Below are 90,629 nucleotides of genomic sequence, written 5' to 3' on the forward strand. Positions count from 1 at the left end.
TGGGGAACCCTCAGCCCACAGGGAGAGGGTGGGATTAACGTTTATATTACGCCAGCGCCTTCGAAATCTTCTCGTACAGATCGCCAGAGAGATTTTCCAGCCCTTTAAGCTGCTCAAGCGCGGCACGCATCTTCGCCTGGCGCTGCGCATCGTAGCGTTTCAGGCGGATCAGCGGCTCAATCAGACGTGATGCCACCTGCGGGTTACGGCTGTTCAACTCGGTCAGCATTTCCACCATGAACTGATAACCGCTGCCGTCTTCCGCGTGGAACGCAGCCGGATTACTGCTGGCAAACGCGCCAATCAGGGAGCGGACGCGGTTCGGGTTGCTCATGGTAAAGGAGCGATGCTTCAGCAGGCTGCGCACGTTGCTGAGCGCATCGGCTGCCGGACTGGTCGCCTGCAGAATGAACCACTTGTCCATGACCAGGCCATCCTGGTGCCACTTGTCGTCATACTCCTGCATCAGCGCATCACGGCACGGTAACTCGGCTGCCACGCTTGCCGCCAGGGCGGCGAGCGCGTCGGTCATATTATCCGCTTCGTGATACTGCTTGCTCACCAGCGTGTTCGCCAGGTCTGTTTCACCAAAGGCCAGGTAGCGCAGACAGGTATTGCGCAGGGAACGTTTACCAATGTCGCCATGTTCCACGCGGTACGCATCCAGCTTGTTGGCGTTGTAGATCGCCAGGAACTCATCCGCCAGTTCGGCCGCCAGCGTGCGGGTCAGCGCTTCACGCACAGCCACGATGGCAATAGGATCGATGGTCTCGAACAGCTCAGCGATTTCGGTCGCGGACGGCAACGTCAGGATTTCAGCCGCGAGGGCCGGATCAATCTGTTCATCCAGCAGAACCGCACGGAACGCGTCAGCCACATGAACCGGCAGCGACAGCGGCTGGCCCTGCTGATGACGATTAACGTTCAGCTTGATGTATGTCGCGAGCAGGCTTTGCGCGGCATCCCAGCGGGAGAAATCGTTGCGCGCGTGACGCATCAGGAACGTCAGCTGCTGATCGCTCCACTTATACTCCAGCTTCACTGGAGCAGAGAATTCACACAGCAGCGCAGGCACCGGCTGGAAATAGACGTTATCGAAGATAAAGGTCTGCTCTGCCTGGGTCACGTTCAGCACGTGGTGTACCGGGTGGCCACCCTTCTGCAGCGGGATCACTTTGCCTTCGTTATCATACAGTTCAATGCTGAACGGGATGTGCAGCGGATATTTTTCTTCCTGCTCAGCCGTTGGCGGCGTGCGTTGGCTGATGGTCAGGGTGTACTGCTCGGTCTCCGGATTGTAATCGTCTTTAACGGTGACAATCGGCGTACCGGCCTGGCTGTACCAGCGGCGGAAGTGAGAGAGATCCACATTCGACGCATCTTCCATTGCCTGCACAAAATCATCGCAGGTGGCGGCGCTGCCGTCGTGACGCTCGAAATAGAGCTGCATCCCTTTCTGGAAGTTCTCCTCGCCCAGCAGGGTATGGATCATACGGATAATTTCCGCCCCTTTTTCATACACCGTCAGGGTGTAGAAGTTATTCATCTCGATGACTTTGTCCGGACGAATTGGGTGCGCCATCGGACTGGCATCTTCCGCGAACTGCAACCCACGCATGGTGCGCACGTTGTTGATGCGGTTAACCGCCCGCGAGCCCAGATCGGAGCTGAACTCCTGGTCACGGAATACGGTCAGGCCTTCTTTAAGGCTCAGCTGGAACCAGTCGCGGCAGGTGACACGGTTACCGGTCCAGTTATGGAAATATTCGTGGCCAATAACGCGCTCGATATCGAGGTAGTCTTTATCGGTGGCGGTATCGGTACGGGCCAGCACGTATTTGGAGTTAAAGATGTTGAGACCTTTGTTCTCCATCGCGCCCATGTTGAAGAAGTCGACGGCGACAATCATATAGATGTCGAGATCGTATTCCAGACCAAAACGCTCTTCGTCCCATTTCATGGAGTTGATGAGCGAGGTCATCGCCCATGGCGCGCGATCGAGGTTGCCACGGTCAACGAACAGTTCCAGCGCCACTTCGCGGCCAGAACGGGTTTTGAAGGTGTCACGTAAAACGTCGAAATCACCCGCCACCAGCGCAAACAGGTAGCATGGTTTCGGGAACGGATCCTGCCACTGTACCCAGTGACGGCCGTTTTCCAGCTCACCCTCACCCACGCGGTTACCGTTAGAGAGCAGGAAAGGATAAAGCGTTTTATCCGCGATGATTTTGGTGGTAAAGCGCGCCAGCACGTCCGGACGGTCAAGATACCAGGTGATGTGGCGGAAACCTTCCGCTTCACACTGGGTGCACAGCGCCACGCCAGACTGGTAGAGCCCTTCCAGCGCCGTATTGGCGGCAGGGCTGATTTCATTCACGATGCGCAGCGTAAAGCGTTCCGGCAGGTTATCGATCACCAGCTGGTTGTCTTCTTCTTTATAGTCAGTCCAGGCTGCATCATTAATATGCAGGGAGACCAGCGTCAGGTCTTCACCATCCAGACGCAGCGGCACTGCCGTCGCGCTCTGGCGGGTCACCTGGCTTACCGCCGTCACAACGGTTTTAGTGGCATCCAGGTCAAAAGTCAGATCGATATCGCTAATCAGGTAATCCGGCGCACGATAGTCGTGGCGGTATTTGGCTTGTGGCTGTTGTGTCATAGAAAACCTTATGCATCGTTTGTCGAATAACGATTCCAGTCTATTCCTGTTGTGTAGATCGCGCTATGCAGAATGTTCATCTTTTCAGGTACAAACACCCTTTTTGCTACATTTGTATAACACGGGGCACAAAATGCCCTCGACCATAAAGAGCGCTTATGTTGTGATCGGGGTTCAATAAATCACTAAACAAGGTATACTCCGGAGTTGTTTATTGTACTAAACGCTCCTGTGAGAGGATGCTACTGCGCACCTATGACTCGATTCGCTTCTCCTGTTCTGCATACGTTGCTGGATACCGACGCGTATAAACTGCACATGCAGCAAGCCGTTTTCCACCATTACTATGATGTTGATGTTGCGGCGGAATTCCGCTGCCGTGGCGACGACTTGCTCGGTATCTACGCAGATTCCATTCGTGAACAGGTCGATGCTATGCAGCATCTGACGTTGCAGGACGACGAATACCAGTGGCTTTCCGGCCTGCCTTTCTTTAAAGCGGACTATCTGAACTGGCTGCGCGACTTCCGTTATAAGCCAGAGCAGGTCACCGTCACGAATGATAACGGCAAGCTGGATATTCGCCTTGAAGGCCCATGGCGTGAAGTGATCATGTGGGAAGTTCCGCTGCTGGCTGTGATCAGCGAGCTGGCTCACCGCTACCGTTCGCCGGAAACCGGGGTGACTCAGGCACTGGCCGCGCTGGAAAACAAACTCGCGGGGTTTGCCACCCTGACGGATGGGCTTGATATGTCCCGCTTCCGTCTGATGGACTTTGGCACGCGTCGCCGTTTCTCCCGCGACGTTCAGCAGGCCATTGTTCAGCGTCTGCAGCAAGAGTCGTGGTTCGTGGGCACCAGTAATTACGATCTGGCACGTCGTCTGAACCTGACACCCATGGGTACCCAGGCACATGAATGGTTCCAGGCACATCAGCAGATCAGCCCTGATCTGGCCAACAGCCAACGCGCCGCACTGGCCGCGTGGCTTGACGAGTATCCGAATCAACTCGGCATCGCCCTGACCGACTGCATCACCATGGATGCGTTCCTGCGTGATTTCGGCCCTGAGTTCGCTGAGCGTTACCAGGGGTTACGTCATGACTCCGGGGATCCGGTTGAATGGGGTGAGAAGGCGATCGCGCATTACGAAAAACTCGGCATCGACCCGATGAGCAAGGTGCTGGTCTTCTCCGACAACCTCGATCTCGCGAAAGCGGTTGAACTCTATCGCCATTTCAGTACCCGAGTGAACCTGAGCTTCGGGATTGGCACCCGTTTAACCTGCGACATCCCTCAGGTAAAACCGCTGAATATCGTGATAAAACTGGTGGAATGTAACGGCAAGCCGGTAGCCAAGCTCTCCGATAGCCCGGGTAAAACCATCTGTCATGATAAAGCGTTTGTCCGCGCGTTACGCAAAGCTTTCGATCTCCCTCAGGTCAAAAAAGCCAGTTAAGCGCTTAAGGGAGCCAAATGGCTCCCTACTTCTTATTTATTTCTTAATTCTTCTCTTTTGACTGCGAAATTTACTTGTCTGATAGCGGATGGCAGGTAACATAGATATCCCCCCATATGGGTGGACAAGTGTTTATTTTTTCCGACTATTAACAGAGAGAATATTATGAGCGTTGTGCCTGTAGCCGACGTACTCCAGGGCCGTGTCGCCGAAGACCTAGAAGTCACCGTGCGCGGATGGGTGCGTACCCGCCGAGATTCTAAAGCTGGCATCTCCTTCCTTGCCGTCTATGACGGTTCCTGCTTTGATCCTGTACAGGCCGTCATTAATAATTCTCTGCCCAATTACAATGATGACGTTCTGCACCTGACAACCGGTTGTTCCGTAATTGTTACCGGCGTGGTTGTCGCATCACCGGGTCAGGGTCAGAGTTTCGAAATTCAGGCCACTGCCGTTGAAGTGACCGGCTGGGTTGAAGATCCTGATACCTACCCGATGGCCGCAAAACGTCACAGCATCGAATATCTGCGTGAAGTGGCTCACCTGCGTCCACGCACCAACCTTATTGGTGCAGTGGCCCGTGTCCGCCACACGCTGGCGCAGGCACTGCATCGCTTCTTCGATGAGCAGGGTTATTTCTGGGTATCTACCCCGCTGATCACCGCCTCCGATACCGAAGGCGCTGGCGAGATGTTCCGCGTTTCTACGCTGGATCTGGAAAACCTGCCGCGCACGCCGGAAGGTAAAGTGGACTTTGACAAAGACTTCTTTGGTAAAGAAGCCTTCCTGACGGTATCCGGCCAGCTCAACGGCGAAACCTACGCCTGTGCGCTGTCTAAAATCTATACCTTCGGCCCAACCTTCCGTGCGGAAAACTCCAACACCAGCCGTCACCTGGCAGAATTCTGGATGCTGGAGCCTGAAGTTGCTTTCGCAGATCTGAACGATGTCGCTGGCCTGGCGGAAGCCATGCTCAAGTACGTCTTCAAAGCGGTACTGGAAGAACGTGCTGATGACATGAAATTCTTCGCTGAGCGTGTCGATAACGAAGCGATTGCACGTCTGGAGCGCTTTGTTTCCTCCGACTTTGCCCAGGTGGATTACACCGATGCGGTTGCTATTCTCGAGAAATGTGGTGAGAAGTTTGAGAACCCTGTTTACTGGGGCGTGGATCTCTCTTCCGAGCATGAGCGTTACCTGGCTGAGAAGCACTTCAAAGCACCGGTTGTTGTGAAAAACTACCCGAAAGACATTAAGGCGTTCTATATGCGCCTTAACGAAGACGGTAAAACCGTTGCCGCAATGGACGTACTGGCGCCGGGCATTGGTGAAATTATCGGTGGTTCCCAGCGTGAAGAGCGTCTGGACGTGCTGGATGCACGCATGCAAGAGATGGGGCTCAATCCGGCGGATTACAGCTGGTATCGCGATCTGCGCCGTTACGGTACAGTGCCACACTCAGGCTTTGGTCTGGGCTTCGAACGTCTGATCGCCTACGTCACAGGTGTTCAGAACGTACGTGACGTTATTCCGTTCCCACGTACGCCGCGTAATGCCAGCTTCTAAGTAACCAAAATCATAATGGCCAGCATTTGCTGGCCATTATTTTATTCTGCTCTGTCAATTTTCGTCAGCGTAAAGTAAGCACCTTTCAACTTTGACCCCGTCACAACCACTAGTTGTTACGTTTTGTTTCCACGAAATATCTACGAACAAAAAATAAACCCTATTCTTATTGCGATTATTTAACCCTCAAGCAATAGCACAAATTTCAACCAAAATCACAGCCATCCAGAAGTCCTTTTGGGGTCATAAGAAAAAATGAGTCGTTGAAGGTGCGCATATACGAATTGCCTTTATCTAAATTAATTATAAGGAATTCATATATATAGGAATCTACTTGCCGTTTAATTCGCCAGGTCTTTCTGAAATTTGAGGTGGTTCACAAAGTTCCGAAAAATACACATTTAGTTACATATAATTTCTTTTTGTTACTCAATCTTGAAAACTGTAGCACTTTCAGGCTAGCGAAACGGTTCTATGAATGGAAAGATGCCTGACAGATACATAAAGACACCAAACTCTCATCAATAGTTCCGGAAATATTTATTGACGGAATTTATTGGCGGCAGTGGCGAGTGTCATAAAAAAACCAATGAGGGTAATAAATAATGATGAAGCGCAATATTCTGGCAGTGGTAATCCCTGCCCTGCTGGTAGCCGGTGCAGCTAACGCTGCAGAAATCTATAACAAAAACGGCAACAAACTGGATCTGTACGGGAAAGTGGTTGGTGAGCACGATTTCGTGACCTCCGGTGACAACACAGACAGCAGCGATGCGACCTATGCTCAGATCGGTTTCAAAGGCGAAACCCAAATCAATGACCAACTGACCGGTTACGGCCAGTGGGAATACCGTGCTCTGGCAAGCCAGCCAGAAAGCAGCCAGACTCAGCGTACCCGTCTGGCGTTCGCTGGCCTGAAAGCTGGTGATGCAGGTTCCATCGACTACGGCCGTAACTACGGTATCGTTTACGATGTAGAATCTTACACCGATATGGCGCCATCCTACTCAGGTATGACCTGGACTAACTACTCTGATAACTTCATGACCGGCCGTACCACTGGCGTTCTGACCTATCGTAACTCTGACTTCTTCGGTCTGGTTGATGGTCTGAGCCTGGGCCTGCAGTATCAGGGTAAAAACGATCGTACCGACGTTAGAACCGCTAATGGTGACGGTTTTGGTACCTCTGTTGGTTATGAATTCGGCGAAGGTTTCGGCCTGATCGGCGCATACAGCAACTCTGACCGTACTAACCTGCAGACCGCTGACGGTAAAGGCGAGAAAGCGGAAGCATGGGCTGTTGGTGCTAAGTACGACGCGAACAACATCTACCTGGCAACCACCTACGCTGAAACCCGCAACATGACCCGTGAAGAAGACGGTTCATTCGCAAACAAAACTCAGAACTTCGAAGTTATCGCTCAGTACCAGTTCGACTTCGGTCTGCGTCCATCCGTGTCCTACGTTCAGTCTAAAGGTAAAAACCTGGCTCAGCGCGGCACCTTCGCGGGCGGCGATGCTGACCTGCAGAAATTTGTTGAACTCGGTGCGACTTACTACTTCAACAAAAACTTCAACATCTATGTTGACTACCAGCTGAACCTGATCGACGACACCGACTATTCTCGTAGCGTGGGTATCGTGAACGGTAAAGACGACCAGGTTGCAATGGCTGTAACTTACCAGTTCTAATCAGTACACCACTTTGTTATATGCTTAATGAACAGGGCTTCGGCCCTGTTTTTTTATGCCTGACAGAAAATAATGGCGACTTTTGAAAAGCCGCACGCTTTTCGTCGCAAACGGTTGGCATTTTGTAAATCTACCGTTAACCTGATAGCGGATTTCACTTCTGTAATCACAATGGAACTTCGTCATGTTTGAGAACATTACCGCCGCTCCTGCCGACCCTATTCTGGGTCTGGCCGATCTGTTTCGTGCCGACGACCGCCCTGGCAAAATCAACCTGGGTATTGGTGTATATAAAGATGAAACCGGCAAAACCCCGGTACTGACCAGCGTAAAAAAAGCTGAGCAGTATCTGCTGGAAAATGAAACCACCAAGAACTACCTCGGTATTGATGGTATCCCTGAGTTTGGTCGTTGCACACAGGAGCTGCTGTTCGGTAAAGGTAGCACAATTGTGAGCGACAAACGCGCGCGCACAGCACAAACGCCTGGCGGTACCGGCGCACTGCGCGTGGCGGCGGATTTCCTTGCAAAAAATACCGCTGTTAAGCGCGTATGGGTAAGCAACCCAAGCTGGCCGAACCATAAGAGCGTCTTTAACTCTGCGGGTCTGGAAGTGCGCGAATATGCCTACTACGACGCCGCAAATCACGCTCTGGACTTCGACGGTCTGCTGGCGAGCCTGAGTGAAGCCCAGGCGGGCGACGTGGTACTGTTCCACGGCTGCTGCCACAACCCAACCGGCATTGATCCGACGCTTGAACAGTGGGAACAGCTGGCGAAACTGTCTGTCGAAAAAGGCTGGCTGCCGCTGTTTGACTTTGCTTACCAGGGCTTCGCCCGTGGTCTGGAAGAAGATGCTGAAGGTCTGCGCGCTTTCGCAGCCGTCCATCAGGAGCTGATCGTTGCTAGCTCCTACTCCAAGAACTTTGGCCTGTACAATGAGCGTGTTGGTGCCTGCACGCTGGTCGCAGCAAACGAAGAGACTGCCGATCGTGCGTTCAGCCAGATGAAATCAGTTATCCGCGCTAACTACTCTAACCCACCAGCACACGGTGCCTCTGTCGTTGCCACCATCCTGAGCAATGATGCGCTCCGCGCGATTTGGGAACAAGAGCTCAACGATATGCGTCAGCGTATTCAGCGCATGCGCCTGCTGTTTGTGAACACCCTGGCAGAGAAAGGTGCAGACCGTGATTTCAGCTTTATTACTAAGCAGAACGGTATGTTCTCTTTCAGTGGCCTGACCAAAGAACAGGTTCTGCGTCTGCGTGAAGAGTTTGGCGTGTACGCCGTGGCCTCTGGCCGCGTGAACGTTGCAGGTATGACCCCTGACAACATGGCGCCACTGTGCGAAGCGATTGTCGCCGTACTGTAATGTAATTAGCGCCCACAAAAAAGCCTGCACGATGCAGGCTTTTTTTATTATCCGGATTTACCAGACAGGCATTTCATCCTGAAGGAAGGGGTTATGCACCCGCTCGTAGCCCAGCGTCGACATCGGGCCGTGTCCAGGGATAAACGTCACGTCATCGCCCTGCGGCAATAACTTCTGTTTAATAGACTGGATCAGCTGTCCGTGGTCGCCACGCGGGAAATCGCTGCGCCCTACGCCACCTTTGAAAATCACATCTCCGGAAATCAGCAGACGGGACTGGTCATCAAAGAAGACAATATGGCCTGGCGTATGCCCAGGACAATGCAACACCTGTAAAGTCACATTCCCTACGTTCACACGCTCTCCTTCGTTTAACCAGCGATCGGGCGTCAATGGCTGACACTCATCGAGGCCAAACATGCGGCTTTGGGCTGGCAAACCCTGCAGCCAGAACTCATCTTCTTTTTCCGGACCGATCACCGGCACTCCATAGTGCTGTGCCAGCTCCGCCGCTGCGCCGACATGGTCAAGGTGACCATGCGTCAGTAAAATCTGCATCAGCGTCACACCGCTTTCTGCAACTTCCTGTTTGATCTTCTCAGCGTCACCGCCGGGATCGACAAGCGCGGCCAGTTTGGTTTGCTCACACCAGATCAATGAACAATTCTGGGAGAACGCCGTAACCGGAATAATACGATAGTTCATACTGCTCCTGTGTTTCGTTATTACCAGTGCCGAACTGGACCGGTATCAATATGCACAAAGTTACTACTTGGGTAATATCCTACACCACCTGCGCGCATAGATAACGCAGCTTTGCGAATATTGGCTAACGAAACGCCTTCAATATGGAAATCCATTGCCTGTCCCCTGGTGTGATAGCTTTTTTTCGCTACCCCACGGCTGCGGGCGCGCAATTCATTATTGGTATCAATGGAACGATAACCCGAAATGAGTTGCACCGGCTTGCTGGTACCCAGCAGGCCCTGAAGGCGGAACAACTGGTCAAATAATCCTGGGTCGATGGCTTTTACTTTATTCGCGCGGAAATCACGGAAAAAATGGTTAAGTCTTGCTAATTCATCCTGAATATAGCCTCTGCCATCGAAGAATTCCGCTTTTAGCGACTCACCAGTATGCAGATTGTTGAGCGTTAAAATACGCGGACGAGGTGTCGAGAGGGTGGCAAATGCTGGCGTCGGCAGGATGGCCGCTGCGCCGAGCGCAACGCCACCTAACGCCAGCAGTTTGCGGCGATTAGCGTCAAATTTGTCCATGATAATCAGGTCTACAGGTCAAAGAAATCGTAATATGCTTAGCGCACGAAGGGCACCTTAACTGGCAAAGCCGACGACGTCAAGGCACCCAACCCCAGCAAACACGCGGCTTCCAGCCATATCGCCACGTATTTGCCCTAACTTACGACAACCTATTTTCCCGAACTGCTTCATTTACCTGATTAATTGTTCAGCTTTTGGCAAAATTTGTGCGCCGGATCGCGCCGTGAGATCATAATTGTAAATATCTGTACGATACTGCGTACGTCCATCTTCGCCAACAAACGCCGTCAGATAGTAAAGATTGACCGGTATATTGTGTCGAATGTTAACGTAACGGGTGTCCCCCTGCTTGAGGGCATCGGAAATCCGCGTGTCGTTCCAGCCCGCATCCTGCAACAGCATATTCGCCAGTTCCGATGCCTTATTCACACGAACGCAGCCTGAGCTGAGCGCACGGGCATCTTTCTGGAACAGGTTATGGTTCGGCGTATCATGCAGATAGATAGCGTCCGAACTTGGCATGTTGAATTTATAGCGCCCCAGCGAGTTATGCGCACCCGGTGCCTGCTGGAAACGGAATGGCAGGTTTGACGGCGTAATCGTTGACCAGTCAACCATCCACGGATCGATCGTCTCTTTGCTGTTCCAGCCGCGGATCACCGTATAGTTATGACGCTCCAGATAGCCAGGATCGTTCCAGACCTTAGGCAGTATATCCTTGCGCGCCAGCGTCGGCGGCACGTTCCACGGCGGGTTTACCACTACGTTATTCAGGGCGCTGCTCATCATCGGCGTTTTACGGTCAGGACGTCCGACAATCACGCGCGACGCCAGCACCTCGCTACCGTTCTGATAATAAACCAGCGAATACGCTGGAATATTCACCATAATCCCGGTCGACAGTGTTCCCGGCAGCAGACGTAAACGCTGGATATTCAGCGCCAGCACCCCAGCACGCTGGGCAGGCGAGACGTTCAGCCAGTCGCGGGTGGACGGACCGATCACCCCGTCTGCGCCCAGCCCCTGCGCGGCCTGGAACTGCTTAACCGCCGCGACCAGTTCGCGATCGTAGGCGGCGGGTTTGTTGCTCTGTGCAACGGCCTGTTTCTCTTTTACCGGGGCCGACGGGCTGACGACCGCGCTTTGCGTATCGTCGCCGGGCAGCGCAATCTTAGGACCGCTTTCGAGAATGCCGGAGCGTTTCATAATTTCGCGGATCGCCGGGACATCGCTGCTCCACTGTCCCGGACGAAGCGTGGTTGTGCCACGCACCTGAGGCCACGGGCGGGAATCCGCAACCAGCTCAAGCAGCGACTGATGCATGGTGGCATACTGCGGATGGGCCGGTGCCAGGCTTGCGATAAAGCGCGGCAGGTCACCGTTATCCAGCGCCAGTTGCCATTGGTTAATGACCGACAGCGCCGGCGTCGCCAGCTTGTACGGTTTTTGACTGTATAACCAGCGGTTGCCATTGACCGGGATGCCCGCCACGAACTGGAGGTAGCCCATCATGGCATCAGACAGCACCACATCACGCGCCTGACCGGTAACGGCTGGATCGGTAAGGAGCTCAACCCAGGTGGTAAATTGCGGCTGAAAACCTGCAATGGCGACTTCCGCCAGCTGCTGCTGAAAAGCGCGCACGGCGTCCCGGTTTTCCCACATCGGCTTCATATCACGCGCGGCATAAAGCAGCGTAAGCTGGTTAATGTAAGCAGGCGTGTATCCTGCAGGAAGCCCGGTAAGAAGCTGCTGGCGGAGCGCGCCGGTGTCGATACCTTCGGGTAGCGGTCTGATACCCGCTAAAATGGCCGTCGCCGGAGATTGATCCAGCGGTTGTGACAGCGACGTCGGCTGCGCACCCATCGTCGCGGAACTGTCTGACGGTACAACTTCAGGCTCATCGGCCTGAGCGCTTAACAGTGGAGCAAACATCACCGCCAGACACAAACTCAACGCTGACAGCTGATGACCACGATTTTTCTTTAGCAACATCCCTTGCCCCCTGTTTTCTCACGACATGCCCATCACACTGGGGCTTTTATTCATTATAGGAAGGCACAAACGCAGTTGCCTTACCTTATGTAAAGAAGTTTAAAGATAACGCAGCCGTAAGCATAAGTTAAGCGTAAAAAAAAGCGGCGCTAATGCGCCGCGCTTTGTAACAACACGCCTCAGGAGGCGTCTGCCGTGCCCGGTAAGGACTCCGGCGGCTGCGGAGCAAAGCCACGCAGGCCTACAACATGAACGTGCTCGCTGTTCTGGAACACTTTACGCACCAGTTTATAGGTTGTGCCTTTTTCCGGACTAATATTTTCCGGTGCCGCAATGATGAGCTGCATATCCAGACGTTCGCAGAGCTCAAACAGCGTGGCGATGGAGCGGGCATCCAGACGCGCTGCCTCATCAAGGAACAGCAGACGGCATGGGGAAATATCTTTGCCGCGCAGACGACGCGCTTCATCTTCCCAGCTCTGCACCACCATCACCAGAATCGACATCCCGGTACCGATAGCTTCACCGGTCGACAGTGCCCCGGATTCCGCACGCAGCCAGCCGTCTGAACCACGGTTAACCTCAACTTCCATCTCCAGGTAGTTACGGTAATCCAGCAGCTCTTCACCGATGGTTTGCGGCGTACGTTGCCCCATATCAATCTGCGGATTCAGACGCTGATACAGCTTCGCCAGCGCTTCAGAGAAGGTCAGACGGTTGCTGTTAAACAGATCCTGATGCTGTTCATGCTGCTCAGAGAGCACATCCAGCAGCGTAGAGTGCGCTTCACGGACGTTTACATTCAGACGTACGCTGTTCACCTGACCAAACGATACGCTCTGCAGACCCTGGTTCAGCTGGCGAATACGGTTCTGCTCGCGCTGAATGGTCTTGCGGATGATGTTCGCCACGCTACGGGAGCTGATAGCCAGCTTCTGTTCACGGGAGGTCAGCTCTTCCGTCAGGCGCCCCAGTTCAATTTCCATCTGTTCAATGGCTTCGACCGGATCGTCGGTACGGATGATGTCCTGACGAATACGCTCACGCAGATGCTGGTATACCGCCACGAAGAACTGAATTTTACGCTCAGGACGCTTCGGATCTTCAGACATACGCAGCACATCGCGCAGATGTTCGTTATCGGCCACCGCCAGACGCAGCGCACCCAACGCCTTATCCGACATAGATCGCAGTTCATCCGCAGAGAGGTACGCCAGTTCACGACGATGCAGACGGCGTTCAACATTATTATCTTTCACCATGCGCATCACCGCGCACCAGCCAGCCTTCGCAGATACCACCTGCTCGCGCATTTCGTGATAGTCGCGCTCAAGCTTGCGCAGGCGGCGGGTCAGGTTATCCATCTCCGCTTCACAGAAGGTCAGCGCTTTTTCCAGCTGATTACGACGCGCACGGTTATTGCTCAGCTGGGCATGCAGCTCATCACGACGAACACGCGCCCGCTCTTCTGCCCCGCTGTCGGCACGGACGCCGATATCCTGCAGCTCTTTTTGCAGATCGTTTAACAGCTCTTTCTTGGTATCAAAGGAGCTTTTTAGCGAGGCCAGAACCTGGTTGTACTGGTTCAACTGGGCCGCGTGGCTACGCATCGCTTCACGGGCACGCGTACGTTCCGCTTCAGCCTGCTCAAGGCGCTGGCGTAATTTCTCGTTCAGATCGCTGTTACCGCTCAGCATTTCCGCCGAGTCAGAGTAGCCGAAGTGAGCGCGACGCTGCACCACTTCCGTCAGGGCAAACGCCTGCTGGCGTGCTTCACGCTGCACCTGCTGGGACCAGGCATAATCTTCTTTTAGCTGCTCAAACTGCTCTGGATCGCTCTGAAGCACCGAAACGACCGGCTCCAGCTTCGCCAGCTGATTACCGTGTTGCTGAACGAAGCGTGCGGCTTCCTGCGCTTCATCCAGACGTTCCTGGATTTCATCCACACGGTCAGCCAGCGTATCGTCCGCCAGCAGATTCAGACGCGGCAGAATGCGGTTCAGGGCAGCAACGCCCTCTTTCGCCTGTTCAAACTGAACGCGGCTCTGCTGGTTGTCATTTTCATGGCTGGCAATCGCGCGCTCAAGCTCGCCACGGCGGGTGTTAAGCTTGCGAATTTCCGCTTCCGGGTCAGCCTCAAAGGCCACTCCCAGATGGCTACCGATAAAGCGGCTAAATGCCTGATGCAGGCGCTGGGTTTTCTGCACGTCAAACGACAACGTCGCAAAACGTTCAGACAGTGTTTCACGCTCAGCGTGCAGGCTCTCAATACGACTTTCACGCGCGGCGCGGCCAAACAGAGGAAGTTCCGGGAAGCGCGAGTAACGCCACTGACGGTCAGCGATTTTCACCACTACCGCTTTTTCCAGCTCGTCAACGCTGAACACGCTGTCATCGAACGACTGCGGATCCCCTTCGATCAGATAGAGATCTTCCGGGCAATCTTCCAGCCCTTCGAGCTGTTCGGCAATCAGAGACAGATCCGGCACCACAATAGCGTTACGCGACGGGCCATACAGCGCGGAGAAGTACGGCGCATCGTCCAGACCCACGTCATCATAAATTTCTGACAGCAGTACGCCGCCGAAACGCTCCGCCAGCGTATTCAGGCGGGCATCTTCCGCACCGCCCGGCTGGCTTAAGCGTTCAATCTCTTCGTCAACCTCGCGCTTGCGCGCGCCAACTTCATCACGCTCAACAATTGCCTCGCGCTCGCGTTCAAGCAGCTGTTGCAGATATTCGGTCACTTCCTGGCTGGATTCGAACGTTTCACCGCACTGTTCGCTGAGCTGGTTCAGGCTGCTTTGCGCCGCCAGCCAGACGGGTGCGCGTTGCAACAGCGTCTGCGAGCGGGACTGGAGCTGCTCCAGCTCCTGACGCAGCGTCATCCGCTGTTCGCTGGCGCTGGATACCGTATCGGAAAGAGCGGCGATACGGGCTTCAAGCTCCTGGTGCAGAGCCTCAAGATCGTCAATATCGTAATGTTTACCCTGACGCTTACAGAACTCGGCCAGCAGACGCTCGGCCTCCTGCTGCTCGCGCAGACGCTGTTCCAGCTCGTTCAGACGCATACGCAGCGGTTGCACTTGCTCGGCCAGATGACGCTGGTTGACGCCGTCGCGCAGCAACTCGCGGGCTACGTCCCACGCTTCGTTTCGCGCTAGCGGGCCGTTAATCGCCACCACCAGCTGATAAGCTTGTTCAAACTGGCTGTGCGCGGTCTGCGCGACGCTCATTTTCTGTTCCAGGGAGAGCAGTTTTTCTGTGGCTTCCTGCTCTTTCGCCTGGAAGGTGTCCAGCCATTCATCGGCGCTGTCCGGCGTCAGGTCAGGCAGATGGCATAGCTCTTTCGCACGCTGCAATGCCTGCAGGGCCTGGTTGTACTGAATCGCTCGCGTCTGCTGCACGTCCAGCGCCTGCTGGTAATCGGCGAGCTGGCTTTTCAGCTCATCCACTTCCAGTTCGGCGGCTTCGGCACGCGCTTCGTTCTCTTCCTGCATGTCGGCGGCTTCGGCCACCACTTCGTTTTGCTCTTCGAGACGAATTTGCAGTTCATCGAGATCGGCTTCGTAGCGCTCGATTTTTTCCTGCTGGCGCAGCGCGGTCTGAACCAGGTTCAGGTGATCGCTGGCGGCCTGATAATCGGCTTCCAGATCGCCCTCAGCCCCGTTGTGTTCGCCCAGTTCACGGGCCATTTCAACGTGCTTATACTGCTCGGCCACCAGCTGTTTACGCGAGGTGAACAGCTCGCGGCGGTACTCTAATGCCTGATCGAGATGCACGCGGCGCTCGTTGGCGTGACGCATATAATCCGCCGCCACATAGTTGGTGGCTTCACTGATCAGGTGTTTAAACAGATCGCGGTCAGACTGGGTAACGCGAATCGCTTCCAGCGTCATGCGGTTTTCACGCAGCGCGGCTTCCATGTCCTGGAAGGCCTTACGCACGCCGCTGTTTTCCGGCAACAGGTAGTCGCGCAGGGAGCGGGTAATGGCGCTGGAGATCCCGCCGTACAGGGAGGCTTCAATCAGACGGTAATATTTGCTGCGGTCGGATGCGGTACGCAGACGACGCGCCACCACGCCCAGATCGAACATCAGGGAGTGGTAATCGGTAATTGAGTTGAACTGCTTGAACTGCACGCCTTCGATAGCTTCGAGCTTGTCTTTCAGCTCCTGCAGCGTCAGTACGCGCGCCTGGCGCTCATTAAGCGTTTCCGTCAGCAGCGCCGTTGGCTGCATTGAGGTTGGCAGGCCCTGAATCGCGAACGGTTTGATATCCACTTTTCGATCGCGACCGGCGACCTGCTGCAGACGCACGCCCACCACCACACGCTGATGACGGGAGTTGATCACATCCAGCACCGAATAACAGACGCCAGCTTTGAGCTTACCGTGCAGGCCTTTATCGCGGGAACCGCTTGTCGCCCCCGCTTCGGTGGTGTTACGGAAGTGCAGCAGCGTCAAATCAGGGATCAGCGCCGTCACAAAGGCCGCCATGGTGGTGGATTTACCCGCACCGTTACCGCCGGAGAGCGTTGTCACCAGCTCATCGAGATCAAAGGTTCGGGCAAAAAAGCCGTTCCAGTTAATCAGCGTTAGTGAGCGAAATTTACCGCGTTCAATCATTACTCTTCCTCCCCGCTATCCGGCTGATTGTCTTCAGGCTCGTCATTGAGCTGCAAATGGTTTTCCACCGGCATCGCCTCACCGTCGCGGATCATGCGAAGCTGCGCTTCACGCGCGTCGTCGCCCGCACGCACGTCGGCACCGAAGCGGAAAACAGATTCCGTAATGCGGAATTTGCTGCTGTCGTGGCCCATAAACCAGACCATCCCCAGACGACGCAGACGGTTCAGAGAAGAGCGAACTTTTTCCTGCAATTTCTGACGATCGAGATCCGACCCCGTTGAACGGTTGTTCACAAGCTTTAGCAGCTTGCTTTCGTCTGCCAGCGTCAACAGCTCATCGTAAAGCTCCTGCTGGGTGAAGATCCCTTCATTTGCCAGACGTTCCGGGCTGAGGTAGAGGTAGCACAGAATTTTGCCGACCATCATATCCAGCTCGGAGAGCACGGAGCGCGGAATAAGCGTGGTGGAACGCGGACGCAGGTAGAAGAAACCTTCCGGCGCGCGGATAAGCTCAACATTATAGCGTGCGTAAAACTCTTCCAGATACTCCTGGAAGTCCATCAAAAAGGCGTGATTATCCAGCTCGTCGAGGCCAATATGACGACCGGCACGCAGCTGGCTGTCCAGCGCCGGAAATAACGGATTCGCCAGCGCCTGTGCCAGCTTTAATGGCATCACTTGTTCAATATTTGTCAATGACATGCGCCTGTACCTTGGCTCCGTAATCGTTAATCGGCTGCCACTTCGGCGGCAGTCCGGTGAAATCTGCTTGCGCGATACCCAGGCGAACCGCCTGGTCTACCACAATGCGGGCAACGTCGAAGTGGCGCGCGCGAGGATATTGCGCCAGATAGTCGCGCACCACGAGACCAAGATCCAGCGGTACCTGTCTGGTTTTGTAGACAGCGAGCTGTTCTTCGATCATGGCCGCAAGTTGCTCACGAATTTCGTTGAATTCTTCGTACTCCAGATCCGGTGGCAGCTCACCGGTTACCTCTTCATCACGCAGCGCCATCTCTTCGTCACGCATATCGAGCAGACGATCGGCATTGGCGTAGGTTAGCGCCCACGGTGCATCGAAGTAGGTTTGAACAGACTGACGCAGACGCTGAGCAAAGACGCGGTTTTTATCCATATCGATAGCGGTACGGATAAATTTATGTACATGACGATCGTAACCGATCCACAGGTCAATCGATTGCTGGCCCCAGCTAATGATGCGATCGAGCTTGCTCTGCAAATCAAAGACCAGACGGTCGATAAAATGCAGATCGTCATGTGCCATGGTCGCATCCTGAATGCGCAGCAGGTTGGCCTGGAGCTTATCGCCTGCGGCTTCCAGCGTATCCTGCAGTTCACGCAGCGTGCCGGAAGTTTCCGACAGCAGCAGTTCACAGCTGGAGATGGCCGCACGCCAGTCTTTATTCAGCAATTGCGCGATATCATCTTTCACCTGCTGCTGCTGTTCGTCCATCAGACGCTGGGTCAGATCGATACTGTCAAAAATCTCCGCTACCGAATATTTCAGCGGCGCGTAGACGTTACGGTGCCAGTGGAATTCATCACCGTTTTCATCCGCAGCATCGGCTGCACGCTTGAGTTCACCCGCCACAATGGAGAGCTGCATGGAAAGACGCAACGTGGAAAACTCACGCTGGCGGATGTAGTAATCGGTAATGCCGATGCCCAGTGGCGTCAGTCGATAAATGGCGTTACCTTCCGCCTGCTCGCTGGTAAAGCGGTTCAGCAGACGTTGACGCACCATATCGTTGATTGCGTTGTTGGCACGCACGCTAATGGTTTCGCTGGTTTGCTCAAACGCATCACTCACATGGCGGAACGCATCCACCAGTTCACCCTCGCTCATTTCGCCATCGAGCCGTTCGCCGTTCAGCGTGGCAACCGCCAGCAGGAAAGAGAGTCTGTCTACCGGCAGCGAGATGGAGAAATCATTTTTCCTGGCCCAGGCAACCAGTTCGGGGACTGTCTGGGAAAATTCACTCATAGGTTATCCTTGCATCTGCGGCTTGTGCGCTGTGACGTGAATATAGCGGCCAAGACTGATAAACGGTTCCTGACGGCAATACCGCGTTTCTAATTCTGTTAAGGTGTCAAAACAGTCACGCTGTTTGTGTTTTTCACGCAGATAATCATGAAACACCCTGACGCCCGTCTTCCCGGTTATCTGCCAGCCAATCTCTTCCAGCCAGCCGTAAACCTGCTGGGGATCGCGCGGATAATCCGGGGAAAGCGTGCGCTTTTTCTTTTTCGGCATTCCGACCTGAACATAGTCGAAGTTGCCCGCAACCATGTTGTGCATCAGGAAGCCGTTAGCATTGTAGAACATCAGCGACAGCGTACCGCCCGGGCGTAGCATCGACCACAGAGTTTGTAACACGCTTAACGGATCGGCTACCCATTCCAGCACCGCATGAAACAATATCAGATCAACCTGGGTTTCCAAATGCTGTGCGATGTCCTGAGCGGCGCATTGTACAAAATGCATGTTGTCGCTCACACCTTTCTCCTCTGCTGCACGCGTGGCACGCGCAACCATCTCAGCAGAAAGATCGCAAAGTGTGACGTGATGACCGCGCTCAGCCATTTTTATGGCCGTCTGCCCTTCACCGCCTCCGGCGTCAAGCACGCGCAACGTTTGACCGCCATACGTGGCCAGAATGGTGTCCAGATCCTGCCAGAGGATCGTCTGACGTAACTGCCCTTTTGTGGTGCCGTATATGTTGCGCGAAAACTTTTCCGCGATGTCATCAAAATTGCGATCCCGCATTGGGAGAGTTCCACTCGCTAACTGCAAAACCGCTATTTTGTCACACCCGCGCGGAGAATGAACCTCTCTGGTGTAATATCACGGGTATTCGCCTGCTATATGGTTAAAAAAGGAACCAAAAAGGATGCTTTTTACCCTGAAGAAATACATTGGAGGCATGATGCTTCCCCTTCCGCTACTGCTGCTCATCATCGCGCTGGGGCTGGGGCTGGTGTGGTTTAGTCGCTTTCAGAAAAGTGGCAAAACGCTGATCACCTTCGGCTGGCTGGTACTGCTGCTGCTGAGCCTGCAACCCGTCGCAGACAAACTGTTACGTCCCATCGAAAACACCTACCCGACCTGGCAGGGAAACCAGAAAGTGGAGTACATCGTGGTGCTGGGCGGCGGGTATACCTGGGATCCAAACTGGGCCCCCAGCTCTAACCTGATCAACAACAGCCTGCCGCGCCTGAACGAAGGTATTCGCCTGTGGCTGGCTAATCCGGGATCAAAAATGATCTTCACCGGCGCGCCAGCCAAAACCAACCCGGTCAGCACGGCTGAAGCCGGCGCCAGGGTGGCGGAATCCCTCGGCGTGCCGCGCTCCGCTATTATCACGCTGGACAGGCCGAAAGATACCGAAGAAGAAGCCGCCGCGGTGAAACAGGCTATTGGCGATGTTCCGTTCTTACTGGTGACATCTGCTTCGCATCTGCCAAGGGCAATGATTTTCTTCGAAAAACAAGGTCTGCACCCGCTTCCCGCGCCGGCGAACCAGATGGCCATTAACGCCCCGCTCAACCCATGGGAACGGGTGATCCCGTCCCCGATGTGGTTGATGCATAGCGATCGCGTCGGCTATGAGACGCTGGGACGCATCTGGCAGTGGCTGAAAGGCTCCTCAGGCGAGCCAGGGCAGGAGTGATTTTGTCGCAAGGTTAAAGTTGGCGCGGTTGAAACGTCCGGTATTCACCAGCTGCGCCACTTCATCCCACAATAAATAAAGCCAGCGCCGCCAGAGAAACGCCTCCGCAACGGGCGCGCGCTGCAGATAGTGCCACAGCAAGCTTTCAGCGGCCGCGCTGTCGCTGAGCCTGAACAGGTCATACTCGCGTGGAGCCCAGAGCATGACCCCTGGCCCCAGCATCGCCAGAAGCTGATCGCTACGAGAATCTTTAAGCATGCTACGCAGGGTAAAATTACCATGTATCAACACGCAGTTGTCGTTAAAGCCCTCAAACAGCGCCGGTAAACACTCCCGGGTGCGGAACAGGATACGTTTATCCTGCATGGTCAAGCCGGTGTTGTTGAACTGATTAAGCGTTCCCCACAGCACCTCCACCCGCTGGCGATACCACAGCGGCCAGAGATTTTCCTGAGTGCTGTCGACGGGTCCCACAAGGCCACGGCTATCCTGCCGGTGCCAGGCCAGCAGAGCCTCCACAATCTGGTCTTTCAGCTGTTCCCAGCGCTCCGGTGTACGCGCCGGGGCTTCAACGGATACTCCGCGTAAACGCTCAATCAGCAGAACATCCGGACCGGGGTGCTCTTCATGCGTCATCACTCCGTAAACCGTCGGCATACGCACGGTTCCTTGCCGCGCGAGCATTGAAATTTTCCAGGCGAGCTGCCTGGCCACACCCGGCGAGGTAAAGCTTCGGGCCATCAGCGGCATTGGGTTTCCCTGACTGTCGTACAACGACCAGAGCGCGGTATCTGCCTTTTCACTTACACATTCCACCCGGCTTAACTTCTCGCCAAGCAGGTGACTCAGTTCGGCACGCAGCTGTTCCATATGAGATTACCCCCATTAAGACTACTGCTTTTATAATGAGCGCGCAGGACGCAGATGTCACCCTGCGGAGATCAATTATGGAAAAGATAAGAGTAAATAAACGGAGGAGTGCATCCCTCCCAAAAGAGGGATGCCGCAAGGATTAACGCAATTCAGCGCGAACGCGCTCAAGATCTTCTGGGGTGTCTACGCCTGTACCAGGCACCACTTCGGCGACGGCAACGTGGATCTTTTCGCCGTACCAGAGCACACGAAGCTGTTCCAGCATTTCAATATGCTCCAGCGGACTCGGTGTCCAGGTTACATACCGGCGAATAAAGCCCGCGCGATAGCCGTAGATGCCAATATGGCGCAGGAAGGTATCGCCAATGGTCTCTTTGGACACCGCAAAGCGATCGCGATCCCACGGGATGGTGGCACGGGAGAAATAGAGCGCATAGCCCTCCGCATCCGTCACAACCTTCACCGCGTTCGGGTTGAACGCTTCTTCCGCGTGGTGGATAGGTACCGCGAGAGTTGCCATGCCAACCTGACGCTGCGCCAGGTTTTCCGCCACCTGACGAATAATCGCCGCCGGGATCATCGGTTCGTCGCCCTGCACGTTAACGATTACCGTATCGTCGCTGAATGCGCATTTCTCAACCACTTCAGCCAGTCGTTCAGTACCAGACTGGTGATCGGCGCGGGTCATGCACACTTCCCCGCCTGCGGCTTCAACCGCACGCGCAACATCAGGATGATCGGTGGCCACGATAATACGGTCAGCGCCGGACTCACGGGCGCGTTCAAGGACATGCACAATCATTGGCTTGCCGTTGATATCTACCAGCGGCTTACCCGGCAGGCGCGTTGAGGCGTAACGGGCAGGAATAATGACAACAAAGCTCATGGTTTGCTCTCTTCAGCCACCAGGGAGCGGGCTTCGTTTTCCAGCAGTACCGGAATACCGTCACGCAGCGGGAAAGCCAGGCTGTCCGGTTTGCAAATCAGCTCTTGTTTGTCCTGGCTATAGTAGAGTTTGCCGTTGCACACCGGGCAGGCAATAATTTCAAGTAAACGGTGATCCATAGTTCCTCCGTATGGGTAATCGCTAAAGCTTATCACATTCCCTTTTCAGGGCGTGCCTGTTTCCCAGCCACTTCGACAGGATGTAAAGAGCCCGTCAGGCACCCGGCCCAGCGTCACTTCGCAGGCCTTCTGCCAGCAGGCGAAATCATTGATGGCGGATGTTAACCCTTTTTCCAGGGTCACGGTTATCCTGACGCCCTCTTCCAGATACAGCGCAATGACCTCTAGCGTGCCGGTTTTACGGTGCATTTTGGCATCCATGCGCCCTACCAGTTGTCCCTTGTGCAGCAGGGGCAAAACAAAGTAACCGTACTGGCGCTTTGGCGCGGGAGTGTAGCACTCCAGCCGGTAGCTGAAATCAAACAGCTGCTCGGCCCGTTTTCTGTCCCAGACCACCGGATCAAAAGGTGACAGCACCGCGCTATGGGTTGCCTGAAGTTTACCTGCTTCAGCTTGTGGCAGCAGCGGGAGTAAATCCGCATGCAGCCACATTTCGCCCAACCTCTCTACAGAGACCGGGATAACCCGCTGTTCACGCTGCCAGTTATCCAGCAACGGTTTCAGCGCGGGCTGTCGGAGACGGTAATAATCGGCCAGCCATTGCGGACGGAAAATACCCAGACTGCGGGCGCTGTTTTCAAGCATGATGGCTTCGGCTGCCTCCTGTGTGAGCAGGTCGCGCTCGTCGTCCCAGTGAGGCATCACCCGCTGCGTCAGGTCGTACACCCGTTGAAAATTACGCCGCTCGACTACCATCACCTTGCCTGATGTAAACAACCCTTCGAGATGACGCTTGTGCGGCTTCCATTCCCACCAGCCGCTTGCCCCTTTTCGTGGATGTTCAAAATCCGCGGAACGTACTGGCCCCTTTTCCGCGATATGGGCAATGAGCTGCTCAATCTCAGCCGCATGCTCGTGCATCCACGCCTGCCGGTATTTCCAGCCCATTTTTTCCGGGGCGAGCATACGGTGGCGAACCAGGGCAAAATCGCTGCGGGGCAGGAAACAGGCTTCATGTGCCCAGTATTCCATCAGCTCTCCCTTGCTGAGCGCATCATCGAGCCACTGAGGCGGATAATTGCCCAGCCGGCTGAACAGCACCAGGTAGGGGCTACGAGCCACAATGTTGATGGTGTCGATTTGCAACAACGACATGCGTTGCACGGTAGTGAGGATATCGGCAGGCTGCGCGCGGCGACGGGGCTTTTTAAGAAGTCCTTGCGCGGCAAGGTGCAAGTTACGTGCGGCTGAAAGCGAGAGTTGCGGTAAAGACATGCGTTTTCCTGTCAGTCAAAGCGCCACCAGAACCGCGTAAGCTCTTAATGCACCAACGCAATCAGTTCCTGGAGCAAGTGTTCCGGCTGCTCGCCGCTGAGTTCAGCGTCAACCGGCAGATACCACCAGTTTTCTTTCGCAAAAGCGCGGCATTTCACCGCATCTTTTTCGGTCATGATTAATGTCTGACCGGATGTTGTCAACGCGTCTACCTGCTCCGCCACCAGCGCCTGGTGATCGGCCAGCGGAACACGTTTTTCAAGGCGGGCACCACACTGTTCCAGCGTTGCGAAGAAACGCGGAGGATGACCAATACCTGCCATCGCGACCAGCGCGGGTAGCCGGGAAACGGCCTGTCGTTCACCGGTCAACAGGTTAATTGCCATGCCTGGCTGGAGTTGCATCGGGATCTCCCCCGGCTGTGCCACACCGCCGTTAACAATCACCGCATCCACGAACTTCAGGCGCGAAGCGCGTTCACGCATGGGGCCTGCAGGCAGCCACCAGCCGTTGCCAAAACGGCGGACGCCATCAATGACCACAATCTCTTTATCACGCGCCAGCGCGTAATGCTGCAGACCGTCATCGGTAATAATTATTTGCACGTCGTGTTCGGCAAGCAACGCCTGAACAGCATCACTACGCACCGGAGAGACTGCGACAGGCGCGCCAGTACGCTGATAAATCAATACTGGCTCATCCCCCGCCTCGGCGGTCGTCGTGACCGGCGACAGGAGCAGTGGATAGTGCGCTGCTTTGCCGCCGTAACCTCGCGACACCACGCCGGGGCGGATGCCGCGCTTTTGCAGTTGCTCAACCAGCCAGATGACCACAGGAGTTTTACCGTTCCCCCCTGCCGTGAGGTTGCCCACCACGACAACCGGCACCGGCGCACGCCACGCCCGCTTTAGCCCCAGACGGTAAAGCAGACGAATAATGCCGCTCACCAGACCATACAGCCAGGAGAGCGGCAGAAGCAGCAGCCACAGCGGGGACTCACCGGACCAGATGCGGGCAATCATTCGCCGAACTGCATCTTATGGAGCTGAGCGTAAACACCACGCTGTGCCAGTAAATCGGTATGGCTACCGCGTTCTACAATGACCCCATCCTCCACAACGACGATTTCATCAGCCTGTTCAATCGTTGACAGGCGGTGCGCAATCACCAGTGATGTACGGTTCTTTTGCAGTTCATCCAGCGCAGACTGAATTGCACGTTCAGATTCTGTATCCAAAGCAGAGGTTGCTTCGTCGAGGATTAGAATAGGGCTGTTACGCAGCAATGCACGGGCGATGGCGATACGCTGGCGTTGACCACCGGAGAGCAGAACTCCATTCTCACCGATGATGGTATCCAGGCCGTTGTCCATCTTGTTAATAAAGTCCATGGCATAGGCCATGCGAGCGGCTTCTTCAATCTGCTCGCGGCTGTACTCTTCAGTGCGCGCATAGGCAATGTTGTTCGCAACAGTATCGTTGAACAGATGCACGTTCTGAGAGACCAGCGCAACCTGGTTACGCAGCGACTGCAGGGTGTATTCCCGCAGGTCGTGACCGTCTAACAAAATTTCACCCTGATCGATGTCGTAGAAACGGGTAATCAGGCTGGCAATCGTCGATTTACCCGAACCGGAACGGCCGACCAGCGCAACGGTTTTGCCTGCCGGAATGGTCAGGTTGATGTTACGTAATGCTGGAGCTTCACGGCCAGGGTAAGTGAAGGTCACGTTGCGGAATTCGACATCGCCCTTTGCGCGCTCAATGACGCGAGTGCCTTCGTCTTTCTCTTGCTCGGAATCCAGGATGCTGAACAGCGTCTGGCATGCTGCCATCCCGCGCTGGAACTGGGCGTTAACGTTGGTCAGCGACTTCAGCGGACGCATCAGCGCAATCATGGAAGAGAACACAACGGTGATGGTCCCCGCCGTCAGCGTTTCCATTACGCTCGGGAAGCTCGCCGCATACAGGACGAATGCCAGAGCCAGAGAGGCAATCAGCTGAATAATGGGGTCAGAGATTGAAGAGGCCGAGACCATTTTCATCCCCTGCAGACGCATTTTGTTGCTGACTTTATCGAAGCGTTTTGTTTCGACCTCCTGCCCACCGAAAATCAACACCTCTTTATGTCCTTTCAGCATCTGTTCAGCGCTGGTGGTCACCTGCCCCATCGTATTCTGCATATTCTTACTGATATTGCGAAAACGCTTTGAGACGACGCGGATCGCGACAGAAACAACCGGAGCCAGCACGATGAGGATCAGCGACAGCTGCCAGCTGTAATAGAACATCATCACGAACAGACCGATAATTGACGCACCTTCACGCACAACGGTAATCAGTGCGCTGGAGGAAGAGGATGCCACCTGCTCTGAGTCATAGGTAATACGTGACAGCAACGTACCCGTCGATTGTTTGTCAAAGAAGGCCACCGGCATGCCCATCATGTGGCTGAACAGCCGACGGCGCATTGTCATGACCACTTTTCCTGACACCCAGGAGATGCAATAACTGGAAATATAGCTGGTGATACCGCGTAAGATCATCAGTCCGATCACCACCAGAGGCATCCATAGCAACACTGAGCGATCCGTTTTACCAAAACCGTCATCCAGTAACGGTTTGAGGAGCGATAACATAAAAGTATCGCTGGCTGCGTTGAGAACTAACGCTATACCCGCCACGATTAAACCTGCTTTAAAAGGTGCAATCATCGGCCAGAGTCGGCGGAAGGTTTGCCACGTGGAGAGATCTTTGTCGTTATGCATTCAAAAAACCAGCATCTGTTGAAATAGCCGCATATTCTACCCGTTATCGACGGGCGCGCCAAACCACTGATGATACCAACGCGGTAAATATTGCTCCCGCAACCGTCGGATTTGCCAGGCATGTTGCGAAAACGTCACCGATATTTGGCCCGAATGAGGAGTATCGTGCCAGACATACCCCTCCTTTCGATAACGCTTCACCACCTTCACTGACGGGAATCGCCACGCATTATAACGGGCCGCAGAATCCAGCGCGATATCGCCTCCCACCCGTTGTACCAGCGGCAACGATGAGGAGGTATTACTGCCATGGTGCGGCACCTGTATCACCGTTGACGTCAGATAACGCCAGTAATGGCTAAGCATAGCCTGTTCCGCTTGCGCTTCAATGTCCCCTGTCAGCAAAACACTCTGCTCACCGTCATCAATTTTAACCACGCAGGAGCGATTGTTACCCTGGGCAGTGGATCCAGCCGGTGGCCAGTGAACGGTCAATGTTAACCCCTGCCATTTCCACTGCTGCCCGCGAAAGCAGGGAAGATGCTGCGCCCACCCCAGCGGGCTTCGTACCCATAAGCCGGGCCATGCCGCCTGCAGCGATGCCAGACCACCTGCATGGTCCAGGTGCTCGTGACTGAGAATAACGCCCTCTGGTTGCAGGTGATGCCAGCGTAACCAAGGAATAATCAACTGCTGCGCACTGTCTCCCCCAGGCCAGCCGGGACCGGTGTCGTATAGAAGCGCTTTACCCTGCCGCTCAATAACCATTGATAGCCCCTGCCCTACATCCAGCATATGCAACGTCCAGCTATCGGTTTTCTCCGTTCGCATGAATGGGGATGCCAGCACGACAGTTCCTGTCAGACACACCGCCGGCATGCTTTTCCAGGAGCGAAAGCGCCAGCCGATAATGGCCAGCCAGGGCAGTAATGTCAGGTACTGCCAGCGCTCATCGACGTCCTGCCAGCCATCAGGCAGACGCTGCAGCAGCCAGAACAATCCGGCCAGGGACTTATCTGCCGCAAACCATACGCCCGTCTCCATGGAGACCAGCGGGAGCAGGTGCAGTAGCATACCGAGCAGGATCAGCGGAACCGAGATAAAGGTCACCAGCGGAACGGCAAAGAGATTGGCCACCAGCGAAGAGACGCTGAAGCCATGGAACATCGACACCTGCAAAGGCAGGAGCAGCAGCAACATCCCAACCTGCAGATAGAGTAAATTTACCAGTGGTCGCACCCGGCGAGTCCAGCGCCAGCTGGGGAGTGGCAGCCACTGAAACCAGAAAATCAACGCCGCGACAGCAAACGCTGACAACGCCAGGCTTTGAGAAAGCACCGCCAGTGGATCAACGATGAGTATCGCTGCTATACAGCTACACCAGACCTGCCATGCAGACCACTGACGCGCGCCGATCCGCAGAGCGGCCAGCACCGCAAGCGCGATGACCGTGCGTAATGCAGGCGGCTGCAGACCCGTCAGCCATGCGTAGAAGGCCGCAAAAAACAGTCCCGCAAGCAGGGGCATCTGCCAGCGGATCCACTGACACGGCAATAAAAGCTGAAAACCCCTGGCAAGCAACCAGACGATGGAAGCCGCCAGCGAGATGTGCAAACCCGAGATCGCCATCAGATGCGACGTGCCGGTCTCACGCATCAGTGTTTTTACTTCCCGGGGCACATCCAGGCGCTCGCCCACCCCCAGCCCCAGGATCACCGCTCCCCAACGATAGGCTGAAAGCGTGTCGTGCAGCGATGACAGATAGTGGGCACGCAAGCTACAGCGTTCATCAATGATTTCTGCCCGTGTAAAACGTCCGCTCAACGTTTGATGCCGGGCAAAAGCATTTCGCTGAGGATCATATCCCCCGTCGTTCAGTTCACCGTGTACAGGCCTGAGCCTGAGCGTCATGGCCCAGCGCTGACCCGCGCAGGCCTTTTGCGGCAGGTAATTGCCATACAACACGATGCCCGTCGATGCCCACCAGCGTTTGCCATTAAGTGCAACGAGTTTCCCCTGATGGACTGTTGCGCCATCGGTGGCGGTGATCTCTACCTCAGCCTTGACTGCACCGGTGGTTAGATGCTGCATCGGCCAGACGCTTTCCTGCGCTGCCAGAATGCCCCACGCGCAAAATAACAACCCCATACCGATACACTTCAGACTGAAGCTTCGCTGTAAGCCCAGCACCAACCCACCGGCAACCATGATCCATACAGTATGCCGTGCAGGTAGTTCAGGTAACCAGAGTAGCGGCACTATCGCCAGAATGGCGCACAGACTTAGTGTGGGAATTCCCATTACGACCTCCCTGTTTCAGGGCGGCAGTATGTAAGAAGAGGAAGAGAGGCGTCAGTTGAATAAAATGCAGGTTACAGCGCGCACTGCACTGTTTTTGTCGGTTTGCAGAAAACGACACGGGGATTGCGGCACGGCTTCAGAATAAAAACGATAAGTACAAAAAAAGCACCCGGAGGTGCTTTCTTTTGAACCCAGTTTAACCTGATGGCTAAACTCAGTTGCCGTAAATATTAGCGCGATCGCGCAGTTCTTTACCCGGCTTAAAGTGTGGAACGTACTTACCTTCCAGCTCGACTTTATCGCCAGTCTTCGGGTTACGCCCGGTACGTGGAGCACGATAGTGCAGAGAAAAACTACCGAAACCGCGGATTTCAATGCGCTCGCCCTGGGCAAGAGTGGTGGCCATATGCTCCAGCATCTCTTTTACGGCATCTTCCACTGCTTTAGCTGGGATATGCGGTTGCTGACTGGCAAGTCTTTCAATCAATTCTGACTTGGTCATGATTCCTCCGGTTCCTTTCAAACCAATTAGCTGAACAGCTCATTAAACAAGGGCGGCCGTAGCCGCCCTTTGTTATTGATTACAGGACGAATCCTGCAATCTGTCAAGTTTGCTCCTCATCCTTCGCGCGATAAATGCGTTACCGCTCAAAGGATGCTGAGGACTTGATATTACTCGCCTTTAGCTGCTTTGAAAGCTTCAGCCATTGCGTTGTTAGAGAAGTTTGCATCTTCCTGTTTGTTAACAGTAGCGATTGCATCTTTCTCGTCAGCTTCGTCTTTCGCACGAACAGACAGGCTGATTGCACGGTTCTTACGGTCAACACCGGTGAACTTAGCTTCAACATCGTCGCCAACGTTCAGAACCAGAGTGGCATCTTCAACGCGGTCACGTGAAGCTTCAGAAGCGCGCAGGTAACCTTCAACGCCGTCAGCCAGTTCTACGGTTGCGCCTTTAGCGTCAACTGCAGTCACTTTACCGTTTACGATTGCGCCTTTCTTGTTCAGTGCAACCCAGTTGTTGAACGGATCTTCTGCGAGCTGTTTAACGCCCAGAGAGATACGCTCACGCTCTGCGTCAACCTGCAGAACAACTGCTGCGATTTCGTCGCCTTTTTTGTATTCACGAACTGCTTCTTCGCCTGCAACGTTCCAGGAGATGTCAGACAGGTGAACCAGGCCGTCGATGCCGCCGTCCAGGCCGATGAAGATACCGAAGTCAGTGATAGACTTGATTTTACCTTCAACACGGTCGCCCTTGTTGTGGGTTTCCGCGAACTGCTGCCATGGGTTGTTTTTGCACTGCTTCAGGCCCAGGGAGATACGACGACGTTCTTCGTCGATATCCAGAACCATAACTTCCACTACGTCACCAACGTTAACAACTTTGGATGGGTGGATGTTTTTGTTGGTCCAGTCCATTTCGGAAACGTGTACCAGACCTTCAACGCCTTCTTCGATTTCAACGAAGCAGCCGTAGTCAGTCAGGTTGGTCACGCGGCCAGTCAGTTTGGTACCTTCTGGGTAACGCTTAGCGATAGCTACCCATGGATCTTCGCCCAGCTGTTTCAGGCCGAGGGATACACGAGTACGCTCGCGGTCGAACTTCAGCACTTTAACAGTGATTTCGTCGCCCACGTTCACGATTTCGCTTGGGTGCTTAACGCGTTTCCACGCCATGTCGGTGATGTGCAGCAGGCCATCAACGCCGCCCAGGTCAACGAATGCGCCGTAGTCAGTGAGGTTCTTAACGATACCTTTGACTTCCATGCCTTCCTGCAGGTTTTCCAGCAGCTGATCGCGTTCTGCGCTGTTTTCGGATTCGATAACGGCACGACGGGAAACAACAACGTTGTTACGCTTCTGGTCCAGCTTGATTACTTTGAACTCAAGCTCTTTGCCTTCGAGGTGCAGGGTGTCACGGACTGGACGAACGTCTACCAGAGAACCTGGCAGGAACGCACGAATACCATTCAGCTCAACAGTGAAGCCACCTTTAACTTTGCCGTTGATAACACCGACCACAGTTTCAGCTTCTTCGTAAGCTTTCTCCAGCGTGATCCATGCTTCGTGACGTTTAGCTTTTTCACGAGACAGCAGGGTTTCGCCGAAGCCGTCTTCTACTGCGTCCAGAGCAACGTCAACTTCGTCACCTACCTGGATTTCCAGCTCGCCCTGGGCGTTTTTGAACTGCTCTGCCGGAATGGCGGACTCAGATTTCAGACCGGCGTCAACCAGTACTACGTCTTTGTCGATAGCAACAACAACACCGCGAACGATGGAACCCGGACGGGTTTCGATTTCTTTTAAGGATTCTTCAAACAGTTGAGCAAAAGATTCAGTCATGTTTAATCTTCAGGTTAATATTAACGTCCACCTGGCTCCGTGCCGGATGGGGTTGTTTCACATACCCGCCGTCAATCCATTGCAGCGGGGGTACTGCTAAATCGGTCGCAATTACGCGAGTGCCAGTTTTTGGCGCGCATATTGTAGCGCTTTTTCAATCACTTGCTCAATAGTTAAACTGGTGGAATCCAGAACTAATGCATCTTCTGCAGGAACAAGTGGGGCGACGGCGCGGTTACGGTCGCGGTCATCGCGCTCTTTTATCTCGGATAAAAGGCGATCAAAGTTAACACTAAACCCCTTCTCCTGCAACTGAAGCATGCGGCGTTGAGCCCGTTCTTCCGAGGAGGCGTCAAGGAAAATTTTTACTGGCGCATCAGGGAAAACCACCGTTCCCATATCTCGCCCGTCAGCGATCAGGCCGGGTGCTTCACGGAAAGCACGCTGACGGCGTAACAGGGCCTCACGAACGCGCGGGAAAGCCGCCACCTGAGAGGCCGCGTTAGCAACCTCCTGCGTACGAATTTCGCCGCTCACATCTTCCCCTTCCAGGATCACTTCGAGGTTGCCATCGGTCGAGACAAAACGCACATCCAGATGCGCAGCCAGCGGAACCAGCGCCTCTTCAGACGCAACATCCACATGGTGATGCAGCGCTGCCAGCGCCAGCACGCGATAGATAGCTCCCGAATCTAAAAGATGCCATTGCAATGCTTCCGCCATCGCCTTGCACAGAGTTCCTTTCCCTGCGCCACTAGGCCCATCAATGGTGATTACCGGGGCAACTGCCGTCATCTTTTTCTCCTTAATAAAGGCATACCGTTAACATGAACGCCGCGCATTATACGCGCCAACGTGCGCAACTGTTACCTTTGCGTGCAAATTACGGAATTAATGAAGCAGAGTGTAGAAGAAATGTGCGGGAACAAACGTCAGAAAACGTAAGGAAATGCCGCATCGGGTGATGCGGCATCTTGTCATCAGGCCAGTGTACTGATGCGGGCCAGCTGTTCGAAATAGTCCGGGAAGGTTTTCGCCGTACATTTCGGATCGAGGATTGTGACAGGTGTATCGGACAAGGCCACCAGCGAGAAGCACATCGCCATACGGTGATCGTTGTAAGTTCCGATTTCCGCGAACTGCAGTTTTGCCGGAGGCGTTACGCGAATGTAGTCTTCGCCCTCTTCCACTTCGGCGCCTACTTTACGCAACTCGGTAGCCATCGCGAACAGACGGTCGGTTTCTTTCACGCGCCAGTTGTAGATGTTACGCAGCGTCGTGGTACCTTTTGCAAAGAGCGCAGCGGTGGCAATGGTCATTGCCGCGTCAGGAATGTGGTTCATGTCCATATCGATGGCGTTGAGTTCACCACGTGTACAGGCGATGAAATCCTCCCCCCAGGTCACCACCGCACCCATTTTCTCCAGCACATCAGCAAAACGAATATCGCCCTGCACGCTGTTACGGCCAATACCGGTCACTTTCACCGTACCGCCTTTAATAGCACCTGCCGCCAGGAAGTAAGACGCAGATGAGGCGTCACCTTCAACCAGATAGTTACCCGGAGACTGATACTGCTGCGCACCGCGAACCACGAAGCGCTGATACGCGTGGTTTTCCACCTCCACACCGAAGGTTTTCATCAGATGCAGGGTGATATCAATGTACGGCTTAGACACCAGGTCGCCCTTGATGGTGATGACCGTATCCTGCGGTGCCAGCGGTGCAGTCATCAGCAGTGCCGTCAGGAACTGGCTGGAGACGCTGCCGTCCACCTCGACGTTGCCACCGGTAAAGCCACCGCGAAGGCGCAGTGGTGGGTAATTTTCTTGCTCCAGATAGTCAATCTGGGCACCGCCCTGACGAAGGGCATCCACCAGATGGCCGATCGGACGCTCTTTCATGCGCGGCTCGCCGGTAAGAACAATATTGTTGCTGCCCAGGCACAGAGCTGCCGCCAGTGGGCGCATGGCGGTTCCCGCGTTACCCAGAAACAGCTCCAGTTCCTCGGCTGAACGTAGCGCACCGCCGTTCCCCGTCACTTCACAGCGGGTACGGTCGTCAGACAGCGTGTAGTGAACTCCCAACGCTTTCAGCGCATTGAGCATATGGCGCACGTCATCGCTGTCCAGCAGGTTCGTGAGGACGGTGGTGCCGTTTGCCAGAGCTGCCAGCAGCAGAGCGCGGTTCGAGACACTTTTTGAACCAGGCAGATTGATGGTGCCATCTACCCGCGCGATAGGTTGTAACGTCAGGGATTCCATGAAACTTAACTCTCAACTCAACATAATAAAAACCCCGCAGCAGGGCTACGGGGGTGAAAACAGCGCAATCAACCGTGGCGACGTTCGAAGTCAATCATGAAATCGGTCAGGGCTTTAACGCCTTCCAGCGGCATGGCGTTATAGATGGAGGCGCGCATGCCGCCTACCACACGGTGACCTTTCAGCGCATGCAGACCTGCGGCGAAGGACTCTTCCAGGAAAACTTTATCCAGATTGCTGTCCGCCAGCTGGAACGGCACGTTCATGCGGGAGCGGTTGGCTTTCGCCACATCGTTACGATAGAAATCACTCTTATCAATGACGCCGTACAGCAGTTCAGCTTTCTGCTGATTGATCTTGTCCATCTGCGCCACGCCACCGTTTTGCTTCAGCCATTTAAAGACCAGGCCGGAGAGATACCAGGCAAACGTCGGTGGGGTGTTGAACATGGAGTCGTTATCGTTCAGCACAGTGTAATCAAGAATCGACGGGCAGGATTTATGCGCTTTACCCAGCAGATCGTCACGTACGATGACGATAGTCAGGCCTGCAGGGCCGATATTTTTCTGCGCACCCGCATAGATGACACCGTAGCGGCTGATGTCAATCGGCGCAGAGAGAATGGTGGAGGAGAAGTCAGCAGCAACCACCACGTCTTTACCGAAGTCCGGCGTCTCGTCGATGGCAATCCCGTCAATGGTTTCGTTCGGGCAGTAGTGCAGATACGCGGCGTTGTCAGAGAGCTGCCACTCGCTCATTGGCTTCACGGCACGCAGGCCATCAACGGTCACTTTGGCGTCGATGACGTTTGGCGTGCAATACTTGTGCGCCTCTTTCACCGCGCTGGCAGCCCAGTAGCCAGCGTCTACATAGTCTGCCGTGGTTTTGTCACCCAGAATATTCAGCGGTACGCCAGCAAACTGGCCGCGTCCACCACCGTGGCAGAACAATACTTTGTAGTTCGAGGGAATGTTCAGCAGATCGCGAAAATCCTTTTCTGCCTCTTCCGCCACCTGAATAAACTCTTTACCTCGGTGGCTGATTTCCATCACCGACGTACCCAGACCGTTCCAGTCACAAAGTTCCTGTTGAGCCTGTTTAAGCACGTCTGCCGGTAACATTGCCGGACCTGAACTGAAATTAAAGACTTGAGCCATTTCCCCTCACCACGCTAAAAGCCATAAGTTATAACTGTGGATATCGGTTTTATCATTCAGTGACACGCGCCGCAATGTCTAAAACTTATGACCGGTGAAATGTGCCCTTCGTCACACAATACAATCTGTCGCCTCGCTGTCACAAAACCGACAAAATGGCTGTCAGACAAGGCGTTTGGCCCGGCTAACCTTCGACCATTCCGGATTTGTACAGCGGGGACATAATTGATGATCGCCCACGTGCATGGCAACGACATGGCTACATCTTATACAGGCATATTCGCCGGATTCCGGTACCGTTTTAAACCGCTCGATCAACATATCCGGCAGAATACAGAGCCCTGGCTTAACCTCGTCGTCAGGATAGTAATACACGCTGATTTGCCCATTCGTTTCCATTATCGCCAGACGCACTTGCCCAAGCTGCTCCACGCTGTTCAGCCGCAGCTCCATAAAGAACTCAAATTCGGTCATATTGGCGCTTTGGACATTTTCCCAGGCCAGCTGTCCGTTCTCAACGATAACGACGGGTTTCCCTTCAAGCATGTCTTCCAGCTTTTCGCTTTTCGACATCAGCCACATGACCAGCCGGTAAAGCAGCGCCAGCGTGACGAAGACAATAAACACCGGCACCATTGGCACATCATCGTAAAAAGCGACATCCCCCGCCGCTGAACCCAGCGTCAGAATGATCAGCACCTCAAACAGCGACATCTGCCGTACGCCACGCCGACCGGTGATTTTAAGAAACAGGAAGACCAGGACGAAGGTATACAGACTACGCAGCGCCACTTCGCCTAAAAATTCAGGTGGGACTTTATCAAACGCCATCCTTTGCAGATCGAATGCTTTCATTTTTTTATGCCTTAACAGTCAGTTACTGACAGTAAGCATAGCCCAGTCTTTTATTTTCGCCGGAGATAGCACCCGTCACGCAAAACCCGTATCATTGCGCGCTTTACGTACGATAAAAGTGAACGCCATGACTCAAACGTTTATCCCCGGCAAAGACGCCGCCCTGGAAGATTCCATCGCTCGCTTCCAGCAGAAACTGACCGACCTGGGCTTTAATATCGAAGAAGCCTCCTGGCTTAATCCAGTGCCTCACGTCTGGTCCGTGCATATTCGCGATAAAGACTGTGCACTGTGCTTTACCAACGGTAAAGGCGCGACGAAAAAAGCGGCGCTGGCTTCTGCGCTGGGTGAGTATTTTGAACGTCTGTCGACCAACTACTTCTTCGCCGATTTCTGGCTGGGTGAAACCATCGCTAACGGCCCGTTCGTTCACTATCCCAATGAAAAATGGTTCCCGCTGACCGAAGACGATGAACTGCCGGAAGGCATTCTGGATGCGCGTCTGCGTGCGTTCTACGATCCGGAAAATGAACTGACCGCCAGCATGCTGATCGATCTGCAGTCGGGTAATGAAGAGCGTGGGATCTGCGCCCTGCCGTTCACCCGTCAGTCTGATGAACAGACCGTGTACATCCCGATGAACATTGTCGGTAACCTGTATGTCTCTAACGGCATGTCCGCCGGTAACACCCGCAATGAAGCGCGTGTGCAGGGGCTGTCAGAAGTGTTTGAGCGCCACATTAAAAACCGCATCATTGCTGAATCCATCAGTTTGCCTGAAATTCCGGCCGACGTGCTGGCACGCTATCCGGGCGTGGTGGAATCCATTGCTAAGCTGGAGGCAGAAGGCTTCCCTATCTTTGCGTATGATGGCTCGCTGGGCGGTAAATACCCGGTTATCTGCGTTGTGCTGTTTAACCCGACGAACGGCACCTGCTTCGCCTCCTTCGGCGCGCATCCTGACTTCGGCGTGGCGCTGGAGCGTACCGTCACCGAGCTGCTGCAGGGCCGTAGCCTGAAAGACCTCGATGTATTTACTCCACCAACCTTTGACGACGAAGAAGTGGCCGAGCATACCAACCTCGAAACCCACTTCATCGACTCCAGCGGTTTGATCTCGTGGGATATGTTCAAGCAGGACGCAGACTATCCATTCGTCGACTGGAGCTTTGCCGGTACGACCGAAGAAGAGTTCGCTACCCTGATGGCCATCTTCAACGCGGAAGTTAAAGAAGTCTACATTGCTGACTACGAACATCTGGGTGTTTACGCCTGCCGTATTCTGGTGCCGGGCATGTCCGATATCTATCCGGCTGAAGATCTGTGGCTGGCGAACAACAGCATGGGTGCGCACCTGCGTGAAACGCTGCTGGCCCTGCCGGGCAGCGAGTGGGAAAAAGAGGATTATCTGAACCTGATCGCCCAGCTGGACGACGAAGGCCATGATGACTTCACGCGCGTACGTGAACTGCTGGGTCTGGCTACCGGTAAAGACAACGGCTGGTATACCCTGCGCATCGGCGAGCTGAAAGCGATGCTGGCGCTGGCTGGCGGCGATCTGGATCAGGCCCTGGCCTGGACCGAGTGGACCATGGAATTCAACCAGTCAGTGTTCTCTGCCGAGCGCACCAACTACTACCGCTGCCTGCAAACCCTCCTGCTTCTTGCGCAGGAAGAGGATCGTGAGCCACTGCAGTACCTGAATGCCTTCGTGCGCATGTACGGTGCCGAGGCGGTAGAAGCCGCCAGCGCGGCCCTGAGCGGCGAAGCGCCATTCTACGGACTGCAGGCGGTAGACAGCGATCTGAAAGCCTTCCCTGCGCATCAGTCGCTGTTGAAGGCCTATGAAAAACTGCAGAAAGCAAAAGCAGCTTACTGGTCAAAATAAGCGCATATAACATTATCAGCAGTAGGCGTATTTAATCGTCTGGGCTATATTACGGGGCAATTTCATTGCCCCGTTTTTTATTTTTTTCGGCAATGAACGTTGAATGTAATAATAAAGTTAAATATGGGTAAATATAATAATATTTACCTGGGCTTTACTGTTACTTTTTATGGCAAATACTCCATATTAATTAACTGTTTCAGAGGTGGCCGACCGAAAAAATTCAACTCTTTTCATAACTTTTAAAATTTATTTTTATACGGATAATCAAAAACTTACACCGCATTTGTCGTAAAACCATACACACTGCGGGCCTATAAGCCAGGCGAGATATGATCTATATCAATTTCTCTTCTATAATGCTTTGTTAGTATCTCGTCGCCGACTTAATAAAGAGAGAGTTAGTGTGAAAGCTGACAACCCTTTTGATCTTTTACTCCCTGCTGCGATGGCCAAAGTGGCCGAAGAAGCAGGTGTCTATAAAGCAACGAAACACCCGATGAAGACGTTCTATCTGGCGATCACGGCCGGTGTGTTCATCTCTATCGCGTTCGTCTTCTACATCACTGCCACTACCGGTACTGCCGCGATGCCTTACGGCATGGCCAAACTGATTGGCGGCATTTGCTTCTCACTGGGTCTGATTCTGTGCGTTATCTGTGGCGCCGACCTCTTCACCTCAACGGTGCTGATTGTCGTAGCAAAAGCCAGCGGAAGAATTACCTGGGGTCAACTGGCGCGCAACTGGCTTAACGTCTATGTTGGTAACCTGATTGGCTGTCTGCTCTTTGTTTTGTTGATGTGGCTCTCTGGCGAGTATATGACCGCCAACGGTGGCTGGGGACTGAACGTCCTGCAGACCGCGGACCACAAAATGCACCACACATTTATCGAAGCGGTTGCACTTGGCATCCTCGCGAACCTGATGGTCTGTCTGGCGGTATGGATGAGTTACTCCGGCCGTAGCCTGATGGACAAAGCCATGATTATGGTTCTGCCGGTTGCGATGTTTGTTGCCAGCGGCTTCGAGCACAGTATCGCGAACATGTTTATGATCCCAATGGGTATTGTAATCCGCAACTTTGCGAGCCCGGAGTTCTGGACTGCAGTTGGTTCAACCCCGGAAAGTTTCTCTCACCTGACTATTATGAATTTCATTACTGATAACCTGATCCCTGTCACTATCGGGAACATTATCGGTGGGGGTCTGTTAGTTGGGTTGACATACTGGGTCATTTACCTGCGTGGCGACGATCATCATTGATGGTTATCTCAGGCAGTAAATAAAAAATCCACTTAAGAAGGTAGGTGTTACATGTCCGAGCTTAATGAAAAGTTAGCCACAGCCTGGGAAGGTTTTGCAAAAGGTGACTGGCAGAATGAAGTAAACGTACGTGACTTCATTCAGAAAAACTATACCCCGTATGAAGGTGACGAATCCTTCCTGGCTGGCGCAACTGAAGCGACCACCAAGCTGTGGGACAGCGTAATGGAAGGCGTAAAACTGGAAAACCGCACTCACGCGCCAGTTGATTTTGACACCTCCGTTGCTTCCACCATCACTTCTCACGATGCTGGTTACATCAACAAAGCCCTTGAGAAAATCGTTGGTCTGCAGACTGAAGCACCACTGAAACGTGCGATTATCCCGTTCGGTGGTATCAAAATGGTTGAAGGTTCCTGCAAAGCGTACAACCGCGAGCTGGACCCAATGCTGAAAAAAATCTTCACCGAATACCGTAAAACCCACAACCAGGGTGTATTCGATGTTTACACCAAAGACATTCTGAACTGCCGTAAATCCGGTGTTCTGACTGGTCTGCCAGATGCCTACGGCCGTGGCCGTATCATCGGTGACTACCGTCGCGTTGCGCTGTACGGTATCGACTTCCTGATGAAAGACAAATACGCGCAGTTCGTTTCCCTGCAGTCCGATCTGGAAAACGGCGTAAACCTGGAAGCGACTATCCGTCTGCGTGAAGAGATCGCTGAACAGCACCGTGCGCTGGGTCAGATCAAAGAGATGGCTGCTAAATATGGCTGCGATATCTCTGGTCCTGCAACTAACGCTCAGGAAGCTATCCAGTGGACCTACTTCGGCTACCTGGCCGCAGTTAAGTCTCAGAACGGTGCAGCAATGTCCTTCGGTCGTGTATCCACCTTCCTGGATGCGTACATCGAACGTGACCTGAAAGCAGGTAAAATCACCGAGCAAGACGCTCAGGAAATGATTGACCACCTGGTCATGAAACTGCGTATGGTTCGCTTCCTGCGTACCCCAGAGTATGATGAACTGTTCTCTGGTGACCCAATCTGGGCAACCGAATCTATCGGTGGTATGGGCGTAGATGGCCGTACTCTGGTCACCAAAAACAGCTTCCGCTTCCTGAACACCCTGTACACCATGGGTCCTTCTCCGGAGCCAAACATCACCGTTCTGTGGTCTGAAAAACTGCCTCTGAACTTCAAGAAATTCGCCGCTAAAGTGTCCATCGACACCTCTTCTCTGCAGTATGAGAACGATGACCTGATGCGTCCGGACTTCAACAACGACGACTACGCTATCGCATGCTGCGTAAGCCCAATGGTTGTTGGTAAACAAATGCAGTTCTTCGGTGCGCGTGCAAACCTGGCGAAAACCATGCTGTACGCTATCAACGGCGGCGTTGATGAAAAACTGAAAATGCAGGTTGGTCCTAAGTCTGAACCAATCAAAGGCGATGTGCTGAACTATGACGAAGTCATGGATCGCATGGATCACTTCATGGACTGGCTGGCGAAACAGTACGTTACTGCACTGAACGTTATCCACTACATGCACGACAAGTACAGCTACGAAGCCTCTCTGATGGCGCTGCATGACCGTGACGTTATCCGTACCATGGCGTGTGGTATCGCAGGTCTGTCCGTTGCTGCTGACTCCCTGTCTGCTATCAAATATGCGAAAGTTAAACCAATTCGTGACGAAGACGGTCTGGCTATCGACTTCGAAATCGAAGGCGAATATCCGCAGTTTGGTAACAACGACGCTCGCGTTGATGACATGGCGGTTGACCTGGTTGAACGTTTCATGAAGAAAATTCAGAAACTGACCACTTACCGTAACGCTATCCCGACTCAGTCTGTTCTGACCATCACCTCTAACGTAGTGTATGGTAAGAAAACCGGTAACACCCCAGACGGTCGTCGTGCTGGCGCGCCATTTGGCCCAGGTGCTAACCCAATGCACGGTCGTGACCAGAAAGGTGCGGTTGCCTCTCTGACTTCCGTTGCAAAACTGCCGTTTGCTTACGCGAAAGATGGTATCTCTTACACCTTCTCTATCGTGCCAAACGCGCTGGGTAAAGACGACGAAGTGCGTAAAACCAACCTCGCGGGTCTGATGGATGGTTACTTCCACCACGAAGCGTCCATCGAAGGTGGTCAGCACCTGAACGTGAACGTCATGAACCGTGAAATGCTGCTCGACGCGATGGAACACCCTGAGAAATATCCTCAGCTGACCATCCGTGTATCTGGCTACGCAGTACGCTTTAACTCCCTGACTAAAGAACAGCAGCAGGACGTTATCACCCGTACTTTCACTCAGTCCATGTAACTGGAATTGACTGAAATCACGCGTTAAAAAGCGTACAATAAAGGCTCCACGTCAGTGGGGCCTTTTTCTTCCCCACCCCAGTCTCTTTTGGCCGCTATCTATACTGAATGGATAACAGCCAAAACAGACTCGACATAGCCTTTGAGCTGTGCATCAACACAGGCCCCGGGATGGGCCAAATTCGGAGATATCACCGCAATGTCAATTATTGGTCGCATTCACTCCTTTGAATCCTGTGGCACTGTTGATGGCCCGGGCATCCGTTTTATCACCTTTTTCCAGGGCTGCCTGATGCGCTGCCTGTACTGCCACAACCGTGACACATGGGATACGCACGGCGGCAAAGAAGTGACCGTTGAAGATCTGATGAAAGAGGTGGTGACTTACCGCCACTTTATGAACGCGTCCGGCGGGGGCGTCACCGCATCCGGTGGTGAAGCCATTCTTCAGGCGGAATTTGTGCGCGACTGGTTCCGCGCCTGCCACAAAGAAGGCATACACACCTGCCTCGACACGAACGGGTTTGTGCGCCGCTACGATCCGGTCATCGATGAATTGCTTGAAGTCACCGACCTGGTCATGCTCGATCTCAAACAGATGAATGATGAGATCCACCAGAACCTGGTTGGCGTATCCAACCACCGTACGCTGGAGTTCGCCAAATATATTTCAGCCAAGGGCATCAAAACCTGGATCCGCTATGTCGTCGTTCCTGGCTGGTCTGATGATGATGATTCCGCACATCGCCTGGGCGAATTTACCCGCGATATGGGCAACGTCGAGAAAATTGAGCTTCTGCCCTACCATGAGCTGGGTAAACATAAATGGGTGGCGATGGGTGAAGAATATAAGCTTGATGGTGTTAAGCCGCCGAAGAAAGAGACGATGGAGCGCGTGAAAGGTATTCTGGAACAATACGGACACAAGGTCATGTATTAAAGAAGAGGCCCGGTGAGAACCGGGCCTTTTTGTATTTTATTTAAAGACACCATTAATAATGGAAGTCACAATCGCAGTACTCAGCGCAACCAGGACCAGATCGTCACCGACCACGCGCCATTCATAGCCAGGATAGTTAGGGAGCTGGCCCAGCATGGAGGCTGGCACGGTTTTCTTCGCAATACCTGGAGGCAGTGGTTTGCCGCGTGCGAGGTTTTTAGCGATGCCCGGAGGCAGCGATTCATACCCCGTTAATCCATAGTTCACTGCCAGATGGCGAGCATGATCGAAGCTCACGCGAGCATCGACATCATCGCTGACGCTTTTATTCGATTTACCCGGGTTGTCCATACCACTTTTTTTATTGCCATGAGTATCGGACATTCCGTTGCCATGATTGCCGGAATTCCCGTTGCCGTGATTACCGCCATTACCTTGTCCGCCACTATTACCGTGACCACCACCGCCATTCCCGTTTCCAGGATTAGCCATGACCGGTGCTGTAGCAAACGTTAAAGACAACACTACTGCCAGTGCGGTAGTGGTTAAACGACGTGTAGCCATGATTGCTGCCTTTTAGTGTTAGAACTCACCTGAATTATCGCCTGGCGTGATAAACAAACAATGCGTAAAATTCTTATATGTGATGGGGACAAAAAAGCCAGTCAATGACTGGCTTTTAATTCATCAGGCATGCGCCACTGGCGTGGGATGTTCGCCCGCTTTACGCAGCAGCATTAAGAGATAAATAAACGACACGCTGGCAATCATGATAAACAGCAAATTGTCGGAATAATTCTGCATCAGCATCGCGGTGAATGTCGGCCCCAGCAAACTGCCAATGGTATAGCTTAATAACAGCGCCTGGTTCATTGCCACCAGCTGGTGATGTTCAACTTTTTCACAGGCCCAGGCCATCGCGACCGGATAAAGTGTGAAGCCTGCCGCCCCCAGAATAAACAGCGCTGGCGCCATCGCGGCATTGCTGAGCATGGCAAGGCAACCCATGATCACCACGAAGACCTGAACGCGCAACACCAGCAGACGCCCAAAACGGTCTGCCAGACGGCCAATCGGCCACTGTCCGACGATGCCCGCGCTGACCATTACCGCCATCCAGAAGCCGATCCCGGAATCACTGACGCCCTGATGGTTCAGGTAGAGCGGCATCAGACCATAAAGCGACCCCAGAACAATCCCGGAGATGATGCAGCCGTTCACGCCCAGACGCGCCTGTCGCAGTCTCAGCATCGGCCAGACGTGGGTCGCTTCCTGATGCTCACTGTTCTGATTCACAATGCGTGTAAAGAGCAGCGGCAGGATCGCCGCCAGGACCATGCCCGTTACCCACGGCAGAACGCTCATCAGGTCGGTCGGCAGTTTGCTGACCATTAATTGCCCAAGCACGGTTCCGACGTAATAGACCATCATATACGCTGCCAGCAGACGTCCCCGGTTGCGCGAGGTACCGCTGCACATCAGCGCACTTTCCACCACGACCCAAATCATCGCGCAGCCTACGCCAGCGATAAAGCGCCAGATCATCCAGCTCCAGAAGCCGAGCATCAGGCCCAGCCCGGCACATCCGGCAGCGAAAATCAGCGAGGCCAGATAATAGCTGCGGTTAAAGCCAACGCGTTTAATCAGGCTCCCTGTCATCAGCGTGCCCAGCAGGTTCCCCGTGAAAAAGGACGAGCTGACCATACCCACCTGCCAGGTTGGTAAGTTTTCATGGGCAAGCCATAGCGGGACGAGCGTATTCAACACTGCGATCGCCAGGGTCAACAAAAGCAGGCCACAGAGCAACAGGAGCACTGGCCGGGTATAGATGGTCATGGATTAAAAACCGTGAGGAAGTTCAGATTTCGTGCGCATCATGCCACTGGCAAAAACAAAGTCAATCCACCGATTCAGGCGTCACGCACGATATGTGCCATGTCGATTTAAAAAACTCATCCTGCTAATGCAAAGTCTGCTACTGATATTAATTATCTGGTTGTTTTTATTTATTTCAGGGGATTTTTAATACCAAACATCAGTCGAAAAATTTCATGATGGAAAAAAGAAAAGCCGGGCGCTATGTCCCGGCTTTTTATAACGAAAAATCAAATCAGCTGGCGATAGCCATGCCGACCGTCATATGCAGGCCGTAAAACACACCGCGACCGATCAACTCCCCTGCCAGCACCAGCACAAAGGCCACTGACAGTAACGGCAGTGCGGGCTGATAACCTTTAAGCTGAGGGGCAATCCAGCACACCAGCGCAACAGCCAGCAACACCACACGCCAGGCCATCAGAGAACCGTACTCTGGCACCAGGACTGAGGCCTGCTGAATGGAGCTGTGAATGGTTGCCAGCTCAGCGCCCTGCATCAGCGCAACCATCGTGCTTACCACCAGCGCCAACAGCGAAACGGCAGGGAGCAGACGCATCGCCCAGCCGTCCACACCCGCCACGCGCAGCAGCAGGTAGCCCAGCAGCGGCCCGCCGATAAACATCGTCAGGAAGAAACTCATTGGCGTCCAGACGCTATACCAGGTGGGAACGGTATCGATGGTGTTATAAACCCGCACCATCATCCACACGAAGACCACGCCCAGCACCATTGTCACGATCAGCCACACGTTGCGCAGCCCCGCAGGAAGCTTTTTCAGGGCTGCCAGCAGCCACCCCAGCCCACCGACGGCAAAGAAGATCGCCCCGCTGGCAATTTCGTTACTCAGTGAGGATGCCCCCACGCGATTGAGAGAGTTGAACGCGCGCATTGGCGAGCCGAGGTGCAGCGTAGAGGCAATAAAACCGATCCCCATCAACACCCACAGACCAAACATACTCAGCACCACGCGCTGCTGCTGTTCAGCTTTCAAATCGCCTTTCAGTAACGCCAGCGCGAGCACAATAAAACCACCCGCCACGCACTGCCCAAAGACCGTGAAGATCATCAGCGGCCATTCATACCATCCACTTCCCATCTCACACCTCCTTCGGGTTTGCCAGATAGCCGGTGGTATCTCCCGTCGGGCGGCTGTTGGCGTTAGGTTTAATCACAATGCTTGGCTTGGTGAAGTGCGCGGACGGCAGTGGCGCGACGGCCGCAAGCTGGCCGTGTTTTTTACGCAGCTCGTCAATCGGGCCGAAGTCCAGCGCGCGCAGCGGACAGGACTCCACGCAAATCGGCTTTTTGCCTTCCGCCACGCGGTCGTGGCAGCCGTCGCACTTGGTCATGTGGCCTTTTGCGGCGTTGTACTGCGGCGCACCGTACGGACAGGCCATATGGCAGTAGCGGCAGCCGATGCAGACATCCTCATTCACCACCACAAACCCGTCGTCACGCTTGTGCATCGCCCCGCTCGGGCACACTTTGGTGCAGGCCGGGTCTTCACAGTGGTTACAGGCAATCGACAGGTAATAGGCAAAGACGTTCTGATGCCAGACGCCGTTATCCTCCTGCCAGTCGCCGCCCGCGTATTCGTAGATCCGGCGGAAGCTGACGTCCGGGGTCAGGTCTTTGTAATCCTTGCAGGCCAGCTCGCAGGTTTTGCACCCGGTGCAACGGCTGGAATCAATAAAAAATCCATACTGGGTTGTCATCGGTTACTCCTTACACCTTCTCAACCTGAACAAGGTTTGTGTGGGACGGGTTGCCTTTCGCCAGCGGCGATGGGCGCTGCGTGGTCAGTACGTTTATACTGCCAGCCTGGTCGATGCGGTTTGCATCCGGGCTGTACCACGCGCCTTCCCCCAACGCGACAACACCAGGCATCATGCGGGGCGTCACTTTGGCTTCGATATGCACCTCGCCGCGACCGTTAAAGATACGCACGCGATCGCCATTGCTGATGCCTCGTGCTTTCGCATCCATCGGGTTAATCCACATCTCCTGGCGGCAGGCGGCTTTCAGCACATCAACGTTGCCGTAGGTGGAGTGAACGCGCGCTTTGTAGTGGAAGCCGGTCAGTTGCAGCGGGAATTTTGCGGTCAGCGGATCGTTATAGTTTTCAAACCCGGGCGTGTAGATCGGCAGGGGATCGATAACATCCCCTTCCGGCAATTCCCAGGTTGCGGCAATGTTTGCCAGCTCTTCGGAGTAAATCTCGATTTTGCCCGATGGCGTGGTCAGCGGATTCGCCTGCGGATCGTCGCGGAAGGCTTTGTACGCCACGTGGTGCCCTTGCGGATCGCGCTGTTTATAGATGCCCTGCTTGCGGAAGGTATCGAAATCCGGCAGGTCAGGGATCGCTTTACGGGAAAGTTCATGCAGATGACGCATCCACTCTTCCTGAGTGCGGCCTTCTGTGAACTGTTGTTCGACACCAAGACGTTTCGCCAGCTCAGAGGTCATCTCATAGATGGTTTTGCACTCGAAACGCGGTTTGATGGCCCGGTCGGTGAAGATCACGTAGGACATGTTGCCGCAGGAGGCATCCAGCGCGAAATCCATCTGCTCCGAGGCGGTGCAATCCGGCAGCAGAATATCCGCATATTTCGCCGATGAGGTCATGTGGCAGTCGATCACCACAATCATCTCGCACTTCTTGTCATCCTGCAGGATTTCGTGGGTGCGGTTGATCTCCGAGTGCTGGTTAATAAGGCAGTTACCGGCGTAGTTCCAGATCATCTTGATCGGCACATCCAGCTTGTCTTTGCCCCGTACGCCATCGCGCAGGGCGGTCATCTCCGGCCCGCGCTCAATGGCGTCGGTCCACATAAACATGGAGATACTGGTCTGAACCGGGTTTTCCAGGGTTGGCATCCGTTCAAACGGCAGCGAATAGGAACCTTCGCGCGCGCCACTATTCCCACCATTAATACCCACGTTACCGGTCAGAATGGAGAGCATCGAAATAGCACGAGTGGCGATTTCGCCATTCGCGTGACGCTGTGGCCCCCAGCCCTGGCTGATATAGGCCGGTTTCGCTGAACCGATTTCACGCGCCAGCTGGACAATACGTTCCGCCGGTATCCCGGTGATTTTTGATGCCCACTCCGGGGTCTTCGCCACGCCGTCACTGCCCTGGCCCAGAATATACGCCTTGTAATGCCCGTTGGCAGGGGCACTGGCGGGCAGGGTTTTCTCGTCATAGCCGACGCAGTATTTATCAAGGAATGGCTGATCGACAAGGTCCTCGGTGATCATGACCCACGCCAGCGCACTGACCAGCGCCGCATCGGTACCCGGGCGAATAGGGATCCACTCATCTTCCCGGCCTGCACCCGTATCGGTATAACGCGGATCGATGATGATCATCCGGGCGTTAGATTTGGCGCGAGCCTGCTCAAGGTAATAGGTTACCCCACCGCCGCTCATCCGCGTTTCACCAGGATTGTTACCGAAAAGCACCACCAGTTTGCTGTTTTCGATATCGGACGGGCTGTTACCGTCTGCCCAGCCACCGTAGGTGTAGTTCAGGCCGGCAGCAATCTGTGCAGAAGAGTAGTCACCGTAGTGATTGAGATAACCGCCGCAGCAGTTCATCAAGCGCGCCACCAGCGTTTTACCCGGTGGCCAGGAGCGGGTCAGCGTTCCCCCGAGCGTTCCGGTGCCATAGTTCAGGTAGATGGATTCGTTACCGTACTCTTTTATCAGACGCTGCATATTGCTGGCGATGATATCGTAAGCTTCATCCCAGCTGATGCGCTCGAACTTCCCTTCCCCGCGCTTACCGACGCGTTTCATCGGGTACTTCAGACGGTCCGGGTTATAAACCCGGCGGCGCATTGAGCGGCCACGCAGACAGGCGCGAACCTGATGCAAGCCGTCGTAGTTATCGTCACCGGTATTGTCGGTTTCGACGTATTTGATCTCGCCATCCACCACATGCATACGTAATGGACAACGGCTACCACAGTTTACGGTACAGGCGCTCCACACCACGTTTTCCGGGGCCGTAGCCGGGGACAACGCATCCGCCGCCGACGCCAGTCGGGTAAAAGGGAGAGTGAAGGCACTGCTGGCAACGGCGAGACCGCCAATTGCCGTGGTTTTCATCAACCCACGGCGAGTGACCTCGGCAGCCATTAACGCTTCAGGCGCTTTGATTTTCATAAAGACTCACTTTGGTTGCTCACAAAGAATAAGGGGCGGAATTAACCGCGATATAGTTTTATATATAACGAGCTAATGCGTTATGCGTGTTTTATGCTGGCTTTCATTCGCAGGAGTATTACTACTTTAGAGGGAGGGGGTATTGCGTCGTATCAAACCGAGGGTATAAAAAAAGCGCCAAAAGGCGCTTTTTTGTTGTAAGGCAAAGAATTAGCCAATGTACTGCTGGCCTTTCATGTATGGGCGCAGCACTTCAGGGATCTCAATACGTCCGTCTGCCTGCTGATAGTTTTCCAGCACGGCAACCAGCGTACGGCCAACAGCCAGACCAGAGCCGTTCAGGGTATGCACCAGACGGGTTTTCTTATCGGACTTGCTGCGGCAGCGTGCCTGCATACGACGCGCCTGGAAATCCCAGACGTTAGAGCAGGAGGAGATTTCACGGTAGGTGTTCTGCGCAGGTACCCACACTTCCAGATCGAAGGTTTTGCAGGCGCCAAAGCCCATATCTCCGGTGCACAGCGCCATACGACGGTACGGCAGGCCGAGCAGCTCCAGCACTTTCTCCGCGTGGCCGGTCATCTCTTCCAGCGCGTCCATGGACTCTTCCGGACGAACGATCTGTACCATCTCAACTTTATCGAACTGGTGCATACGGATCAGACCACGCGTGTCACGGCCGTAAGAACCCGCTTCAGAGCGGAAGCACGGAGAGTGCGCCGTCAGTTTGATTGGCAGGTCGTCTTCGTCGATGATCTCATCACGCACGAGGTTGGTCAGCGGCACTTCCGCAGTTGGGATCAGCGCGTAGTTGCTGCTGTCGGCTTCCTCGTCCAGCGGACGGGTATGGAACAGATCGCCGGCAAATTTCGGCAGTTGTCCGGTACCGTACAGAGTATCGTGGTTAACCAGATATGGAACGTAGGTTTCGCTGTAACCGTGCTGCTCGGTGTGCAGATCCAGCATGAACTGTGCCAGCGCACGGTGCAGATGAGCAATCTGACCTTTCATCACCACGAAGCGAGAACCGGTCAGCTTCACGGCTGCCGCAAAGTCCAGGCCCGCGTGCATTTCGCCCAGAGTAACGTGATCGCGAACCTCGAAGTCGAACTCACGAGGCGTACCCCAGCGTTTCACTTCAACGTTGTCGTTTTCGTCTTTACCGACAGGAACGCTGTCGTCAGGAATGTTCGGGATAGCCAGGGCGATATCACGAATTTCTGCCTGAAGAACATCCAGCTCAGCTTTCGCCTGGTCCAGCTCTTCACCCAGTTTGTTCACTTCCAGGCGTAATGGCTCAATGTCTTCCCCGCGCGCTTTCGCCTGGCCGATGGACTTCGATCGAGAGTTACGCTCTGCCTGCAGATTTTCAGTTTGTACCTGCAGAACTTTACGACGCTCTTCAAGAGCGCGCAGCTTATCTACATCCAGCTTAAAGCCCCGGCGTGCCAGTTTTTCAGCGACTGCGTCTGGCTCATTACGCAGCAGATTGGGATCGAGCATGCTTATCCTGTGCTTATCGAATTAAAATAGGAAAATGTGGCCACAGCCTGCGGCCACAGGGATACAATGCCAACATTACCGCAACGACTGAACTAACGGTAGCGTTTTATAGGGCTATTTTGATCCTGTCCGGCGAGCCAGGCGAGCTTTTCGCCAATCTTGCCTTCAAGACCTCTGTTTGTGGGGTGATAATAGCGGGTTTGTGCCATTTCCTGCGGGAAATACTCCTCCCCGGCCGCGTAAGCGTTGGGTTCATCGTGAGCGTAACGATACTCCTGCCCGTAACCCATCTCTTTCATCAGCTTCGTTGGCGCATTACGCAGATGCACCGGCACATCGTAGTCCGGGCGCTCACGCGCATCCGACATGGCCGCTTTGAATGCGGTATAGACGGCATTACTTTTCGGCGCGCAGGCCAGATAGACAATCGCCTGGGCAATAGCGCGCTCACCTTCTGCCGGCCCGACGCGAGTAAAACAATCCCAGGCCGAAAGCGCCACCTGCATGGCGCGCGGATCGGCATTGCCAACATCTTCTGAGGCAATCGCCAGACAGCGACGCGCGACGTACAGCGGATCGCCACCGGCAGTGATAATGCGTGCATACCAGTAAAGCGCGGCATCCGGCGCGCTGCCGCGTACCGACTTATGCAGCGCCGAGATCAGATCGTAAAAGCGATCGCCTTTGTTATCAAAACGCGCGCTACGCTCACCGGCAATTTCGGTCAACAGTTCCGGTTTTAATACCCGTTTGCCGGCGTCGTCGACTTCGGCCATATCGGCCATCATTTCCAGGGTATTCAGCGCCCGCCGCGCATCGCCGTTAACCAGTTCCGCAATTGCACGACGCGTGTCGTCAGGCAGGACAATGTCCTGTCCGCCATAGCCGCGGGCTTTGTCGTCCATCGCCTGGGTGAGAACTTTTTCAATATCCTCGGTGGTGAGCGATTTAAGCAGGTAGACGCGCGCCCGGGAAAGCAGTGCCGAGTTGAGTTCAAACGACGGGTTTTCGGTGGTGGCACCGATGAAGAAGATGGTGCCGTCTTCGATGTGCGGCAGGAATGCATCCTGCTGACTTTTATTGAAGCGATGGACTTCGTCCACAAAGAGGATGGTTCGTCGCCCGGCGTTACGGTTCTGGCGCGCGCGCTCGATTGCCTCGCGGATCTCCTTCACACCGGATGTGACGGCCGAGATGCGCTCGACGTCCGCGTTAGCGTAGCGGGCGATCACTTCAGCAAGCGTGGTTTTACCGGTACCGGGTGGTCCCCAGAGGATCATCGAGTGCAGATGCCCGGCCTCAATGGCCCGCGGCAACGGCTTACCCGCAGCCAGCAGGTGCTGCTGGCCAATATACTGAGCTAAATTTTCTGGCCGCATACGCGCGGCCAGAGGTTGAAACGCATTATCTGAAAAATCGAGCGACAGGTTGCCCACTCATGCCTCTTACTTACGTTGGTCGTCCACCGTTACGCCCTGCGGCGGGGTAAAGGTAAATTTAGATGCATCGACAGCGCCATTTTGCTGAGATTTGAGCTGATAGCTGCTGCGCTGATCGTCCTGCTCAACGGCGCCGAACTGATTGATGGTACCGTTGGTGCTTACATTGATGGTGAACTGCTTCAGGTTGCCGTTGCTGCCTTTTGGCGTCAGGACAAACTCATCACCGTTCTGCTTAATATTATACTGCTGCCAGTCGCTGGCCTGGTTACGGGCAATCAGCATAAAGGGCGTGTTGCTGGTCGCATCTTTCAGCCAGGTGGCGGTTGCCTGCTCAACAAACGGGTTGAAGAACCACAGGGTTTTGCCGTCAGAGACCAGGATGCTCTCATCCGGCTGAGTCATGTGCCAGTTGAAAAGATTTGGGCGTTTTACCCACAGATCGCCCTGGCCTTCCTGCACTGCATTACCGCTGCCGTCAGTCACTTTTTGCGTGAAGCTGGCGTGGAAGCTGCTCACTTTATCCAGGCGGCTTTTAAGGTCGCTGGCCGCATCAGCCCAGACGCTGCTGGCGACAAAACTGGTGAGTAATGCACAGGCGATTGCGATTTTTTTCATTGTTGTTCCTTAAAATACGTCATCCCGAAATGGGGTTTCCGTTTTCTATTCTGGACCTGCCCGCAGACAGGTGACAGAAGAAAATGCTTAAATTTGGCTGATTTACCCTTCTTTGCACACGCTGAAGATCAATCAAACGGCGGCGGAGCCAGCACCTCACGGTTACCGTTATGCCCCTGCTCACTGACAATGCCCTGGGCTTCCATCTGCTCAATGATGCGCGCCGCGCGGTTGTAGCCAATACGGAACTGACGCTGAACGCCGGAGATCGACGCTTTGCGTTTTTCGGTAACAAAATTAACCGCCTGGTCGAATAACGGATCCAGCTCTTCGCCGCCGTCAAAGCCACCGCCGCCGCCTTCGCTTTCGCTGTCGGAGGTAATGCCGTCAACGTATTGTGGACGACCGCGCGCTTTCCAGTCCTGCACCACGGCATGCACTTCCTGGTCGCGAACGAATGCGCCGTGAACGCGCACCGGAGAGGTGGAGTTCGGGCCGGAGTACAGCATATCCCCCATCCCCAGCAGCGATTCAGCACCGCCCTGATCAAGGATGGTACGCGAGTCAATTTTGCTTGATACGGTAAAGGCGATACGGGTCGGAATGTTGGCTTTAATCAGACCCGTAATGACGTCCACAGAAGGACGCTGCGTCGCCAGGACGAGGTGAATACCGGCCGCACGCGCTTTCTGTGCCAGACGGGCAATCAACTCTTCAACTTTCTTACCGACGGTCATCATCAGGTCGGCGAACTCATCCACCAGCACGACGATGTAAGGCAGTTTTTCCAGCACCGGATGTTGGGCATCCATGCTATCGCCCGGTTTCCAGTATGGATCGGGAATTGGACGACCCATCCGCGCCGCCTCGGCGATTTTCTCGTTATAACCGGCAAGGTTACGCACGCCCAGAGCCGACATCAGCTTATAGCGGCGCTCCATCTCGTTGACGCTCCAGCGCAGAGCGTTGGCCGCGTCTTTCATGTCGGTCACAACTTCCGTCAGCAGATGCGGGATCCCCTCATAGACCGACAGTTCCAGCATTTTCGGATCGATCATGATGAAACGGACATCTTCCGGCTGCGCTTTGTAGAGCATGCTGAGGATCATGGCGTTCACACCTACCGACTTACCGGAACCGGTTGTACCCGCGACCAGCAGGTGAGGCATTTTCGCCAGATCGGCTACCACCGGCTCACCCGCGATATCTTTACCCAGCACCACGGTCAGTGGTGAAGGGTTGTCGCGGAATTTGGTGTTGTCCAGCACTTCACGCAGGTAAACGGTCTGACGTTTTTTGTTCGGCAACTCAAGACCGACATAAGGTTTACCAGGAATAACTTCAACCACACGAACCGCAACGGTCGACAGAGAACGCGCCAGGTCGCGGGACAGGTTTGAAATACGCGCGGCTTTAACGCCAGGCGCCAGGTTGAGTTCGAAACGGGTAATGACAGGGCCTGGAGAGTAGTTGACCACGTCCGCTTTAATGCGGAAGTCAGCCAGACGCGCTTCTACCAGACGGGCCATTTGCTCCAGCGCGAAGGTATCGACCGGCTCAACTTCTGCTGGCGGCGGCGTTAACAGATCCAGCGACGGCAGAGGCGTGCTCGGACGTTGCAACGGACGGCTGTCACCGTTACGCATCAGCAGCGGATGAATGAGACTTTCCTGCGGCTGTGCCTGAGGTTGCTGGAATTGTGGCTGCTGTGGCTGCGCATAAGATTGTGGCGCAGGCTGCTGCGGCTGGGCGTAAGCCTGTGGCGCTGGGGCCGGCTGCTGGCGCACCGGCTCGGCTTCCGGCATGACGCTCGGTGTGAACAGCGGTTCGCTCGGACCATCATCGACCAGATCTTTCATCGGTGAGAATTCGAAATCCGACAGCGAGAACGGGTTCGCACCAGCAGGTTGCTCACCTGAATAGCGTTGCTGCTGGGTGGCCGCAAACTGGCGTGCTAATTCTGCCTCTGCGGCATCATCATCGTCCGCCTGAGCAGGATGATCGTGCTGATACTCCTCGCCATAGCGCTGATGCTGCTGTGCGGCGAACTGACGCGCCAGTTCGTCCTGCTGCATTTCATCTGCATCATCGTCGTAATCAGATTCACGGGCTTTCTCCTCAGCCATACGCTGAGAAGGCAGCTTAATGCCATAGGATGCCAGCTCGCGGCGGGTTGGCACACGCACGCGGTTAGGACGCGGCAACTGCGGGCCAATCCCCTCTTTTACCTGAGGACGTGGTGTTCCACCTGTCGCCAGGCTAAAGACCGGCGCCGCAGCCGAAGCGGCTGCTGTAGCCTGTTTCACGCTTTCTGCCACTGGTGCAACCGCAGACGTTGGAGTAACCGGCGGTGCGGAGACAGAAGGTGTATTCACAACAGGCTCCTGCACCGGCTCGGGAACAGGCTGATACCATGCTGCCAGTTGCTCGCGCTCACGGGCACGGCGCTCTTCAACCTCTTCGAAATAGTACATTGGCGGACGAGACGGTTTGACCTCTTCCACCACCTCAGGTTCTGGTTGAGGCGCGACGTAAGGCTCAGCAGGCGGAACAGGCTCAGGGACATACTCCTGATACGGTTGCGCGACGGGCTGCTCGTCGTACGGGTACCCCTGCGGCTCATGAACGGGCTCAGGCTGATAAGGTTGCTGCCACGGTTCCTGCTGGACCGGTGCATAGCTTTCTGGCTCTGGTGCGATAACCGGCTCTGGCGTATGAACGCCAGGCGCCGTTTGCCACTCTACCTGAGGCTGTTGAATAGCGGACTCGGGAGCGGGAACCGACGCAGACGGCATAACGGCTTCCGCTGGTGCAGCATAAGCCTGCGCCGCCGTGGTCGCGGCTGCCGCGGCGGCAACCGGTGCGGTAACAGAGTGACCGTTTAGCAGTGGATCATATTCATCAAAATCGCCCGGTGTGGCGCGACTGCCAGAGAAAAGCACATCATCAGGATCGACGGCGGCACCGGCTGAACGGTACTCAACATGATCGTCTTCGTCCATGCGTTTACCGGAGAAGAGCGCCGCATCGGTTTTACGGCCCAGCGGGTTGGCAAATTTCTCGGCGACGCGCTGACGGCGTGCCAGTGCTCCACGCAAAATACGTGCACGACGAGATTCACGACGCTGTACTGGCGCATCGTCTTCCTCTTCGTACTCATCTTCATATTCGTCTTCATCGACCCATGTGTCGTCACGACGGGTACGGTTGCTGGCAAAGGTCAGAATAGTGAGGACAAAACTGCCGATCTTCTCGGCAATGCTCACCCACGACCAGCCGGTGAACAGCGTTAATCCTGCCGCCCAGATACACAGCAATGCCAGGGTACCGCCGCTGCTGTGAAGCATAGGCTGTAACGCAGAGCTCAGCAGGCTACCGATGACCCCGCCAGACGCGAAATACCAGATGTCATCGGCGTTGATGGCTGCCAGCCCGCAGGAGGTGAGGATCAACGCCAGCGCGCCTATCAGGCGCAGCGAAACCGCGAAATAGTCGATGTAGTCGTCGTTCTGACGATGGCGCCAGGCAAACCAGCATCCGCCAATAATAATGACGGGAATGGTATAGGCCATCACACCGAAAATGAAAAACAGGGTGTCCGCAAGCCAGGCACCGGGAACGCCGCCTAAATTATGGATAGGCTCATGCCATGCAGTTTGTGACCAGCTGGGATCTGAGGGGTTGAAACTGAGTAAGGCTGCCATCAGCCAGACGGCAAAAAGGGCAATAACAATCAGCAACGCCTCAAGGAGCCGACGTCCGCTGCTTAGCTTCGATAATGTGACTTCTTTGTCTTCAGTGTATTCCTGGCTCAAGAAAGGCTCTCCAGGTATCAGGCATATCCTGCCTGTTTGCTAAAACGGACAACAGCGCCGGGACACCCCGGCACTGTTGCTGTATGGATTAACAGGAGTGTAATCAAACTACACTGATTTTGCACCTGTTCCGTGTTAGCGCGTCTTAATAACCAGACGATTGCTCTGTTTGACCTCTTCCATCACCACATAGGTACGGGTGTCGTTCACGCCTGGCAGACGCAGCAGGGTTTCACCCAGCAGCTTACGGTAGGCGGACATATCTGGTACGCGGGTTTTCAACAGGTAGTCGAAATCGCCAGAAACCAGATGACACTCTTGAATTTCTTCAAGTTTTTGTACAGCGGCGTTAAATTGCTCAAACACATCCGGTGCACCACGATTCAGAGTAATCTCAACAAATACCAGAAGTGAGGCATCCAGATAATGCGGGTTCAGCAGAGCCGTATAGCCCTGAATAAAACCCTGTCTTTCCAGTCGGCGCACACGCTCAAGGCACGGCGTCGGGGAAAGTCCCACACGTTTTGAAAGCTCGACGTTGGAAATACGCCCATCCTTTTGCAATTCATTAAGAATGTTACGATCGATACGGTCGAGATCTTTGCCAGGGCGCTTCTTGCTATCTACCATTATTATTGTCTCTCTGTATTCCTTCCCTACTCCTGCCTGGACCCTGTGCACATCACTGTTCAGAGCCTGTACCCGTTAGTCATCACATCGCCTGGTTATCTATTAGACGCGATGCGGATTCGGGTTCTGTTGGTAAGAAGACCGTTGCCCGAAGGCAGTCACCGACATCACGTATGGCGTCTGTCCACGCCATGCGTAGATTTCACTGACCCGGTAAAAATGGCATTTACATGCATGCCTATGCGGCACACGGTTAACGCGGTTTTTTTTCTTCCTTGAATGTTTTCGCAAAAGCGCAGGGGATTGTCAAAGCAAAACATCGATTTTTAGTACAACATGCCGGATATTCATTTCGGTGGGGTATTAATCCTCATTTTATTGCCTTATAAACAAGCGAATTTAAGAAGTAAGCCTGATGTTATAGCGCTCAATTTATCGTCATCGCCTATCGTACAGATTGAGATCAACATTGCTGTGCTCTTTTTTTACGGCAACAAATTCCCTACAATCCAGCCAACTGTCTGCCAACAACAATGGGGATCTCATGGGCACGGCCAAACACAGTAAGCTGCTAATTCTTGGTTCTGGACCTGCGGGATATACCGCGGCGGTCTATGCTGCACGCGCTAACCTGCAACCGGTTTTGATTACCGGTATGGAAAAAGGCGGTCAGCTGACCACCACCACTGAAGTGGAAAACTGGCCAGGCGACCCTAACGACCTGACCGGGCCGCTGCTGATGGAGCGTATGCACGAGCATGCGGCTAAATTCGAAACCGAAATTCTGTTCGACCATATTAACAAGGTCGATTTGCAGAACCGTCCGTTCCGCCTGACGGGCGACAGCGGCGAGTACACCTGCGATGCGCTGATCATCGCAACGGGCGCTTCTGCCCGCTACCTTGGCCTGCCGTCAGAAGAGGCGTTCAAAGGTCGCGGTGTTTCTGCCTGCGCAACCTGCGACGGTTTCTTCTATCGCAACCAGAAAGTCGCGGTCATCGGCGGCGGCAACACTGCCGTAGAAGAGGCGCTCTATCTGGCGAACATCGCTTCTGAAGTGCACCTTATCCACCGTCGCGACACTTTCCGCGCCGAGAAAATCCTGATCAAACGTCTGATGGATAAAGTGGCGAGCGGCAACATTGTGCTGCACACCAACCGTACGCTGGAAGAAGTGACGGGCGATCAGATGGGCGTTGCCGGTCTGCGTATTCGTGATACCCAGAACACCGATAACGTCGAAACGCTGGAAGTGGCGGGCCTGTTTGTGGCTATCGGCCACAGCCCGAACACGGCAATCTTCGAGGGGCAACTGGAGCTGGAAAACGGCTACATCAAAGTGCAGTCCGGTATTCACGGCAACGCGACCCAGACCAGCATCCCGGGTGTGTTCGCTGCTGGTGACGTAATGGACCATATTTACCGTCAGGCGATCACCTCCGCAGGCACCGGTTGCATGGCCGCGCTGGACGCTGAACGCTACCTTGATGGGCTGGCTGAACAAGGTAAATAATCTTTACAAGTCAGTAACAAACGTAAATAAAGGCGGCGATAAGTCGCCTTTATTGTCTCCTCGTTGTAACATTGCGCTGCCCACTTTCTAATAACATCACCTGCAAAGCACGCAATGGAAAAAACCCGTCAACAAGAGTTAACACGCTGGCTAAAACAGCAGAGCGTTCTTTCCCGCCGCTGGCTCATGATTTCCCGTCTTCTGGGACTGATCAGTGGTCTGTTGATTGTTGCCCAGGCATGGCTGCTGGCCCGCATTCTCAATCATATGATCATGGAGAACATTCCGCGTGAAGCGCTTCTGCTGCCCTTCATCGTCCTGATCCTGGTTTTCATTCTGCGCGCCTGGGTCGTCTGGCTGCGCGAACGCGTTGGTTTTCACGCAGGGCAGCATATTCGCTACGAAATTCGCCGACAGGTGCTTGATCGTCTTCAGGAAGCCGGGCCCGCATGGATCCAGGGAAAACCAGCCGGAAGCTGGGCAACGTTAATCCTTGAACAGATTGACGATATGCACGACTACTACGCCCGCTACCTTCCGCAGATGGCGCTGGCCGTCTGCGTCCCGCTGCTGATTGTGATAACCATTTTCCCTGTCAACTGGGTAGCTGCGCTGATCCTGCTGGGTACCGCCCCGCTGATACCTCTGTTTATGGCGATGGTGGGGATGGGAGCGGCCGATGCGAACCGCCGTAACTTCCTTGCGTTGGGTCGCCTGAGCGGCCATTTCCTTGACCGTCTGCGCGGGATGGAGACGTTACGCATTTTTGGCCGGGGTGAAGCCGAAACGGAAAACATTCGCCTGGCGTCGCAGGATTTCCGTCAGCGCACGATGGAAGTGTTACGTCTGGCGTTTCTGTCGTCTGGCGTACTGGAATTCTTTACCTCGCTCTCTATCGCCCTCGTGGCGGTCTATTTTGGTTTCTCGTATCTCGGCGCGCTGGATTTTGGTCATTACGGCACGGCGGTAACGCTGTCGGCCGGTTTCCTGGCGCTTATTCTGGCTCCGGAATTTTTCCAGCCGCTTCGCGATCTTGGCACCTTCTACCATGCCAAAGCGCAGGCCGTTGGCGCGGCTGACAGCCTGAAAACGTTCCTGGAGACGCCGTTGGCGCATCCGGAGCGGGGAGAGGTAACGCTGAACGCCAATGAACCCGTGACCATTGAAGCACGTGATTTCTCTATCCTGTCACCGGAAGGGAAAGTGCTGGCTGGCCCACTGAACTTTACCTTACCCGCCGGGCAACGGGTGGTGCTGGTAGGGACCAGTGGTTCAGGGAAAAGCTCGCTGATTAATGCGTTATCCGGTTTTATGGCTTATACCGGCTCACTGCGTATCAACAAAACCGAACTGCGCGATCTCGATCCAGACGCCTGGCGTAAACAGCTCAGTTGGGTGGGGCAAAACCCACAGTTGCCTGCCCCGACGCTGCGGGAAAATGTCCTGCTGGCTCGCCCGGATGCACGTGAAGACGAGTTGCAATCTGTTCTCGACCGCGCCTGGGTCAGCGAGTTTCTGCCGCTGCTTCCGCATGGCGTCGATACCGTTGTCGGCGATCAGTCTGCCGGGTTATCCGTGGGCCAGGCGCAGCGCGTGGCGGTCGCCCGCGCGTTGCTTAATCCATGCCAGTTAATGCTGCTGGACGAGCCAGCGGCCAGCCTGGATGCGCACAGTGAACAGCGCGTGATGGCGGCCCTGAACGCCGCCTCGCGGCAGCAAACCACCCTGATGGTCACTCATCAGCTGGAAGGCATTGCCGACTGGGACCAGATCTGGGTCATGGAAAACGGTCGTATTGTTGAGCAAGGCGATTACGCCTCTCTCGTTACCGCGCAGGGCCCCTTCGCTGCCCTGCTGGCGAATCGTCAGGAGGACATCTGATGCGTGCCCTGCTTCCCTATCTCGCGCTCTATAAACGCCACAAATGGATGCTGACGCTGGGCATCGTGCTGGCCATTGTGACCCTGCTTGCCAGCATCGGCCTGCTCACGCTTTCCGGCTGGTTCTTGTCTGCCTCTGCCGTGGCGGGGGTTGCCGGGCTCTACAGCTTCAACTACATGCTTCCGGCGGCGGGCGTCCGCGGCACCGCCATTACCCGTACGGCTGGACGGTACTTCGAGCGACTGGTCAGCCATGACGCGACATTCAGCGTGCTGCAACATCTGCGCATTTACACCTTCAGTAAACTGCTGCCCCTCTCCCCTGCCGGACTGGCGCGTTTTCGTCAGGGGGAATTGCTCAACCGTGTGGTTGCGGATGTCGACACCCTGGATCACCTCTACCTGCGCGTGATTTCCCCGATAGTCGGCGCGTTTGTGGTGATTGTGGTGGTCACGCTGGGTCTGTCGGTGCTGGATGTCGCTGTTGCGCTGACGCTGGGCGGGATCATGCTTTTGACGCTCATTATCCTGCCGCCGCTATTTTACCGCGCGGGTAAATCCACCGGAGAGAACCTGACGCGTCTGCGCGGGGAGTACCGCCAGCAGCTCACCTCCTGGTTACAGGGGCAGGCCGAACTGACGATATTTGGCGCCAGCGAGCGCTACCGTGCGCGAATGGAGAACACAGAACTGAACTGGCATGAAGCCCAGCGCCGTCAGTCTGAGCTTACCGCGTTCTCTCAGGCGCTTATGATGTTAATCGGGGGTGTCGCGGTCATCGCCATGCTCTGGATGGCGTCCGGTGGCGTTGGCAATAACGCACAGCCGGGCCCTCTGATTGCCTTGTTCGTATTCTGTGCCCTGGCGGCCTTTGAAGCGCTGGCGCCGGTGACGGGTGCCTTCCAGCATCTCGGTCAGGTCATCGCCTCCGCCCTGCGCATCACGGAGATTGCGGAGCAGGATCCGGAGGTGAAGTTCACCGCAGAGCAAACGGCCACGCCTGAGCAGGTTGCCCTGACGCTCAGTAACGTCACCTTCGCCTATGACAAGCAGGCACAGAATGCGCTGGAAGGCATCAGCCTCGCTGTGGATGCGGGTCAGCGGATTGCGATCCTCGGCCGTACCGGCTGCGGCAAATCCACGCTTTTGCAGTTGTTAACGCGAGCCTGGGATCCACAGCAAGGTCAGATTCAGTTTAACGGAACTCCGCTGGCAGACTTCAGCGAACAGGCGCTGCGCAAAACCGTCAGCGTGGTTCCGCAGCGCGTTCATCTCTTCAGCGCCACGCTGCGCGATAACCTGCTGCTGGCTGCACCGGAGGCCACTGATGACGTACTCCGCGCCATGCTGGAGCAGGTCGGGCTGCATAAGCTGCTTGAAGACGATGGCCTGAACAGCTGGCTGGGTGAAGGCGGTCGTCAACTCTCTGGCGGTGAGCTGCGTCGTCTGGCGATTGCGCGCGCGCTGCTGCATGACGCGCCGCTGATGTTGCTCGACGAGCCCACAGAAGGGCTTGATGCGACAACTGAAAGCCAGATCCTTGATTTACTTGCGAATGTTATGGTCGGTAAAACCGTCCTGATGGTGACACACCGCCTGCGTGGACTGGCAAGTTTTGATCGGATAATTGTGATGGACAACGGACACATTATTGAGCAAGGTAGTCACGCAGAGCTGTTGACGAAACAGGGTCGCTACTACCAGTTTAAACAGCGTCTGTAGACTATATTTGTAGCGTCCTCACTCGCGTACTGGAGTTTTGCTGTCATGCGCCTGGTCCAGCTTTCTCGTCATAACATTGCGTTCCCGTCGCCAGAGGGAGCGCTGCGTGAACCCAATGGGCTGCTGGCACTTGGCGGCGATCTCAGCCCTGCCCGGCTCCTGATGGCCTACCAGCGCGGCATATTCCCGTGGTTTTCACCTGGTGACCCTATTTTATGGTGGTCTCCCGATCCGCGCGCCGTGCTCTGGCCCACGCAGTTTCACCTGAGCCGCAGCATGAAGCGTTTCCACGCAAAGTCACCGTATCGGGTCACATTGAATCACGCCTTCGGTCAGGTGATAGATGGGTGTGCGGAAGACCGTCATGAAGGGACATGGATCACCCGCGATATCATCACTGCCTATCATCAACTGCACGAGCTTGGCTACGCCCACTCCATTGAGGTGTGGGAGGGTGGCGAGCTTGTTGGCGGTATGTACGGCGTCGCGCAGGGGACGTTGTTCTGCGGTGAGTCGATGTTCTCCCGGGCGGTAAACGCCTCGAAAACGGCCCTGCTGGTTTTCTGCCAGGAGTTTGCTCAGCGCGGCGGGCAGCTGCTGGATTGTCAGGTTCTGAACGAGCATACCGCCTCCCTCGGTGCGGTTGAAATCTCCCGCCGCCACTACATTGAGCACCTGGATAACTGCCGTCAGGAGAAGCTGCCGCGCGATTTTTGGGTACCGCGGACACTCTTTATGCCCAATGTCTAAATGTTTTCCGCATATTTTTTATGAGGGTGTTATAATTATGCCGCAGAGTAGCTTCTGCCTGTTGCCCCGCCGCCGTTTGGGACCTTCGCTTCAGATAACGTCCTGACGTTTATCCTGTTGTATCCCCTTTACGAATGCGCTTTCCGTTCGGTTGTACCGTGACGCTTGGGCAATGCGCCGAAACTGTTTTGCTGCGTTTTAAACGCGCAATTCTTTACTTAATTGATGAATTTCGGCATTATCTTGCCGGTTCAAAACTTGGTAGTGATACCCCAGAGGATTAGATGGCCAAAGAAGACAATATTGAAATGCAGGGTACCGTACTTGATACGTTGCCTAACACCATGTTTCGCGTAGAGCTGGAAAACGGTCACGTGGTAACTGCGCACATCTCCGGTAAAATGCGCAAAAACTATATCCGCATTTTGACGGGCGACAAAGTGACTGTTGAACTGACCCCGTACGACCTGAGCAAAGGCCGCATTGTCTTCCGTAGTCGCTAATTGTTTTCGCCTGTAATGGCAGATGAATATTAAAAAAGGCCGGGATAATCCCGGCCTTTTTTTTATTCATGGCTTCAGTGTTGGTGTATTGTCTTCCACGGTTGTACAGAGGCGCCAATTTATGGCTGTGGATTTATCCAGAACCAACATCGAACGAAACTGGAAAGCGCCTTGCAAAATTCCTCTGCGGCATGATGCCCTCTCCCACCGGGAGAGGGAGAAAAGCAGGCATAAAAAAACCGGGCTGATGCCCGGTTTTTAGACCTACGTAAGAAATCAGTGAGCCGCTTCCGGCTTGTGCTTCGCCGCACTCTGGAAATCGTACGTCAGTTCGTTCTTCGCCTGATCCAGTGCCACCGTCACCTGGCCGCCGTCCACCAGCGAGCCAAACAGCAGTTCGTTCGCCAGCGGTTTCTTCAGGTTGTCCTGAATCACACGCGCCATCGGACGGGCACCCATCGCACGGTCGTAGCCTTTCTCAGCCAGCCAGTTGCGGGCCTCCTGGCTCACTTCCAGCGACACGCCTTTCTGATCAAGCTGAACCTGCAGTTCGACAATGAACTTGTCCACCACCTGATGGATCACCTCGGTAGACAGGTGATCGAACCAGATAATGTTGTCCAGACGGTTGCGGAACTCCGGCGTAAAGATCTTCTTGATCTCTTCCATCGCATCGGTGCTGTTATCCTGGTGGATCAGGCCGATGGATTTGCGCTCGGTTTCACGGACACCGGCGTTAGTGGTCATCACCAGCACCACGTTACGGAAGTCCGCCTTGCGCCCGTTGTTGTCGGTCAGCGTCCCGTTGTCCATCACCTGCAGCAGGATGTTGAACACGTCCGGGTGTGCTTTCTCGATTTCATCGAGCAGCAGTACCGCATGTGGATGCTTGATCACCGCGTCGGTGAGCAGACCGCCCTGGTCAAAGCCCACGTATCCCGGAGGCGCACCAATCAGACGGCTGACGGTGTGACGCTCCATATACTCGGACATATCAAAGCGCAGCAGTTCAATGCCCAGCGCTTTGGAGAGCTGCACCGTTACTTCGGTTTTCCCGACACCGGTTGGACCGGCGAACAGGAACGAACCGACAGGCTTATGCTCATGCCCAAGTCCGGCACGGGCCATCTTGATCGCTTCGGTTAAGGCCTCAATGGCTTTATCCTGACCAAAGACCAGCATCTTCAGACGATTGCCAAGGGTACGCAGCGTGTCGCGATCGCTCTGAGAAACGCTCTTTTCAGGAATGCGCGCGATACGAGCCACTACGGACTCAATATCCGCCACGTTGACGGTTTTCTTACGCTTGCTGGCTGGCATCAGACGCGCACGCGCCCCTGCCTCGTCAATCACGTCAATCGCCTTATCCGGCAGATGACGATCGTTGATGTATTTCACCGCCAGCTCCACCGCCGCACGCACCGCTTTCGCGGTGTAACGCACGTCGTGGTGCGCTTCATACTTCGGTTTCAGGCCGTTGATGATCTGCACCGTTTCCTCGACGGACGGTTCAGTGACATCGATTTTCTGGAAGCGACGTGCCAGGGCACGATCCTTCTCAAAGATATTGCTGAACTCCTGGTATGTGGTCGAGCCAATCACCCGGATCTTGCCGCTGGAGAGCAGCGGTTTGATCAGGTTAGCGGCGTCCACCTGCCCACCCGAAGCGGCACCCGCACCGATGATGGTATGTATTTCATCGATAAACAGGATGCTGTTGGTATCCTGCTCCAGCTGTTTTAACAGCGCCTTGAAGCGTTTTTCAAAATCACCACGGTATTTGGTGCCCGCCAGCAAAGAGCCGATATCCAGCGAGTAGATGGTGCAATCGGCAATCACTTCCGGTACGTCGCCCTGCACAATGCGCCAGGCGAGACCCTCGGCAATCGCGGTTTTACCCACGCCCGATTCCCCCACCAGCAGCGGGTTATTTTTGCGGCGACGGCACAGCACCTGAATCGCGCGCTCCAGCTCTTTATCGCGACCAATCAGCGGGTCGATACCGCCAACGCGAGCAAGCTGATTAAGGTTGGTGGTGAAGTTTTCCATACGATCCTCCCCGCCTGCTTGCTCTTCATTGTTATTGACCTGATTGCTGGGATCCGATGCCTGGTTAGGCTCGTCTTTGCGCGTGCCGTGGGAAATAAAGTTAACCACATCGAGTCGGCTGACTTCATGTTTGCGCAGCAGGTAGGCCGCCTGCGACTCCTGCTCGCTGAAGATGGCGACCAGGACGTTTGCGCCCGTCACTTCGCTACGTCCGGAAGACTGGACGTGGAATACCGCGCGCTGCAGCACACGCTGGAAGCTGAGCGTCGGCTGTGTGTCGCGCTCTTCTTCACTGGCTGGCAGCACCGGTGTCGTTTGTTCGATGAAGGCTTCGAGTTCCTGACGTAGCGCCACCAGATCCACGGAGCAAGCTTCCAGCGCTTCGCGGGCAGATGGGTTGCTAAGCAGTGCGAGCAGTAAATGCTCGACGGTCATAAACTCATGTCGGTGCTCACGCGCTCTGGCGAAAGCCATATTTAAACTGAGTTCCAGTTCTTGATTGAGCATAGGCACCTCCCCCAATTTTATGCCTTATCAGGCCTTTTCCAGCGTACACAGCAACGGATGCTCGTTCTCCCTCGCATAGTCGTTCACCATCGCCACTTTGGTTTCTGCCACCTCGGCGGTAAAGATGCCGCAGATAGCTTTGCCACGATAATGAACGGTAAGCATCAGTTGCGTTGCACGTTCTACATCATAAGAAAAGAACTTTTGTAGCACGTCAATAACAAATTCCATCGGCGTGTAATCATCGTTCATTAACATAACTTTATACATAGATGGCGGTTTTAGCGCGTCACGCACTTTGTCTTCCGCCAGCTGGTCAAAATCCAGCCAGTCGTTGGTCTTACCCATTTTGCATAACCACTATGAATCTACCTCAGATGTTAGATAACAATCATCTATTACTGTCATCCGCGATGTCTGTCACAAACTGTTGCAATAGCGTTAACTGCTTCAAACTTTGGTTGATTATTGTCCCATCTCCAGCGCCAAACGCTTGACGATGTCTTTCGATTCTCTAAATTGTACAAGCGTGAGATGGCGAGGTTTTGAACAGCCCCCACTCCACCACCGGTTCATTCCATCTTAACTTATAAGATTTACGAAGGATGTCGAAGCATGGAAATGGGTACTGTTAAGTGGTTCAACAACGCCAAAGGGTTTGGCTTCATCTGCCCCGAAGGCGGCGGCGAGGATATATTCGCTCACTATTCCACCATTCAGATGGATGGTTACAGAACGCTCAAAGCCGGGCAGTCCGTCCGGTTCGATGTACATCAGGGACCCAAAGGCAATCACGCAAGCCTTATCGTACCGATTGAAGCAGAAACGGTTGCTTAGCTCTCTGTTTTATTGTGTACATCCTGCAGTCAAAATGCCAGCCCGATCGGCTGGCATTTTTATTTTCGGGTTATTCCCGAGCCAGCGCATCCACCGGATCCAGCCGCGCCGCGTTGCGGGCCGGCAGCCAACCAAACAAGATGCCGGTAAAGGTCGAGCATAAAAATGCGGTAAGAATGGCCACCGGTGAAAACCCAATCTCCCAGCCGGGTAAGAAAATCTGCAGGGCAAAGGCGATCATCATCGACAGCGCAATCCCCATGGCGCCGCCCACCAGACACACCAGCACCGCTTCAATCAAAAATTGCTGCAGCACGTCGCTGGCTCTGGCCCCAACCGCCATGCGAATACCAATTTCCCGGGTACGTTCCGTCACCGAGACCAGCATGATATTCATTACCCCGATACCGCCAACGACCAGCGAAATCACCGCCACCAGCGTGAGGAACAGCTGAAGAGTACGTGTGGTCTTTTCCGCCGTTTTCAAGAGGCCGTCCATATTCCAGGTGAAGAAATCCTTCTTCCCGTGACGCAGGGTTAAGAGCCGCTCAAGCTGCTGTTCGGCCAGCGCGCTGTCGTAGCCCTCCTTCACGCGCACGGTGATGGAGTTCAGCCACGACTGCCCCATAATCCGCCCGGAAATGGTGCTGTACGGTAGCCAGACCCGCAGGATCTTGCTGCTACCAAACATGGACTGCTTCTCTTCCGCCACGCCAATCACGGTGGCTGGCATGTTCCCTACGAGGATCACTTCGCCCACGACGTTGGTTTTATTGGGGAAGAGCTGTCTGCGCGAGTTCGCGTCCAGTACCACCACCTGCGCCCTGCCCGCCAGCTGTTCGGCGTTGAAGGTCGCCCCTTCGCTGAAGGTCATGCCGTAGACGTTAAAATAATCTCCGCTGACGCCGTTCGCGCTGGCGGCAACGTCCACGTTACCCACGCGCAGGCGAAGGTTTTGCGACACGGCAGGCGTCGCCGAATTGACCCACGGCTGTTTCTGAATGGCCGCCAGGTCGTCGTATTTCAACGCCTGCTGATACTGCGGTTCGTCATCACCAAAGTCTTTCCCGGGATAGACGTCAATGGTGTTGGTCCCGATAGCGCGGATATCCGCCAGCACCAGCTGTTTGGCTGCATCGCCCACCACCACAATCGACACCACCGATGCAATACCGATGATGATCCCAAGCATGGTCAGCAGGGTGCGCATTTTATTGGCCGCCATCGCCAGCCAGGCCATGGTCAGCGCCTCGCGAAAACCGCTGGAAAACTGTCCCCAGCCGGTTGCAGCAGGCAAGGCTTCTTTTGGCGCGGCCGCTCTGGACGCACGCGGCGGCGGGTTGCTCACCAGCTCGCCGTCGTGGATCTCGATAATGCGCTCAGCCTGCGCCGCCACCTGCGGATCGTGAGTCACGATAATGACCGTGTGCCCCTGATCGCGAAGCTGATGGAGGATCGCCATCACCTCTTCACCGGAATGGCTGTCGAGCGCTCCGGTGGGTTCATCGGCCAGGATCACCTGCCCGCCGTTCATCAGCGCACGGGCAATACTCACGCGCTGCTGCTGACCGCCAGAAAGCTGTGAGGGCTGATACTCTACCCGCTCCGCCAGGCCAAGACGCGTTAACAGCGCCTGCGCCCGCGCAAGGCGTTTCTTGCGCTCCACACCTGCATAGACCGCCGGGACCTCCACGTTCTGCGCCGCACTCAGGTGAGAGAGCAGATGGTAACGCTGAAAGATAAAGCCGAAGTGTTCCCGACGCAGCTTTGCCAGCGCGTCGCCGTCCAGAGTGGAAACGTCCGTTCCGGCCACGCGGTAGGTACCGCTGGTCGGTTTATCCAGACAGCCAAGAATGTTCATCAGCGTCGATTTACCGGAACCCGACGCGCCAACAATCGCCACCATCTCGCCCGCTTCCACGCGCAGGGAGATGCCCTTCAGCACCTCCACCGGACCATCGCCCGACGGATAGCTGCGACGAATATCAGTCAGCTCAAGCAACGCCGTCATTTCGCCGCTCCGGGCAGGGTTTCGCTGGTGACTACCTCGTCACCCTCTTCCAGCCCTTTCACCACCACCACGTCGGTATCGTTGCGTGCGCCAATCACCACTTCACGCTCGCGCGTTTCGCCGTTGCGTAGCACCTTCACCTTATAGCGGTTATCCCCGGCGGATTCCCCCAGCGCTGAGAGCGGAACGGTCAGCACGTTTTTGACGCCGGTCAGCTGAATATGGACCTGCGCGGTCATATCCAGACGCAGCACGCCCTGCGGGTTGGGGACTTCAAAACGGGCATAGTAGAAGATCGCATCGTTCACTTTTTCCGGCGTAGGCAGAATGTCCTTCAGCACGCCTTCATAGCGCGTCTGCGGATCGCCCAGTACGGTAAACCAGGCGTTCTGCCCCGGCTTAAGATGGATAACATCCGCCTCGGAAACCTGCGCTTTCACCAGCATAGTGCTCATGTCCGCCAGCGTCAGAATGTTCGGCGCCTGTTGGGCGGCAATCACCGTCTGACCCTGAAGCGTGGTGATCTGGGTCACTTCCCCGGCCATGGGCGCCACAATCTTCGTATAGTCGAGGTTGGTTTTCGCCGTATCCAGCGAGGCCTGGTTGCGCTTGATTTGCGCGTCAATGGTGCCAATCTGAGCCTGTTTCACCGCCAGTTCGGTGGCGGCCGTGTCGAGATCCTGTTTCGAGATCGCCTGCGTTTTGGCCAGCGCCTGCTGACGCGTCAGGGTCACCTGGGCAAGATTACGTTCCGCCAGCGCCTGCGCACGCTGCGCGCGCAGCTCCATCAGCGTGGCCTCCACTTCCCGGATCTGGTTTTCAGCCTGTTCCGGGTCGATAACGCCGAGCAGCTGCCCCTTTTTCACCTTATCGCCAATCTCAACGGACAGCGTTTTTAACTGCCCGCTAACCTGTGCACCCACGTCAACCTTGCGCAGCGCATCAAGTTTGCCGGTCGCCAGCACGTTTTGCTGCAATTCACCCGGACGGACGATCAGCGTTTGATACTGCGGAACCGGCGCGTTGAGCACTTGCCATAACCAGTATCCGGCCGCTATCACCACTATCGCCAGCAGCAGAAACCACTTTCTGCGTTTTCCCTTAAGGTTCATAAATATTCCAAATAATTATTCTGGCTTACATCAACGTCGATTCTATCTAAACCACTCCTCAACGAAACCCCTGAATTCAGGAAATGCCTGGATTTGTTGACACAACGTTGACAAAGGGCCTGCTGAAATAACGCCATTCCATAAGAAGCAGGATCTCACATGTCTTCCATCGTCGATACACCGTATTCCACTCTGTCGCAGCCTAAATCCGGCTGGCAGCTGTTTAAAAGTCTGGTCACTGGCGCCATTACGCCGGGCCTGGCATGGCAAAATCCCGCCTATCGACGTAAGTTTGCGCTTCGCACGCTGGCCACACCGCTCAGCACCGCACGTCTGCTCTCAAGCCTGGCAAAGCAGCCCCGTTTGATGCAAATGCTGCAGGTCCAGCCTGGCCTGCCCTGTCGCCTGCATCGCCCTTGGCTGACCGTGAATATGGATCGCCCGCATGCGCTGGAAGCCCTGAACTGGCACTACCAGACCATGAGTGACCACCTGCCGGCCGCGCTGCTCAAAGGCTATCTTTCTAAGCAGGGCGTGACGCTCCTGACCTTAACCGGTAAGGATGAACAGCAGTTTACCGTTCGGTTGTGCGCCGATGCGTTCCTGGATAAAGAGGGAGAAGCTACCCTCTTTTTCAGTGACCAACAGGATACCGTGCTGGCAGAAATAACGTTTACGCTGTGCCCGTTTGAAGGCAAAAGCACACTCTTTATCGGCGGTCTGCAGGGGGCGAAAGCCCACGTTCCGCATGAGCTGATCCAGAAGGCAACCAAGGCGTGCCATGGCCTTTTCCCGAAACGACTGCTGGTTGAAGCTGTCATGACGCTCGGCAGCGCCTTTCCGGTGGAGCAGATTGTAGCGGTGAGTAATGCCACCCACATCTATCGCAGCTGGCGATATCGCAAGAAAAAAGAGGGGAAACTGCTGGCGGATTACGACAGCTTCTGGATCTCCCTCGGCGGACACAAACAGGATAACGGTAACTTTGAACTGCCGCTTGCCATGCCGCGTAAGTCCATGGAAGAGATTGCCAGTAAAAAACGCGCGGAATATCGCCGCCGCTATGAGCTGCTGGATAGCCTGACAGAGCAGGTCACCCAGGCAACCCGACGTTAATCGGCTTTCCCGCGTGCCAGCCACAGGACGCGGGAGAACATTTTACGCAGCAGAGTAGGCACCGATTCGATCCCTCTCCGCCCTGCTTCTGTTGCCACTTCAATGGCTAAATCCGGTTTTGAAGAGCGGTGGATCGCTTTGGCGATCACGCGCCGCATGTTCATCGGCACATCAACCGGCACCATCGCTATCCTGTGGAACACGTCGTCGAACCCCTGGCGATACATAAAGTGCTCCATGTCCATGGCGGGCAGCATGGTTAAATGATCCCGCTCTTCTTCTCGCTCATCGTTCAACAGGCTGCGCACGGTGGATGCGTATTTTTTACCCGCCTCATCGCCGTCGACCAGCACGTGCCATTCTATGCCCATCCGCCGGGCGAATTTGATCAGCGGCTTTAACCCTGACTGCGCAAACTCGATGACCTTAATCCCCTCCGCATCAAAATGGTGGCCGCACTGGCGCGCCAGCTCGTTGATGACCCAGGTCTCGGTTTCCCCCTCCACCAGAAGCCAGCAGCGGGCAAAAAGCGACGAGGCGCGATTAAAGCGGATATGAAACGCAATACGGCGACCATCCTCGGCATTCATCCCTCCCGGCCCCAGCCGGTAAGCAGAAACGCGCGATGATTCACGCACCAGGCGGCAAACATACTCGACCGGCGTCAGCGACAACAACTCGCCGGAATTGGTGGTAGTAATGCGCTGAAGCGGCAGCAGATTCAACAGGTGCCAGGCAACGGAGAGCATGATGGGGTGCAGACGTGTTTCCGGATCTTCCACCAGCAGCAGCGGACGCGCATCGCGATCCAGACGGACGGTTCCCTTGGCCTGCAGAAGGGTGGAAAATAGCCCCAGCAAAATCACCCGATGAGTGCGTCCGCCGGGCCGGTCGATCATCCGGTTAATAATATCGAGATAGCGCCAGCTTCGTTGCTCATCATGGGATCGACGGCGCATCAGACGATGGCGCGACTGCGAGGTTCCCTGCTCGGAAAAATAGTGCTCCAGCAGTTGCACCATGGCAGAGAGCCCCTGGCGGATTTGCCCATCGGTGAGATTTTGCGGACGCGAAACCAGCTCGCGTGCCAGGAAATCAAGCTCGCGGGCGGTGACTTCTACTTCCGGCATATGCGGCACGGTACCGTTACGGATACGCCGCATAAAACGCGCATCGCGCAAGCGTAGCACCGGCATCAAACGAATCAGATGCCGGGCGAGCTCGTCGATATTGTCCAGCGGTATGGGGTTGCCTTTCTGGTCGAGAAATTCACGCAGGGTCAGCACCCCTTCATTCTCTGACATCTCGCCTTCCAGACGATAAAAAATACGGTGGAAGCCATCGTCGCTCTGAACCCAGCACGGTGACATCGGGCGGAAGCGACGCACCCGGTGACGCCCCGGCTCGGATTCGCGGAACGTCAGAATGATATGGAGATGCTTCTCACGGCCGTTGACATCGCCGGGCGGAAACCAGAAATCATCATGAACGAAGTGATACAAATCGCCCTCGGGCGAAAGCAGCAGCGTCAGCGCGTCCAGCAGGCTGGACTTACCCCAGGCGTTCTCGCCGATGAGGACGTTATTCTGCTCCAGCTGGAGTGACAGACGGTTTATACCGCGAAACCCGACAATTTCCACACGTTCGAGAAGCATACATCCCCCGAGAAATGATCACTTTTTCCTTTAAGTTATCAGCAGTATAGCGGGAGGATGCCGCACAGAACACTGTCAGGCCTCCTGATTATTTTGTCTCAGCACAAAAAATTCAGAATTTACGTGCAAGGTTTCATTTGAAATAGTCTCAATAGCACCACAAACTATTGCCCGCAAATTGGACTATGATCTATTCACCTCCAGTTTGAACAAGGATTGACATCACATTGCCTTAAATCAAATTATCCGAATTTATTTAAGTGGCGAAGGGGTGTTGTTGGTTTCTAAAATAATGGCTCTTTGAGTCGTCATCCCTTTATGGCGATATATCCCGCGCGCGGGAAAGCGTGCGGTAGTTAATTGAGGTGGTTATGTTCAGAAAATTAGCAGCAGAATGCTTTGGTACATTCTGGCTGGTGTTTGGTGGCTGCGGTAGTGCCGTTCTGGCAGCAGCATTTCCGGAACTCGGCATTGGTTTTGTCGGCGTCGCGCTGGCATTTGGTTTAACGGTATTAACCATGGCCTTCGCCGTAGGACATATTTCCGGTGGTCATTTTAACCCGGCCGTGACATTAGGCTTATGGGCTGGTGGTCGCTTCCCGGCCAAAGAGGTCATTGGCTATATTGTCGCTCAGGTTGTGGGCGGTATTATTGCTGCCGCGGTGCTGTACGTGATTGCCAGCGGTAAAGCCGGCTTTGACGCCGCAGCCAGCGGTTTTGCTTCCAACGGCTTCGGTGAGCACTCGCCTGGCGGCTACTCTATGCTCTCTGCCATTGTGATTGAAATTGTGCTGACCGCCGGCTTCCTGCTGGTGATCCACGGCGCGACCGACAAATACGCCCCTGCGGGCTTCGCGCCTATCGCCATTGGTCTGGCACTGACGCTTATTCACCTGATCTCCATTCCGGTGACCAACACCTCGGTGAACCCGGCGCGCAGCACCGCCGTCGCCATCTTCCAGGGCGGTTGGGCACTTGAGCAGCTGTGGCTGTTCTGGGTAATGCCGATCGTCGGCGGTATTCTGGGCGGCGTGCTGTATCGCACCCTGCTGGAAAAACGCGATTAATCTTTCCCTCCCTCTCCCTGTGGGAGAGGGCCAGGGTGAGGGCAACAGGCCGGGTAAGGCGCAGCCGCCACCCGGCTTTCTTTTGCCGCTTTACTGAACAGCCTTTATTGGGTAGTGTCTCTGGCGCTCAACAGCTACTCACAAGGACCGGTTGTTCATGTTCTCAGGACTCCTCATTATTCTGCTGCCCCTGATTGTGGGCTATCTTATCCCGCTGCATCAGGCATCGGCATTACGGCTTATCAACCGTTTTCTCAGCTGGATTGTTTACGTCATTCTGTTCTTTATGGGGATTAGCCTGGCCTTTCTGGATAACCTGGCGACCAATCTGCTTTCCATCCTGCATTATTCTGCGGTCACTGTTGTGGTTATTTTGCTCTGCAATATCGCCGCCTTATTCTGGCTTGAGCGCACTATTCCGTGGAAAAATCATCACCATCAGGAAAAACTGCCTTCCCGAATTGCGATGGCGCTGGAATCATTAAAACTGTGCGGCGTCGTGGTGCTCGGTTTTGTCCTTGGGCTCACCGGATGGCCTTTTTTGCAGCACGCCACCGAAGCCAGCGAATATACCCTGATCTTCCTGCTGTTCCTTATTGGTATCCAGTTACGCAATAATGGCATGACCCTGAAACAGATTGTCCTGAATCGTCGGGGAATGATTGTTGCCGTTATTGTGGTCGCCAGTTCAATGGTAGCAGGCGTCATTAACGCCTTGATTCTCGACCTGCCGCTCAAAACCGGCCTGGCCATGGCCTCCGGATTTGGCTGGTATTCCCTCTCCGGTATTCTGCTAACCGAGTCGTTTGGCCCTGTTATTGGCAGCGCCGCCTTCTTTAACGACCTGGCGCGGGAGTTAATCGCCATCATGCTGATCCCGGGTCTGGTTCGCCGCAGCCGCTCTACCGCGCTGGGTCTGAGCGGGGCGACGTCGATGGACTTTACCCTGCCGGTATTACAACGCTCTGGCGGGCTGGAAATGGTGCCCGCCGCCATCGTACACGGCTTTATTCTGAGCCTGCTGGTGCCTGTTCTGATGGCCTTTTTCTCCGCCTGATACCTCTCTGGCGGTAGGGTTCCTGCCGCCAAAATTGCGCTAAATCAATCTCCCTCTACTTTGTCAAAAAAAGCCCTTTTCACCGCCCGGACACAGGCATAACCTTAAACATGTATATCAAATATAACTTTAACAGGTGTGATTATGTTTTGTGTGCAATGTGAACAAACTATCCGTACCCCGGCAGGCAATGGCTGTTCTTACGCGCAGGGTATGTGCGGTAAAACCGCAGAAACATCAGACCTGCAGGATCTGCTGATTGCTGCCCTGCAGGGGCTTTCCGCCTGGGCATTCAAAGCCCGCGAGTACGGTATTGTCGACCACTACGTAGACAGCTTTGCGCCGCGCGCCTTTTTCTCCACGCTGACTAACGTTAACTTTGATTCGCCGCGCATTGTCGGGTACGCCCGTGAAGCGATTGCCCTGCGCGAAGCGCTGAAAGCGCAGTGCCTGAATGCCGATGCCAGCGCCCGCGTGGACAACCCGATGTCAGAACTGCAGCTGGTGAGTGACGACCTGGGCGAATTACAGCGTCAGGCCGCAGAATTTACCCCGAACAAAGACAAAGCCGCGATTGGCGAGAACATTCTCGGCCTGCGCCTGCTGTGCCTGTACGGCCTGAAAGGTGTCGCAGCCTATATGGAGCACGCGCACGTGCTTGGCCAGTACGATAACGACATCTACGCGCAGTACCACAAAATCATGGCGTGGCTGGGCACCTGGCCTGCCGATATGAATGCGCTGCTTGAGTGCTCTATGGAAATCGGCCAGATGAACTTCAAAGTGATGAGCATTCTGGATGCCGGTGAAACCAGCACCTACGGTCATCCAACGCCAACGCAGGTCAATGTGAAAGCGACCGAAGGCAAATGTATTCTCATCTCCGGCCACGACCTGAAAGATCTCTACAACCTGCTGAAGCAGACCGAAGGCACCGGCGTTAACGTCTATACCCACGGCGAAATGCTGCCCGCACACGGCTACCCGGAACTGCGTAAATTCAAACATCTGATCGGGAACTACGGCAGCGGCTGGCAGAATCAGCAGGTTGAGTTCGCCCGCTTCCCGGGCCCGATTGTGATGACCTCTAACTGCATCATCGACCCGACCGTCGGCGCGTATGATGACCGCATCTGGACCCGCAGCATCGTCGGCTGGCCGGGCGTGAGCCACCTTGAAGGTGACGATTTCGGTCCGGTGATCGCCCAGGCGCAGCAGATGGCAGGCTTCCCGTACAGCGAAATTCCGCACCTCATCACCGTTGGCTTTGGCCGCGAAACGCTGCTCGGCGCCGCAGATTCGCTGATTGACCTCGTCAGCCGTGAAAAACTGCGCCACATCTTCCTGATTGGCGGCTGTGACGGCGCGCGCAGTGAGCGTAACTACTTCACCGATTTCGCCACCCGCGTGCCGGAAGATTGCCTGATCCTGACGCTGGCCTGCGGTAAATACCGTTTCAACAAGCTGGACTTCGGCAACATTGAAGGGCTGCCGCGTCTGGTGGATGCTGGTCAGTGTAACGATGCCTATTCGGCCATCATTCTGGCGGTCACGCTGGCGGAGAAACTGGGCTGCGGCGTGAACGATCTGCCGCTGTCGCTGGTGCTCTCCTGGTTCGAGCAGAAAGCGATTGTGATCCTGCTGACCCTGCTCTCTCTGGGCGTAACCAATATCGTCACCGGCCCAACCGCGCCAGGCTTCCTGACGCCGGACCTGCTGGCCGTGCTGAACGAGAAATTCGGTCTGCGTTCCGTGACCACCGTAGAAGAAGATATGCAGCAACTGCTGAGCGCGTAAGGAGTATTTCATGACCATGCCAACCTCTCAGTGCCCGTGGCGGATGCAGGTTCATCACATCCATCAGGAGACGCCGGATGTGTGGACGCTGTCGCTGCTGTGCCATGACTACTACCCGTACCGTGCCGGTCAGTATGCGCTGGTCAGTGTCCGCAACGCGGCGGACACATTGCGCGCCTATACGATCTCCTCGACGCCGGGCGTGAGCGAATACATTACGCTCACTATCCGCCGCATCGATGACGGTGCAGGCTCGCAGTGGCTCACGCGCGACGTCAAGCGCGGGGATTACATCTGGCTGTCTGACGCGCAGGGGGAATTTACCTGTGACGACAAAAGCGAAGATAAATTCCTGCTGCTGGCCGCGGGCTGTGGCGTCACGCCGATCATGTCAATGCGTCGCTGGCTGACCAAAAATCGCCCGCAGGCCGACGTGCAGGTGATCTACAGCGTGCGTTCGCCGGACGATGTGATCTTTGCCGATGAGTGGCGCAACTACCCGGTGACGCTGGTGGCAGAGCACAACGCGACGCACGGTTTTGTCGAGGGACGTCTGAGCCGCGAGCTGTTGCAACGCGTGCCCGATATAGCGAACCGTACGGTGATGACCTGCGGCCCGGCACCGTATATGGAGATTGTGGAACAGGAAGTGAAAGCCCTGGGCGTAACCCGCTTCTTCAAAGAGCAGTTCTTCACGCCGGTGGCAGAGGCGGCAACCAGCGGAATTCAGTTCACCAAACTGCAACCGGCACAAACCTTCTTTGGCCACGTGGGCACCACGCTGCTGGAGGCGCTGGAAAGCAATAAGGTGCCCGTGGTGGCTGCCTGTCGCGCGGGCGTATGCGGATGCTGTAAAACGAAGGTAGTCTCCGGGGAGTACAGCGTGACCAGCACCATGACGCTGACCGATGCAGAAATTGCTGAAGGTTATGTGCTGGCGTGCTCATGTCATCCGCAGGGGGACCTGGTCCTTGCATAAACGTTAAATGTTCGATCGTAGGCCCGGTAAGCGTCAGCGCCACCGGGCTTTTTGTCGGGTGGCACTACGTTTACCCGACCTACAACAACCCTATCGCCACGCAGGACCTTTCCCTACCGCGTACCGCCCTGCCCCTAAAAACGCCACCGCCAGCGAGCCGATAAAGAAGTACACCAGGCTCTCAATGGCCCACGCACCGACGGCATCGAGTGCAAAGGTTTTGCCCGTGCCCACCATCAGCCATGCCACAATCATGGTAAACGCCAGTACCAGCGCCGCCGGGCGCGTAAAGAGGCCGACAATGATCAGGATCGGTGCCACCACTTCGCCAATCAATACGCCGTACGCAATAAACCCCGGCAGCCCTTTTTCCACCAGCAGGCCGCTGATAAAGCCCACACCGCCAAATAACTTGTGTAATCCGTGAAACAACATCAGCCCACCGACGGCAAGTCGTAACAAGAGTTTGCCGAGATCGTCGCACGTTAGCTTTTCGTTTACAGCAATTAACAATGATTTAACCATCTGAAATGATTCCCGTTTTCACCCAATCTGTCGCCAGATTATGCCGAATCATTGCCGGTGAAAACCACCCTGAAATGAGGGGTATTGTGCAGGCAATACAGTGACTTTCTTCTAAGCTTGTAAGCGATATCACAAAAAGGAGACGGACAACCATGAAACAAACCGTGGCTGCATACATAGCGAAGACCCTTGAACAGGCAGGTGTAAAACGTATCTGGGGCGTAACCGGCGATTCACTGAACGGGCTGAGCGACAGCCTCAACAAGATGAAAACCATTGAATGGATGCCGACCCGTCATGAAGAGGTCGCCGCCTTTGCCGCCGGAGCCGAAGCACAGCTCACCGGGGAGCTGGCCGTCTGCGCCGGGTCGTGTGGTCCAGGGAACCTGCACCTGATTAACGGGCTGTTCGACTGTCACCGCAATCACGTGCCGGTGCTGGCAATTGCCGCCCATATTCCCTCATCTGAAATCGGCAGTGGCTATTTTCAGGAGACGCATCCGCAGGAGCTGTTCCGTGAATGCAGCCACTATTGCGAGCTGGTGTCCTCGCCGGAGCAGATCCCGCAGGTTCTGGCGATAGCCATGCGCAAGGCGGTGCTGAACCGCGGTGTTTCTGTGGTCGTGATCCCGGGGGATGTGGCGCTCAAGGCTGCGCCCGAAGGGGCCAGCACCCACTGGTATCACGCCCCCCAGCCGGTCGTTACCCCAGCTGAAGAGGAGCTGAAAAAACTGGCGCAACTGCTGCGTTACGCCAGCAATATCGCCCTGATGTGCGGCAGCGGCTGTGCTGGCGCGCACAAGGAACTCCTTGAATTTGCGGGTAAGCTAAAAGCCCCAATTGTTCATGCCCTGCGCGGCAAAGAGCACGTCGAGTACGATAACCCTTACGACGTGGGCATGACCGGGCTGATCGGTTTTTCGTCCGGCTTCCATACCATGATGAATGCCGACACGCTGATTCTGCTCGGTACCCAGTTCCCCTATCGCGCGTTCTACCCGACGGATGCCAAAATCATTCAGATCGATATTAACCCGGCCAGCATCGGTGCACACAGCAAGGTCGATATGGCGCTGGTGGGCGACATTAAATCCACCCTTGCCGCCCTGCTGCCGCTGCTGGAAGAGAAAACGGATCGTAAATTCCTCGACAAAGCCCTGAGCGATTACCGCGATGCGCGTAAGGGGCTGGACGAACTCGCCAAACCGAGCGACAAAGCGATCCACCCGCAGTATCTCGCGCAGCAGATCAGCCACTTCGCGGACGACGATGCCATCTTTACCTGCGACGTCGGCACGCCAACCGTCTGGGCGGCACGCTACCTGAAGATGAACGGCAAACGCCGCCTGCTCGGCTCGTTCAACCACGGCTCGATGGCCAACGCCATGCCACAGGCGCTGGGTGCCAAAGCCACCGCCCCGGAGCGTCAGGTGGTGGCGATGTGCGGTGACGGCGGATTCAGCATGCTGATGGGCGATTTCCTGTCGGTGGTGCAGATGAAGTTGCCGCTGAAAATCGTGGTCTTCAATAACAGCGTGCTGGGCTTTGTGGCGATGGAGATGAAGGCCGGGGGCTATCTGACGGACGGCACCGAACTGCACGACACCAACTTTGCCCGCATTGCCGAAGCCTGCGGCATAACCGGTATCCGCGTGGAGAAAGCCTCCGAGGTGGATGAAGCTCTGCAACGGGCGTTTTCCATCGACGGCCCGGTGCTGGTGGATGTGGTGGTCGCCAAAGAGGAGCTGGCCATCCCGCCGCAGATCAAGCTGGAGCAGGCCAAAGGCTTCAGCCTCTACATGCTGCGGGCGATCATCAGCGGCCGCGGCGATGAAGTGATCGAACTGGCAAAAACTAACTGGCTCAGGTAAAACATTTCGCATGACCTCTTAAAATAAAGGGATGTGAAATGATTGATTTACGCAGTGATACCGTTACCCGTCCGAGTCGCGCCATGCTCGAAGAGATGATGGCCGCCCCGGTCGGGGACGACGTCTACGGTGACGATCCAACGGTCAACGAACTGCAGCGCTATGCCGCAGAACTCAGCGGTAAAGAGGCCGCCCTGTTCCTGCCCACCGGAACGCAGGCCAACCTGGTGGCGCTGCTCAGCCACTGCGAACGCGGTGAAGAGTACATCGTCGGCCAGGGAGCGCATAACTACCTGTACGAAGCGGGCGGCGCGGCGGTGCTCGGCAGCATTCAGCCGCAGCCGATCGACGCCGCACCGGACGGCACTCTCCCGCTCGACAAGGTCGCCGCAAAAATCAAAGCCGACGACATCCACTTCGCCCGCACCAAATTACTCAGCCTTGAAAACACCCACAACGGCAAAGTCCTGCCGCGCGAGTACCTCAAAGCGGCGTGGGAATTTACCCGCGAGCGCAGGCTCGGCCTGCACGTGGACGGCGCACGAATCTTTAACGCCGTGGTAGCCTACGGCTGCGAGCTGAACGAGATTACGCAGTATTGTGACTCGTTCACCATCTGCCTCTCAAAAGGGCTGGGCACCCCCGTGGGTTCTCTGCTGGTGGGCGATGCGGACTACATCAAACGCGCCAACCGCTGGCGCAAGATGACCGGCGGCGGCATGCGCCAGGCCGGTATTCTGGCCGCAGCGGGTCTGTATGCCCTTAAAAACAACGTGGCACGCCTGCAGGACGATCACGACAACGCCGCGTGGATGGCCGGGCAACTGCGTGAAATTGGCGCCGACGTGATGCGACACGACACCAACATGCTGTTTGTTCGCGTGGGTGATGAACACGCCGCTGCGCTTGGGGAGTTCATGAAAGCGCGTGGCGTACTCATCAACGCGTCACCCGTTGTGCGTCTGGTGATGCATCTCGACGTCAGCCGCGAGCAGCTGTTGGACGTTGTGAAACACTGGCAGGCGTTTTTACAGCGTTAAGGAGCAGAACGTGCCGCAACGTATTCTGGTGCTCGGTGCCAGCGGGTATATCGGTCAGCATCTGACCACGGCGTTAAGCCAGCAGGGGCATCAGGTGCTGGCGGCGGCACGCAACACGGAACGCCTGCAAAAACTAAACCTGCCTGGCGTCACCTGCCACAACGTCGACCTTAACTGGCCTGAGTCGCTGCCCGCGCTGCTGGAAGGGGTCGACACGCTGTATTACCTGGTGCACAGCATGGGCGAAGGCGGCGATTTTATCGCCCACGAACGTCAGGTGGCACTGAACGTCCGCGATGCCCTGCGGCAAACGCCAGTTAAGCAGGTGATTTTTTTAAGCTCGCTCCAGGCGCCCGAAAATGAGCAGTCGGACCACCTGCGCGCCCGTCAGCTTACCGCGGACACCTTGCGCAGTGCGGATATCCCCGTCACCGAACTGCGGGCGGGGATCATCGTCGGCGCGGGCTCTGCCGCCTTCGAAGTGATGCGCGATATGGTGTACAACTTGCCGGTGCTCACCCCACCGCGCTGGGTGCGGTCGCGCACCACGCCGATTGCCCTGGAAAACCTGCTGCATTACCTGGTGGCGCTGCTGGACCATCCCGCCGAACAGCACCGCGTGCTTGAGGCCGCCGGGCCGGAGGTGTTGAGCTATCAGGAACAGTTCGAGCATTTTATGCGCGTCAGCGGCCGCCGACGCTGGCTCATCCCCGTTCCCTTCCCGACCCGCTGGATCTCCGTGTGGTTTTTAAACGTTATTACCTCGGTGCCGCCGACGACAGCGAAAGCGCTGATCCAGGGGCTGAAGCACGATCTGCTGGCGGACGATGGCGAACTGCGCGCATTAATTCCGCAGACGCTGATCCGTTTTGACGACGCGGTACGCCATACCCTGAAAGAAGAAGAGAAGCTGGTGAACTCCAGCGACTGGGGCTACGACGCGCAGGCGTTTGCCCGCTGGCGGCCGGAGTACGGTTATTACCCGAAACAGGCGGGCTGCACGGTGAAAACCTCGGCCAGCCTGGCATCACTGTGGGAGGTGGTGAACCAGATCGGCGGCAAAGAGCGTTATTTCTTCGGCAATATTCTCTGGCAGACACGCGGAGCGATGGATCTGCTGGTGGGCCACCGGCTGGCGAAAGGGCGCCCTGCGCAGCCGTACCTCAAAGTGGGTGATACGGTCGACAGCTGGAAAGTCATCATCGTCGAACCGGAAAAACAACTGGCACTGCTGTTCGGCATGAAAGCGCCAGGGCTGGGACGGCTCTGCTTCACGCTGAAAGACAAAGGCGATTGCCGTGAACTGGACGTCCGCGCCTGGTGGCACCCACATGGGATGCCCGGTCTGTTCTACTGGTTACTGATGATCCCCGCACATCTGTTTATCTTCCGCGGGATGGCAAAACGGATTGCGCAACTGGCAGAACAAAAAACGGAAAAGAACTAAATAAAACTCGCTTTCTTTCACCTTTCCCATTGCAACCCGCCGTAATTCACGAAAGAATGCGCACGAAATTCTTTTCAACACAGTGGATTGTTATGAAGGTACTGGTTACCGGGGCGACCAGCGGCTTAGGCCGAAATGCGGTCGAATTTCTGCGCAACAAAGGCATTAGCGTCAGGGCTACCGGTCGCAACGAGGCGATGGGTAAGCTGCTGCAAAAAATGGGCGCAGAGTTTGTCCATGCCGACCTGACGGAGCTGGTCTCCTCTCAGGCGAAAGTGATGCTCGCCGGAATCGACACCCTGTGGCACTGCTCCAGTTTTACCTCTCCGTGGGGAACCCAGGAAGCCTTCGATCTCGCCAACGTGCGCGCCACGCGCCGTCTGGGCGAGTGGGCCGTTGCCTGGGGCGTGCGTAACTTTATTCATATCTCCTCTCCGTCGCTCTACTTCGACTATCACCACCACCGGGATATCCAGGAAACGTTCCGTCCGGCCCGTTTTGCCTGTGAGTTTGCCCGCAGCAAGGCGGCCAGCGAAGAGGTGATCGACCTGCTGGCGCAGTCGAACCCGCATACGCGCTTTACGATCCTGCGTCCGCAAAGTCTTTTCGGACCGCACGATAAAGTGTTTATTCCGCGCCTGGCGCAGATGATGCACCACTACGGCAGCGTGCTGCTGCCGCGCGGCGGTGATGCGCTGGTGGACATGACTTACTACGAAAATGCCGTGTACGCCATGTGGCTGGCGAGCCAGCCGGACAGCGATAAACTGGTGTCCGGTCGCGCGTATAACATTACCAACGGCGAACCCTGCCGCCTTCGCACCATTGTGCAGCGCCTGATCGACGAGCTGCACATCGACTGCCGCATTCGCTTGGTGCCTTATCCTATGCTGGATATGATTGCCCGCAGCATGGAGCGTTTTGGCAGCAAAACCGCCAAAGAGCCTGCGCTGACGCATTACGGCGTGTCGAAGCTGAATTTTGATTTCACGCTGGATATTTCGCGCGCGGAGAACGAGCTGGGGTATAAGCCGATTGTGACCCTGGATGAAGGGATTGTGCGTACCGCGGCGTGGCTGCGGGACCATGGGAAGTTGCATCGGTAGTTAATTGGGTGCGGCCTGATGCCCTCACCCCGGCCCTCTCCCACAGGGAGAGAGAGTAAAGACTAAAACGGCAACCTTTCGGTTGCCGTTTGCTGTTTATAATGCCGTCCAGGCCTCAGACCATGCCAGACCTGCGCCTGGTTCATAGTACATTGGTGCATTGTTACACCAGCCGCTGTACGGGAACGGTTTGCACTGGAACAGTTTACCGTGGTTGTTCACGATATCGCCTGCGCTGTACTTGCTGTTCGCGCTCCACGCCGGGTAAGAGCCGGAAGTGCCTTCGTCCTGAGACGGGGTGGCTGCTTTGGCTTTTACGTTCAGCAGGTATGTGGTGGTGCTGCTCAGCTCGCCGTCGCTGACGGTCAGGCTGATTTCATACTGCTGCGCCGTCGCGGCTTCAGGCGCGTTGAAGGTCACCACCGCTTTATCGTCGCCGGTAACGGTCTGGCCGTCCTGGGAACGCCAGGTGTAGGTCAGCTTATTGCCGTCTTCGTCGGTAGAGCCTTCTGCGCTCAGGGAGACCTGCGCACCGGCTTCAACCGCACCGATCGGACCGGCAATCTGCGCTACAGGCGCATGGTTTACCACCGCCGGGATGTCGTCTGGCACAGGTGCCGGGGTTTCATCCGGTGTTGGTGTCGGCGCAGGCGTCTCATCTTCAGACGGGGCTGGAGCAGGAGTCGGTGTTTCATCCGGTACGACCGCGGAACCGTCGTCGTTAACGATGTTCACGTTAAAGAACTTCTGTACACACTTGGTGTAGTCGCCGTCTTTGAACGCGCTGAATGGCGTCTGGTAACCCACCAGCTGGCAAGCGTAGGTCTTGCCATCAGGGGTATCCGCGCTCCATCCCCAGTCCTGTTCCCAGTAGATCTTCAGGGCACCTGCGCCACCTTCATCAAACTGCTTCATGTTGGCACAGCCAAGCACTTCGTCAGCCGGTACAGGGACTTTCAGGTAGTTAGCGAACTCTTTGTAGTATTTGATACGGTTCTGAGACTGAGCAATTTCAGTCGGGCCACCGCACTCTACGCCGCCGTTGATGATCTGGGTGGTCACGCCAAAGCCAGGGACAAGACCGTTGGCTTTATCGTGGTCGTTCGGCTGCCAGGTACCATCGATAACCTGAAGCATGCTTGGTTTTGGCGGCTGTGGATAGGCGAAGAAGAAGATGGCGCTCGCCAGGTTCAGCCAGGTATCGGCCACCAGCTCAGGTTTGTCGAGCAGCGTGCGGACATCGCCGTACATTGCTTCAGAGAATGGACCGTAGTTGTAGTTGTAGGACAACTGCTTAGCGCCGCGGCCAAAGTAGCTCAGGAAATCGCCATCTTTGTCTTTACCGCACGGCCAGGTCTGACCCTGCCAGACGTCCGGGTTACACTCCCCGTTATAGCCGCCCTTCTGGCCTTCGCTCCAGCCCATCTCGCGCACATAGACCAGCGCCTGACGCCATTCCGGCTCCGGACGCCAGCTTTCGTGGCCGCCGGTTTCCTGTGCGAAGTGAGCAAACATGGTTGCCAGCTCTTTACGGCAGATAGCTTCGCTGTCGCGGCCATCGTTGTAGGTATCACACAGCGCCGGGAATTTACCCACGGCTTTCAGGAAGTTACTGTAGCTGTAATCCTTCGCGCGCAGCGGGAACAGGTATTCCCAGTCACTCTCTTTAAGGATCCCTTCAACGCGTTTCACGTTTACCGGGTTGGCTGCACGGCCTGGCTCAATCTGCTCGACCTGAGCGTTGTCCAGCGTACGGATGGTATCCTTCACGGATTTCATCAGTGGGAAATCGGTGAGCTCTTTTTCCTTTTTAGCCAGATCGCTGGCTTTCATGGTGTAAGGCACACTGCTTTCCGCCTTCAGCATGGTGGCCTGAGCAATCACCGGCGCTACGCAGGCACCGGCAATAAGCACGCTCAGTAATGTCCTTTTATTCATCTCGGTTATTCCTGTTAATTTCGATAAAGTTAAATAAATCTAAATTCATTTATTAATCCGTTAATAAATAAACTTCAGACAGCTGCTTTTCATTTTCTGAAGAATACGGGGGGGTACTCTTCAAAAAACAAAAAACTCACCAGTTGGTTCTGTCGCGGGCGGCTAATTTTAACTGCTGATACTTTTTCCAGACCTTATGGGCATAGACCATGCGCTTAGGGTAATTTTCTTTTTTAAGCCCGGCGTTATACGCACCTACCGCTTCCCAGTTGTATCCATAAACCTTAATCATGCCTGACAAAATAGAGGCGCCGACCATAATGGAGGTGCAGGGCTCTGTCATCAGACGGTTTTCATTAATGCCTTTGCGTTCAAGTTCAGGAAAGTGCGAGCTGTTGATTTGCATTAATCCGACATCGCGCGTTCCGTCATGATTGATGCCAATGGCGTACGGGTTCATTCCCGATTCCACATTCGCGATGGCATAAAGTAAAAACGGATCAATATGATAATAATGCGCCGCTTTATTCCAGCAATTTGCAAATGCGCTATGACTTAATATCAATAACAAAAACAGAAACCTTTTCATTCTTCACCTGCGTGGCCGTTTTTTATTCTCCTCAAACACGTCCTGTTAAATTAGTGGAAGGTACTGGCCACACCCGAAGCGGGGTGTGACCAGTGATTGTGGGCTGATATCACACCCACAATTTCAAGCTCAGAAGATTATTTGCAGTCTGCTGACGCGCCTTCTTTCACCCATACATCGCTGTTGCCTGGTTTGTCACCTTTTGTCCACCATTTCGCGCGGTACTCGAAACCTTGATAGGTTGTCTTGTCACCACCGTTGTAGACCATGTCGGAGCGCCAGTTCATTTTCACCTGGCTGACCAGTTCCCATGCATCGGCGTTAAAGCCAGGTTTGTTGCCCTGAGTCCAGTACTTCGCTTTCCATACCAGATTATCGGAGCTGACCATGTCGCCGTTGTTGTAGATTTTGTTGGATTCCCATGCCGCGTATTTGCTGGCGTTGGCATCTACCGGGTTATCGCAGTTGCCGGTTGCAGTGCCTTCATCAGATGGCGTGTTACCTTCATCGGATGGCGTGTTACCTTCGTCAGACGGGGTATTGTCTTCATCAGGCACAACCGGGGTGGCTTTCGGCGTTACGGTAACCTGTACGTTAGACTGTACGCTGGTTTTACCGTCGCTTACGACAACGCTCAGGGTGTAGGTAGAGTCAGTTGTAACGTCCGGCGCGGTGATCTGTACGCTGGAGGTATCAGTACCGGTCGCGTGCATATCAGATGGTACGCTCCAGGCGTAGGTCAGTGCATCACCGTCTGGATCCGCTGCCTGCACGTTCAGGGCGTAGGTCTGACCGGCTTCCAGAGTGACGTTCTGCATCTGGTTAACCACAGGGGCCTGGTTGGCTTTCGGCGCTTTGTTCACAACCTGAACGTCAGCGGTGCTGCTCAGACCTTTTGGATCGGTCACGGTCAGACGGAATGCCAGGGTCTGGTTGCTGGTCACAGCGCCAACGGAGAAGGTCGCTTTCGCTTTGGTGCTGTTGGTCAGGGTAACGCTTGGGCCAGAGATCTGGATCCATTTGTAGGTCAGCGCATCGCCATCAGGATCGGTGGAGGCAGAGCCATCCAGAGTCACGGTCGCAGGGCCGGTCACGGTTTGATCCGCCGCAGAAGCAACCGGTGCATGGTTGGTCACTACCGGATCTGGCGTGGAGCTGCCCAGCAGGCTTTCGTTCATCGCGTTCAGGATATCGCCGTTATCGGAGTCGATAGACCACGCGAACAGGCCGCCCAGGTTTTTCGCCAGAACGTACTTACCTTTTGCGGTTGCGGAACGGGCATCTTCATAAGAGATCAGCTCGCCGGTGGATTTGTTGAAGACGTATGGCGCTTCAGCGTCTGCGTCGTAGCCATATTCCCAGCCTGGCTTGCCTTTGTACTCGTTCACAATCTGACGATAGTCAACAACGCCTGGTTCCCAGGTGCCTTTCACGCCGTCAGTCGCCGTACCGGTGAACGGGTTGTTGCCGGTATAGCCGTGAACGCCAGTCCAGCCACGACCGTACATGCCGGTACCCACCACGATTTTGCCTGGCTGTACGCCCTGCTCCAGCAGCGCGTTAACGCCATTTTCGGTGGTGTAGTTGGTGTCCGGACGCCATGCTGGCGCATGCAGTGCAGCCTGGTGGCCCAGATCGGTCATGCTCCACGCGCCGTAGAAGTCGTAGCTCATCAGGAAGATGTGATCGAGATACTGCTGCGCCGTGGTGTAATCCACGTCTTCAATCTTGTCTTTACCGGCACCGATGGCGCTGGTCAGTTCATAGGTGCGCCCCGTTTCAGCTGACAGTTCGTTCAGCATGGTACGCAGATCGTGCATCAGCGCGGTGTAGGTTGCTTTATCCACCTGCGGGTTGCCCAGCGATTCATTCACGCCGCCGCCGCCCGGGAATTCCCAGTCGATATCCACGCCGTCGAAGAATTTCCAGGTTTTCAGGAAGTCTTTAACAGAAGAGACGAAACGTGCGCGGATGGCGGTATCGTTCATGTGGTGGAACGGATCGGACATGGTCCAGCCGCCAATGGATGGCAGAATTTTCAGGTCAGGATGGGCTTTTTTCAGCGCCATCAGCTGGCCGAAGTTACCTTTGTACGGGTCGTCCCAGTTAGACACGCCAGACTGTGGTTTTTGCAGCGCAGCCCACGGGTCGTGGATCGCCACGGTGTAGTCAGGACGGCCAGCACAGGCTTTCTGCAGGTTGGCGAAGCTGTTGCCATTTTCAACAGTTTTCAGACCGTCGTTGATGCCGTCGCCGCCACAGATTGGAATGAAGCCGTACAGGATGTGGTTCAGGTTAGCGGCAGGGATTTTATCGACCGGGAAGTTACGGCCATAAACGCCCCACTCAGGGAAGTAGGCGGCAACCACTTTATCGGTATGTTTTGCGAAGGTTTTGTTGTTTTCCTGCAGAGGCGCATTCAGCGGCAGGAGGTGGCTACCGTCAGTATCCGCCACGATGATCAGCTTGCTTGCGCTTTTGGTACAGCCGCTGTTGTTACAGAGTTCAACCTGCTCCTGGTAGCGACCGCCTTTTTTCACTTTGAAGGTGGCAGAACCGGATGCACCGGCAGCACCGGACCAGACGGTCTTGCCATCCAGCAGCACTTTACCGGAGGTCGGCGCGTCGCCGCTCCAGACGTTCCACTCGACTTTTACGTCGACACCGTCGTTATGAACCTTAACAAGATTACCGTAGTCCACTACGGCCTGGTCCACTTCAACGATGGCAAATTTATCGTTACCGCTGCTGATTGAAGGCGTACCTGGCGCTGCGGCGAACGCAGAGCCGGAAACGGCTGCGACAAAGAGTGCCAGATAGGTTGGCTTCATAAATTTCATTATTAATTCCTGATAATCTTATTTTTGATAAATGAAAAGGACCATGTATTCCATATAACATGGGCGAGTACTGAATAAGCTATTTAATTAAAACCACAAACCCAATTTAATTTTACTAACCATGTATAGTGCTAATATACCCTCCATAAAAAGACATGAGCGGCAATCCTTACAGCTTATGTTTCTTACAATACTCCGGGAATTAGTTGACGTCCTTTCATTCCCTCAGCGAAAAAATTTCAAAAAAAACTTGACCGCGTAAATCAGAATGTGAATTGCAAGGTCTGCAGAATAAAAATAACCAAACCGGCGAGTGACAACAGAGGGCCAAACGGAATAACGCTATTTTCTTTAACCGCTTTATAAAAAACAAAATACAATGCGATACCGCTTAATGCCGCCGCGAGCAATAACGAAGGTAACGCCTGCCAGCCGCACCACGCGCCCAGCGCAGCCAGCAGCTTAAAATCACCGTAGCCCAATCCCTCGCGTCCTGTTGTCAGGCGAAAGGCCCAGTAGAGAAGCCACAGCGACAGGTAGCCCGCCGCTGCGCCAAACAGGGCATCCGACAACGGTAAGGTATGAAAAAGCGCATGATTCAGCAGGCCCGCCCACAGCAGCGGCTGCGTCAGGCAGTCCGGCAGCAGCATGTGTTTTGCGTCTATCGCCGCCAGCGGCAGCAGTCCACACCAGAGCACCCATAGCGACATCAATGCAGCCGCAGACGGGGCATACGCCGCCGTCAGGGCAAAAAACAGGGCGCTGGAAAGTTCAAGCAACAGCAGACGCAGCGGGATCGCGGTCTGGCAGCAGCGGCAGCGCCCACGCAGGCAACACCAGCTCAGAACCGGGATATTTTCCCACCAGGCGAGCGTGTGGGAGCATGCGGGACAGTGGGAGGCCGGAAACAGCAGGTTTCCGGCACCCTCCTCCTCTTTAATGAGCGGGGGAATGCGTTCGACCACCACCCCCAGAAAGCTGCCGATAATGCCGCCAAGCGTGCCGCTGAGCAGGCAAAGGGCGGGCATCTGGCTGCCCTGAAGCAGCGTCAGCGAGTTCATGCCACTTTCGCCCAGGAGAGCTTAATCTGGGCCTTTACATCGCTAAGGTGATCAACCGGCGTGAGATCCATTTTCTCCAGACGAACCCCGGTGGTTAAATTCACCTCCCGAAGCCAGTTTTTCAGTTCATAGACGTTGACCCGATCAATATTAAACGTCAAGGTTTGCCCGTCCTGCTGGATATTACTCAGCGCAACGTGGATCTCTTTGGCGCTCTCTTCCACCACGCTTCTCGGGTTACTGGTTTTTAATACTTTCGCCTGAAGGTGATTTTTATTAATTTCTGCACGCATCCAGTTCAGGGTCTGTTTCTGTTTTTGCAGCGTGGCTTTCTCATTTTTAATAATATTATCCAGTGGGGTCATCACACCGTACCAGATAATGGCGCAACAGAGCGCCGAAACACAGAGTTTAATCAGCGTTCGTTCGCGCGGGCTGTAACGCAAATAGCGTGCTTTTAATTGTCCAATTTTCTCTTTCATTTATATTTCCCTGTGATGATAGCGGTATAAGGCGCTTCACTGGAGACCGGCTGCAGCGTAAAGTCGAAGGTATCACTCGCCTTATTGACGAACGCCTGCAACGCCGTGGGATCCATCGAACGGATGTTCAGCGTGAGCTGATTCTGGGTGTCGTCGTATCCCACTTCACTCAGTTCGACCGCCGGGAGCGATTGCTTGATCTGCTCCAGTGCGTCCAGTTGAAGAAAGATCCCTTTCTTCTCTTTCTTGATGTTCTGCCCGAAGTGGTACTTCAGGTTGGTGGTCTGGCGCAGCGTGGGGAAATAGTGCTGGGCCAATTCCACCATCTGCTGCTGGGCCAGGTTTTCCTGGTTAGAGAGCATCCAGGCCATGCCGATACGAGGGCCAACCAGCAGCCCGAGACTCAGCACCGCCATGGCGGCAAGAGTCGGTTTCGCATAACGGAAACCGGTCTGTGCACCCGTGGCGCTAAAAACGCCGTGCAGCAGGTTTGCTTTGCAGCTTTTCCACTGCGGCTGGATCAGCACCAGCGGATGCTGCCAGGCCCGTTGCTCATCCATCTGCACGTCCGCTGGCGCATCGCCGTAACAGACGAGGTTACCGGCGCACTGCTGACTCAACAGCAGCGGCAACAGGGCGGCGTCGGTTTCACAGGCGCCAAACGGCGAATAGCGCATCCAGTAGCCGTTGTCGGTGGAGACCAGCGTGCTGCCGCCTTCGGTTACCGGCAGAAGGATCGCATCGGGCAGCACCTGCACCACCGTCAGCCCGGCATCGGCACAGCGGTCCAGCCAGTACTGCAGACGCGCCGCATCAATGGCCACCGCATCCACTTCCCGCCCCTTCTTGTTGAGCACCGTCCAGTGAAGCGTGTCCACATCGCCAATCAGCGTCTCTTCTGCCAGCCAGGAGAACTCAACGCTGCCTTTTTTGGGCAACGTGAAGCGACGGAAGATCATTTCGCTGGCCGGCAGTAGCAGGCAGACGCGTGCGGCTAACGCGTGACCGGCAAGCGCCGCCAGTGACGCCCCGCCCTGACGCTGTTCCACCTGGTCGCTACCGGACTCGCACCACATTATGTTCCCGTCCTCATGCGTGTCGGGACGAATAAAAAGCACCTGTTTCATAGAATTCGTCTTGTGTTATTCAACCATTCGGTAGCGACGTTGCCAGGTAATCACCTTCCCGGCTTCATTATCAACATGAAGCTGGCTGACGACGCGCAGCGTTAAATCATCGGTATTGCCGGTACTGTTGACCCGGAAATAGTGACTGTTTACCGCAAGAAACGCCTGAACCTGCTTGAGGGCGTCTTTGGTCTGCGGATAATTTGTCTCAAGCTCTTTCTGGAATGCCTCCATCGACTCCCAGCCCTCTTCCGGGCGGGAGGCGATCAGACGGGCGGCCTCGTCCTCGCTCAGCGAGCCGATAAACAGGGCTGCCAA

The 90,629-nt window shown here is 55.1% G+C and carries 68 protein-coding genes; 24 read left to right on the top strand and 44 right to left on the bottom strand.

Annotation, left to right across the window (positions count from 1 at the left end; translation table 11 throughout):
- Positions 1 to 46: 46 nt before the first annotated feature.
- A complete protein-coding gene (gene pepN / locus AK59_RS0113125; RefSeq protein ID WP_029882975.1) occupies positions 47 to 2,659 on the bottom strand; it encodes an aminopeptidase N in 2,613 nt (870 codons plus the stop codon).
- A 255-nt stretch (positions 2,660 to 2,914) separates the two neighbouring features.
- Between pepN and pncB the strand changes: the two genes are divergently transcribed.
- From pncB to AK59_RS0113145, 4 genes are all read left to right on the top strand, one after another.
- On the top strand, positions 2,915 to 4,117 hold the full coding sequence (pncB, locus tag AK59_RS0113130) for a nicotinate phosphoribosyltransferase (protein ID WP_029882976.1): 1,203 nt from the start codon (positions 2,915 to 2,917) through the stop codon (positions 4,115 to 4,117).
- A gap of 165 nt (positions 4,118 to 4,282) precedes the next feature.
- Positions 4,283 to 5,683, top strand: coding sequence for an asparagine--tRNA ligase (gene asnS, locus AK59_RS0113135; RefSeq protein WP_029882977.1), 1,401 nt, complete (start codon positions 4,283 to 4,285; stop codon positions 5,681 to 5,683).
- 605 nt (positions 5,684 to 6,288) lie between these two features.
- A complete protein-coding gene (locus AK59_RS0113140) occupies positions 6,289 to 7,377 on the top strand; it encodes a porin (protein WP_029882978.1) in 1,089 nt (362 codons plus the stop codon).
- A gap of 184 nt (positions 7,378 to 7,561) precedes the next feature.
- A complete protein-coding gene (locus AK59_RS0113145) occupies positions 7,562 to 8,752 on the top strand; it encodes an amino acid aminotransferase (protein ID WP_029882979.1) in 1,191 nt (396 codons plus the stop codon).
- 57 nt (positions 8,753 to 8,809) lie between these two features.
- Here the strand turns inward: AK59_RS0113145 and AK59_RS0113150 are convergent, their stop codons facing one another.
- From AK59_RS0113150 to cmoM, 7 genes are all read right to left on the bottom strand, one after another.
- A complete protein-coding gene (locus AK59_RS0113150) occupies positions 8,810 to 9,457 on the bottom strand; it encodes an MBL fold metallo-hydrolase (protein WP_029882980.1) in 648 nt (215 codons plus the stop codon).
- Positions 9,458 to 9,477: 20 nt separating this feature from the next.
- On the bottom strand, positions 9,478 to 10,029 hold the full coding sequence (locus tag AK59_RS0113155; protein ID WP_013097290.1) for a YcbK family protein: 552 nt from the start codon (positions 10,027 to 10,029) through the stop codon (positions 9,478 to 9,480).
- Positions 10,030 to 10,203: 174 nt separating this feature from the next.
- A complete protein-coding gene (gene ldtD, locus AK59_RS0113160) occupies positions 10,204 to 12,027 on the bottom strand; it encodes a L,D-transpeptidase (RefSeq protein WP_029882981.1) in 1,824 nt (607 codons plus the stop codon).
- A gap of 179 nt (positions 12,028 to 12,206) precedes the next feature.
- Positions 12,207 to 16,655 (bottom strand): chromosome partition protein MukB, encoded by a 4,449-nt coding sequence (gene mukB, locus AK59_RS0113165; protein WP_020689707.1) that lies wholly within the window; start codon positions 16,653 to 16,655, stop codon positions 12,207 to 12,209.
- A complete protein-coding gene (gene mukE, locus AK59_RS0113170) occupies positions 16,655 to 17,359 on the bottom strand; it encodes a chromosome partition protein MukE (protein WP_013097294.1) in 705 nt (234 codons plus the stop codon). Before mukE ends, mukB begins: the two co-directional genes overlap by 1 nt.
- Positions 17,340 to 18,662, bottom strand: a complete 1,323-nt coding sequence (mukF, locus tag AK59_RS0113175) for a chromosome partition protein MukF (RefSeq protein WP_013097295.1) — start codon at positions 18,660 to 18,662, stop codon at positions 17,340 to 17,342. The genes mukE and mukF overlap by 20 nt, the downstream gene beginning before the upstream one ends.
- Positions 18,663 to 18,665: 3 nt before the next feature.
- Complete coding sequence (cmoM, locus tag AK59_RS0113180; protein ID WP_013097296.1) at positions 18,666 to 19,445, bottom strand: tRNA uridine 5-oxyacetic acid(34) methyltransferase CmoM; 780 nt, start codon at positions 19,443 to 19,445, stop codon at positions 18,666 to 18,668.
- Positions 19,446 to 19,569: 124 nt separating this feature from the next.
- Here cmoM and elyC point away from each other — a divergent pair, with 124 nt between their 5' ends.
- Positions 19,570 to 20,349, top strand: coding sequence for an envelope biogenesis factor ElyC (gene elyC, locus AK59_RS0113185; RefSeq protein WP_029882982.1), 780 nt, complete (start codon positions 19,570 to 19,572; stop codon positions 20,347 to 20,349).
- Here elyC and AK59_RS0113190 read toward each other — a convergent pair.
- From AK59_RS0113190 to AK59_RS0113250, 13 genes are all read right to left on the bottom strand, one after another.
- Positions 20,326 to 21,219: a YcbJ family phosphotransferase gene (locus AK59_RS0113190; protein ID WP_029882983.1), complete on the bottom strand. Its 894-nt coding sequence runs from the start codon at positions 21,217 to 21,219 to the stop codon at positions 20,326 to 20,328. The genes elyC and AK59_RS0113190 overlap by 24 nt on opposite strands.
- Positions 21,220 to 21,361: 142 nt before the next feature.
- Entirely contained in the window at positions 21,362 to 22,108 is a 747-nt protein-coding gene (gene kdsB, locus AK59_RS0113195) for a 3-deoxy-manno-octulosonate cytidylyltransferase (RefSeq protein WP_029882984.1), read from the bottom strand.
- On the bottom strand, positions 22,105 to 22,287 hold the full coding sequence (gene ycaR, locus AK59_RS0113200) for a protein YcaR (RefSeq protein ID WP_013097300.1): 183 nt from the start codon (positions 22,285 to 22,287) through the stop codon (positions 22,105 to 22,107). Before ycaR ends, kdsB begins: the two co-directional genes overlap by 4 nt.
- Positions 22,288 to 22,332: 45 nt before the next feature.
- Positions 22,333 to 23,562, bottom strand: coding sequence for a winged helix-turn-helix domain-containing protein (locus AK59_RS0113205; protein ID WP_029882985.1), 1,230 nt, complete (start codon positions 23,560 to 23,562; stop codon positions 22,333 to 22,335).
- Between the two features lie 44 nt (positions 23,563 to 23,606).
- The gene (lpxK, locus tag AK59_RS0113210; protein ID WP_029882986.1) at positions 23,607 to 24,584 is read right to left on the bottom strand and encodes a tetraacyldisaccharide 4'-kinase; all 978 of its coding nucleotides are present in this window, start codon (positions 24,582 to 24,584) and stop codon (positions 23,607 to 23,609) included.
- Positions 24,581 to 26,329, bottom strand: a complete 1,749-nt coding sequence (gene msbA, locus AK59_RS0113215; RefSeq protein WP_020689713.1) for a lipid A ABC transporter ATP-binding protein/permease MsbA — start codon at positions 26,327 to 26,329, stop codon at positions 24,581 to 24,583. Before msbA ends, lpxK begins: the two co-directional genes overlap by 4 nt.
- 36 nt (positions 26,330 to 26,365) lie before the next feature.
- Positions 26,366 to 28,630 (bottom strand): ComEC family protein, encoded by a 2,265-nt coding sequence (locus AK59_RS0113220; protein WP_029882987.1) that lies wholly within the window; start codon positions 28,628 to 28,630, stop codon positions 26,366 to 26,368.
- A 214-nt stretch (positions 28,631 to 28,844) separates the two neighbouring features.
- The gene (gene ihfB, locus AK59_RS0113225; RefSeq protein ID WP_003858233.1) at positions 28,845 to 29,132 is read right to left on the bottom strand and encodes an integration host factor subunit beta; all 288 of its coding nucleotides are present in this window, start codon (positions 29,130 to 29,132) and stop codon (positions 28,845 to 28,847) included.
- A 170-nt stretch (positions 29,133 to 29,302) separates the two neighbouring features.
- On the bottom strand, positions 29,303 to 30,976 hold the full coding sequence (gene rpsA, locus AK59_RS0113230; RefSeq protein WP_008499966.1) for a 30S ribosomal protein S1: 1,674 nt from the start codon (positions 30,974 to 30,976) through the stop codon (positions 29,303 to 29,305).
- Positions 30,977 to 31,087: 111 nt separating this feature from the next.
- Positions 31,088 to 31,771 carry a (d)CMP kinase gene (gene cmk, locus AK59_RS0113235; protein ID WP_013097305.1) on the bottom strand — a complete coding sequence of 228 codons (684 nt, stop codon included), beginning with the start codon at positions 31,769 to 31,771 and terminating at the stop codon, positions 31,088 to 31,090.
- A gap of 185 nt (positions 31,772 to 31,956) precedes the next feature.
- Positions 31,957 to 33,240 (bottom strand): 3-phosphoshikimate 1-carboxyvinyltransferase, encoded by a 1,284-nt coding sequence (aroA, locus tag AK59_RS0113240; protein ID WP_029882988.1) that lies wholly within the window; start codon positions 33,238 to 33,240, stop codon positions 31,957 to 31,959.
- A 68-nt stretch (positions 33,241 to 33,308) separates the two neighbouring features.
- Positions 33,309 to 34,397 carry a 3-phosphoserine/phosphohydroxythreonine transaminase gene (serC, locus tag AK59_RS0113245; protein WP_029882989.1) on the bottom strand — a complete coding sequence of 363 codons (1,089 nt, stop codon included), beginning with the start codon at positions 34,395 to 34,397 and terminating at the stop codon, positions 33,309 to 33,311.
- A gap of 162 nt (positions 34,398 to 34,559) precedes the next feature.
- On the bottom strand, positions 34,560 to 35,252 hold the full coding sequence (locus AK59_RS0113250; protein ID WP_029882990.1) for a DUF421 domain-containing protein: 693 nt from the start codon (positions 35,250 to 35,252) through the stop codon (positions 34,560 to 34,562).
- Positions 35,253 to 35,379: 127 nt separating this feature from the next.
- Here AK59_RS0113250 and ycaO point away from each other — a divergent pair, with 127 nt between their 5' ends.
- From ycaO to pflA, 4 genes are all read left to right on the top strand, one after another.
- A complete protein-coding gene (gene ycaO / locus AK59_RS0113255; RefSeq protein WP_032618570.1) occupies positions 35,380 to 37,140 on the top strand; it encodes a 30S ribosomal protein S12 methylthiotransferase accessory factor YcaO in 1,761 nt (586 codons plus the stop codon).
- Between the two features lie 406 nt (positions 37,141 to 37,546).
- Positions 37,547 to 38,404, top strand: a complete 858-nt coding sequence (focA, locus tag AK59_RS0113260) for a formate transporter FocA (protein WP_013097310.1) — start codon at positions 37,547 to 37,549, stop codon at positions 38,402 to 38,404.
- 51 nt (positions 38,405 to 38,455) lie between these two features.
- Positions 38,456 to 40,738 carry a formate C-acetyltransferase gene (pflB, locus tag AK59_RS0113265; RefSeq protein ID WP_013097311.1) on the top strand — a complete coding sequence of 761 codons (2,283 nt, stop codon included), beginning with the start codon at positions 38,456 to 38,458 and terminating at the stop codon, positions 40,736 to 40,738.
- A gap of 198 nt (positions 40,739 to 40,936) precedes the next feature.
- A complete protein-coding gene (gene pflA / locus AK59_RS0113270; RefSeq protein ID WP_014831281.1) occupies positions 40,937 to 41,677 on the top strand; it encodes a pyruvate formate lyase 1-activating protein in 741 nt (246 codons plus the stop codon).
- Between the two features lie 36 nt (positions 41,678 to 41,713).
- Here the strand turns inward: pflA and AK59_RS0113275 are convergent, their stop codons facing one another.
- From AK59_RS0113275 to lrp, 10 genes are all read right to left on the bottom strand, one after another.
- Positions 41,714 to 42,241, bottom strand: a complete 528-nt coding sequence (locus tag AK59_RS0113275; protein ID WP_028028129.1) for an anti-virulence regulator CigR family protein — start codon at positions 42,239 to 42,241, stop codon at positions 41,714 to 41,716.
- Between the two features lie 123 nt (positions 42,242 to 42,364).
- On the bottom strand, positions 42,365 to 43,513 hold the full coding sequence (locus AK59_RS0113280; RefSeq protein ID WP_029882992.1) for an MFS transporter: 1,149 nt from the start codon (positions 43,511 to 43,513) through the stop codon (positions 42,365 to 42,367).
- A gap of 274 nt (positions 43,514 to 43,787) precedes the next feature.
- A complete protein-coding gene (locus tag AK59_RS0113285) occupies positions 43,788 to 44,651 on the bottom strand; it encodes a dimethyl sulfoxide reductase anchor subunit family protein (RefSeq protein ID WP_029882993.1) in 864 nt (287 codons plus the stop codon).
- 1 nt (position 44,652) lies between these two features.
- On the bottom strand, positions 44,653 to 45,270 hold the full coding sequence (gene dmsB, locus AK59_RS0113290) for a dimethylsulfoxide reductase iron-sulfur subunit DmsB (RefSeq protein WP_029882994.1): 618 nt from the start codon (positions 45,268 to 45,270) through the stop codon (positions 44,653 to 44,655).
- A gap of 10 nt (positions 45,271 to 45,280) precedes the next feature.
- On the bottom strand, positions 45,281 to 47,725 hold the full coding sequence (dmsA, locus tag AK59_RS0113295) for a dimethylsulfoxide reductase subunit A (RefSeq protein ID WP_020686417.1): 2,445 nt from the start codon (positions 47,723 to 47,725) through the stop codon (positions 45,281 to 45,283).
- A 210-nt stretch (positions 47,726 to 47,935) separates the two neighbouring features.
- Entirely contained in the window at positions 47,936 to 49,228 is a 1,293-nt protein-coding gene (gene serS / locus AK59_RS0113300) for a serine--tRNA ligase (RefSeq protein ID WP_008499983.1), read from the bottom strand.
- A 92-nt stretch (positions 49,229 to 49,320) separates the two neighbouring features.
- Positions 49,321 to 50,664: a replication-associated recombination protein RarA gene (rarA, locus tag AK59_RS0113305; RefSeq protein WP_029882995.1), complete on the bottom strand. Its 1,344-nt coding sequence runs from the start codon at positions 50,662 to 50,664 to the stop codon at positions 49,321 to 49,323.
- Positions 50,665 to 50,673: 9 nt separating this feature from the next.
- Positions 50,674 to 51,285, bottom strand: a complete 612-nt coding sequence (gene lolA, locus AK59_RS0113310; RefSeq protein ID WP_013097319.1) for an outer membrane lipoprotein chaperone LolA — start codon at positions 51,283 to 51,285, stop codon at positions 50,674 to 50,676.
- Between the two features lie 128 nt (positions 51,286 to 51,413).
- On the bottom strand, positions 51,414 to 55,100 hold the full coding sequence (locus tag AK59_RS0113315) for a DNA translocase FtsK (RefSeq protein WP_029882996.1): 3,687 nt from the start codon (positions 55,098 to 55,100) through the stop codon (positions 51,414 to 51,416).
- 135 nt (positions 55,101 to 55,235) lie between these two features.
- The gene (gene lrp, locus AK59_RS0113320) at positions 55,236 to 55,730 is read right to left on the bottom strand and encodes a leucine-responsive transcriptional regulator Lrp (protein ID WP_000228469.1); all 495 of its coding nucleotides are present in this window, start codon (positions 55,728 to 55,730) and stop codon (positions 55,236 to 55,238) included.
- A 544-nt stretch (positions 55,731 to 56,274) separates the two neighbouring features.
- Between lrp and trxB the strand changes: the two genes are divergently transcribed.
- From trxB to infA, 5 genes are all read left to right on the top strand, one after another.
- The gene (trxB, locus tag AK59_RS0113325; RefSeq protein ID WP_013097321.1) at positions 56,275 to 57,243 is read left to right on the top strand and encodes a thioredoxin-disulfide reductase; all 969 of its coding nucleotides are present in this window, start codon (positions 56,275 to 56,277) and stop codon (positions 57,241 to 57,243) included.
- Positions 57,244 to 57,357: 114 nt separating this feature from the next.
- Entirely contained in the window at positions 57,358 to 59,124 is a 1,767-nt protein-coding gene (cydD, locus tag AK59_RS0113330) for a heme ABC transporter permease/ATP-binding protein CydD (RefSeq protein ID WP_029882997.1), read from the top strand.
- On the top strand, positions 59,124 to 60,845 hold the full coding sequence (gene cydC / locus AK59_RS0113335) for a heme ABC transporter ATP-binding protein/permease CydC (protein ID WP_029882998.1): 1,722 nt from the start codon (positions 59,124 to 59,126) through the stop codon (positions 60,843 to 60,845). Before cydD ends, cydC begins: the two co-directional genes overlap by 1 nt.
- Before the next feature lie 45 nt (positions 60,846 to 60,890).
- Positions 60,891 to 61,595, top strand: coding sequence for a leucyl/phenylalanyl-tRNA--protein transferase (aat, locus tag AK59_RS0113340; protein ID WP_029882999.1), 705 nt, complete (start codon positions 60,891 to 60,893; stop codon positions 61,593 to 61,595).
- A 284-nt stretch (positions 61,596 to 61,879) separates the two neighbouring features.
- Entirely contained in the window at positions 61,880 to 62,098 is a 219-nt protein-coding gene (gene infA, locus AK59_RS0113345) for a translation initiation factor IF-1 (RefSeq protein WP_002211347.1), read from the top strand.
- Between the two features lie 276 nt (positions 62,099 to 62,374).
- On the opposite strand, the gene clpA is transcribed toward infA, so the two are convergent.
- Entirely contained in the window at positions 62,375 to 64,654 is a 2,280-nt protein-coding gene (gene clpA / locus AK59_RS0113350) for an ATP-dependent Clp protease ATP-binding subunit ClpA (protein ID WP_023622164.1), read from the bottom strand.
- Positions 64,655 to 64,681: 27 nt separating this feature from the next.
- Complete coding sequence (clpS, locus tag AK59_RS0113355) at positions 64,682 to 65,002, bottom strand: ATP-dependent Clp protease adapter ClpS (RefSeq protein ID WP_006174393.1); 321 nt, start codon at positions 65,000 to 65,002, stop codon at positions 64,682 to 64,684.
- A gap of 267 nt (positions 65,003 to 65,269) precedes the next feature.
- On the opposite strand from clpS, the gene cspD reads away from it, so the two are divergent.
- Positions 65,270 to 65,491, top strand: a complete 222-nt coding sequence (gene cspD / locus AK59_RS0113360) for a cold shock-like protein CspD (RefSeq protein WP_008499993.1) — start codon at positions 65,270 to 65,272, stop codon at positions 65,489 to 65,491.
- Between the two features lie 70 nt (positions 65,492 to 65,561).
- Here cspD and macB read toward each other — a convergent pair whose 3' ends face one another.
- Complete coding sequence (gene macB, locus AK59_RS0113365; RefSeq protein ID WP_029883000.1) at positions 65,562 to 67,502, bottom strand: macrolide ABC transporter ATP-binding protein/permease MacB; 1,941 nt, start codon at positions 67,500 to 67,502, stop codon at positions 65,562 to 65,564.
- Positions 67,499 to 68,614, bottom strand: a complete 1,116-nt coding sequence (gene macA, locus AK59_RS0113370; RefSeq protein WP_023622163.1) for a macrolide transporter subunit MacA — start codon at positions 68,612 to 68,614, stop codon at positions 67,499 to 67,501. Before macA ends, macB begins: the two co-directional genes overlap by 4 nt.
- Before the next feature lie 159 nt (positions 68,615 to 68,773).
- On the opposite strand from macA, the gene AK59_RS0113375 reads away from it, so the two are divergent.
- Positions 68,774 to 69,730 (top strand): VirK/YbjX family protein, encoded by a 957-nt coding sequence (locus AK59_RS0113375; RefSeq protein WP_029883001.1) that lies wholly within the window; start codon positions 68,774 to 68,776, stop codon positions 69,728 to 69,730.
- On the opposite strand, the gene AK59_RS0113380 is transcribed toward AK59_RS0113375, so the two are convergent.
- A complete protein-coding gene (locus AK59_RS0113380; protein WP_013097329.1) occupies positions 69,727 to 71,385 on the bottom strand; it encodes an ATP-dependent endonuclease in 1,659 nt (552 codons plus the stop codon). The genes AK59_RS0113375 and AK59_RS0113380 overlap by 4 nt on opposite strands.
- A 371-nt stretch (positions 71,386 to 71,756) precedes the next feature.
- Between AK59_RS0113380 and aqpZ the strand changes: the two genes are divergently transcribed.
- From aqpZ to hcr, 4 genes are all read left to right on the top strand, one after another.
- Positions 71,757 to 72,452 (top strand): aquaporin Z, encoded by a 696-nt coding sequence (aqpZ, locus tag AK59_RS0113385; protein ID WP_013097330.1) that lies wholly within the window; start codon positions 71,757 to 71,759, stop codon positions 72,450 to 72,452.
- Positions 72,453 to 72,609: 157 nt separating this feature from the next.
- Positions 72,610 to 73,509, top strand: coding sequence for a lysine exporter LysO family protein (locus AK59_RS0113390; protein WP_013097331.1), 900 nt, complete (start codon positions 72,610 to 72,612; stop codon positions 73,507 to 73,509).
- 144 nt (positions 73,510 to 73,653) lie between these two features.
- Entirely contained in the window at positions 73,654 to 75,306 is a 1,653-nt protein-coding gene (gene hcp, locus AK59_RS0113395; protein ID WP_029883002.1) for a hydroxylamine reductase, read from the top strand.
- A gap of 10 nt (positions 75,307 to 75,316) precedes the next feature.
- The gene (gene hcr / locus AK59_RS0113400; protein WP_029883003.1) at positions 75,317 to 76,285 is read left to right on the top strand and encodes an NADH oxidoreductase; all 969 of its coding nucleotides are present in this window, start codon (positions 75,317 to 75,319) and stop codon (positions 76,283 to 76,285) included.
- Positions 76,286 to 76,375: 90 nt separating this feature from the next.
- Here the strand turns inward: hcr and AK59_RS0113405 are convergent, their stop codons facing one another.
- On the bottom strand, positions 76,376 to 76,810 hold the full coding sequence (locus tag AK59_RS0113405) for a DoxX family protein (protein WP_029883004.1): 435 nt from the start codon (positions 76,808 to 76,810) through the stop codon (positions 76,376 to 76,378).
- A gap of 152 nt (positions 76,811 to 76,962) precedes the next feature.
- On the opposite strand from AK59_RS0113405, the gene poxB reads away from it, so the two are divergent.
- The 4 genes from poxB to AK59_RS0113425 all read left to right on the top strand — a co-directional run bounded on the left by poxB (position 76,963) and on the right by AK59_RS0113425 (position 82,274).
- Positions 76,963 to 78,681, top strand: a complete 1,719-nt coding sequence (poxB, locus tag AK59_RS0113410; protein ID WP_013097335.1) for a ubiquinone-dependent pyruvate dehydrogenase — start codon at positions 76,963 to 76,965, stop codon at positions 78,679 to 78,681.
- Positions 78,682 to 78,719: 38 nt separating this feature from the next.
- Positions 78,720 to 79,721, top strand: a complete 1,002-nt coding sequence (gene ltaE / locus AK59_RS0113415) for a low-specificity L-threonine aldolase (protein ID WP_020689923.1) — start codon at positions 78,720 to 78,722, stop codon at positions 79,719 to 79,721.
- A gap of 10 nt (positions 79,722 to 79,731) precedes the next feature.
- On the top strand, positions 79,732 to 81,168 hold the full coding sequence (locus AK59_RS0113420; RefSeq protein WP_029883005.1) for an SDR family oxidoreductase: 1,437 nt from the start codon (positions 79,732 to 79,734) through the stop codon (positions 81,166 to 81,168).
- Positions 81,169 to 81,260: 92 nt separating this feature from the next.
- Entirely contained in the window at positions 81,261 to 82,274 is a 1,014-nt protein-coding gene (locus AK59_RS0113425) for an NAD-dependent epimerase/dehydratase family protein (RefSeq protein WP_029883006.1), read from the top strand.
- 96 nt (positions 82,275 to 82,370) lie between these two features.
- On the opposite strand, the gene AK59_RS0113430 is transcribed toward AK59_RS0113425, so the two are convergent.
- From AK59_RS0113430 to AK59_RS0113460, 7 genes are all read right to left on the bottom strand, one after another.
- Entirely contained in the window at positions 82,371 to 84,212 is a 1,842-nt protein-coding gene (locus AK59_RS0113430) for a glycoside hydrolase family 19 protein (protein ID WP_029883007.1), read from the bottom strand.
- Between the two features lie 136 nt (positions 84,213 to 84,348).
- A complete protein-coding gene (gene iagB, locus AK59_RS0113435) occupies positions 84,349 to 84,801 on the bottom strand; it encodes a type III secretion system invasion protein IagB (protein ID WP_029883008.1) in 453 nt (150 codons plus the stop codon).
- 137 nt (positions 84,802 to 84,938) lie between these two features.
- Positions 84,939 to 87,641, bottom strand: a complete 2,703-nt coding sequence (locus tag AK59_RS0113440) for a glycosyl hydrolase family 18 protein (protein ID WP_029883009.1) — start codon at positions 87,639 to 87,641, stop codon at positions 84,939 to 84,941.
- A 263-nt stretch (positions 87,642 to 87,904) separates the two neighbouring features.
- Entirely contained in the window at positions 87,905 to 88,702 is a 798-nt protein-coding gene (locus AK59_RS0113445) for a prepilin peptidase (RefSeq protein WP_013097342.1), read from the bottom strand.
- A complete protein-coding gene (locus AK59_RS0113450; RefSeq protein WP_029883010.1) occupies positions 88,699 to 89,184 on the bottom strand; it encodes a type II secretion system protein M in 486 nt (161 codons plus the stop codon). The genes AK59_RS0113445 and AK59_RS0113450 overlap by 4 nt, the downstream gene beginning before the upstream one ends.
- Positions 89,181 to 90,311, bottom strand: a complete 1,131-nt coding sequence (gspL, locus tag AK59_RS0113455; RefSeq protein WP_029883011.1) for a type II secretion system protein GspL — start codon at positions 90,309 to 90,311, stop codon at positions 89,181 to 89,183. Before gspL ends, AK59_RS0113450 begins: the two co-directional genes overlap by 4 nt.
- 15 nt (positions 90,312 to 90,326) lie before the next feature.
- Positions 90,327 to 90,629 (bottom strand): type II secretion system protein GspK (locus AK59_RS0113460; protein ID WP_197028016.1); only part of this gene is annotated, 303 nt, incomplete at its 5' end.

This window comes from Enterobacter sp. T1-1 (assembly GCF_000710795.1).
Taxonomy (GTDB): Bacteria; Pseudomonadota; Gammaproteobacteria; order Enterobacterales; family Enterobacteriaceae; genus Enterobacter; species Enterobacter cloacae.

Excerpts from the sequence above, each read along its gene's own strand:
- pepN (WP_029882975.1), bottom strand. The coding sequence starts at position 2,659 with ATGACACAACAGCCACAAGCCAAATACCGCCACGACTATCGTGCGCCG.
- pncB (WP_029882976.1), top strand. The coding sequence starts at position 2,915 with ATGACTCGATTCGCTTCTCCTGTTCTGCATACGTTGCTGGATACCGAC.
- asnS (WP_029882977.1), top strand. The coding sequence starts at position 4,283 with ATGAGCGTTGTGCCTGTAGCCGACGTACTCCAGGGCCGTGTCGCCGAA.
- AK59_RS0113140 (WP_029882978.1), top strand. The coding sequence starts at position 6,289 with ATGATGAAGCGCAATATTCTGGCAGTGGTAATCCCTGCCCTGCTGGTA.
- AK59_RS0113145 (WP_029882979.1), top strand. The coding sequence starts at position 7,562 with ATGTTTGAGAACATTACCGCCGCTCCTGCCGACCCTATTCTGGGTCTG.
- AK59_RS0113150 (WP_029882980.1), bottom strand. The coding sequence starts at position 9,457 with ATGAACTATCGTATTATTCCGGTTACGGCGTTCTCCCAGAATTGTTCA.
- AK59_RS0113155 (WP_013097290.1), bottom strand. The coding sequence starts at position 10,029 with ATGGACAAATTTGACGCTAATCGCCGCAAACTGCTGGCGTTAGGTGGC.
- ldtD (WP_029882981.1), bottom strand. The coding sequence starts at position 12,027 with ATGTTGCTAAAGAAAAATCGTGGTCATCAGCTGTCAGCGTTGAGTTTG.
- mukB (WP_020689707.1), bottom strand. The coding sequence starts at position 16,655 with ATGATTGAACGCGGTAAATTTCGCTCACTAACGCTGATTAACTGGAAC.
- mukE (WP_013097294.1), bottom strand. The coding sequence starts at position 17,359 with ATGTCATTGACAAATATTGAACAAGTGATGCCATTAAAGCTGGCACAG.
- mukF (WP_013097295.1), bottom strand. The coding sequence starts at position 18,662 with ATGAGTGAATTTTCCCAGACAGTCCCCGAACTGGTTGCCTGGGCCAGG.
- cmoM (WP_013097296.1), bottom strand. The coding sequence starts at position 19,445 with ATGCGGGATCGCAATTTTGATGACATCGCGGAAAAGTTTTCGCGCAAC.
- elyC (WP_029882982.1), top strand. The coding sequence starts at position 19,570 with ATGCTTTTTACCCTGAAGAAATACATTGGAGGCATGATGCTTCCCCTT.
- AK59_RS0113190 (WP_029882983.1), bottom strand. The coding sequence starts at position 21,219 with ATGGAACAGCTGCGTGCCGAACTGAGTCACCTGCTTGGCGAGAAGTTA.
- kdsB (WP_029882984.1), bottom strand. The coding sequence starts at position 22,108 with ATGAGCTTTGTTGTCATTATTCCTGCCCGTTACGCCTCAACGCGCCTG.
- ycaR (WP_013097300.1), bottom strand. The coding sequence starts at position 22,287 with ATGGATCACCGTTTACTTGAAATTATTGCCTGCCCGGTGTGCAACGGC.
- AK59_RS0113205 (WP_029882985.1), bottom strand. The coding sequence starts at position 23,562 with ATGTCTTTACCGCAACTCTCGCTTTCAGCCGCACGTAACTTGCACCTT.
- lpxK (WP_029882986.1), bottom strand. The coding sequence starts at position 24,584 with ATGATTGCCCGCATCTGGTCCGGTGAGTCCCCGCTGTGGCTGCTGCTT.
- msbA (WP_020689713.1), bottom strand. The coding sequence starts at position 26,329 with ATGCATAACGACAAAGATCTCTCCACGTGGCAAACCTTCCGCCGACTC.
- AK59_RS0113220 (WP_029882987.1), bottom strand. The coding sequence starts at position 28,630 with ATGGGAATTCCCACACTAAGTCTGTGCGCCATTCTGGCGATAGTGCCG.
- ihfB (WP_003858233.1), bottom strand. The coding sequence starts at position 29,132 with ATGACCAAGTCAGAATTGATTGAAAGACTTGCCAGTCAGCAACCGCAT.
- rpsA (WP_008499966.1), bottom strand. The coding sequence starts at position 30,976 with ATGACTGAATCTTTTGCTCAACTGTTTGAAGAATCCTTAAAAGAAATC.
- cmk (WP_013097305.1), bottom strand. The coding sequence starts at position 31,771 with ATGACGGCAGTTGCCCCGGTAATCACCATTGATGGGCCTAGTGGCGCA.
- aroA (WP_029882988.1), bottom strand. The coding sequence starts at position 33,240 with ATGGAATCCCTGACGTTACAACCTATCGCGCGGGTAGATGGCACCATC.
- serC (WP_029882989.1), bottom strand. The coding sequence starts at position 34,397 with ATGGCTCAAGTCTTTAATTTCAGTTCAGGTCCGGCAATGTTACCGGCA.
- AK59_RS0113250 (WP_029882990.1), bottom strand. The coding sequence starts at position 35,252 with ATGAAAGCATTCGATCTGCAAAGGATGGCGTTTGATAAAGTCCCACCT.
- ycaO (WP_032618570.1), top strand. The coding sequence starts at position 35,380 with ATGACTCAAACGTTTATCCCCGGCAAAGACGCCGCCCTGGAAGATTCC.
- pflB (WP_013097311.1), top strand. The coding sequence starts at position 38,456 with ATGTCCGAGCTTAATGAAAAGTTAGCCACAGCCTGGGAAGGTTTTGCA.
- pflA (WP_014831281.1), top strand. The coding sequence starts at position 40,937 with ATGTCAATTATTGGTCGCATTCACTCCTTTGAATCCTGTGGCACTGTT.
- AK59_RS0113275 (WP_028028129.1), bottom strand. The coding sequence starts at position 42,241 with ATGGCTACACGTCGTTTAACCACTACCGCACTGGCAGTAGTGTTGTCT.
- AK59_RS0113280 (WP_029882992.1), bottom strand. The coding sequence starts at position 43,513 with ATGACCATCTATACCCGGCCAGTGCTCCTGTTGCTCTGTGGCCTGCTT.
- AK59_RS0113285 (WP_029882993.1), bottom strand. The coding sequence starts at position 44,651 with ATGGGAAGTGGATGGTATGAATGGCCGCTGATGATCTTCACGGTCTTT.
- dmsB (WP_029882994.1), bottom strand. The coding sequence starts at position 45,270 with ATGACAACCCAGTATGGATTTTTTATTGATTCCAGCCGTTGCACCGGG.
- dmsA (WP_020686417.1), bottom strand. The coding sequence starts at position 47,725 with ATGAAAATCAAAGCGCCTGAAGCGTTAATGGCTGCCGAGGTCACTCGC.
- serS (WP_008499983.1), bottom strand. The coding sequence starts at position 49,228 with ATGCTCGATCCCAATCTGCTGCGTAATGAGCCAGACGCAGTCGCTGAA.
- lolA (WP_013097319.1), bottom strand. The coding sequence starts at position 51,285 with ATGAAAAAAATCGCAATCGCCTGTGCATTACTCACCAGTTTTGTCGCC.
- lrp (WP_000228469.1), bottom strand. The coding sequence starts at position 55,730 with ATGGTAGATAGCAAGAAGCGCCCTGGCAAAGATCTCGACCGTATCGAT.
- trxB (WP_013097321.1), top strand. The coding sequence starts at position 56,275 with ATGGGCACGGCCAAACACAGTAAGCTGCTAATTCTTGGTTCTGGACCT.
- cydD (WP_029882997.1), top strand. The coding sequence starts at position 57,358 with ATGGAAAAAACCCGTCAACAAGAGTTAACACGCTGGCTAAAACAGCAG.
- cydC (WP_029882998.1), top strand. The coding sequence starts at position 59,124 with ATGCGTGCCCTGCTTCCCTATCTCGCGCTCTATAAACGCCACAAATGG.
- aat (WP_029882999.1), top strand. The coding sequence starts at position 60,891 with ATGCGCCTGGTCCAGCTTTCTCGTCATAACATTGCGTTCCCGTCGCCA.
- infA (WP_002211347.1), top strand. The coding sequence starts at position 61,880 with ATGGCCAAAGAAGACAATATTGAAATGCAGGGTACCGTACTTGATACG.
- clpA (WP_023622164.1), bottom strand. The coding sequence starts at position 64,654 with ATGCTCAATCAAGAACTGGAACTCAGTTTAAATATGGCTTTCGCCAGA.
- clpS (WP_006174393.1), bottom strand. The coding sequence starts at position 65,002 with ATGGGTAAGACCAACGACTGGCTGGATTTTGACCAGCTGGCGGAAGAC.
- cspD (WP_008499993.1), top strand. The coding sequence starts at position 65,270 with ATGGAAATGGGTACTGTTAAGTGGTTCAACAACGCCAAAGGGTTTGGC.
- macB (WP_029883000.1), bottom strand. The coding sequence starts at position 67,502 with ATGACGGCGTTGCTTGAGCTGACTGATATTCGTCGCAGCTATCCGTCG.
- macA (WP_023622163.1), bottom strand. The coding sequence starts at position 68,614 with ATGAACCTTAAGGGAAAACGCAGAAAGTGGTTTCTGCTGCTGGCGATA.
- AK59_RS0113375 (WP_029883001.1), top strand. The coding sequence starts at position 68,774 with ATGTCTTCCATCGTCGATACACCGTATTCCACTCTGTCGCAGCCTAAA.
- AK59_RS0113380 (WP_013097329.1), bottom strand. The coding sequence starts at position 71,385 with ATGCTTCTCGAACGTGTGGAAATTGTCGGGTTTCGCGGTATAAACCGT.
- aqpZ (WP_013097330.1), top strand. The coding sequence starts at position 71,757 with ATGTTCAGAAAATTAGCAGCAGAATGCTTTGGTACATTCTGGCTGGTG.
- AK59_RS0113390 (WP_013097331.1), top strand. The coding sequence starts at position 72,610 with ATGTTCTCAGGACTCCTCATTATTCTGCTGCCCCTGATTGTGGGCTAT.
- hcp (WP_029883002.1), top strand. The coding sequence starts at position 73,654 with ATGTTTTGTGTGCAATGTGAACAAACTATCCGTACCCCGGCAGGCAAT.
- hcr (WP_029883003.1), top strand. The coding sequence starts at position 75,317 with ATGACCATGCCAACCTCTCAGTGCCCGTGGCGGATGCAGGTTCATCAC.
- AK59_RS0113405 (WP_029883004.1), bottom strand. The coding sequence starts at position 76,810 with ATGGTTAAATCATTGTTAATTGCTGTAAACGAAAAGCTAACGTGCGAC.
- poxB (WP_013097335.1), top strand. The coding sequence starts at position 76,963 with ATGAAACAAACCGTGGCTGCATACATAGCGAAGACCCTTGAACAGGCA.
- ltaE (WP_020689923.1), top strand. The coding sequence starts at position 78,720 with ATGATTGATTTACGCAGTGATACCGTTACCCGTCCGAGTCGCGCCATG.
- AK59_RS0113425 (WP_029883006.1), top strand. The coding sequence starts at position 81,261 with ATGAAGGTACTGGTTACCGGGGCGACCAGCGGCTTAGGCCGAAATGCG.
- AK59_RS0113430 (WP_029883007.1), bottom strand. The coding sequence starts at position 84,212 with ATGAATAAAAGGACATTACTGAGCGTGCTTATTGCCGGTGCCTGCGTA.
- iagB (WP_029883008.1), bottom strand. The coding sequence starts at position 84,801 with ATGAAAAGGTTTCTGTTTTTGTTATTGATATTAAGTCATAGCGCATTT.
- AK59_RS0113440 (WP_029883009.1), bottom strand. The coding sequence starts at position 87,641 with ATGAAATTTATGAAGCCAACCTATCTGGCACTCTTTGTCGCAGCCGTT.
- AK59_RS0113445 (WP_013097342.1), bottom strand. The coding sequence starts at position 88,702 with ATGAACTCGCTGACGCTGCTTCAGGGCAGCCAGATGCCCGCCCTTTGC.
- AK59_RS0113450 (WP_029883010.1), bottom strand. The coding sequence starts at position 89,184 with ATGAAAGAGAAAATTGGACAATTAAAAGCACGCTATTTGCGTTACAGC.
- gspL (WP_029883011.1), bottom strand. The coding sequence starts at position 90,311 with ATGAAACAGGTGCTTTTTATTCGTCCCGACACGCATGAGGACGGGAAC.